The organism is Erwinia sp. SLM-02, assembly GCF_037450285.1.
Lineage (GTDB): Bacteria > Pseudomonadota > Gammaproteobacteria > Enterobacterales > Enterobacteriaceae > Erwinia.
The window spans coordinates 1-115,343 of the sequence record NZ_JAQISN010000002.1; the positions used below are offsets into that span (position 1 = coordinate 1).

At 56.0% G+C, this 115,343-nt stretch carries 100 protein-coding genes, 8 tRNA genes and 1 other annotated feature (1 of these 109 running past the window's edge); of the genes, 32 read left to right on the top strand and 76 right to left on the bottom strand.

Features of this window, described 5'->3' with window-relative positions; translation table 11 throughout:
* Positions 1 to 548: 548 nt before the first annotated feature.
* The 3 genes from clpB to rluD form a co-directional block, all read right to left on the bottom strand.
* Positions 549 to 3,122 carry an ATP-dependent chaperone ClpB gene (gene clpB, locus PGH32_RS13250; protein ID WP_314427777.1) on the bottom strand — a complete coding sequence of 858 codons (2,574 nt, stop codon included), beginning with the start codon at positions 3,120 to 3,122 and terminating at the stop codon, positions 549 to 551.
* A gap of 126 nt (positions 3,123 to 3,248) precedes the next feature.
* Positions 3,249 to 3,977 (bottom strand): purine nucleoside phosphorylase YfiH, encoded by a 729-nt coding sequence (gene yfiH, locus PGH32_RS13255; protein ID WP_314427779.1) that lies wholly within the window; start codon positions 3,975 to 3,977, stop codon positions 3,249 to 3,251.
* On the bottom strand, positions 3,977 to 4,954 hold the full coding sequence (rluD, locus tag PGH32_RS13260) for a 23S rRNA pseudouridine(1911/1915/1917) synthase RluD (protein WP_314427782.1): 978 nt from the start codon (positions 4,952 to 4,954) through the stop codon (positions 3,977 to 3,979). The genes yfiH and rluD overlap by 1 nt, the downstream gene beginning before the upstream one ends.
* Before the next feature lie 130 nt (positions 4,955 to 5,084).
* On the opposite strand from rluD, the gene bamD reads away from it, so the two are divergent.
* From bamD to PGH32_RS13290, 6 genes are all read left to right on the top strand, one after another.
* Entirely contained in the window at positions 5,085 to 5,816 is a 732-nt protein-coding gene (bamD, locus tag PGH32_RS13265) for an outer membrane protein assembly factor BamD (protein WP_314427784.1), read from the top strand.
* Between the two features lie 268 nt (positions 5,817 to 6,084).
* Positions 6,085 to 6,417 carry a ribosome-associated translation inhibitor RaiA gene (gene raiA, locus PGH32_RS13270; protein ID WP_123330820.1) on the top strand — a complete coding sequence of 111 codons (333 nt, stop codon included), beginning with the start codon at positions 6,085 to 6,087 and terminating at the stop codon, positions 6,415 to 6,417.
* Between the two features lie 106 nt (positions 6,418 to 6,523).
* Positions 6,524 to 6,650 (top strand) — a sequence feature (Phe leader region).
* Positions 6,525 to 6,572: a pheA operon leader peptide PheL gene (gene pheL, locus PGH32_RS13275; protein WP_105594002.1), complete on the top strand. Its 48-nt coding sequence runs from the start codon at positions 6,525 to 6,527 to the stop codon at positions 6,570 to 6,572. Its footprint overlaps the feature before it by 48 nt.
* Before the next feature lie 23 nt (positions 6,651 to 6,673).
* A complete protein-coding gene (gene pheA, locus PGH32_RS13280; protein WP_314427787.1) occupies positions 6,674 to 7,834 on the top strand; it encodes a bifunctional chorismate mutase/prephenate dehydratase in 1,161 nt (386 codons plus the stop codon).
* A gap of 113 nt (positions 7,835 to 7,947) precedes the next feature.
* Positions 7,948 to 8,997 (top strand): ABC transporter substrate-binding protein, encoded by a 1,050-nt coding sequence (locus PGH32_RS13285; protein ID WP_337894294.1) that lies wholly within the window; start codon positions 7,948 to 7,950, stop codon positions 8,995 to 8,997.
* Positions 8,997 to 9,716 carry a substrate-binding domain-containing protein gene (locus tag PGH32_RS13290; protein WP_337894295.1) on the top strand — a complete coding sequence of 240 codons (720 nt, stop codon included), beginning with the start codon at positions 8,997 to 8,999 and terminating at the stop codon, positions 9,714 to 9,716. The genes PGH32_RS13285 and PGH32_RS13290 overlap by 1 nt, the downstream gene beginning before the upstream one ends.
* Positions 9,717 to 9,841: 125 nt before the next feature.
* Here the strand turns inward: PGH32_RS13290 and tyrA are convergent, their stop codons facing one another.
* Together tyrA and PGH32_RS13300 are read right to left on the bottom strand one after the other, a co-directional pair.
* Positions 9,842 to 10,963, bottom strand: coding sequence for a bifunctional chorismate mutase/prephenate dehydrogenase (gene tyrA, locus PGH32_RS13295; protein ID WP_314427791.1), 1,122 nt, complete (start codon positions 10,961 to 10,963; stop codon positions 9,842 to 9,844).
* A 15-nt stretch (positions 10,964 to 10,978) separates the two neighbouring features.
* Positions 10,979 to 12,049 (bottom strand): 3-deoxy-7-phosphoheptulonate synthase, encoded by a 1,071-nt coding sequence (locus PGH32_RS13300; protein ID WP_314427793.1) that lies wholly within the window; start codon positions 12,047 to 12,049, stop codon positions 10,979 to 10,981.
* Positions 12,050 to 12,382: 333 nt separating this feature from the next.
* Between PGH32_RS13300 and PGH32_RS13305 the strand changes: the two genes are divergently transcribed.
* Both PGH32_RS13305 and PGH32_RS13310 read left to right on the top strand, forming a co-directional pair.
* Complete coding sequence (locus tag PGH32_RS13305) at positions 12,383 to 12,910, top strand: GNAT family N-acetyltransferase (protein ID WP_314427797.1); 528 nt, start codon at positions 12,383 to 12,385, stop codon at positions 12,908 to 12,910.
* Positions 12,911 to 12,975: 65 nt separating this feature from the next.
* Positions 12,976 to 13,674 carry a CTP synthase C-terminal region-related (seleno)protein gene (locus tag PGH32_RS13310; RefSeq protein WP_314427800.1) on the top strand — a complete coding sequence of 233 codons (699 nt, stop codon included), beginning with the start codon at positions 12,976 to 12,978 and terminating at the stop codon, positions 13,672 to 13,674.
* Positions 13,675 to 13,802: 128 nt separating this feature from the next.
* Here PGH32_RS13310 and PGH32_RS13315 read toward each other — a convergent pair whose 3' ends face one another.
* From PGH32_RS13315 to ffh, 6 genes are all read right to left on the bottom strand, one after another.
* On the bottom strand, positions 13,803 to 14,726 hold the full coding sequence (locus tag PGH32_RS13315) for a DMT family transporter (RefSeq protein WP_443112779.1): 924 nt from the start codon (positions 14,724 to 14,726) through the stop codon (positions 13,803 to 13,805).
* Positions 14,727 to 14,913: 187 nt separating this feature from the next.
* Entirely contained in the window at positions 14,914 to 15,264 is a 351-nt protein-coding gene (rplS, locus tag PGH32_RS13320; RefSeq protein WP_314427808.1) for a 50S ribosomal protein L19, read from the bottom strand.
* 49 nt (positions 15,265 to 15,313) lie between these two features.
* Complete coding sequence (trmD, locus tag PGH32_RS13325; protein WP_105593985.1) at positions 15,314 to 16,084, bottom strand: tRNA (guanosine(37)-N1)-methyltransferase TrmD; 771 nt, start codon at positions 16,082 to 16,084, stop codon at positions 15,314 to 15,316.
* 35 nt (positions 16,085 to 16,119) lie between these two features.
* Positions 16,120 to 16,662 (bottom strand): ribosome maturation factor RimM, encoded by a 543-nt coding sequence (gene rimM / locus PGH32_RS13330; RefSeq protein WP_314427811.1) that lies wholly within the window; start codon positions 16,660 to 16,662, stop codon positions 16,120 to 16,122.
* An 18-nt stretch (positions 16,663 to 16,680) separates the two neighbouring features.
* Positions 16,681 to 16,929 carry a 30S ribosomal protein S16 gene (rpsP, locus tag PGH32_RS13335; protein WP_105593983.1) on the bottom strand — a complete coding sequence of 83 codons (249 nt, stop codon included), beginning with the start codon at positions 16,927 to 16,929 and terminating at the stop codon, positions 16,681 to 16,683.
* A gap of 136 nt (positions 16,930 to 17,065) precedes the next feature.
* Positions 17,066 to 18,427 carry a signal recognition particle protein gene (gene ffh / locus PGH32_RS13340; protein WP_314427815.1) on the bottom strand — a complete coding sequence of 454 codons (1,362 nt, stop codon included), beginning with the start codon at positions 18,425 to 18,427 and terminating at the stop codon, positions 17,066 to 17,068.
* A gap of 167 nt (positions 18,428 to 18,594) precedes the next feature.
* On the opposite strand from ffh, the gene PGH32_RS13345 reads away from it, so the two are divergent.
* Together PGH32_RS13345 and PGH32_RS13350 are read left to right on the top strand one after the other, a co-directional pair.
* The gene (locus PGH32_RS13345) at positions 18,595 to 19,386 is read left to right on the top strand and encodes a cytochrome C assembly family protein (RefSeq protein ID WP_314427817.1); all 792 of its coding nucleotides are present in this window, start codon (positions 18,595 to 18,597) and stop codon (positions 19,384 to 19,386) included.
* Positions 19,387 to 19,408: 22 nt separating this feature from the next.
* Complete coding sequence (locus PGH32_RS13350; RefSeq protein ID WP_337894297.1) at positions 19,409 to 20,701, top strand: HlyC/CorC family transporter; 1,293 nt, start codon at positions 19,409 to 19,411, stop codon at positions 20,699 to 20,701.
* 76 nt (positions 20,702 to 20,777) lie between these two features.
* Here PGH32_RS13350 and luxS read toward each other — a convergent pair whose 3' ends face one another.
* The 19 genes from luxS to PGH32_RS13445 form a co-directional block, all read right to left on the bottom strand.
* Complete coding sequence (gene luxS / locus PGH32_RS13355) at positions 20,778 to 21,293, bottom strand: S-ribosylhomocysteine lyase (protein WP_105593979.1); 516 nt, start codon at positions 21,291 to 21,293, stop codon at positions 20,778 to 20,780.
* Positions 21,294 to 21,447: 154 nt separating this feature from the next.
* Positions 21,448 to 23,007: a glutamate--cysteine ligase gene (gene gshA / locus PGH32_RS13360; protein WP_337894298.1), complete on the bottom strand. Its 1,560-nt coding sequence runs from the start codon at positions 23,005 to 23,007 to the stop codon at positions 21,448 to 21,450.
* A 72-nt stretch (positions 23,008 to 23,079) separates the two neighbouring features.
* Positions 23,080 to 23,508: a YqaA family protein gene (locus tag PGH32_RS13365; RefSeq protein WP_314427829.1), complete on the bottom strand. Its 429-nt coding sequence runs from the start codon at positions 23,506 to 23,508 to the stop codon at positions 23,080 to 23,082.
* Positions 23,505 to 24,071 (bottom strand): fructose-1-phosphate/6-phosphogluconate phosphatase, encoded by a 567-nt coding sequence (gene yqaB, locus PGH32_RS13370; RefSeq protein ID WP_314427832.1) that lies wholly within the window; start codon positions 24,069 to 24,071, stop codon positions 23,505 to 23,507. The genes PGH32_RS13365 and yqaB overlap by 4 nt, the downstream gene beginning before the upstream one ends.
* Positions 24,072 to 24,353: 282 nt before the next feature.
* Positions 24,354 to 24,430 (bottom strand) — tRNA-Arg (locus tag PGH32_RS13375).
* Between the two features lie 24 nt (positions 24,431 to 24,454).
* A tRNA-Arg gene (locus tag PGH32_RS13380) sits at positions 24,455 to 24,531 on the bottom strand.
* A 78-nt stretch (positions 24,532 to 24,609) separates the two neighbouring features.
* Positions 24,610 to 24,686: transfer RNA gene (locus PGH32_RS13385), tRNA-Arg, on the bottom strand.
* A 110-nt stretch (positions 24,687 to 24,796) separates the two neighbouring features.
* A tRNA-Arg gene (locus tag PGH32_RS13390) sits at positions 24,797 to 24,873 on the bottom strand.
* 4 nt (positions 24,874 to 24,877) lie between these two features.
* Positions 24,878 to 24,970, bottom strand: a tRNA-Ser gene (locus PGH32_RS13395).
* A gap of 359 nt (positions 24,971 to 25,329) precedes the next feature.
* Positions 25,330 to 25,515 (bottom strand): carbon storage regulator CsrA, encoded by a 186-nt coding sequence (csrA, locus tag PGH32_RS13400; protein WP_004155916.1) that lies wholly within the window; start codon positions 25,513 to 25,515, stop codon positions 25,330 to 25,332.
* 246 nt (positions 25,516 to 25,761) lie between these two features.
* On the bottom strand, positions 25,762 to 28,389 hold the full coding sequence (gene alaS, locus PGH32_RS13405; protein WP_314426133.1) for an alanine--tRNA ligase: 2,628 nt from the start codon (positions 28,387 to 28,389) through the stop codon (positions 25,762 to 25,764).
* A 137-nt stretch (positions 28,390 to 28,526) separates the two neighbouring features.
* Complete coding sequence (locus PGH32_RS13410) at positions 28,527 to 29,039, bottom strand: regulatory protein RecX (protein WP_314426132.1); 513 nt, start codon at positions 29,037 to 29,039, stop codon at positions 28,527 to 28,529.
* A 191-nt stretch (positions 29,040 to 29,230) separates the two neighbouring features.
* Positions 29,231 to 30,292: a recombinase RecA gene (gene recA, locus PGH32_RS13415; RefSeq protein ID WP_314426130.1), complete on the bottom strand. Its 1,062-nt coding sequence runs from the start codon at positions 30,290 to 30,292 to the stop codon at positions 29,231 to 29,233.
* A 94-nt stretch (positions 30,293 to 30,386) separates the two neighbouring features.
* Positions 30,387 to 30,881 carry a nicotinamide-nucleotide amidase gene (pncC, locus tag PGH32_RS13420; protein ID WP_314426127.1) on the bottom strand — a complete coding sequence of 165 codons (495 nt, stop codon included), beginning with the start codon at positions 30,879 to 30,881 and terminating at the stop codon, positions 30,387 to 30,389.
* Positions 30,878 to 31,753 (bottom strand): trans-aconitate 2-methyltransferase, encoded by an 876-nt coding sequence (gene tam, locus PGH32_RS13425; protein WP_337894299.1) that lies wholly within the window; start codon positions 31,751 to 31,753, stop codon positions 30,878 to 30,880. The genes pncC and tam overlap by 4 nt, the downstream gene beginning before the upstream one ends.
* A gap of 95 nt (positions 31,754 to 31,848) precedes the next feature.
* Positions 31,849 to 32,934, bottom strand: coding sequence for a lytic murein transglycosylase B (mltB, locus tag PGH32_RS13430; protein ID WP_337894300.1), 1,086 nt, complete (start codon positions 32,932 to 32,934; stop codon positions 31,849 to 31,851).
* A gap of 138 nt (positions 32,935 to 33,072) precedes the next feature.
* Positions 33,073 to 33,333, bottom strand: coding sequence for an RcnB family protein (locus PGH32_RS24715; RefSeq protein WP_443112797.1), 261 nt, complete (start codon positions 33,331 to 33,333; stop codon positions 33,073 to 33,075).
* Between the two features lie 510 nt (positions 33,334 to 33,843).
* On the bottom strand, positions 33,844 to 34,407 hold the full coding sequence (locus tag PGH32_RS13440; protein WP_337894302.1) for a winged helix-turn-helix domain-containing protein: 564 nt from the start codon (positions 34,405 to 34,407) through the stop codon (positions 33,844 to 33,846).
* A gap of 195 nt (positions 34,408 to 34,602) precedes the next feature.
* Complete coding sequence (locus PGH32_RS13445) at positions 34,603 to 35,490, bottom strand: LysR family transcriptional regulator (protein WP_337894303.1); 888 nt, start codon at positions 35,488 to 35,490, stop codon at positions 34,603 to 34,605.
* A gap of 119 nt (positions 35,491 to 35,609) precedes the next feature.
* On the opposite strand from PGH32_RS13445, the gene PGH32_RS13450 reads away from it, so the two are divergent.
* From PGH32_RS13450 to mutS, 3 genes are all read left to right on the top strand, one after another.
* Positions 35,610 to 36,305 carry an RraA family protein gene (locus PGH32_RS13450; RefSeq protein ID WP_314426114.1) on the top strand — a complete coding sequence of 232 codons (696 nt, stop codon included), beginning with the start codon at positions 35,610 to 35,612 and terminating at the stop codon, positions 36,303 to 36,305.
* A 74-nt stretch (positions 36,306 to 36,379) separates the two neighbouring features.
* Positions 36,380 to 37,663 (top strand): CitMHS family transporter, encoded by a 1,284-nt coding sequence (locus PGH32_RS13455; RefSeq protein WP_337894629.1) that lies wholly within the window; start codon positions 36,380 to 36,382, stop codon positions 37,661 to 37,663.
* A 407-nt stretch (positions 37,664 to 38,070) separates the two neighbouring features.
* Complete coding sequence (mutS, locus tag PGH32_RS13460) at positions 38,071 to 40,632, top strand: DNA mismatch repair protein MutS (RefSeq protein ID WP_337894304.1); 2,562 nt, start codon at positions 38,071 to 38,073, stop codon at positions 40,630 to 40,632.
* Between the two features lie 196 nt (positions 40,633 to 40,828).
* On the opposite strand, the gene narI is transcribed toward mutS, so the two are convergent.
* The 5 genes from narI to PGH32_RS13485 are packed head-to-tail and all read right to left on the bottom strand — an operon-like array spanning position 40,829 to position 48,956.
* Positions 40,829 to 41,506 carry a respiratory nitrate reductase subunit gamma gene (gene narI, locus PGH32_RS13465; protein WP_314426106.1) on the bottom strand — a complete coding sequence of 226 codons (678 nt, stop codon included), beginning with the start codon at positions 41,504 to 41,506 and terminating at the stop codon, positions 40,829 to 40,831.
* A gap of 3 nt (positions 41,507 to 41,509) precedes the next feature.
* Positions 41,510 to 42,232, bottom strand: a complete 723-nt coding sequence (narJ, locus tag PGH32_RS13470) for a nitrate reductase molybdenum cofactor assembly chaperone (RefSeq protein ID WP_337894305.1) — start codon at positions 42,230 to 42,232, stop codon at positions 41,510 to 41,512.
* Positions 42,229 to 43,773 (bottom strand): nitrate reductase subunit beta, encoded by a 1,545-nt coding sequence (gene narH / locus PGH32_RS13475; protein WP_314426102.1) that lies wholly within the window; start codon positions 43,771 to 43,773, stop codon positions 42,229 to 42,231. Before narH ends, narJ begins: the two co-directional genes overlap by 4 nt.
* Complete coding sequence (locus tag PGH32_RS13480) at positions 43,770 to 47,531, bottom strand: nitrate reductase subunit alpha (RefSeq protein WP_337894306.1); 3,762 nt, start codon at positions 47,529 to 47,531, stop codon at positions 43,770 to 43,772. Before PGH32_RS13480 ends, narH begins: the two co-directional genes overlap by 4 nt.
* 36 nt (positions 47,532 to 47,567) lie before the next feature.
* Positions 47,568 to 48,956, bottom strand: a complete 1,389-nt coding sequence (locus PGH32_RS13485) for a NarK family nitrate/nitrite MFS transporter (RefSeq protein ID WP_337894307.1) — start codon at positions 48,954 to 48,956, stop codon at positions 47,568 to 47,570.
* Positions 48,957 to 49,280: 324 nt separating this feature from the next.
* Between PGH32_RS13485 and narL the strand changes: the two genes are divergently transcribed.
* On the top strand, positions 49,281 to 49,934 hold the full coding sequence (gene narL / locus PGH32_RS13490; RefSeq protein WP_314426095.1) for a two-component system response regulator NarL: 654 nt from the start codon (positions 49,281 to 49,283) through the stop codon (positions 49,932 to 49,934).
* A gap of 72 nt (positions 49,935 to 50,006) precedes the next feature.
* Here the strand turns inward: narL and rpoS are convergent, their stop codons facing one another.
* From rpoS to cysG, 13 genes are all read right to left on the bottom strand, one after another.
* Complete coding sequence (rpoS, locus tag PGH32_RS13495; RefSeq protein ID WP_314426092.1) at positions 50,007 to 50,999, bottom strand: RNA polymerase sigma factor RpoS; 993 nt, start codon at positions 50,997 to 50,999, stop codon at positions 50,007 to 50,009.
* A 49-nt stretch (positions 51,000 to 51,048) separates the two neighbouring features.
* Complete coding sequence (gene nlpD, locus PGH32_RS13500) at positions 51,049 to 52,131, bottom strand: murein hydrolase activator NlpD (protein WP_314426089.1); 1,083 nt, start codon at positions 52,129 to 52,131, stop codon at positions 51,049 to 51,051.
* Between the two features lie 159 nt (positions 52,132 to 52,290).
* A complete protein-coding gene (locus PGH32_RS13505) occupies positions 52,291 to 52,920 on the bottom strand; it encodes a protein-L-isoaspartate(D-aspartate) O-methyltransferase (protein WP_314426086.1) in 630 nt (209 codons plus the stop codon).
* The gene (surE, locus tag PGH32_RS13510; RefSeq protein ID WP_337894308.1) at positions 52,914 to 53,675 is read right to left on the bottom strand and encodes a 5'/3'-nucleotidase SurE; all 762 of its coding nucleotides are present in this window, start codon (positions 53,673 to 53,675) and stop codon (positions 52,914 to 52,916) included. Before surE ends, PGH32_RS13505 begins: the two co-directional genes overlap by 7 nt.
* A 207-nt stretch (positions 53,676 to 53,882) precedes the next feature.
* Positions 53,883 to 54,932, bottom strand: a complete 1,050-nt coding sequence (gene truD, locus PGH32_RS13515) for a tRNA pseudouridine(13) synthase TruD (protein ID WP_314426081.1) — start codon at positions 54,930 to 54,932, stop codon at positions 53,883 to 53,885.
* 2 nt (positions 54,933 to 54,934) lie between these two features.
* Positions 54,935 to 55,408: a 2-C-methyl-D-erythritol 2,4-cyclodiphosphate synthase gene (ispF, locus tag PGH32_RS13520; protein WP_123330897.1), complete on the bottom strand. Its 474-nt coding sequence runs from the start codon at positions 55,406 to 55,408 to the stop codon at positions 54,935 to 54,937.
* On the bottom strand, positions 55,408 to 56,127 hold the full coding sequence (gene ispD, locus PGH32_RS13525; protein WP_337894309.1) for a 2-C-methyl-D-erythritol 4-phosphate cytidylyltransferase: 720 nt from the start codon (positions 56,125 to 56,127) through the stop codon (positions 55,408 to 55,410). Before ispD ends, ispF begins: the two co-directional genes overlap by 1 nt.
* An 8-nt stretch (positions 56,128 to 56,135) precedes the next feature.
* Positions 56,136 to 56,450 (bottom strand): cell division protein FtsB, encoded by a 315-nt coding sequence (gene ftsB / locus PGH32_RS13530; protein ID WP_314426076.1) that lies wholly within the window; start codon positions 56,448 to 56,450, stop codon positions 56,136 to 56,138.
* 193 nt (positions 56,451 to 56,643) lie between these two features.
* Positions 56,644 to 56,964, bottom strand: coding sequence for a DUF3561 family protein (locus tag PGH32_RS13535; protein ID WP_314426074.1), 321 nt, complete (start codon positions 56,962 to 56,964; stop codon positions 56,644 to 56,646).
* An 83-nt stretch (positions 56,965 to 57,047) separates the two neighbouring features.
* Positions 57,048 to 57,653 (bottom strand): adenylyl-sulfate kinase, encoded by a 606-nt coding sequence (gene cysC / locus PGH32_RS13540; protein WP_314426072.1) that lies wholly within the window; start codon positions 57,651 to 57,653, stop codon positions 57,048 to 57,050.
* 1 nt (position 57,654) lies between these two features.
* Positions 57,655 to 59,082, bottom strand: a complete 1,428-nt coding sequence (gene cysN / locus PGH32_RS13545; protein ID WP_337894310.1) for a sulfate adenylyltransferase subunit CysN — start codon at positions 59,080 to 59,082, stop codon at positions 57,655 to 57,657.
* Positions 59,083 to 59,091: 9 nt separating this feature from the next.
* A complete protein-coding gene (gene cysD, locus PGH32_RS13550) occupies positions 59,092 to 60,000 on the bottom strand; it encodes a sulfate adenylyltransferase subunit CysD (RefSeq protein ID WP_105593945.1) in 909 nt (302 codons plus the stop codon).
* Between the two features lie 9 nt (positions 60,001 to 60,009).
* Positions 60,010 to 61,425 (bottom strand): siroheme synthase CysG, encoded by a 1,416-nt coding sequence (cysG, locus tag PGH32_RS13555; protein WP_337894311.1) that lies wholly within the window; start codon positions 61,423 to 61,425, stop codon positions 60,010 to 60,012.
* A 256-nt stretch (positions 61,426 to 61,681) separates the two neighbouring features.
* On the opposite strand from cysG, the gene PGH32_RS13560 reads away from it, so the two are divergent.
* Positions 61,682 to 62,671: an aminopeptidase gene (locus PGH32_RS13560; protein ID WP_314426062.1), complete on the top strand. Its 990-nt coding sequence runs from the start codon at positions 61,682 to 61,684 to the stop codon at positions 62,669 to 62,671.
* Positions 62,672 to 62,686: 15 nt separating this feature from the next.
* Positions 62,687 to 62,971 carry a YciI family protein gene (locus tag PGH32_RS13565; protein WP_314426060.1) on the top strand — a complete coding sequence of 95 codons (285 nt, stop codon included), beginning with the start codon at positions 62,687 to 62,689 and terminating at the stop codon, positions 62,969 to 62,971.
* Positions 62,972 to 63,142: 171 nt separating this feature from the next.
* Here the strand turns inward: PGH32_RS13565 and PGH32_RS13570 are convergent, their stop codons facing one another.
* From PGH32_RS13570 to cysJ, 3 genes are read right to left on the bottom strand one after another with little or no spacing between them, the layout of a single operon-like run.
* Positions 63,143 to 63,874 (bottom strand): phosphoadenylyl-sulfate reductase, encoded by a 732-nt coding sequence (locus PGH32_RS13570; RefSeq protein ID WP_314426058.1) that lies wholly within the window; start codon positions 63,872 to 63,874, stop codon positions 63,143 to 63,145.
* Positions 63,875 to 63,886: 12 nt separating this feature from the next.
* A complete protein-coding gene (gene cysI, locus PGH32_RS13575) occupies positions 63,887 to 65,602 on the bottom strand; it encodes an assimilatory sulfite reductase (NADPH) hemoprotein subunit (RefSeq protein ID WP_314426057.1) in 1,716 nt (571 codons plus the stop codon).
* Positions 65,602 to 67,404 (bottom strand): NADPH-dependent assimilatory sulfite reductase flavoprotein subunit, encoded by a 1,803-nt coding sequence (cysJ, locus tag PGH32_RS13580; RefSeq protein ID WP_337894312.1) that lies wholly within the window; start codon positions 67,402 to 67,404, stop codon positions 65,602 to 65,604. Before cysJ ends, cysI begins: the two co-directional genes overlap by 1 nt.
* A gap of 288 nt (positions 67,405 to 67,692) precedes the next feature.
* On the opposite strand from cysJ, the gene queD reads away from it, so the two are divergent.
* The 5 genes from queD (at position 67,693) to PGH32_RS13605 (ending at position 71,381) form a co-directional block, all read left to right on the top strand.
* Entirely contained in the window at positions 67,693 to 68,052 is a 360-nt protein-coding gene (gene queD, locus PGH32_RS13585; protein WP_337894313.1) for a 6-carboxytetrahydropterin synthase QueD, read from the top strand.
* 309 nt (positions 68,053 to 68,361) lie between these two features.
* Positions 68,362 to 69,060 (top strand): amino acid ABC transporter permease, encoded by a 699-nt coding sequence (locus PGH32_RS13590; protein WP_314426051.1) that lies wholly within the window; start codon positions 68,362 to 68,364, stop codon positions 69,058 to 69,060.
* On the top strand, positions 69,038 to 69,805 hold the full coding sequence (locus tag PGH32_RS13595; RefSeq protein ID WP_314426141.1) for an amino acid ABC transporter ATP-binding protein: 768 nt from the start codon (positions 69,038 to 69,040) through the stop codon (positions 69,803 to 69,805). Before PGH32_RS13590 ends, PGH32_RS13595 begins: the two co-directional genes overlap by 23 nt.
* Before the next feature lie 41 nt (positions 69,806 to 69,846).
* Entirely contained in the window at positions 69,847 to 70,620 is a 774-nt protein-coding gene (locus tag PGH32_RS13600; protein ID WP_314426048.1) for an amino acid ABC transporter substrate-binding protein, read from the top strand.
* Positions 70,621 to 70,775: 155 nt separating this feature from the next.
* The gene (locus tag PGH32_RS13605) at positions 70,776 to 71,381 is read left to right on the top strand and encodes an inorganic diphosphatase (RefSeq protein WP_200563377.1); all 606 of its coding nucleotides are present in this window, start codon (positions 70,776 to 70,778) and stop codon (positions 71,379 to 71,381) included.
* Between the two features lie 41 nt (positions 71,382 to 71,422).
* On the opposite strand, the gene queE is transcribed toward PGH32_RS13605, so the two are convergent.
* Positions 71,423 to 72,094 (bottom strand): 7-carboxy-7-deazaguanine synthase QueE, encoded by a 672-nt coding sequence (gene queE, locus PGH32_RS13610; RefSeq protein WP_200547037.1) that lies wholly within the window; start codon positions 72,092 to 72,094, stop codon positions 71,423 to 71,425.
* A 106-nt stretch (positions 72,095 to 72,200) separates the two neighbouring features.
* Positions 72,201 to 73,115 (bottom strand): LysR family transcriptional regulator, encoded by a 915-nt coding sequence (locus PGH32_RS13615; protein WP_314426041.1) that lies wholly within the window; start codon positions 73,113 to 73,115, stop codon positions 72,201 to 72,203.
* A 99-nt stretch (positions 73,116 to 73,214) separates the two neighbouring features.
* Here PGH32_RS13615 and PGH32_RS13620 point away from each other — a divergent pair, with 99 nt between their 5' ends.
* Positions 73,215 to 74,087 carry an MBL fold metallo-hydrolase gene (locus PGH32_RS13620; RefSeq protein WP_337894314.1) on the top strand — a complete coding sequence of 291 codons (873 nt, stop codon included), beginning with the start codon at positions 73,215 to 73,217 and terminating at the stop codon, positions 74,085 to 74,087.
* Positions 74,088 to 74,208: 121 nt separating this feature from the next.
* Here the strand turns inward: PGH32_RS13620 and eno are convergent, their stop codons facing one another.
* From eno to rlmD, 5 genes are all read right to left on the bottom strand, one after another.
* A complete protein-coding gene (eno, locus tag PGH32_RS13625; RefSeq protein WP_314426030.1) occupies positions 74,209 to 75,504 on the bottom strand; it encodes a phosphopyruvate hydratase in 1,296 nt (431 codons plus the stop codon).
* 80 nt (positions 75,505 to 75,584) lie between these two features.
* Positions 75,585 to 77,222, bottom strand: coding sequence for a glutamine hydrolyzing CTP synthase (gene pyrG / locus PGH32_RS13630; RefSeq protein WP_314426028.1), 1,638 nt, complete (start codon positions 77,220 to 77,222; stop codon positions 75,585 to 75,587).
* A 200-nt stretch (positions 77,223 to 77,422) separates the two neighbouring features.
* Entirely contained in the window at positions 77,423 to 78,205 is a 783-nt protein-coding gene (gene mazG, locus PGH32_RS13635) for a nucleoside triphosphate pyrophosphohydrolase (RefSeq protein WP_337894315.1), read from the bottom strand.
* A 557-nt stretch (positions 78,206 to 78,762) separates the two neighbouring features.
* On the bottom strand, positions 78,763 to 80,997 hold the full coding sequence (relA, locus tag PGH32_RS13640; RefSeq protein ID WP_337894316.1) for a GTP diphosphokinase: 2,235 nt from the start codon (positions 80,995 to 80,997) through the stop codon (positions 78,763 to 78,765).
* Between the two features lie 30 nt (positions 80,998 to 81,027).
* Complete coding sequence (gene rlmD, locus PGH32_RS13645; protein WP_337894317.1) at positions 81,028 to 82,344, bottom strand: 23S rRNA (uracil(1939)-C(5))-methyltransferase RlmD; 1,317 nt, start codon at positions 82,342 to 82,344, stop codon at positions 81,028 to 81,030.
* A 131-nt stretch (positions 82,345 to 82,475) separates the two neighbouring features.
* Between rlmD and barA the strand changes: the two genes are divergently transcribed.
* Positions 82,476 to 85,205 carry a two-component sensor histidine kinase BarA gene (gene barA / locus PGH32_RS13650; RefSeq protein WP_337894318.1) on the top strand — a complete coding sequence of 910 codons (2,730 nt, stop codon included), beginning with the start codon at positions 82,476 to 82,478 and terminating at the stop codon, positions 85,203 to 85,205.
* A gap of 43 nt (positions 85,206 to 85,248) precedes the next feature.
* Here the strand turns inward: barA and PGH32_RS13655 are convergent, their stop codons facing one another.
* From PGH32_RS13655 to syd, 5 genes are all read right to left on the bottom strand, one after another.
* Positions 85,249 to 86,397 carry a glycerate kinase gene (locus PGH32_RS13655; protein WP_337894319.1) on the bottom strand — a complete coding sequence of 383 codons (1,149 nt, stop codon included), beginning with the start codon at positions 86,395 to 86,397 and terminating at the stop codon, positions 85,249 to 85,251.
* Positions 86,398 to 86,457: 60 nt separating this feature from the next.
* Positions 86,458 to 86,907: a flavodoxin gene (locus tag PGH32_RS13660; protein WP_314426011.1), complete on the bottom strand. Its 450-nt coding sequence runs from the start codon at positions 86,905 to 86,907 to the stop codon at positions 86,458 to 86,460.
* A 15-nt stretch (positions 86,908 to 86,922) separates the two neighbouring features.
* Positions 86,923 to 87,702, bottom strand: a complete 780-nt coding sequence (gene truC / locus PGH32_RS13665) for a tRNA pseudouridine(65) synthase TruC (protein WP_314426008.1) — start codon at positions 87,700 to 87,702, stop codon at positions 86,923 to 86,925.
* Positions 87,702 to 88,028 (bottom strand): YqcC family protein, encoded by a 327-nt coding sequence (locus PGH32_RS13670; RefSeq protein ID WP_314426006.1) that lies wholly within the window; start codon positions 88,026 to 88,028, stop codon positions 87,702 to 87,704. Before PGH32_RS13670 ends, truC begins: the two co-directional genes overlap by 1 nt.
* A gap of 646 nt (positions 88,029 to 88,674) precedes the next feature.
* Positions 88,675 to 89,229, bottom strand: coding sequence for a SecY-interacting protein (gene syd, locus PGH32_RS13675; RefSeq protein WP_337894320.1), 555 nt, complete (start codon positions 89,227 to 89,229; stop codon positions 88,675 to 88,677).
* A 119-nt stretch (positions 89,230 to 89,348) separates the two neighbouring features.
* Between syd and queF the strand changes: the two genes are divergently transcribed.
* From queF to xni, 3 genes are all read left to right on the top strand, one after another.
* On the top strand, positions 89,349 to 90,194 hold the full coding sequence (gene queF, locus PGH32_RS13680) for an NADPH-dependent 7-cyano-7-deazaguanine reductase QueF (RefSeq protein ID WP_337894322.1): 846 nt from the start codon (positions 89,349 to 89,351) through the stop codon (positions 90,192 to 90,194).
* A 166-nt stretch (positions 90,195 to 90,360) separates the two neighbouring features.
* Positions 90,361 to 91,725: a nucleotide 5'-monophosphate nucleosidase PpnN gene (ppnN, locus tag PGH32_RS13685; protein ID WP_314425998.1), complete on the top strand. Its 1,365-nt coding sequence runs from the start codon at positions 90,361 to 90,363 to the stop codon at positions 91,723 to 91,725.
* 39 nt (positions 91,726 to 91,764) lie between these two features.
* Positions 91,765 to 92,526, top strand: coding sequence for a flap endonuclease Xni (xni, locus tag PGH32_RS13690; protein WP_314425995.1), 762 nt, complete (start codon positions 91,765 to 91,767; stop codon positions 92,524 to 92,526).
* A 159-nt stretch (positions 92,527 to 92,685) separates the two neighbouring features.
* On the opposite strand, the gene rlmM is transcribed toward xni, so the two are convergent.
* From rlmM to PGH32_RS13710, 4 genes are all read right to left on the bottom strand, one after another.
* Positions 92,686 to 93,786, bottom strand: a complete 1,101-nt coding sequence (gene rlmM, locus PGH32_RS13695; RefSeq protein WP_314425993.1) for a 23S rRNA (cytidine(2498)-2'-O)-methyltransferase RlmM — start codon at positions 93,784 to 93,786, stop codon at positions 92,686 to 92,688.
* Positions 93,779 to 94,174, bottom strand: a complete 396-nt coding sequence (locus PGH32_RS13700) for a DUF423 domain-containing protein (RefSeq protein ID WP_314425991.1) — start codon at positions 94,172 to 94,174, stop codon at positions 93,779 to 93,781. Before PGH32_RS13700 ends, rlmM begins: the two co-directional genes overlap by 8 nt.
* Positions 94,175 to 94,223: 49 nt before the next feature.
* Positions 94,224 to 95,141 carry a transcriptional regulator GcvA gene (locus PGH32_RS13705; protein WP_105593915.1) on the bottom strand — a complete coding sequence of 306 codons (918 nt, stop codon included), beginning with the start codon at positions 95,139 to 95,141 and terminating at the stop codon, positions 94,224 to 94,226.
* Positions 95,142 to 95,491: 350 nt separating this feature from the next.
* A complete protein-coding gene (locus PGH32_RS13710; protein WP_314425989.1) occupies positions 95,492 to 95,716 on the bottom strand; it encodes a YgdI/YgdR family lipoprotein in 225 nt (74 codons plus the stop codon).
* A gap of 224 nt (positions 95,717 to 95,940) precedes the next feature.
* Here PGH32_RS13710 and csdA point away from each other — a divergent pair, with 224 nt between their 5' ends.
* Together csdA and csdE are read left to right on the top strand one after the other, a co-directional pair.
* Positions 95,941 to 97,146, top strand: coding sequence for a cysteine desulfurase CsdA (gene csdA / locus PGH32_RS13715; RefSeq protein ID WP_337894323.1), 1,206 nt, complete (start codon positions 95,941 to 95,943; stop codon positions 97,144 to 97,146).
* Positions 97,147 to 97,149: 3 nt separating this feature from the next.
* Positions 97,150 to 97,590 carry a cysteine desulfurase sulfur acceptor subunit CsdE gene (gene csdE / locus PGH32_RS13720; protein ID WP_337894324.1) on the top strand — a complete coding sequence of 147 codons (441 nt, stop codon included), beginning with the start codon at positions 97,150 to 97,152 and terminating at the stop codon, positions 97,588 to 97,590.
* A gap of 85 nt (positions 97,591 to 97,675) precedes the next feature.
* Here csdE and tcdA read toward each other — a convergent pair whose 3' ends face one another.
* Positions 97,676 to 98,479: a tRNA cyclic N6-threonylcarbamoyladenosine(37) synthase TcdA gene (gene tcdA, locus PGH32_RS13725; RefSeq protein WP_337894325.1), complete on the bottom strand. Its 804-nt coding sequence runs from the start codon at positions 98,477 to 98,479 to the stop codon at positions 97,676 to 97,678.
* A 49-nt stretch (positions 98,480 to 98,528) separates the two neighbouring features.
* Positions 98,529 to 99,677 carry a murein transglycosylase A gene (mltA, locus tag PGH32_RS13730; RefSeq protein ID WP_314425980.1) on the bottom strand — a complete coding sequence of 383 codons (1,149 nt, stop codon included), beginning with the start codon at positions 99,675 to 99,677 and terminating at the stop codon, positions 98,529 to 98,531.
* A gap of 204 nt (positions 99,678 to 99,881) precedes the next feature.
* On the opposite strand from mltA, the gene PGH32_RS13735 reads away from it, so the two are divergent.
* The 3 genes from PGH32_RS13735 (at position 99,882) to PGH32_RS13745 (ending at position 100,234) form a co-directional block, all read left to right on the top strand.
* A tRNA-Met gene (locus tag PGH32_RS13735) sits at positions 99,882 to 99,958 on the top strand.
* A 62-nt stretch (positions 99,959 to 100,020) separates the two neighbouring features.
* A tRNA-Met gene (locus PGH32_RS13740) sits at positions 100,021 to 100,097 on the top strand.
* A gap of 60 nt (positions 100,098 to 100,157) precedes the next feature.
* Positions 100,158 to 100,234, top strand: a tRNA-Met gene (locus tag PGH32_RS13745).
* Between the two features lie 83 nt (positions 100,235 to 100,317).
* Here the strand turns inward: PGH32_RS13745 and amiC are convergent.
* A complete protein-coding gene (gene amiC, locus PGH32_RS13750; RefSeq protein ID WP_337894326.1) occupies positions 100,318 to 101,562 on the bottom strand; it encodes an N-acetylmuramoyl-L-alanine amidase AmiC in 1,245 nt (414 codons plus the stop codon).
* Between the two features lie 213 nt (positions 101,563 to 101,775).
* On the opposite strand from amiC, the gene argA reads away from it, so the two are divergent.
* A complete protein-coding gene (gene argA / locus PGH32_RS13755) occupies positions 101,776 to 103,149 on the top strand; it encodes an amino-acid N-acetyltransferase (RefSeq protein WP_200547057.1) in 1,374 nt (457 codons plus the stop codon).
* Positions 103,150 to 103,175: 26 nt separating this feature from the next.
* Here the strand turns inward: argA and recD are convergent, their stop codons facing one another.
* The 6 genes from recD to PGH32_RS13785 all read right to left on the bottom strand — a co-directional run.
* Positions 103,176 to 105,005, bottom strand: a complete 1,830-nt coding sequence (gene recD / locus PGH32_RS13760; protein ID WP_337894327.1) for an exodeoxyribonuclease V subunit alpha — start codon at positions 105,003 to 105,005, stop codon at positions 103,176 to 103,178.
* Positions 105,002 to 108,538 (bottom strand): exodeoxyribonuclease V subunit beta, encoded by a 3,537-nt coding sequence (gene recB / locus PGH32_RS13765; protein WP_337894328.1) that lies wholly within the window; start codon positions 108,536 to 108,538, stop codon positions 105,002 to 105,004. Before recB ends, recD begins: the two co-directional genes overlap by 4 nt.
* Positions 108,535 to 111,420 (bottom strand): pitrilysin, encoded by a 2,886-nt coding sequence (gene ptrA / locus PGH32_RS13770; RefSeq protein WP_314425967.1) that lies wholly within the window; start codon positions 111,418 to 111,420, stop codon positions 108,535 to 108,537. Before ptrA ends, recB begins: the two co-directional genes overlap by 4 nt.
* A 119-nt stretch (positions 111,421 to 111,539) precedes the next feature.
* On the bottom strand, positions 111,540 to 114,908 hold the full coding sequence (gene recC, locus PGH32_RS13775) for an exodeoxyribonuclease V subunit gamma (RefSeq protein ID WP_337894329.1): 3,369 nt from the start codon (positions 114,906 to 114,908) through the stop codon (positions 111,540 to 111,542).
* 91 nt (positions 114,909 to 114,999) lie between these two features.
* Positions 115,000 to 115,317, bottom strand: a complete 318-nt coding sequence (locus PGH32_RS13780) for a prepilin-type N-terminal cleavage/methylation domain-containing protein (RefSeq protein WP_337894330.1) — start codon at positions 115,315 to 115,317, stop codon at positions 115,000 to 115,002.
* Positions 115,301 to 115,343 carry the end of a DUF2509 family protein gene (locus tag PGH32_RS13785; RefSeq protein ID WP_337894331.1) on the bottom strand. The gene runs 380 nt beyond the window's last position, so the window shows 43 of its 423 coding nt (coding positions 381-423); its start codon lies beyond the right edge, outside the window; the stop codon is at positions 115,301 to 115,303. Before PGH32_RS13785 ends, PGH32_RS13780 begins: the two co-directional genes overlap by 17 nt.

Here is a 115,343-nt window from a genome sequence, read left to right on the forward strand (position 1 = left end):
AATCTGAGCCATGATCAAACTCTTCAATTAAAAGCTTGATTTGCTGAAACAAGTTCAGCGATGCTCATCTGTAAAACGTCATAATGAATTTCATTATGTGTTCACTCGTGAGACTTGATATTTTTTACGTCCGGAGACGTTGATATCAATCCTGCGAGTGCCCACACAGATTGTCTGATAAATTGTTAAAGAGCAGTGCAGTCAGTGCCGAGGCTTCCTGCTGCGAGGTGGCGTATATTACGCTTTCCTCCTTCGGAGTCAACTTCTTTTTGAGAAGTTTTTTCCGGCGGTTCAGACAACTTCCTGAACCTCTAACACGCTGGCCTGTAAGCCGTTGTTCCGTGTCAGTGGAGGCGCAGTATAGGGATTTTCTGGCGGCTGACAAGGGCTAATTTCAAAAAAACATTCACATGCTTAGTTTTCAAGCAAACCTGCAGTAAAAGCCTCTTTTTTGCCGATTTAGTAAACAAAAATGGGCCCGAAGGCCCATTTTAATTATGACAATGTCAGAAAGCCCTGTCATGGCAGCCTGCCCGACGAATCGCACTTTACTGATGCGCGACGATGACACCATCCTGCAGATCCATTTCTATCACTTTACCCGGAACCAAAGCCCCGGAAAGAATCTGCTGTGCCAGCGGGTTCTCAATCTGCTGTTGGATAGCGCGTTTCAACGGCCGTGCACCGTAGACCGGGTCATAACCGTTCTCACCCAGCTGCTGCAGAGCGGCATCGGAAATATGCAGCTCATAGCCACGCTCTTCCAGACGCTGATACAAACGCTGCAGCTGGATACGGGCAATAGAAGCAATGTGCTGCTCGCCCAGCGGGTGGAAGACCACCAGTTCGTCAATACGGTTAATGAACTCCGGACGGAAGCTGTGGCTGACAACCGACAACACCAGCTCTTTCATTTCCCCATAGCTCAGCGCACCGAAGCGCTCCTGAATCAGATCGGAACCGAGGTTCGACGTCATGATTACCACGGTGTTGCGGAAATCAACCGTCCTGCCCTGTCCGTCGGTCAGGCGGCCATCGTCCAGCACCTGAAGCAGAATGTTGAAAACATCCGGGTGCGCTTTCTCCACTTCATCCAGCAGGATCACGGAGTAAGGACGACGGCGCACAGCTTCGGTCAGGTAGCCGCCCTCTTCATAACCGACATATCCCGGAGGCGCACCGACCAGACGCGACACGGAGTGTTTCTCCATGAACTCGGACATATCAATGCGCACCATGGCATCGTCGCTGTCGAACATAAAGTTAGCCAGCGCTTTACACAGTTCGGTTTTACCCACCCCGGTTGGGCCGAGGAACAGGAACGAGCCGATTGGCCGGTTCGGATCGGCCAGACCCGCACGACTACGACGAATGGCGTTTGATACGGCTTCCACCGCCTCATTCTGCCCAATCACCCGCGTATGCAGTTCCTGCTCCATGCGCAGCAGCTTGTCACGCTCACCTTCCATCATGCGGGCCACAGGAATACCGGTCCAGCGCGCCAGCACGTCGGCGATTTCCACATCGGTAACGCGGTTACGCAGCAGGCGCATGGTTTTACCTTCTGCCTGGGTCGCCGCCGCCAGCTGTTTCTCCAGTTCCGGAATTTTGCCGTACTGCAACTCAGACATCTGTCCCAGGTCACCCAGTCGGCGCGCCTGTTCCATATTCAGCCTTGCCTGCTCCAGCTCGGCTTTAATATGCTGAGTACCAGACAGAGAGGCTTTCTCGGCTTTCCACTCTTCTTCCAGCTCTGAGTAATCACGCTCTTTCTGCGAAAGCTCGCTTTCCAGCATCTCCAGGCGCTTGATGCTGGCATCGTCCGATTCTTTCTTCAGCGCCTGCTGTTCCAGCTTCAGCTGAATGATACGGCGCTCCAGGCGATCGAGCGCTTCCGGCTTGGAGTCGATCTGCATGCGAATGCTGGATGCCGCTTCATCGATCAGGTCGATAGCTTTGTCCGGCAGCTGGCGGTCGGCAATATAGCGATGAGACAGCGTCGCCGCCGCGACGATAGCCGGGTCGGTAATCTGTACATGGTGATGCAGCTCATAGCGCTCTTTCAGACCGCGCAAGATGGCAATGGTATCCTCCACGCTTGGCTCGGCCACAAACACCTTCTGGAAACGACGTTCCAGCGCCGCATCTTTCTCAATGTACTGGCGATATTCGTCCAGCGTTGTCGCGCCAACGCAGTGCAGCTCGCCGCGCGCCAGCGCAGGCTTCAGCATATTACCGGCATCCATCGCGCCGTCGGCCTTACCGGCACCCACCATGGTGTGCAGTTCGTCGATAAACAGAATGACGTTGCCTTCCTGTTTCGACAAATCGTTCAGCACGCCTTTCAGACGTTCTTCAAATTCACCGCGGTATTTAGCCCCGGCCACCAGCGCCCCCATATCCAGCGCCAGCACGCGGCGGCCTTTCAGCCCTTCCGGTACTTCACCGTTAATGATGCGCTGCGCCAGTCCTTCAACGATGGCGGTTTTACCCACGCCGGGTTCACCAATCAGCACCGGGTTGTTTTTGGTACGACGCTGCAGTACCTGGATGGTACGGCGAATTTCTTCATCACGGCCGATGACCGGGTCAAGTTTGCCCTTCTCCGCCCGCTCGGTCAGATCGATGGTGTATTTGCTTAATGCCTGGCGTTGATCTTCCGCCCCTTGATCGTTCACGTTCTCCCCTCCTCGCATCTGGTCAATCGCTTTCGTCAGCTTGTCGCTGGTCACACCGGCCGATTTGAGTAAATCAGCCAGAGAACCGCGGGAGTCGAGTGCTGCCAGAACAAATAATTCCGATGAAATAAAGTTGTCGGCGCGCTTTTGCGCCAGTTTGTCGCACAGATTCAACACGCGGACCAGGTCGGCTGAAGGCTGGACATCGCCATCGGTGCCTTCGACCTGCGGTAAACGGCTGAGTGACTGTTCAATACCGCTGCGTAAGGAAGCGACATCAACGCCAGCGGCGGTCAGTAAAGGACGAACGGATCCGCCTTCCTGATTGAGCAAGGCGCTCATCAGATGCAGAGGTTCGATAAATTGGTTATCTCGGCCGAGGGCCAGGGATTGGGCATCAGCCAGAGCCAGCTGAAATTTGTTAGTAAGACGATCCAGACGCATAATTTCCCCCATTCAGGTCAAATTGCTACTGGAGATTAAATGAGGTCATCCCTCAAATTTTTCAAGGTAATGACCTGAACATTTCGGAGAAAAAAACATCAATCCGGACCGTCTTATGGCGCTAGGTTATATCAGCCAGATGAAACTTGCCATACGCCCGGTGATTCCATCCCGTCGGAAGGAGAAAAATTGTTCTTCCCGCGTATACGTGCAATCACCGCCACCCCTGATATTCCGCACTCCGGCAGCGTTTAAACGCTGGGTAGCCAGCATCCAGAGATCGGCATAAAACTTTTCACCGGCAGCACGAAAAGCGGAGCCGGCAGCAGGATCGACGGCACAAAACGCCTCTCGCACTTCTGGCCCTACTTCAAATGCCTGTGGACCGATAGCCGGCCCGAGCCAGGCGGTAATCTCTCCGGCCGGCGCTGAAAACGTCTCCAGCGTCGCTTCGAGTACCCCGGAACACAAGCCCCGCCAGCCTGCGTGAGCAGCCGCAACTTCCTGACCATCCGCCGAGCAAAAAAGCACCGGCAGACAGTCCGCAGTCATCACAGCACACACCACCCCACGCTCCCGCGTATAGACGGCATCCGCCCGCACTGAGGCCGGGGGTTGCCCATCCAGCCGCAGCACATCCGTGCCGTGTACCTGTTCCAGCCAGACCGGCATTGAAGGCAGATTCAGCGCCTCCACCAGACGCTGCCGGTTCGCCTGCACGTGCTGCGGAGCGTCGCCCACGTGCGCGCCCAGGTTCAGACTGCTCCAGGGGGCATGGCTGACGCCACCGCTGCGCGTGCTGCTGCACGCACGTACGCCGTCGGGAAGTGACCAGTCAGGGATAACGGGCTTCATTACCAGTCCATCTGATCTTTAAATTCTTCGGTATCCGCTTTAAGGGCGTTGATCAGATCGACCATATCCTGCGGCAGCGGCGCATGCCATTCCATCTCTATACCGGTAATCGGATGATAGAGACGCAGCATCGTTGCGTGCAGTGCCTGACGATCGAAACCGCGCAGCGTGGCGATGAAGGCCTCAGAAGCCCCTTTAGGCGGGCGCGGACGGCCACCGTACAGAGGATCGCCCACCAGCGGGTGCGTAATATGGGACATATGCACACGGATCTGGTGAGTACGTCCGGTTTCCAGGCGCAGGCGAAGGCGCGTATGGGCGCGGAAGTGCTCCATAATGCGGTAATGGGTGGTTGCCGGTTTCCCCATCGGGTGCACGGCCATGTGCGTACGTTTAGTCGAGTGGCGACTGATCGGCTCGTCTACGGTTCCGCCCGCCGTCATACGACCTATCGCGACGGCTTCATACTCGCGGGTGATTTCGCGACGCTGAAGCGAATCAACCAGGTGCGTCTGCGCCGGAACGGTTTTCGCCACGACCATCAGGCCGGTAGTGTCTTTATCCAGACGATGAACGATGCCCGCACGCGGTACATCAGCGATCGCCGGGAAGTGATGCAGCAGTGCATTCAGCACGGTGCCATCGGGGTTGCCTGCGCCAGGATGGACGACAAGATGGCGCGGTTTATTAATGACCAGAATATCGTCATCTTCATAGACAATACTTAACGGGATGTCCTGCGCTTCCCACCTTGCCTCTTCTTCGATTTCCGCATCGATGATAATTTGCTCACTTCCGAGCACTTTTTCCTTAGGTTTGTCGATAATTTCGCCGTTTACGGTTACACGACGGTCAAGAATCCATTCTTTTATGCGAGAACGTGAATAATCAGGGAACAATTCGGCCAAAGCCTGATCTAAGCGTTGTCCGAGTTGCGATTCGGATACCGTTGCGTTGAGTTTTACTTGTTGTGCCATACACAGCTTCTTCGTTAACGTTGGGTTTTCACGGCGATGCCGTTTAATATAATGTGCTATTGTACCTGGTCACTATCGGGAGCTATACGGACAGCTTCCTGAATAACACTCTGAGGATAATCAAATCGTCATGACGCGTATGAAATATCTGGTGGCTGCAGCCACGTTGAGCCTGGCATTAGCTGGATGTTCCGGCTCCAAGGATGTGGTGCCTGACAGCCCGCCTTCCGAGATCTATGCCACTGCCCAGCAAAAACTGCAGGACGGTAACTTTAAAGGAGCAATAACGCAACTGGAAGCGCTAGATAACCGCTATCCATTCGGCCCTTACTCCCAGCAAGTTCAGCTAGACCTGATCTACGCATACTATAAGAATGCCGATTTGCCGCTGGCCCAGGCTGCCATCGACCGCTTTATGCGCCTCAACCCCACCCATCCAAACATTGACTACGTCATTTACATGCGTGGCCTGACGGATATGGCGTTAGATGATAGTGCGCTGCAGGGATTCTTTGGTATTGACCGTTCTGACCGCGATCCAACCCATGCGCGTGATGCTTTCAAGGACTTCTCGCAGTTACTGCGCGGTTACCCGAACAGTCAGTATGCGACAGATGCACGTAAGCGCCTGGTGTTCCTGAAAGATCGTCTGGCGAAATACGAATTATCCGTGGCTGAATTCTACACTAAACGCGGTGCTTATGTCGCTGTGGTTAACCGTGTAGAGCAAATGCTTAAAGATTATCCGGATACGCAGGCTACGCGCACGGCATTACCGCTGATGGAAAGTGCTTATCGCCAGCTACAGCTGAACGCTGAAGCTGAGCGTGTGGCTAAAATCATCGCGGCTAATCAGGCCTGATTCCTGGCCACAAAAAAAGGCAGCGTCTGGCTGCCTTTTTTTATGTCTGAAAACGGCCATTCCGGCACATTCCCGATCGAGTTATCCCATCAACAATGCCATTGAAAATGCGTGTCGGCAAGGGTCCAGGCCGCTTTTATCAGCCCGTTTCACACTTTTATCCTTCTTGACAAAAAGTGACAATAAAATGTGATCTAAATCACACATTTTACCGTTTTAGGCGCTATGCTGGACTTACCAAGACGGAAATGACAGAGAGGTAAGCACTATGGTTCTGAACATTACCAGCAAACAAATGGAAATTACTCCGGCTATCCGCCAGCATGTCGAAGACCGTCTCTCTAAGCTCGAAAAATGGCAAACCCATCTGATTAATCCGCACATTGTTCTTTCGAAGGAGCCGAAAGAGTTCGTTGCCGATGCCAATATCAACACGCCTAACGGCCCGCTGGTTGCCACCGCAAAACATGAAGATATGTACACGGCAATCAACGAGTTGATTAATAAACTCGAGCGCCAGCTGAATAAAGTTCAGCATAAAGGTGAAGCGCGCCGCGCCGCCGCCAGCGTCAAAGATCTTAGCCCGATCGACGAAGAATAACCCCCTCATCTCGGATAACGCGCCTGCGGGCGCGTTTTTTATTGACAGAGTGAAATTACAGCGGTTACTTTAACCCTCAAGACCGCTGCAATGAATTGAGCAAAAAAATGAAATTTATCCCGTTTTTCTTCGCATTCTTTTTTACCTTCCCCTGACTGGGAGGCAATTCGTCGTGTAAGAATGAATGCGAAGACGAACAATAAAGCCTCCCGAAAGTGGGAGGCTTTTTTTTTAGCGACATCTGACAGGTAGCGATATGAACTCCGAGAATCCTTTGCTGGCCCTGCGTGGAAAAATCAGCGCGCTGGATGAAGAACTACTGCAACTGCTGGCCCAGCGCCGCGCGCTGGCGATTGACGTTGCCACGGCTAAAATGGCGACGCATCGCCCTGTGCGCGATATCGATCGTGAGCGCGATTTGCTTGAGCACCTGATTACGCTGGGTAAAACCCACAAACTGGACGCTCACTACATTACCCGCCTGTTCCAGCTGATCATTGAAGATTCGGTGCTGACCCAGCAGGCCCTGCTGCAAAAGCATCTGAACAACACTAACGCGCACTCTGCCCGTATTGCCTTCCTGGGTCCGAAAGGTTCCTACTCGCATCTGGCTTCACGCCACTATGCGGCGCGCCATTTTGATAATTTTATCGAAAGCGGCTGCCTGAAATTCCACGATATCTTCAATCAGGTTGAAACCGGCCAGGCGGATTACGCCGTGCTGCCGATTGAAAACACAACGTCCGGCTCCATCACCGATGTCTATGACCTGCTGCAGCAGACCAGCCTGTCTATCGTCGGGGAAATCACCCTGCCCATCGACCACTGCGTGCTGGTTTCCGGCAGCACCGATCTCCAGCAGATTGAGACCGTCTACAGCCATCCGCAGCCATTCCAGCAGTGCAGCCAGTTTATTCATCGCTATCCGCACTGGAAAATTGAGTACACCGAAAGCACTGCCGCCGCGATGGAAAAAGTTGCCGCTATGAATTCACCTAAGGTCGCAGCGCTGGGAAGTGAAGCCGGCGGCGACCTGTATGGCCTGCAGGTTCTGGAAAGGAATCTCGCCAACCAGCGACAGAATATTACCCGCTTTATCGTGCTGGCCCGCAAGCCGGTGGATGTTTCGATGCAGGTCCCGGCGAAAACGACGCTGATTATGGCAACAGGGCAGCAGGCTGGTGCACTGGTTGAGGCATTACTGGTGCTGCGTCAGCATAACCTGACCATGAGCAAACTGGAGTCCCGCCCGATCAACGGTAACCCGTGGGAAGAGATGTTTTACATCGATTTCCAGGGCAATCTGCGCTCAGAAGAGGTTCAGCAGGCGCTGCGCGAGCTGGCTCCGATCACCCGATCGCTGAAAGTGCTGGGCTGCTATCCCAGCGAAAACGTCGTAGCGGTAGAGCCTCTCTGATTGTGACCGGTGGCCTGCCGGTGCGGGCCACCTCCATTCAGCACAACAGAAGCATTCCCCCCTGAGCCCTGACGCTATATCATGGTGTATATAGCGATTTTCAGGAACTCAGTATGCGTCATCTCTTCCGATCTTTAACTCTGGCGATTTTTATCGCATCCGTACCGTTTTTCTCTTATGCCGATCGTCAGGTAACAGACCAGCTTGGCAGGCAGGTTACCATCCCGGACAGGGTTGACCGGGTGGTTGTTCTTCAGCATCAAACCCTGAACCTGCTGGTCCAGCTGGACGCCACCAGTAAGATGGTGGGGATCCTTGCTAACTGGCGGCAGCAGCTTGGCGACAGCTATGCCCGGCTGGTGCCTGAACTGACCAAAGTACCGATGCTGGGCGATCTGACTCATGTCGACCTGGAAAAGCTGGTTGCTCTGCATCCTCAGGTAGTGTTTGTCACTAACTACGCACCGCAGGAGATGATCGACCAGATCCAGCAGCTCGGGATTGCCGTGATTGCCATCTCGCTGCGTGCAGATGATAAGCAACAGAGCCATCTCAACCCCGATTTGCAGAACGAAGAACAGGCTTACAACCAGGGTCTGAAAGACGGAATCCGCTTAATCGGCACGGTGGTTAACCAGCAGCAGCAGGCAGAGGCGCTGATTAAAGCCACTTTCAGCCTGCGTCAGCAAACCACCGACCGCCTGAAGGACATTCCTGCCGCCCAGCGCATCCGCGTGTATATGGCGAACCCCGATCTGACGACCTACGGTTCAGGGAAATATACCGGCCTGATGATGAACCACGCCGGAGCGATGAACGTGGCGGCCGCGACGGTAAAAGGCTATAAGCAGGTTTCGATGGAGCAGATACTGGCCTGGGATCCTCAGGTGATCTTTGTGCAGGACCGTTATCCACAGGTGGTGGAAGAGATTTACCAACAGCCTAACTGGCAGGCGTTAGAGGCGGTAAAAAATCATCGCGTTTATCTGATGCCGGAATATGCCAAGGCGTGGGGATATCCGATGCCGGAAGCGATGGCGCTGGGCGAACTGTGGATGGCGAAAAAGCTTTATCCCGAAAAATTCAAGGATATCGACATGCAGCAGCAGGCTGAAAGCTGGTATCAGCGCTTTTACCGCACACACTACAACGGCAGCAACTGATGCAGCCGCTGCGCGTGCTGGCCGCCGGAAGCCTGCGTCCCGTCTGGTCGGCGATGGCTGAGCACTTTCGGAATGAGTATCCGCCCGGTATTGAAACGCAGTTTGGTCCGGCCGGTCTGCTCCGGCAGCGCATCGAACAGGGTGAATCCTGCGATCTGTTTGCCTCAGCTAATCTGGCGCATCCGCAGGCGCTACGACAGTCAGGCCGGGCACTGCAGGTCGCCGCCTTTTGCCGCAACTCACTGTGCCTGAATGTACGCCGGGAGCTCGGTAACCTTTCCTGGCTGCAGCTGTTGCAGCATCCGCAACTGCGTATCGCCACCTCAACGGCCGGCAGCGACCCCTGCGGTGATTATGCATGGCAGATGTTCGACAGGCTGGCTTTGTGGGATAGCGAACTGGGGGAAAACCTCAGGCAGCGCGCCCGGATGGTGGTTGGAGGGGAACACTCCCCGGCGATCCCACCGGGTATGCAGGCGGCTTCGTGGATTATCGAGTCAGACCAGGCCGATATTTTTATTGGCTACAGCAGCTACGGCCATCGGCGAGAGCACAACAGCCGGATTGCGACGGTCAGTATTCCTCAGGAATGGCAGCCGTCAGCCATCTATGGGTTTGCGGTTTGCGATCCGCGCGCACAGCCTCTGGGTGATTTTTTACTGTCGGAAGAGGCACAGGCCATTTTACGCCAGTATGGTTTTGGCGCGGCGGGGGCGTAGGACGCGCGAGAAGAGACAAACAGCAGAGCTGGCAGGCAAAAAAAAGACAGCCCGGCGGCAATTACCGTTCACTCAGCGTGCCCGGTAATCACTCAACGGCTGTCCTTCTTACTCAATGCGGAAAATCAGGCCCGGCTGTCGTTTGCCTGGCGCAGCAGCGTTCGGCTCTCGGCCTGGAAGCGCTTCGCGTAGTCGCCAAACCAGTGTTCAACCCGGCGGAAGCTGTCAATAAACGCCTGCTTGTCACCGTGCTCCAGCAGCTTAATCGCCTCGCCAAACCGCGCGTAGTAACGCTTAATCAGCGCCAGGTTGCTCTCTGAAGACATAATGATGTCCGCGTAAAGCTGCGGGTCCTGCGCGAACAGACGGCCGACCATCGCCAGCTCAAGCCGGTAGATAGGTGAAGACAGCGCCAGCAGCTGTTCCAGCTGTACGTTCTCTTCGGCCAGATGCAGGCCATAAGCGAAGGTAGCAAAGTGGCGCAGCGCCTGAATAAACGCCATATTCTGGTCGTGCTCGACCGCACTGATGCGATGAAGGCGCGCGCCCCAGACCTGAATCTGTTCCAGGAACCACTGATAGGCTTCAGGCTGGCGGCCGTCACACCATACCACCACCTGTTTCGCCAGACTGCCGCTGTCCGGGCCAAACATCGGGTGCAGGCCCAACACCGGCCCACCGTGTGCGGCCAGCATCGCCTGCAGCGGTTTATTTTTCACCGATGCCAGATCGACCAGAATGCAGTCCTGCGGCAGCGGTGGCAGTTCGGCGATTACCTGTTCGGTCAGATGGATCGGCACGCTGATAATCACCATTCCGGCATCGGCCAGCAGAGCTTCCGCCTGATGATGTTCCTCTTTGTCGAGGATCTTCACCTGATAGCCCGAAAGGGTCAGCATTTTTTCAAACAGCCGCCCCATCTGCCCTTTACCACCGACAATCACCACCGGACGCAGTTCCGGGTTTAGCGTTTTGAAACCTTTATCATTTTCACTGGTATAGGATTCACGCATGACCCGGCGCAGCACATCTTCAATCAGATCCGGCGGTACGCCGAGCAGCTCGGCTTCTTTGCGGCGCGAGGCCAGCATGGTGGCCTCGCGTTCCGGTACATAGATCGGTAATCCGTAGCGGCTTTTCACTTCCCCCACTTCCGCTACCAGCTCCAGCCGTTTAGCCAGCAAATCCAGTAGCGCTTTGTCCACTTCATCAATTTGATCGCGCAGTGCGGTCAGTTCAGCCACCATAACTCGTTAATCCTCTTACTGCAGACGTGCCGCCAGTACGCCGCTGAGATCCTGATGAATTTCACGCAGCAGGCTTTCAGTCGTTTCCCAGTTGATGCAGGCATCGGTGACCGAAACACCGTAGCGCATTTCACTGCGCGGCTGCTCGGAAGACTGATTGCCTTCATTAAGGTGACTTTCCAGCATCAGACCGATAATTGAACGGTTACCGTCTTTGATCTGTGCCACTGCAGATTCAGCTACGCCCGACTGGCGGCGGAAATCTTTATTCGAATTGCCGTGACTGCAATCTATCATCAAGGATGGGCGGAGTCCCGCCTGCTGCATCTCTTTTTCACACTGAGCCACATCTTCCGGGCCGTAGTTTGGTTTTTTACCGCCGCGCAGGATCACGTGTCCGTCCGGGTTACCCTGGGTTTGCAGCAGGCAGACCTGGCCGGCCTGGTTAATACCGACGAAACGGTGCGGCATCGCTGCGGCGCGCATGGCGTTAATGGCGGTGCCCAGGCTGCCATCGGTGCCGTTTTTAAAACCAACCGGCATCGACAGGCCAGACGCCATTTCACGGTGTGTCTGCGACTCGGTGGTACGCGCTCCGATAGCGGACCAGCTGAACAGATCGCCCAGGTACTGCGGGCTGTTCGGATCCAGCGCTTCGGTCGCCAGCGGCAGGCCCATTTCAACCAGGTTCAGCAGCAGCTGGCGCGCAATGTGCAGGCCACCTTCCATATCAAAAGTGTTATCCATGTGCGGATCGTTAATCAGGCCTTTCCAGCCAACGGTGGTACGCGGCTTTTCAAAGTAAACGCGCATCACAATGTACAGCTGGTCACCCACCTGGTCCGCCAGGGTTTTCAGATGACGTGCGTATTCCAGCGCCGCATCCGTATCGTGAATCGAACAAGGCCCGCACACCACCAGCAGACGGTGATCTTTACCGTTGATGATGTCAGAAATGGTCTGGCGTGAAGCGGCAATTTGCTGCTCCAGCGCGCCGTTCAGCGGGAAACGTTTTTTCAGTTCCTCTGGGGTAATCAGAACCTGTTCATCAGCGATATGAATGTTGTTCAGCGCATCTTTTTGCATGATCGTAATCCTGGGCAATTCGATTAATAGGGATCCTCAATGAGGTTGAAAAGAACTGTATCACAATGCGTACATTACTCAACCCCTGCATGTACACTTTTATTACCACCCGCATTATAAATACGCCGATCACTAGATATAGTTCAATGTAATCAATTATTTATATATTAAAAATCAAAGCAAGCAGCCATCAACATAAGTAAACATTTATTTACATCCTGCTATTTAATAAAAAACCCTGTCTTTTCCGTCACCTGCCGTTCTGGTCCGTCCGCACTATGGTATTGTTGGCGTTTATCAATGATTGATTAAGGCAATACCCAGGGGGAGTGAATGGAATTTATCATGCGGGAATTTGAGGATGCTGATGCAGCGGCCTTCGCGCTGGCGGTTAATCAGTCACTGGATACCCTGCTGCCGTGGATGACATGGGCACATAAGAATTATACGGAAGATGAGGCCCGGCTCTGGTTTCACCTGACTCAGCTACAGCGCCAGCAGGGTACGGCCAATGAGCTGGGTCTGTTCGCCGCCGATGGCCGCCTGCTGGGCGGGGCCGGTATACGCTACAGCAGCAATCCCCTCATCCCCTGCTCCCTGGGCTACTGGGTCCGCAGCAGCGAACAGCGCCAGGGGATTGCCAGCAATGCGGTTCTCCGCCTGGCAAGCCATGCTTTCAGCCAGCCGGACATTGATGTGATTGAGATCCTTGCCGCAGAGAGAAATATCGCCAGCCGTACCGTTGCCGAAAAAGTGGGGGCGAAGACTATCGCGATCCGCTACGGGCTGATCGTGCTGGACAGCGGTCCGGTCAGCACCGTTATCTATCATCTGCATCGCCCTTCCCCGGAAGAGCGTTAAGATAATATTGTCAGGCCAGGCCGACTCCGATAGCATTCTGTTTTACCTGCACAGGATAATTAGCCATGACGTCTCACGTTCGCTTAGCCCTGATTGGAGATTACCGCGCCGAGGCGGTTGCTCATCAGGCCATTCCTCTGGCGGTGGATCTTGCCGCTCACTCCCTGAATCTCAATGTCACTGCCGAATGGCTACCAACGCCGGACCTTACCGATCCGTCAGTGCTGGCCAGATATGATGCCCTCTGGCTGGTTCCCGGCAGTCCCTACCTGAATGATGACGGTGCGTTTATGGCAATCCGCCATGCGCGTGAAAGCAGTCTGCCGTTTCTGGGCTCCTGCGGCGGCTTTCAGTATGCGGTGGTGGAATATGCCCGCAACGTTCTGGGCTGGAAGGATGCGGGCCATGCCGAAACCGACAGCGGCGGGCGCCTGGTCATTGCGCCGTTGAGCTGTTCACTGGTAGAAAAGACCGGCACTATCGTTATTCAGCCCGACACGCGGCTGGCCGGACTGTACGGTAAACGTGAGATTGAGGAAGGCTACCACTGTAACTATGGCGTGAATGCTGATTTTGTCAGCGAGCTGCAGTCCCACTCGCTGCGAATCAGCGCTCACGATCTTGATGGTGATGTTCGCGCCATTGAGCTGCCCGGGCATCCGTTCTTTATGGCCACCCTGTTCCAGTCGGAACGTGCCGCCCTGCGTAATGAACTGTCGCCGATGGTCGTTGAGCTTCTGCGCGTGGCCAGCCAGCACGCATAAAAATAAATAGGGCCACGAGAGCGTCTGGCCCCGTTATTCTCGTTATTGCAATCAGTCTTACTTTCCGTGCTGAGCTTTGCCTGGCATTCCGTACTCAGCCCTGCCTGGCTTTCCGTACTGAGCTGAGCCTAGCTTTCCGTACTCAGCGAAGCCACGATCCGCCGATTACGCCGCTCAAAGTACATCGAAATCATTCCCCCTGATACCACCAGCGCGGCACCGATCAGCGTTACCGACTCCGGCATATTTCCCCAGAACAGATAACCGATCATAGCCGACCAAATCAGCGTGGTGTAATCAAACGGTGCAAGCAGTGAAGCATCGGCATAGCGCAGGCTCAACGTCAGCAGTATTTGCGTAATGCCGCCCAGCAGTCCACAGCTGATGAGTAACACCAGCTGCCGGGTATTCGGTACCGACCAGCCGAACCACAGCGTGGTCAGTGAAGTCAGCGTGGTCATGACCGCAAACCAGAAAGCAATCGCTCCCGGCTTTTCAATACCGTTCAGATAGCGGATCTGAATCGACGCGCCGGCAATACACACCGCGGCCGCTAATGCGAGGATGATTCCCAGGGAGGAGGTCCAGCTGACGGAGGTAAACGCCCCCTCACGATTAAAGAACAGGTGCCCCGACAGCATAACCAGAATGCCGGCAAACCCGGCAGCAACGGCTATCCAGCGATAAAACTTCACTTTTTCCCGCAGAATAACCGCCGCCATGACTACGGTAATCAGCGGAGCGGCATAGTTGATCGCCGTTACGTCAACGAGGGAAATATAGATCAGCGAAAGATAACTAAAGTAGAGCCCGCCGGTACCGGCCAGGCCGCGCACAAAGTGCCCGCGAACGTTCTTCGTCCTGATGCCGTCCAGAATACTGCCCTGACACCACAGCCAGATAAACAGAGGGATCAGCGCGATAAACGATCGGAAGAAAATCACTTCACCGACGGGGATGCTGCCGTCGAGGTCTTTAACACAGGCCATCATCAGCGTTGAACTCAGCGCCGCGGCGATTTTCATCGAAATACCCGTCGAAGGGCTACTCATATCAGGAAAGGTTCCGACAGTGGGGATATTAAACCAACATACTCGCTACGCTGTTTAAATGAGCTTTTAAATCAGTGCATAACGGCATTAAATTTTTTATTTCTGCCCTGGTCGGCAGAGAATTTTCCATAAAAAAAAGGGGCTAGCAGACGCTAACCCCTTTTTACTATTAACTATCAGATGTCGCTTAAGCGCCCAGACGTTCTTTGATACGTGCAGACTTACCAGTACGCTCACGCAGGTAGTACAGTTTAGCTTTACGCACAGCACCGCGACGTTTCACGGTAATGCTGTCAATAACTGGGGAGTGAGTCTGGAATACACGCTCAACGCCTTCGCCATTGGAAATTTTGCGAACAGTGAATGCAGAGTGCAGACCGCGGTTACGAATAGCGATAACCACGCCCTCGAATGCCTGCAGACGCTTTTTAGCACCTTCAACGACCCATACTTTCACTTCCACGGAATCACCCGGACGGAATGAAGGTACGTCTTGCTTCAGCTGTTCTTCTTCAAGTTGCTTGATAATGTTGCTCATAATTAAATCTCTTATCCTGGGTAAACTGATAGTTAAGGCGAACCCGGCATTATGCCTGTCCAGCCGTCTCATCGTTTTGTTGCCTGGCGTGTTCCCGTTGGAACTCGGCCAGCAACTTTGCTTGCTCTACAGTCAGAGCCAGGTTTTCCAGAAGTTCAGGTCTTCTAAGCCAGGTACGGCCCAGCGACTGTTTCAGACGCCACCGGCGAATATCGGCATGGTTGCCCGACAGCAGAACTGGCGGAACCTCCATCCCTTCTAACACTTCAGGGCGGGTGTAGTGTGGGCAATCCAGCAAACCGTCAGAAAACGAATCTTCTTCCGCCGACGCCTGTTTCCCCAGCACTCCCGGAATAAACCGGGAAACCGAGTCAATCAGCGTCATTGCTGGCAGCTCGCCACCGCTGAGTACGTAATCCCCAATCGACCATTCTTCATCGATTTCGGTTTTGATTACGCGCTCATCAATCCCTTCATAACGACCACAGACCAGAATTAACTTCTGATTGGTCGCCAGTTCGCAAACTCCATCTTGATCGAGTTTGCGGCCCTGAGGTGAAAGATAAATCACCTTAACGCCTTCCCCTGCCGCCGCTTTTGCTGCGTGAATGGCATCCCGTAAGGGCTGAACCATCATTAGCATTCCCGGACCGCCGCCGTATGGACGTTCATCCACGGTACGATGACGATCGTGAGCGAAATCACGAGGACTCCAGCTCTGAATGCTGAGCAGGCCATTTTTTACTGCCCGGCCAGTTACTCCGTAATCGGTAACTGCGCGAAACATTTCAGGAAACAGGCTGATTATGCCAATCCACATACTTTGCGCCGGAGTATTACCGTTTTGTTCGGAGTTCAAAAACCAGGATCCCAATCTACTGTGATAGAACGCGTAGTGAGATCGACATTCTTGATAACCTGTTCATCGAGGAACGGAATCAACCGCTCCTGGACACCAAATGCATCTTTCAGGTTTGCCTTCACGACCATAACGTCGTTTGAGCCGGTTTCCATCATATCGATGACTTTACCGAGCTCGTAGCCTTCAGTGGTGACAACCTGGCAGCCCATAAGGTCTTTCCAGTAATATTCACCGTCAAGCTCCGGCAGTTGCTCCGAGTCCACGACAATTTCGCAATTAGTCAGCAGACCTGCAGCATCACGATCGTCAATGCCTTTGACTTTGATGATCATGTCCTGATTGTGGCGCTTCCAGCTTTCCAGCTCGACATGCTGCCACTGACCCGCCCGCTGGATAAACCACGGCTGATAGTCAAAAATGCTTTCGGCGTCTTCGGTGGAGGAAAACACTTTGAGCCAACCACGGATACCGTAGGCCGAGCCCATCTTTCCCAGAATTAACGGGTTAGCGGGAGGCTGGTTGTGTTGCTTGCTCATGTTGACCACCGTGACAGATTAAGCTGCTTTCTTTGCTTCTTTGACCAGCGCACCAACGCGGTCGGACAGAGTTGCGCCCTGGCCAACCCAGTGCTCAATGCGGTCCAGATCAAGACGCAGTGCTTCAGCCTGACCAGATGCGATCGGGTTGAAGAAACCAACGCGCTCAATGAAACGGCCATTGCGAGCATTACGGCTGTCAGTGACGACTACCTGGTAGAATGGACGCTTTTTAGCGCCGTGACGTGCCAAACGAATTGTTACCATAACATCCTCTTTAGTTAATAAAACAACCGGGCCCCATTGAGGGAACGGGGCCCGGGTGCAATATAAAAAGCCCGAAAATTTTACTCATTTTGGCGAAAAAAGCAACCTAATTCGCCCGAGCGCTTTTCCGGCTTGTTTAACGGCCTGGGAAACCAGGCGGCATCATACCTTTCATGCCGCGCATCATCTTCGCCATGCCACCTTTTTTCATCTTTTTCATCATGCGCTGCATGTCGTCAAACTGCTTCAGTAAGCGGTTAACGTCCTGCACCTGCATACCTGAACCGGTTGCAATACGACGCTTGCGGGAGCCTTTGATAATCTCAGGCTTCTCGCGCTCTTTACGCGTCATGGAATTAATCATCGCTTCCATACGCACCAGGACTTTATCGTCCATCTGCGATTTTACGTTGTCCGGCAGCTGGCCCATCCCCGGCAGTTTACCCATCAGGCTGGCCATGCCGCCCATATTACGCATCTGCTTGAGCTGGTCGAGGAAGTCGTTCAGGTCAAAACCGTCGCCCTTCTTCAGCTTGCTGGCCAGTTTTTCGGCCTGCGCACGGTCAACTTTGCTTTCGATATCTTCGATCAGCGACAGCATGTCGCCCATGCCGAGGATGCGTGACGCAATACGCTCAGGATAGAACGGCTCAAGGGCTTCGGTCTTCTCACCGACACCCATAAATTTGATAGGCTTGCCGGTGATGTGACGAATCGACAGCGCCGCACCACCACGGGCATCACCGTCGACCTTGGTCAGAATCACACCGGTCAGCGGCAGCGCTTCGTTAAACGCTTTTGCCGTATTGGCGGCATCCTGGCCGGTCATGGCATCAACAACAAACAGCGTTTCAACCGGGTTAATCGCGGCGTGGACCTGCTTGATCTCGTCCATCATCGCTTCATCAACGTGCAGTCGACCGGCGGTATCCACCAGCAGAACGTCGTAGAATTTCAGCTTCGCCTGCTGCAGAGCATTCTTAACAATATCAACCGGCTTCTGGCTGAGGTCGGAAGGACAAAAATCAACACCAACCTGTTCCGCCAGGGTTTCCAGCTGTTTGATCGCCGCCGGGCGATAAACGTCGGCAGAAACCACTAATACCTTTTTCTTGTGCTTTTCACGCAGGAACTTACCGAGTTTACCGACGCTGGTGGTTTTACCCGCACCCTGCAGACCGGCCATCAAAACGACAGCCGGCGGCTGAGCGGCCAGGTTCAGAGTGTTATTCTCCTCTCCCATGGCGGCAACCAGCTCATTTTTAACGATCTTGACGAATTCCTGGCCTGGGGTCAGGCTTTTGTTCACATCATGACCGACAGCGCTTTCTTTTACACGGCTGATAAATTCACGTACCACCGGCAGCGCAACGTCGGCTTCCAACAGCGCCATGCGCACTTCGCGCAGCGTGTCTTTAATATTGTCTTCTGTCAGCCGTCCACGGCCGCTGATATTGCGCAGGCTCTGCGACAATCGATCGGATAAATTAGTAAACATCGTCTCTCGCTTAACGGTAATGAGAGGCCGCCAGGGCGACACAATGGGCCGGATTATAACACAGAGATGCCGGGATCTCAGCCATATGCGATGAGATCGTTTGGAGCCTGCTGCCGCTGGCGCTATACTGACTTTTTTAACAGTCCTGGCCGGTACTAACACTTAATATGTCCGTATTTGCGATCCTGGCACTATTCGCCTATTCATGTAGCCTTGCACTGATTGTTCCCAGCCTGCTGCGTAAAAATAGTAGCTGGCGCAGGCTGGCCGTTTTGTCTGCCGTCGTCGCGCTGGTGTTTCACGCCGTTGCACTGGAACAGCGTATCTTCTCCCAGGGCGGAGGACAGAACCTTAGCCTGCTGAATATCGGTTCTCTGGTCAGCCTGCTGATCTGCTCGATCATGACCATTGTCGCCTCGCGCAATCGTGGCTGGATCCTGCTGCCGATTGTTTACAGCTTTGCGTTAATTAATCTGGCGTTTGCCACCTTCGTTCCGAATGCCTTTATCACCCATCTGGAAACCACGCCGGGCATGATGGTGCATATTGGCCTGGCGTTGTTTGCCTATGCTACGCTGATCATTGCGGCTCTTTACGCGCTGCAGCTGGCCTGGATTGACTGGCTGTTGAAAACCAAGAGGCTGGCGTTTACCACTGACATACCGCCGCTCATGACCATCGAGCGGAAAATGTTTCATATCACCCAGATTGGCGTCGTACTGCTGACGCTGGTGCTGTGTACCGGCCTGTTCTTTTTACCGGACCTTTTCAGCCGCGAAAATATTGATAAAGCCGTACTGTCATTCCTGGCCTGGTTCCTCTATATCGTCCTGCTGTGGGGCCATTATCATGAGGGCTGGCGCGGGCGTCGCGTTGTCTGGTTCAACTGCGGCGGTGCGTTTCTGCTGACCATGGCCTATTTCGGCAGCCGCATGCTGCAGCACTTTTTAACCTCCTGATCGACCACAACAAGGATTTCCCTTGGAACACGTTTCCACCACGACTCTGATCGTGACGCTGATTGTCATGATTCTGGTATCAGCGTACTTTTCCGGCTCCGAAACCGGCATGATGACGCTTAACCGCTACAAGCTGCGCCATCAGGCCAAAAACGGCGATCGCGCCGCGCGCAGGGTGGAGAAATTACTCCGCCGCCCCGATCGCCTGATAAGCCTTGTGCTCATTGGTAATAACCTGGTGAATATTCTGGCTTCTGCGCTGGGCACCATCGTCGGAATGCGGCTGTACGGCGATGCCGGCGTGGCGATTGCCACCGGTATCCTTACCTTCCTGGTGCTGGTCTTTGCGGAGGTGCTGCCGAAAACCATCGCCGCGCTCTACCCGGAGAAAGTGGCGTTCCCCAGCAGCGTACTGCTCGGCCCCCTGCAGATAGTGATGATGCCGCTGGTATGGCTACTCAATACGATTACCCGCCTGCTGATGCGCATGGTGGGCATGAAGAGCGACGGTTCGGTTAATTCCGCATTGAGTAAAGAAGAGCTGCGCACCATCGTTTACGAGTCGCGCTCGCTGATGTCGCACCGTAATCAGGACATGCTGCTGTCGGTACTTGACCTCGACAAGGTCAACGTCGATGACATCATGGTGCCGCGTAATGAGATTGTCGGCATCAATATCAACGATGACTGGAAATCCATCGTCCGCCAGCTGGCCCACTCCCCGCACGGCCGCATCGTTCTTTATCGCGACTCGCTGGACGATACCATCAGCATGCTGCGCGTACGTGAAGCCTATCGTCTGATGACGGAAAAAAGGGAGTTCACCAAAGAGGTGATGCTGCGCGCCGCGGACGAAATTTACTACGTGCCCGAGGGTACGCCGCTGAACGTACAGCTGGTGAAGTTTCAGCGCAATAAAGAAAAAGTCGGGCTGGTTGTCGATGAGTATGGCGACATCAAAGGATTAGTCACCATTGAAGATATTCTGGAAGAGATCGTCGGTGATTTCACCACCTCGATGTCGCCATCGCTGGCTGAAGAGGTTGTGCCACAGAATGACGGTACCGTGCTGATTGAAGGCAGTGCCAACGTGCGCGAACTCAATAAAGCGTTTAACTGGACGCTGCCGGAAGAAGGTGCGCGCACCGTCAACGGTATGATCCTCGAAGAGCTACAGGATATTCCGTTACCCGATACCACCATACATATTGGTCAATACGCGGTAGATATTCTGGACGTGCAGGAAAATATGATTAAGCAGGTGCGCGTAACGCCGCAGAAGCCGTTAAAAGAGTCGGCGAGTTCATCATCGTAAATACCCTCTCCTGCGGCTGCAGAAGAGGATCAACCGATAACAGGGACGTTCGGTGAATCCGATCGCCCCAAACCGTTTAGATATGCAGTTCTTTCAGTTTTTCTTTCGGTAAAGCCAGGTCTTCATTACGATTCACGCGGATATCGTTAGCGATAATGTGGCGCGCGATTTCCTGTGCTTCTTCCAGTGAGTGCATCTCACAGGTGCCGCACTGATAGATGTTCAGCTCAGGAATATCATTCTGGTTGGCAACCTTGAGAACATCCTCCATTGCCGCTTTCCACGCCTTCGCCACGCGCTGCTCATCCGGTACACCAATCAGGCTCATATAGAACCCCGTGCGGCATCCCATCGGCGAGATATCAACGATTTCAACGCCTTCACCGTTCAGGTGATCGCGCATAAAACCGGCGAACAGGTGTTCCAAAGTATGGATACCGCGCTCAGGCAGGATTTCGATGTTCGGTCGGCAGAAACGCAGATCGAAAACGGTGATGGTATCGCCATGAGGGGTCTTCATGGTCTTAGCTACGCGGACTGCAGGAGCGGCCATGATGGTGTGATCAACGGTAAAGCTATCCAGCAATGGCATATTGTTACCTCAACTAATGAATTTATTTTAGATATCGTGAAACTTTTTCTGTCAGCTCGCGTCTGACTATATGAAAGACGCGCATTTGTTATCATCATCCCTGACAACAGAGATGTTACTTTGGCCACAGTGATGTGGCCATTTTCTTTTAGCGCTAGCCTTTATCTTTCAGAAACTCTTCCAGGCTCAGCGTATCACTTTCTTCAATCTGCTGCTGGCTTACCTGCGAGCGCCGCGCTTCCTGAGCGAACTGTTCATCACTCAATACTTCCAGCGACTCTTCATTCAGCTGTTGACGATACTGCTCGGCCAGCGCCAGTCCGGTACCGGCAATACCGTTTTCCTTCAGCGATTGCAGGAAACGTGCGGAGTAGGTCAAATCCGGATCGTCAAACGATGCCACCAGGCGATCGCACACCTGCTGATAGTGGTTTTCCCCACTCTGACCGTCCAGCGTTTCAGCCACCCGCTTCAGATCGCGGAACAGCGCTTTGCCCACCTCAACCAGCGGTTGTTCCGTCTCTCCGCAGCCTATACCGATGGTTTGCCCTGGCTTACGGCCTTCCAGAATCACCCGGTTCCAGTTTTTACGCGTACAGAGCAGCTCATCGCTGTTCATATCCGGCGCTTCCGCCAGGGTACACCAGATCAGGAACAGATCCAGGAAGCGCACCTGATTATCATCAACCCCGATAGCCGAGAACGGGTTAATGTCCAGCGAGCGCACTTCAATATATTCTATGCCGCCACGCAGCAGCGCATCGGAAGGGGCTTCACCGGAACGCGTCACGCGCTTCGGCCTGATTGGCGCATACAGTTCATTTTCAATCTGCAGCACATTGGTATTCAGCTGCAGCCAGTCACCGTTAGCGTCCTTCACGCCCATCGCCGCAAACTCAGCGGAGGGGGTTTTAATCGCCGCCTTCAGCGCTTTGATATAGCCAGGCAGGTCGTTAAAGGTAATGCCAAGGTTGCTCTGCGACTTATTGGTATAACCGAGATCGCTCAGGCGCAGGGAGGTGGCATACGGTAACGACAGCATGCCCTGTTCACTGCGATCGAACGGCAGATTGCTTTCTTTACCCTGCAGGAAAGAGGAGCAGATAGCCGGTGACGCACCGAACAGATAAGGGATAATCCAGCCAAAGCGATAGTAATTGCGTATCAGACGCAGGTAGCCGTCTGAAATCGCCTCTTTACCGCTTTCCGCATCTTCTACGCCTGCCCAGGCCTGCCAGAAGGAGAGCGGCAGCGAGAAGTTATAATGCACGCCGGAAATCACCTGCATCAAGGCACCGTAGCGATTTTTCAGCCCCTGGCGGTACAGCGTTTTCATGCGGCCAATGTTCGAGCTGCCGTACTGAGCCAGTTCAATGTCCTGCCCCGGTTCAATAATACACGGCATACTCATCGGCCACATAAGCTCTTCACCCAGCTCGCGCGAGGTGTGACGATGAATATCACGCAAGAATGCCAGCAGATGATCAATATCCTGATCGACCGGCGTGATAAATTCTAACAGCGCTTCCGCAAAATCGGTGGTGATCCACTTATGCGTTAAGGTGGATCCCAGAGACGATGGGTGCCGGGTTGTAGCCAGATGTCCATCGGGCCTGACACGCAGCGTTTCGCGTTCAATACCGCGACCAATTCCTTTAAGTGCGCCAGGGTGGGCTTCCAGCCACGCAAGTGCCTGTGATACGTCCGGGATCAAATTGACCTCCCGCTCAGAGAAAATTTATTATTGTTAAGCATAATGTTAACCGTAGCACCATCTAATAGCGAATCAATGCCACCATTCCATGCCCTGTAAAGTTGCAGCAGCCAGCACTATATATCGCAAGGTTTTGCCAACGGCGAGGAAAAACACCATTGGCAGCCAGGCGAAACGCAGCCAGCCGGCAATAACGCACAGCAGGTCACCGATCACCGGTAACCAGCTCAATAGCAGCGCGGCTGGCCCCAAACGATGCAGCCATGCCATTGCTGTTTTATGCCATCGCCCCTGTTCTTTTAGCGGCAGCAGGCGACCGATCAGAATGTTTGTCAGGCCACCGAGAGTGTTACCCACGGCAGCAATCACCACCAGAGTTACGGCCGAAGCTTTGCCGGCCAGCAACAGGCCAACCAGCATCGCCTCTGAGCTGCCGGGCAACAGCGTAGCACTCAGAAAACTGCTGGCAAACATCGAACCGTAAGTCAGCCACTCAGTCACAGCAGACGAACATCAACAGCATCCATACCCGCTGCACGCGCGGCCTGCAAACCAAAGTCAGCATCTTCAAATACCACGCAGCGCGCAGGCGGAACGCCTATCAGTTCGGCGCAGCGAATAAATGTATCAGGCTCTGGCTTATGACGTTTAACATCATCTGCTCCGACAATGGCCGAGAAGTAATCACGCAGTCCCAGATGCTGCAACAGCGCAACCGCCATGGCATGTTCACTACCGGTTCCTACCGCCATCGGGCGGCGCCCCTTATAGGCTTTCACCACGTCAATCAGCGGCAGCGGTTTCACCACATCGAACAGTATGCTTTTAAATAGAGAGGTCTTCTCCGCGGCAAGGCGGTGAGGATCGAGATCGCTCTGATGCTGCTCAACGATAAACTGGGCAATGCGCCAGGTCGGAGAACCATTAAGGCCAATCAGCGCCTTTTCATCAAATGCCATCCCGTGCTGAGCCAGCACCTGACGCCAGGCCTGGCGGTGCGTGGGTTCAGTATCGAGGATGGTGCCATCCATATCGAAAATCAAGCCGTCGTAAGCGTCGTACATTCTCTTAACCACCCTGATAAAGGAACGATTACTTTAGCGTAAAGCCGTATGAATGTCGCTGTCAGCGTGGATCCGCAAATGCCTTGAAAGCCATAGGGATTTCTAACAGCAAATCGGCCGCAGGAAAACGAATTAAAATGCAGGATAACAGCGGATAACGGGCTAAAGATAAAAAGACAGAGGGGGAACGAACAGATGAGGAAAACAGGGTGACGGCAACATGGCGGCACAATCGTAGATGGCCGACGAGCGAGATTGAGGAATAGTAGAAATCAGGAGAGATGGTGCATCCAGGAGGATTCGAACCTCCGACCGCTCGGTTCGTAGCCGAGTACTCTATCCAGCTGAGCTATGGATGCATCGGGAAATGCTTGACTAAAATATGGTGCATCCAGGAGGATTCGAACCTCCGACCGCTCGGTTCGTAGCCGAGTACTCTATCCAGCTGAGCTATGGATGCATCGGAAAAACTTTTGATTGGGGGGTAACGCGACAAACCTGAGGAGATACTGAAGAAAATCACTGCCACTCTGATGAATGGTGCATCCAGGAGGATTCGAACCTCCGACCGCTCGGTTCGTAGCCGAGTACTCTATCCAGCTGAGCTATGGATGCATTGCTAATTCTTGTATAACGCAGGGTGCTTAACTACTCACCGCGACACAGGCTGCTAACGCTGTATCGTACTACTTCTTATAAAGCCGCTTATGCCACTTTAAGAGAGATGGTGCATCCAGGAGGATTCGAACCTCCGACCGCTCGGTTCGTAGCCGAGTACTCTATCCAGCTGAGCTATGGATGCAAAATGGCGGTGAGGCGGGGATTCGAACCCCGGATGCAGCTTTTGACCGCATACTCCCTTAGCAGGGGAGCGCCTTCAGCCTCTCGGCCACCTCACCACTAGCACTCTTTCGAGTTGTGCTTCAGAACTTTCTAACTGCTCATCGGCACTGCGTGGCGCACATATTACTTTCTGGGCGTTGTAAGTCAAACAATTTCTCCCCCTTTTTTCGCCCTCTGCGTTCAATTGCACAAAAGCCATGCAATCCGGCGGTTTTAAAGGCAAAAAGAGTGAATTATCAACAGTAAAAACGGCGTACTGCGATCAAAAGCACAGGGCGAAAAACCCGCGAGGCTTGCTGATTTGATGGAAAAGTCAGGGAGCAAAAACAAGAATGTCAAAATTGTGGGGCAAAATGAGGGCGAATCGGGGCAAAGCGGCAGTGGCCTCGCTACGAAGAGCGAGGCGCTGAATACGTTAGTAGCTCGTTTGCTGAGTTTTTTCAGCCTGGATACGCTGATAAATCTCTTCGCGATGCACCGATACTTCTTTAGGGGCGTTCACACCAATACGGACCTGGTTACCTTTAACACCCAGCACAGTTACAGTAACCTCATCACCGATCATGAGGGTTTCACCAACTCGACGAGTTAGAATAAGCATTCTTTGCTCCTTGAAAGATTAAAAGAGTCGGGTTAACTGTTCCCGGCATTATCCATCATACAACGTGCAATGTAGGTTATGACAAATACACCAAGAGTGCATCCTCATACTAATACATTCTGCTGATACTTAGTTTAGCCGAAAACCTGCTCATCAACCTGACTTTATGATTACAGTGCGCACCGCATACGAAGAGCGCCAGGATTTTTCCTCCTGGCGCTCTACAGCGGTACATTCTTATCGGTGTTACAGTTTTGCAGCCACCCAGGACTCAACGCCAGCCAGCGCAGCAGGAAGAGCCTGCGCATCTGTACCACCCGCCTGAGCCATGTCCGGCCTACCGCCACCTTTCCCGCCGACCTGCTGTGCAAGTTCGCCAACCAGCTCACCCGCTTTAACACGATCGGTCAGGTCTTTAGTCACCCCACTGATCAGGGAGACTTTTCCATCTGCAACGGTTGCCAGCACGATAACCGCGGAGCCGAGCTGATTTTTCAGATCGTCTACCATCGTACGCAGCATTTTCGGCTCTACGTTTTTCAATTCACTCACCAGCAGCTTCGTGCCCTTCACGGCAATCGCTTTACTGCTCAGGAGACTGCTCTCCTGCGCTGCCTGCTGGTCTTTCAGCTGCTGCAGTTCTTTTTCCAGTCCGCGTGCGTGGTCGATCAGCGCGCGAACCTTATCATTCAGATTATTGCTATTCGCTTTCACCAACTGAGCAATATCCAGCAGCTGCTCGCTCTGGCTGTAAACCTGAGACAGTGCGCCCTCGCCCGTTACGGCTTCAATACGGCGCACGCCCGCAGCCGTACCGGATTCGGAAAGAATGCGGAACAGACCGATGTCGCCGGTGCGGCTGGCGTGAACGCCACCACACAGCTCGGTTGAGAAGTCACCCATGCCGACGACGCGCACATGGTCATCATACTTCTCGCCAAACAGCGCCATAGCGCCTTTGGCTCTGGCCGCTTCCAGCTCCATGATATTGGTATCAATCGCCAGGTTGCGACGGATCTGCGCGTTGACGATCTCTTCAACCTGGCGGATTTCCTGCGGCTTCATCGCTTCAAAATGCGAGAAGTCAAAACGCAGGTACTTATCGTTCACCAGTGAGCCTTTCTGTGCCACGTGATCGCCCAGAACCTGGCGCAGCGCAGCATGCAGCAGGTGCGTTGCGGAGTGGTTAAGACGGATACGTGCACGACGCGCTTCATCAACCTGAGCCGCCAGACGATCGCCAATGCGTAATGTTCCCACGGCCAGTTTGCCGCTGTGGCCAATCGCCTGACCGTATTTTTGGGTATCGGTCACGGTAAAGCTGGCGTTATCACCTTTCAGTTCGCCCGTATCGCCAACCTGTCCGCCTGATTCGCCGTAGAATGGCGTTTCATCCAGAACAATCACCCCTTCCTGACCGGCGGTGATTTCGCTGGCCGCCTGGCCATTAACGAAAATGGCGGTAACGGTCGCATTCAGCGCCAGCTGGTCATAGCCTTTAAACGCTGATGCTTTATCAATGCTGATCACGCTGCTGTAGTCAGCGCCAAAACCGCTGGCATCACGCGCGCGCTGGCGCTGCTGCTCCATCGCCCGCTCGAAACCTTCTTCATCAATTTTCAGGTTACGCTCACGGCACACATCGGCGGTCAGATCGACCGGGAAACCAAAGGTGTCATACAGGCGGAAGACGGTTTCACCGTCCAGGGTATCGCCCTGCAGTTTTTCCAGCTCGTCGTCCAGCAGCGCCAGACCACGCTCCAGCGTTTTCGCGAACTGCTCTTCTTCTGACTTGAGAACCTGCTCAACCTGAGCCTGCTGGCGCTGCAGCTCTTCGCCTGCCGCACCCATCACTTCAATCAGTGGAGCAACCAGCTTGTAGAAGAAGGTGCCCTTCGCACCCAGCATGTTGCCGTGACGAACCGCACGACGAATGATACGACGCAGCACGTAGCCGCGGTTTTCATTCGATGGGATCACGCCATCGGCAATCAGGAAGGCACAGGAGCGGATATGGTCAGCAATCACGCGCAGCGATTTATTGCCGAGATCGCTGGCACCGGTAACCTGCGCCACGGCCGCAATCAGTTTGGCGAACAGATCGATTTCATAGTTAGAGTTCACATGCTGCAGAACCGCAGAGATACGCTCCAGCCCCATTCCGGTATCAACCGAAGGCTTAGGCAGCGGCAGCATGGTACCGTCAGGCTGACGGTTAAACTGCATAAATACGATATTCCAGATCTCGATGTAGCGGTCACCGTCCTCTTCCGGGCTGCCCGGAGGGCCACCCCAGATGTGGTCGCCGTGGTCGAAGAAAATTTCAGAGCACGGACCGCAAGGGCCGGTATCGCCCATCTGCCAGAAGTTGTCAGAGGCGTAAGCGCCGCCTTTGTTGTCGCCGATGCGAATAATACGCTCGCGCGGTACGCCGATTTCATTCGCCCAGATATCAAAGGCTTCATCATCGGTTTCGTACACGGTCACCCACAGTTTTTCTTTCGGCAGTGCAAACCACGCCGAACCGGTCAACAGTTCCCAGGCAAAGGCGATCGCCTCTTTCTTGAAATAGTCACCAAAACTGAAGTTGCCCAGCATCTCGAAGAAAGTATGGTGGCGGGCCGTGTAGCCAACGTTTTCAAGATCGTTGTGTTTACCACCGGCGCGCACGCAGCGCTGCGAAGTTGTCGCACGGGTGTAGTTACGCTTATCCTGGCCAAGGAAGACGTCCTTGAACTGGTTCATCCCGGCGTTGGTAAACAGCAAGGTCGGATCGTTGTTGGGGACGAGGGAGCTACTGGCTACAACCTGATGTCCCTTGCTCTGGAAAAAGTCGAGAAACGCTTGACGAATCTCCGCAGTGCTCTTGCTCATATTTGTCCTGGAATCACGCTAACGAACGTTTCGTGGGTCTTACTGCGCCGGAATAACATCTGCCTGCGGCGACACACGAACAAAAAGTGGTGAATAAGATAAATTTTCTTCCGAGGGAAGTAAAATCCCATTGGCGCTCAATCATCAAAATTTGTGAAAACAGACCTGATATCTTCCATAAAGAAGCCTTTTGTCATCAGATAACGCTGCACTTTGGCTTTTTCCTTCCATTCCGTAGGAAGCGGTAAGCCAAACTTCCGCTCAACGAGGCTAAAGGCCAGGCTTTGCCAGTCGGTTTCCGTGTTAAACATTGCCTCATCGATTAAGGCTTTGTCCACTCCCTTCTGTCCCAGCTCCAGCCTGATGCGCTGTGGGCCATAGCCTTTTCTGCTGCGCCCCGCCAGATAACGTTCAGCAAAGCGGGCATCGTCCAGCCAGTTGTGCTGATAGCACCATTCCACCACCCGATCGACCTCTTCCGTCGTTAACGGCTCTGGTGGTGTTTCACTGCGGGAAAACTGCGCCGCGCGTTCCGTGGCTATCGTCAGCTTACGGCGAAACTCTGCCTCGCTGTGGTCGCGCATGGCAAGAATACGCGTTGCGCGCTCCAGCAGGCGGGCATGCCGGGTGCGTTCTGAATGTTCGGTCATAAAGGCAGTACCATTTTAATGCAAAAACGCATCCATAAGGGTAACGTCTGACGACGAGGCTGGCGAGGAAAAAACGCCGCGGGGGCAGGAGGTTTGGCCGGATTATGATGATCTGCACGCAGCAGACATCGCCCATAAAAAAAGGAACGGGGTTACCGTTCCTTTTTCGTATTGCAAAAAAGTCAGACGAATCAGAAGTCTTCGTGAGTTTCTTCGCTCGCTTCTTCTGCCGTAGGGACGAAATCAGCTTTCTGGTCCTGGCTGTTCAGCAGCATCTCACGCAGCTTCGCATCGATTTCGTTGGCTTTTTCCGGGTTCTCTTTCAGGAAGTTTGAAGCATTCGCTTTACCCTGACCGATTTTGTCACCGTTATAGCTGTACCATGCACCCGCTTTTTCAATCAGCTTGTGCTTCACGCCCAGATCCACCAGCTCACCAAAGATGTTGATGCCTTCACCGTACATGATCTGGAATTCCGCCTGGCGGAAAGGCGCAGCGATTTTATTCTTCACCACTTTAACGCGGGTTTCACTGCCCACAACCTCGTCGCCCTCTTTAATCGCGCCGATGCGGCGGATATCCAGACGCACGGAGGCATAGAACTTCAGCGCGTTACCGCCGGTGGTGGTTTCCGGGTTACCAAACATCACACCAATCTTCATACGGATCTGGTTGATAAAGATCAGCAGCGTATTGGAGTTTTTCAGGTTACCTGCCAGCTTACGCATCGCCTGGCTCATCATACGTGCCGCAAGGCCCATATGGGAGTCACCAATCTCACCTTCGATTTCCGCTTTTGGCGTCAGGGCCGCAACGGAGTCAACGATGATGACATCGACTGCACCAGAACGCGCCAGCGCATCACAGATTTCCAGCGCCTGCTCACCGGTATCCGGCTGGGAACACAGCAGGTTATCGATATCCACGCCCAGCTTCTTGGCATAGACGGGATCCAGCGCGTGCTCGGCATCGATAAAGGCACAGGTTTTACCTTTACGCTGTGCGGCAGCAATCACCTGCAGAGTCAGCGTGGTTTTGCCTGAAGATTCCGGCCCGTAGATCTCGACGATACGGCCCATCGGCAGGCCGCCCGCGCCAAGCGCGATATCAAGCGATAAAGAGCCGGTAGAGATGGTTTCAACATCCATAGTGCGGTCTTCACCCAGGCGCATGATGGAGCCTTTACCAAATTGCTTTTCAATCTGGCCCAGCGCTGCTGCCAGTGCTTTTTGCTTGTTTTCGTCAATAGCCATTTTTACTCCTAGTCATGCGGGTAAAGCACACGCGGACGCTGCTTTGTCTCTAAAATATGCAGTGATTATACTGTATGGTCATACAGTATCAAGTTTAATTTTTCAGAAAACGATCGAGTAGGGTTTGTAGCGCCCGGGCGGTTGCCTGACGGCGCACCGCCTCTCGGTCTCCGCTGAAACAGCAGCGCTCGGCCTGCACTTCGCCCGTCGCACAGGCATAACCAAACCATACCGTACCGACCGGTTTTTCCTCGCTGCCGCCGTCAGGCCCGGCGATGCCGCTGACCGAAATCGCGAAATCCGCTGCGGCAGCGCGCAGCGCGCCCTGTGCCATTTCACGCACGACGGCTTCGCTGACGGCACCGTGTTCCAGCAGCGAACGCTCACTGACGCCGATCATTTGCTGTTTGGCCTCATTACTGTAGGTCACAAAACCGCGATGAAACCATGCAGAACTTCCTGCAATATCGGTCAGAACCTTGGCAATCCAGCCCCCGGTACAGGACTCGGCGGTGGTCACCGTCGCACCACGGGCTAACAGCAGCTGGCCAACACGGGTACTTAACTGCGTGAATTGTTCATCCGTCATTGTGAGTACCTTTTCGTTTTATTGCCGCAAAGCCTACCATTTTTACGCCACTCCGGGAGCAGAGGAAGCCGTTTTTGCGGCCCCTCTTCCAGCCCGGCGTTAAATTTTTGCGCCACCATAAACAAACGGGGGAAGTCCATCAGCAGGTTGCCATCGGCCCGGACAGGATAGGCCCGGGCAATTTCGGCCTGATATTCGGCCAGATAGGCCTCCTGCTGCGGCTCATCCAGAGCGGCAAGAAACGGCCGCAGCCCGGTCGCGCGCAGCCAGTCAACGATCGCCTGTGGCGAAGGCATCACGTGATAATAGGTGGTACGCCAGATATCAACCCGGCATCCCGCCCCACCAAGCAGATCGTAATACTGCTCCGTGGACAGCAGCTTCTTCCTGTCTGCGGCCTGCGGATCGATAACATCCACCCACGGGGCACGCTGCGCCACCTCGCGCATCAGGCGATGGGTAGGTTGTTCAAGGTTATCCGGCATTTGTACCGCCAGCACGCCCGATGGGGCAAGCTGGGAAATCAGATGGGGTAAAAGGGTCTGATGCTCCGTCAGCCACTGCAGCGATGCGTTGGCATAGATAACATCCTGCGGTTGAGCAGCCTGCCACCGGCGAATATCTTCGCGGGCAAAGGTACACCCGGGCAGTCGCTGCTGCGCTTGATCGAGCATCGCCTGTGAGCTGTCCAGCCCGGTAACGTGTGCAGCGGGCCAGGCGTTGCACAGCAGTTCGGTACTGTTGCCCGGCCCGCAGCCGAGATCGGTGGCAAAGGTAACGTGAGTCAGGGGGATTCGGCTCAGCAGCTCCTGCGCCGGACGGGTACGTTCTGCTTCAAACTGCCGGTAAAGATCGGGGTTCCAGTCTTTCATTATTCCTCGCTCGGTAAGTTGTGCGACCGGACACAGTGTAGGCCCGGCCGCGCTGGCGATAAATAACGAAATCGCAACAATTTCACCTGCAGGAATTACATTCCCCGGCGGGCGTGCCCTACCGCTTCTCCCAGCTGCCATACGGCCATCGCGTAATGGTTACTGTGGTTATAGCGGGTAATGGCATAGAAGTTTGGCAGGCCGTACCAGTATTGATAGCTGCTGCCCATATCGAACTTAAGCAGGCTGACCTGCTGATTGTTATCCAGTGGGATCTGCGGCGACAGCCCGGCTGCGGCCAGCGTGGCCACCGAGTAGCGCGTTTTAAATCCGCTCTCCATACCCGGTGCCTGGCCATTGGCCTGCACGGCAACCGTGCCGTTGGTCAGCCAGCCGTGGGCCTGGAAATAGTGCGCCACGCTACCGATCGCATCCACCGGATCCCAGAGATTGATATGGCCGTCGCCGTTAAAGTCCACCGCATACTGTTTGAATGCCGACGGCATAAACTGACCGTAACCCATTGCACCGGCAAAGGAGCCGCGCAGATTCAGCGGGTCATCGCCCTCTTCACGCGCCATCAGCAGGAAGGTTTCCAGCTCCCCGCTAAAGTAGGCGGCGCGGCGCGGGTAGTTAAAGGACAGCGTCGCCAGCGCATCAAGGATGCGCGTTTTGCCCATCACCCTGCCCCAGCGGGTCTCAACGCCGATAATCCCGACGATAATCTCCGGCGGCACGCCGTAAACCTGCTGCGCGCGCTGCAGTGCATCCTGATACTGATTCCAGAAGGCCACACCGTTCTGCACATTGTCCGGCGTAATAAATTTGCTGCGGTAGCGTATCCAGGCGCCGTTAGGCCCGGTTGGCCCCTGAGCCGTTGTCGGAGCCTGGCGATCCATCAGCCGGATTATCCAGTCCAGATTTTTCGCCTGCCCGAGCACGTCATGAAGCTGCTGACGGTCGAAACCGTGCTCGCGCACCATTTTGTCGATAAAGGCATTCGCGGCCTGATTATCGGAAAAATCGCCCCCAAAAGGCGCGGCCGTATGATCGGGGCTGAGAAGGAAACCACCGTTACCCTTAAACGGATTACCGTGCGGTTCAGCCGGAGCCTGCTGCGGCTGGCTGCTACAGGCTGAAAGTAATGCGACTGCGGGGAGAAGAGTTGCCAGAAAACGCATGGGGTATCCATTTAACCGTGCATAAAGAATCAGAAAGCTGATGGTAAAACAGAGTCAGGATGGAATTAAAGTGGATTTACCCGTCGGGTAATAAAACTGCGCAGCGGGTAGAGAAAACGCCCCGCTGCGGATGTTCAATCAGTGTTTATAATAGATCTCACCGGATTCTGCTTTGAGAATTTTCCCGTCGGCATTGGCAATCATCACGTAATTACCGCCCATATAGGTCCAGTGGCTTTCGGCAACCGGGGCCGGCAGATGGCGTACCGTCCACTGGGTCACCTCATACTTCTTAGTGCGATAAAGATCGGGCACCGTGTCACCGATGGCAAAATGCGTAAAGTCAGCGAAGAAACTTTTTACGCTGTAGGGATCGGCGGGGTCAGTCGGTGCCTGCACGGCCTGGTCGGAGGGCTGCTCAGCGGTAGCGGTTTCGGCTGGCGCTTCCGTGGTCTGGCTTTCCTGCACGGCGGGATCCGCTTGCTGAGCAACCGATTCGGGAGCCTGCTGAACCGCATTCTGCTCGTCATCAGCCCAGGCAGCAGAAACGCTGCCCAGCGCCATCGTTGATAATACCGCTGAACACAACATCACTTGCAACTTACGCATAACGTCTCCACTTTTAACGACGATTAGCGACACGTCATTACGCCGTCGCCACAGATATCAGGATAGTTGATTCACTCAGGCTGGTTTCGATGTGCTTTGTTAGACGCTGTCGCCTGATATGAGTTCCCGCCTGAACGATCTGCGATGATAATGCGATGTTGCTGCACCAGGTCGCAAATTTTTGTTAAGAAAAATGACCGGGCATCCTGTTTGAATTAGCTGATTGTCGAAACGCGGGTAGTGTCCACGCTGTCGGATAAATACGGCCAACAAAGCACCGGCGAACGATTCCACCCAGCCTTACTTCAACGGCGGTAACCGTAAAATCACCGGTATCAACATCATTCCCCCGGCAAGTAAAGTCAGCACGACAGCGGCGGCGAAGACCCAAAGCCAGATTCGGCTCGCGTTAAACGGACCTTCCCCTGCCGATTGAGCAGAAATTGTCTTCTCTGAAAGTTCAGGCTGCTCACCAGGATGAGGTGCCTCACTCAGTGCGCCAGGCATGAGAACTTCATCGGCATCAATCTGCACTTTTACCCGATCGGCATCGATTCTGAAGCCCATTTTAGGTTCGGTGATAATCAGCGGGACTTCCAGACCAAGAGCCGCAAGCTGCTTCCTTAAACTGCTGATATAGTTGTTGAGATTGCTGCCGGAGGCAATCAGGTTGTGATCATCCCAGACTTTTTGCAACAGGGTATCGCGCGGCATTACGCTACCGTCACTTTCTAAAAATAAACAAAAGAGCCTGTTGCTGATTGGGGTTAGGACGCCCCTGGAGAGGTCGTCATCAATTCTCACCAAAGAACGGTCGTCGGGATTGTAGAGAAGCTGATTATCTATCCGGTATTGTTTCATCATCTGGCACTTGGGCACGCGGCTAATTTTGGAAGAATATCCAGATTAACCAGACCCAACAAGCTCATCAGTTCATCTATTAATACCATTAAGAAGAACAAGAACAATTCATGCATTAAGCCGAATAAAAATAATCATTACGCTGTTTTTTTAATGCTATGCAAAAAAATCGCAGATCGTTTTAAGATAGATACGTCCTTATTTTTGCCCGTACGCGCAGGTGATATCAATAACCTGCTGCGTGGCCGGTGATAAAAACGCATCCTGCAAAAAGGTGATGCCCACACGGCGGGTCATCACCAGCTGGCTGTTATCAATACGCGTCAGCAATGAGGCAAATTCTTTTTCTGCCAGACTGTTTTCAGAAATAAAGCTCAGCAGGCCGCTGCTGGCAATCAGCCCCGGAACGGCGGCCAGAGAGCTGATCTCGATTTTCACATCAGGCGCCGCACAGTGATTTTCATAGAAAATACGCTCCAGCCACTGGCGCATGGAAACGGTTTTAGCAGGCAGGATCCAGCCATAGCGGCTGAGTTCACGCAGGCTGGCTGGCCCGTTCGCCAGAGGATGGGAACGAGAGGCGGCCACCACCACCCTATCGGTCGTTACCGGAAGCTGCACCACCGGTTTGTTATAGCCCACCAGCGGCCCAATAATGATATCCAGTTCATGCTTATCAAGCAGGCTGAACAGGACATCATTCATGCCTATCTGGATTTCCAGCTTCACATTTGGCGCTTCCTGCTGCAGGCGCTTGCATACCTCCGGCAGCAGAAACTGGGTCGCGGATCCCGCGCTGCCTACCCGTACCACTCCCCGTCGTCCGTTGCTTAACTCCGCCATGGTTTTCGCGACGTCATCCCACGAGCTTTGCAGCATCAGCCCACGCTGGTAAAGGATATCCCCCGCTTCGGTCAGCACCAGACCCCGGCCGGAACGCCTGAACAGTTTGATATTAAGATCTTTTTCCAGGCGAGCGATCGACTTAGAAAGCGCTGGCTGGGTGATATTGAGGTTTTGTGAAGCCTGTCCCAAATTCATTATGCGGGCCGCCTCCATAAAGTAACCTAACTCTCTGTTATTCATCACTCATTCCTGGAATTCATTGATCTAATAAAAAAGTATATTAGTGGAAATAAATCATCACAACAATAATGTCCGCAAGGATAGCAGGCGTAAACAGATGATATTAACGCAGAGGTACTATGAATAACGAACGTAGCAGCTGGCCAGCCGGATTTTATATTGCTGAGCGTAAGAACATTCTCTCAAGCGAGATTATTGCAGAGTTTCAGTCTATTCCCGTCGCGGTGGCCGGAGACTGCACGGGGCGGATTAGCGGCGCGACCGGATTACAGCGTTACCATCAGGATGTGAATATCAGCATCTGCGGCCCGGCCATCACGGTTAAAGTCCGCCCGGGGGATAACCTGATGATCCATAAGGCGCTGGAGCAGGCGCAGCCCGGCGATGTGATCGTCATCGACGGCAGTGGCGACCTGACGCAGGCGCTGATCGGCGGACTGATCCGTACGACGGCGCTGACGAAGAAGATCGCCGGTTTTATCGTTGACGGAGCCATCCGGGATTTAGCCGAATGGGCCGATGGCCAGGTGCCGGTCTTTGCCAAAGGCCATACCCATCGCGGCCCGGATAAAAGCGGGCCGGGTGAAGTCAATGTGACGATTGCCTGCGGCGGCATGGTGGTTAACCCAGGCGATCTGGTGCTGGCTGACAGCGATGGCGCACTGGCTATTTCCCCGTATGACGCAGAGAGCGTGCTGGTCCGTGCCAAAGCGCATTTAAAGAAAGAGGACGCCATCAGAGCAAATAATGCCAGCGGCAGCAGCGATCCGGAACGATTTAACGCCATTTTGCGCAAAGCGGGTTGTCCGGTGTAAAAATATCGTTAACCCATAATAAGGATAATAATATGTATCTTGCCCTGATTGGTTATGCACTTATTGCATGCCTGATGTTTTTCCTGATTAAAGGAAAAGCTACCCCCATCTCTTTATTTATTTTTCTTTCTATTATCGCCGGGTTTTGCGCAGGCTATACGCCGATGCAGATGAATGATTACATCATGAAAGGCGTGATGCAAACCGCGCCTAACGCGGTGTTATTTACTTTCTCAATTATATTTTTCAGTATTGTCACCGATGCCGGAGTATTCCAGCCGCTGGTTAACTGGCTGACCAAGATTGCCGGCAACAGCGTGGTGGCGATTGTGGTGGTAACCGGATGCATCGCGACTATTGCGCACCTTGACGGCTCATCCGTGCCGACGGTGCTGATCACCATTGGTGCCATGCTGCCAATCTATAAGCAGTTTGGCATCAGGCCGGTGGTGCTGTTATGCATGCTGGCCGCGGGGATGGGCGTGACGAACTTTACGCCGTGGGCCGGTCCGCTGGCGCGCGTTGCTGCCGTGTCCGGTCTTGATGTCAATGCCCTCTACCACCAGCTGATCCCCACGCAGGTGATTGGACTGGTCTGTATGATTGTACTGGGGCTGTATCTGGGCCTGCAGGAAAAACGGCGCATTGCTCGTGGCCTGCCGATCCCGGAGGCCGCGCTGGAGCCGGAGAAGGTGACGGGTAAAGGCCACCATCAGGAGAATGGCACGCCAAACCGCCTGCTGTTTGCCCTTAACGTCACGCTGGTAGTCGGCGCAACGCTCCTGCTGCTCATTACCCATATCCAGGCCTACATTATCTTTATGTGCGCGTTTTCCGCCGCGATGATTTTTAACTATCCCACCCTCAAGGCGCAGGAAGGCGTGATGAAAAAATACGCTTACTCTGCCTATATGATTTCCGGCACGGTGATGGCGGCGGGGGTGTTCGTCGGTATTTTAAGCGGCGGTGGCGATGCCTCGATCCTGACGGAGATGGCTGACGTTGTACTCCACGTCATGCCCGATGCCTTAGGTTCCCATCTGCACATCATTATGGGACTCCTCGGCGGATTGATTGGTTTTGTAATTGGCCCGGACGCCTTCTTTTACGGCATCTATCCTCTGGTCGCCAAGGTCGGTACCAATTACGGCTTAAGCTGGGAAGAAATGGGGCTGACGATGGTGGTGGGGAAAAATATCACCATGATGCTCAGTCCGGTATTTGCAACCACCTACTTAGCGATTGGCCTGGCCGGCGTTGAATTGAAAGATCATATCCGTTTTTCCTTCTTACCTGTCGTGGTGTTCTCGTTTGTGATGGTGTTCTCACTGGTCCTGACCAATACGGTTCCACTTTAAGCTATTGGCCTGACACCCTTCTCCTCTGCGACCCGGCGGACCCTGCCCGAAAGCGACAGGTCCGCCACTATACCGACCGCTCTTTCGCGCATTCACTTTTCCCGCCTCCGGCAATCTGACAGCATCACAGCATCACAACCTGCCATCCGTGCCCGATGCTCCTCAATAGCGACGCTCTCCGAACCTGATGCAAAGTTTGCGGCAAGCCTTCCGTTATTACCTGTGACAGCCCGTTGGTCCCTGGGCTACTATAGCGGTTGATAACGATGCATATCGCTGAGCCGGGTTAAGCGATTGATTTTAAATCGCAACTACCCGCCGAATTGTGCGTTATTTTAAGCAACATCGTGATACCAACGAAAACAATAAAATCACATTACACTTTAAATTCAATGGATTATCAAACCATGTCCGTGACTGACAACAAGAATCTCGATTCCCATACCCCCATGATGCAGCAGTACCTGCGGCTGAAAGCGGAACATCCTGAAATTCTGATGTTCTACCGTATGGGCGACTTTTACGAGCTGTTTTACGACGATGCCAAACGCGCCTCTCAGCTGCTGGAAATCTCGCTGACCAAACGCGGAGCCTCTGCCGGTGAGCCGATCCCCATGGCGGGCGTGCCCTATCACGCCGTGGAAAACTATCTGGCTAAGCTGGTGCAGCTGGGCGAATCCGTCGCGATTTGTGAGCAGGTCGGCGATCCGGCGCTGAGCAAAGGTCCGGTTGAGCGTAAGGTGGTGCGCATTGTCACCCCGGGAACGATCAGCGATGAGGCACTGCTGCAGGAGCGCCAGGATAACCTGCTGGCGGCAATCTGGCAGAGCGCACGCGGGTTTGGCTACGCCACCCTGGATATCAGCTCCGGCCGTTTCCGTGTGGCAGAACCGGAAGACCAGGAAACCATGGCGGCAGAACTGCAGCGCTCCAACCCGGCTGAACTGTTGTACCCGGAAGATTTTCCGTCAATGGCGCTGATTGAAAACCGTCGCGGCCTGCGCCGTCGCCCGCTGTGGGAGTTTGAGCTGGACACTGCCCGCCAACAGCTTAACCTGCAGTTCGCCACCCGCGATTTAAGCGGCTTTGGCGTAGAACAGGCGCACCAGGCGCTGCGTGCCGCTGGCTGCCTGCTGCAGTACGTGAAAGATACCCAGCGCACTTCGCTGCCGCACATCCGTTCGCTGACCATGGAGCGCCAGCAGGACAGCATCATTATGGATGCGGCCACCCGGCGAAACCTTGAAATCACCCAGAACCTCTCCGGCGGCATTGAAAATACGCTGGCTTCGGTGTTGGATAAAACCGTCACGCCTATGGGCAGCCGCATGCTGAAGCGCTGGCTGCACAGCCCCGTGCGCAACGTGCAGGTGATTACCCAGCGTCAGCAAAGTATCGCCGCCCTGCAGGATCTCAACGATGAACTGTCGCCGCTGCTGCGTCAGGTCGGCGATCTTGAGCGAATTCTGGCACGTCTGGCCCTGCGCACCGCACGCCCGCGCGACCTGGCCCGCATGCGCCATGCCTTCCAGCAGCTGCCGCTGCTGAACCAGGTGCTGGAAAATAATCAGACCGGCCATCTGCAAACCCTGCGCAGCCAGATGGGTGAGTTCGCAGAACTGCGCGAACTGCTTGAGCGCGCGATTATCGAAACCCCACCGGTACTGGTACGCGACGGCGGCGTCATCGCCCCGGGGTATAACGAAGAGCTGGATGAATGGCGGGCGCTAGCCGACGGCGCCACCGACTACCTGGATCGGCTGGAAATCCGCGAACGTGACAAACTCGGCCTGGATACGCTGAAGGTCGGGTTCAATGCCATTCACGGTTACTACATTCAGGTCAGCCGTGGCCAGAGCCATCAGGTGCCGATCCACTATGTCCGCCGCCAGACGCTGAAAAACGCCGAACGCTATATCATCCCCGAGCTGAAGGAGTATGAAGACAAAGTTCTGACCTCCAAAGGCAAAGCGCTGACGCTGGAAAAAGCCCTGTATGAGCAGCTGTTCGACACGCTGCTTCCGCACCTTGAAGCGTTGCAGGTGAGCGCCGCGGCGCTGGCCGAACTGGACGTGCTGAGTAACCTGGCCGAACGCGCCTGGACGCTGAACTACAGCTGCCCGACGCTGAGCGATAAAGTGGGGATTAAGCTGACCGGCGGACGCCATCCGGTGGTTGAACAGGTGCTGAAAGAGCCGTTTATCGCTAACCCGCTGTCGCTTTCGCCGCAGCGTCGCATGCTGATCGTCACCGGCCCCAATATGGGCGGTAAAAGTACCTATATGCGCCAGGCGGCGCTGATCACGCTGATGGCCTGTATCGGCAGCTTTGTTCCGGCGGAACAGGCGGTGATTGGTCCGGTAGACCGAATTTTCACCCGCGTCGGTGCGGCGGACGATCTGGCATCAGGCCGTTCCACCTTTATGGTCGAAATGACCGAAACCGCGAATATCCTGCACAACGCTACCGAGTACAGCCTGGTGCTGATGGATGAAATTGGCCGTGGCACCTCCACCTATGATGGCCTGTCGCTGGCCTGGGCTTGCGCGGAAAGTCTGGCCACCCGCATTAAAGCGATGACGCTGTTTGCCACCCACTATTTCGAGCTGACCACGCTGCCGGATCAGATTGAAGGGGTGGCGAATGTCCATCTTGATGCCGTTGAGCACGGCGATACCATCGCCTTTATGCACAGCGTGCAGGACGGTGCGGCCAGCAAAAGCTACGGGCTGGCGGTTGCTGCGCTGGCGGGCGTGCCTAAGGATGTGATTAAGCGTGCGCGGCAGAAGCTGAAAGAGCTCGAAGCCCTTTCCGGCAACGCAGCCGCGACCCGGGCCGATGGTTCGCAGCTGCCTCTGCTGGTGGAAGAGACGTCGCCCGCCGTCGAGGCGCTGGAAGCGCTCGATCCTGATACGCTGTCGCCGCGCCAGGCGCTGGAGTGGATTTACCGCCTGAAATCGCTGGTTTAATCCGGCATTCCCTGGCGCAGGTTGATAAGCTGCTCCGGAAACTCTGCCTCGCAGCGGATCTGGGTAGAAATCAACCAGGGGTTTACGCGCCAGCTCACCGTGATGGGCCTGAGGGAGCTGCCTGCGGGCTGGGGTTATAACGCACAAAAAAACGGGCTGGTAGATACCAGCCCGTTTTTTATTTCACCGTTTCTTTTCAGCGGCGGTTACGCACCAACTGGTAGCGGCGGGTGAGGTACTCCACCGGCGCACTCCAGATATGCACCAGGCGACAGAACGGGAACAACAGGAACAGCGTCATGCCCAGTACCATGTGCACGCGGTAAATAAATGCCACGCCTTCCAGGTGCTGTGAGGCTCCGCCGTGGAAGGTCACTACGGCCTGTGCCCAACCCACCAGCTTCATCATCTCTAAACCATCAGCATGCTGTGCCGAGAATGGAATGGTCAGCAGCCCCAGCGCAGCCTGAATCACCAGCAGCGTCAGGATCATAATGTCAGCAAAGCTGCTGGTTGCCCGCACGCGAACGTTAGTCAGACGGCGCTTCAGCAGCAGGCCACCGCCGATCAGCGTCATGGCACCACAGATACCCCCGGCAATCATTGCCAGCTGCTGCTTGGCGGCAATCGGCAGAAACGACTGATACACCCAGTGCGGAGTCAGCAGGCCCACAATATGGCCGAAGAAAATACCGAGGATCCCGATGTGGAACAGGTTAGAGGCCAGCCGCATGCCTTTTTTACTCAGCATCTGACTTGAGCCTGCCCGCCAGCTGTACTGGCCGTAATCATAGCGCAGCCAGCTTCCTACCAGAAATACCGTACCGGCCAGATAGGGGTAGATATCAAAAAAGAACATATTTAAAAATTGCATAACCTACTCTCCCCTTGTCTGGCTGAGTGTCGAAACGTCGAGATACTGCGGGGTTACTGCTCCCGCGAAACGGCGCTGATGTGTGGCAGTACAGCCTTCACCCTGTGGGTTCATGCGGGCAATAAAGGACACCTGCTCCTCTTCCCATACCGCATCAAGTGCCTGTGGCGTATCGTCACGCGTTTCGCCGGCAACCTGAGACTGTAGCGATTGCGGGCTGGCACTGCTGCCGGACAGATCCAGCAGCAGCGGGAACAGCCGGGCATAAGCACTGCCGCGCTGTTCCAGCCGGGCGCCCAGAAGCGCCAGGATAGGCGCCACGTCCTGCAGACCCTGTCGAACGCGGTCCATCCCGCCCTGAGCCAGGTATTCCAGATAAAGCGGCAGATGATCCGGCAGTTCGCGGGCATCCAGCTCCAGGCCATCGGCACGGTACTGCTCCATCAGATCAACCATGGCCTGGCCGCGATCGCGTGATTCCCCGTGCACATGCTCAAACAGCAGCAGCGAGGTAGCACGCCCACGATCGAACAGTTCACAGTAATCGGATTGCAGATCCAGCAGCGGTCGTTCTGCACACTGGCAGATAAACTCTGCCAGCAGGGTTTTGTGCTCGCGAGTGAGTTCATTCGCTTCCTGCAGCGCAGTCAGCAGCTCTTCCTGATGATCGAAGAGTTCCTGCTCCGGGTAATCCAGCAGGCGGGCGATAAGGCGTATCGCAATCATGATGCATCTTCCTCCCGCTGGGTTTTCACCGACACGTCAATCGCATCAATACGGTGGCTGTTAAACAGGTTGAACTTCACGTCGCTGCCGTGGCAGCCGTCGCCAAAGCTGAAACCACAGCCTTTGCTTTCAGGGAAGGCTTCACGCGCCTGCTCCCGGTGGCTGGACGGGATCACGAAGCGATCCTCATAGTTGGCAATCGCCAGATAGCGATACATTTCCTGCGCCTGAGACTCGGTCAGTCCCACCTGCTCCAGCGCGCTGACGTCGTGTACGCCGTCAACGGTTTCGGCACGCTTATAGTGACGCATGGCCAGCATACGTTTCAGCGCCAGCAGCACCGGTGCGGTATCCCCTGCGGTCAACAGATTGGCAAGGTACTGCACGGGAATACGCAGGCTTTCCACGTCCGGCAGAACGCCGTTGTGCGCCAGCTGTCCCGCATCCGCGACAGACTGAATCGGAGACAGCGGCGGCACATACCACACCATTGGTAACGTGCGATACTCCGGGTGCAGTGGCAGCGCCAGCTTCCAGTCCATCGCCATTTTGTACACCGGTGAGCGCTGAGCCGCGTCGATCACGCCCTGCGGTACGCCGTCCTTAAGTGCCTGCTCAATGACCGCCGGATCGTTAGGATCGAGGAAGACATCCAGCTGGCTCTGGTAGAGATCTTTTTCATTCTCCACCGAGGCGGCCTGTTCAATACGATCGGCGTCATAGAGCAGCACGCCGAGATAGCGAATGCGGCCCACGCAGGTTTCAGAACACACGGTCGGCGCGCCGGATTCAATGCGCGGATAGCAGAAAATGCATTTTTCCGATTTGCCGCTTTTCCAGTTGAAGTAGATCTTTTTGTAAGGACAGCCGGTCAGGCACATGCGCCAGCCGCGGCATTTGTCCTGATCGATCAGTACGATGCCATCTTCGCCACGTTTGTAGATTGCGCCGCTTGGGCAGGTGGCTACACATGCCGGGTTCAGGCAGTGTTCACACAGGCGCGGCAGATACATCATGAAGGTGTTTTCGAACTGTCCGTACATCTCCTTCTGGATGTGAGCAAAGTTGGCATCTTTCGAGCGCTTGCTGAACTCGCCGCCGAGAATTTCCTCCCAGTTGGGACCATTCTCAATTTTCTTCATCCGCTCGCCGGTAATCAGCGAACGCGGGCGGGCGATAGGCTGATGTTTACCTGCCGGTGCGTTATGCAGATGCTGATAGTCGAAATCAAACGGCTCGTAGTAGTCGTCCAACTCCGGCACATGCGGGTTGGCAAAGATTTTCGACAGCAGGCCAACGCGACTTCCCATGCGCGGCTCCAGCTTGCCGTTAATCTTGCGGATCCAGCCGCCCTTCCATTTTTCCTGATCTTCCCAGGCGTGAGGGAAGCCCACGCCCGGTTTGCTTTCTACGTTGTTGAACCAGGCGTACTCCATCCCTTCCCGGCTGGTCCAGACGTTTTTACAGGTCACTGAGCAGGTGTGGCAGCCAATGCATTTGTCGAGATTCAATACCATCCCGACCTGTGAACGAATTTTCATTTAGCGACCTCCTGCTGGCTACCCTGGCAATCATCGTTGCCTTCACCATCTAACCAGTTAATATTATTCATTTTTCTGACTATGACGAACTCGTCACGGTTAGAGCCAACGGTACCGTAATAGTTGAAACCGTAGGACTGATGCGCATATCCACCGATCATATGCGTCGGTTTCGGGCATACGCGCGTCACCGAGTTATGAATACCACCGCGCTGCTGGGTGGTTTCCGCGCCGGGAATATTCACCAGACGTTCCTGAGCGTGATACATCATGGTCATGCCGGCAGGGACGCGCTGGCTGACTACCGCCCTGGCCGTGAGTGCACCGTTGGCGTTAAAGGCCTCAATCCAGTCGTTATCCTCAATGCCTAGCTGCTTCGCATCATCCTCGCTCAGCCAGACAATCGGGCCACCGCGCGACAGCGTCAGCATCAGCAGGTTTTCACTGTAGGTTGAGTGAATCCCCCACTTCTGGTGCGGCGTAATGAAGTTCAGCGCCATTTCCGGGTTGCCATTTGGCTTGCGGTTCATCAGCGGTTGAACGGTACGCGTATCGATCGGTGGGCGGTAAACAAGCAGGCTCTCGCCAAAATCACGCATCCACTGGTGATCCTGATACAGCTGCTGACGGCCGGTCAGCGTACGCCATGGGATCAGCTCGTGAACGTTGGTATAGCCGGCGTTATAGGACACATGCTCATCTTCCAGGCCGGACCAGGTCGGGCTGGAGATGATTTTTCGCGGCTGAGCCTGAATATCGCGGAAGCGGATTTTTTCATCCTCTTTATTCAGCGCCAGATGCGTATGATCGCGCCCGGTGAATTCACCCAACGCCTTCCAGGCTTTTACTGCAACCTGGCCGTTGGTTTCCGGTGCCAGCGACAGAATGACCTCGGCGGCATCAATCGCGGTGTCAATATTAGGTCGACCCGCTGCCGGGCCATCGCCTTTGACATAGTTGAGTTTTTTAAGGAAATCGACCTCGGTCTGGGTATTCCAGCTGATGCCCTTACCGCCGTTACCCAGCTTATCGAGTAGCGGTCCGAGAGAGGTAAAGCGCTCATACGTCGACGGATAATCACGCTCCACGACCATCAGATGCGGTGCGGTTTTACCCGGGATCAGATCGCACTCGCCCTTATGCCAGTCCTGCACGCCCAGCGGCTGCGCCAGTTCGGCTGCGGAGTCATGCTGCATAGGCAGAGTGACGACATCGGTTTCAATGCCAAGATGACCAACGCAAAGCTCTGAGAACCGCTTCGCTATGCCCTTATAAATTTCCCAGTCGCTGCGCGATTCCCAGGCAGGGTCGACGGCGGCAGACAGCGGATGAATAAACGGATGCATATCCGAGGTATTCATATCGTCTTTTTCATACCAGGTTGCCGTTGGCAGCACAATATCGGAGTACAGGCAGGTACTCGACATGCGGAAGTCGAGAGTTACCACCAGGTCGAGCTTGCCCTTGCCCGGATTGTCGCGCCATTCCACCTCTTCCGGTTTCACAGCCCCCTGCTCACCCAGATCCTCGCCGAGCACGCCGCTTTCGGTACCCAGCAGGTACTTGAGCAGGTATTCGTGGCCTTTACCGGATGAACCCAGCAGGTTAGAACGCCAGACAAACAGATTGCGCGGGAAGTTCTGCGGATCGTCGGGCTGCTCGGCGGCAAACCGCACTGAGCCATCCTTCAAACCGGCTACGGTATAGTCAGCCGGAGAGACGCCTGCCGCTTTCGCTTTTGCCGCCAGATGCAGCGGGTTAACGTTCAGCTGAGGTGCCGATGGCAGCCAACCCATACGTTCAGAACGCACGTTGAAGTCGATCAGGCTGCCGGTATAGCGTGATTTATCCGCCAGCGGTGACAGCAGTTCGTCGGTTTGCAGGCTCTCGTAGCGCCACTGGCTGGAATGATTGTAGAAGAACGAAGTACCGTTCATATGGCGCGGCGGACGCTGCCAGTCCAGGCCAAAGGCCAGCGGCAGCCAGCCGGTTTGCGGGCGGAGTTTCTCCTGGCCAACATAGTGCGCCCATCCCCCTCCGCTCTGGCCCACGCAGCCGCAGAACACCAGCATATTAATCAGCCCGCGGTAGTTCATGTCCATGTGGTACCAGTGGTTCAAACCGGCACCGACGATAATCATTGAGCGACCACGGGTTTTTTCAGCGGTTTCCGCAAACTCGCGTGCGATACGGATGGTATTTTGACGCGGTACACCGGTGATCAGCTCGGCCCACGCCGGGCTGTAAGCCTTCACTTCATCATAGTTTGCCGCACAGTTAGCATCGTTCATGCCGCGTTCAACGCCGTAGTTCGCCAGCGTCAGGTCGTAAACGCTGGTAACCAGCGCGGTGCTGCCGTCAGCCAGCTGCAGGCGCTTAACCGGCAGTTTATGCAGCAGGATTTCATCCAGCACAACGGTGTTGAAGTCCTGAACTTCGGTACCACCAAAGTAAGGGAAACCAACGTCAACGATGTCATCGTGCTTATCCAGCAGGCTCAGCTGCAGTTCAACTTCCTGCTGATCCTTACCTTCGCGCTGTTCAAGGTTCCATTTGCCCTTCTCGCCCCAGCGGTAGCCAATCGATCCCTGTGGCGCAACCAGCTCGCCGTTAGCTTCGTTGATGGCAATGGTTTTCCACTGCGGGTTATTTTCCTGACCCAGGCCGTCAACCAGATCGCTGGCGCGCAGCATACGTCCGGCAGCGTAGTAGCCGCCGTCGCGCGGCTCCAGCATCACCAGCATCGGCATATCAGTGTAGGTACGAACGTAGTTACGGAAGTACTCCACCTGACGCTGCTGATGGAACTCAGTCAGCATGACGTGGCCCATCGCCATCGCCAGCGCGCTGTCGGTGCCCTGTTTAGGTGCCAGCCACTGATCGCAAAGCTTGGCGATTTCAGCATAGTCCGGGGTGATGGCGACGGTCTTGGTGCCTTTGTAGCGTACTTCGGTAAAGAAGTGCGCATCCGGGGTACGCGTCTGAGGAACGTTGCTTCCCCACGCCATAATGTAGGAGGAGTTGTACCAGTCCGCGGACTCGGGGACGTCAGTCTGCTCACCCCAGGTCATCGGTGATGCCGGAGGCAGGTCACAGTACCAGTCATAGAAGCTCAGGCAGGTACCGCCAATTAACGACAGGTAGCGCGAACCCGAGGCGTAGGAAACCATCGACATCGCCGGGATCGGGGAAAAACCAATAATGCGGTCAGGGCCGAAGGTTTTCGCGGTATAAACGTTAGCGGCAGCAATCAGCTCATTGACCTCCTGCCAGCTGGAGCGCACGAAGCCCCCGCGCCCGCGGGCCGCTTTATAACTGGTGGCCTGTTCGGCATCTTCCACAATCGACTGCCACGCCAGTACCGGATCGCTGTGACGCGCTTTCGCTTTGCGCCAGAGCGTAATCAGGCTTTTACGCATCAGAGGATATTTCAGGCGGTTCGCGCTGTATAAATACCAGGAATAGCTGGCGCCACGGGGACAGCCACGAGGCTCGTGGTTAGGCAGGTCCGGGCGCGTGCGCGGATAGTCAGTCTGCTGGGTTTCCCAGGTGACAAGGCCATTTTTAACATAGATTTTCCAGCTGCACGAACCGGTACAGTTCACTCCGTGGGTGGAACGAACAATTTTGTCATGCTGCCAGCGGCTACGATAACCATCTTCCCAGTCACGGTTGGTGTTCAGGGTTTGGCCATGATCGCCGGAGAAGGGTTCCGCCAGCTGTTTGAAATAGCGTAAACGATCCAGAAATTTGCTCATACGACTTGCTCCAAAAAGGAATGATATTTATCGCGCTTAGTTATTTTTTTTACGGCCGTAGACCAGCCAGGTAATCGCGATACAAACCAGGTAAAACACCAGGAAAACTTTCATGGCACCCGCGGGCGATCCGCTCATACTCAGCGAAAGACCGAAGGTCTGCGGAATAAAGAAGCCGCCCAGTGCGCCGATTGCGGAAATGAATCCCAGTGCGGCACTGGTTTCAGTGACGGCTTCACGCTGTGCGGTTTCATCACTACCGCCGGCGGCTTTAACGCGATCGAGGGTGAGTTTGCGGAAAATCACGGCGATCATCTGGAAGGTGGATCCACTGCCCAAACCGGCGGCGAAGAACAGCACCATAAAGACGCTGTAGAAGGCGATAAATGAACCGGAACTGCTTTCACCCGGCAGGGTCAGGAACAGTAATCCAGTGAATATTGCCATCACAATAAAGGTGAACAGCGAGACGCGGACCCCACCCAGACGATCGGAAATAATGCCGCCTGCAGAGCGTGCCAGCGCGCCGATGAACGGGCCAAAGAAGGCAAAATGCATGATCATCACATCCGGAAACTGTGTTTTAGACAGCATCGCGAAGCCGGCAGAAAAGCCGATGAACGATCCAAAGGTGCAGAGGTAAAGCAATGACAGCATCCACAGATGCCCACGTTTCAGTACCGGCAGCTGCTCACGCAGAGACGATTTTGCCGTTGCTAATTCGTTCATGCCAAACCAGGCTGCGAGCGTGGCGATCACCAACAGCGGCACCCAAATCCAGGCCGCATTTTCCAGCCAGATACCATAGCCAGAGCCGGACGTGCTGTCGCTAAGACCAACAAAAATCGCGGTTGAGATAGCCAGCGGCACCAGTAACTGCATGACGCTAACGCCCAGATTACCCAGCCCGCCGTTAATGCCCAGCGCACCACCCTGCATGGCCTTCGGGAAGAAGAAGCTGATGTTACCCATACTGGACGCGAAGTTGGCTCCGGCGAATCCGCAGAGCAGAGAAATGATGATGAATACGATATACGGGGTCGTGGTGTCCTGCACCGCAAAACCCAGCCAGACGCAAGGCAGTAAAAGAAAACAGGTACTGAAGGTCGTCCAGACCCGGCCGCCAAAGATAGGAATAACAAACGAGTAGGGTACGCGTAAAATCGCGCTGGAGATTGAAGGCAGTGCCGTCAGCAGAAAAAGCTGGTCGGTGGTAAAATTAAAGCCCACCTTGTTAAGGTTGACGGCGACGACGCTGAACAGCATCCAGACGCAAAAGGCAAGCATCAGACAAAATACTGAAATCCAGAGATTTCGGTTGGCGATTTTCTTACCGGTTGAGGCCCAGAACTGGGCATCTTCAGGCCGCCAGTCCTGGATAACTGCGCTTTTTTTCTTTCCTGGTGAAGGGATTGATTGGGACATATTTTTCTCGGTGCCGTTGTTTATGATGGCACCATCCTGCGCAGTAATGCCCCTCGTCGAATTGACGTATATCAACGAGCCTGCAGGTGAGGGGTAGCCCTGGCGGGATAACACCCCCAAAAAGAGTAGTGGAATTAAAATAAATTTACATTATTAATCAGACAGATATAAATAATAACGCGGTAGTTTATCAGGTTTATCATATAATCAGGATATTAAGTATTACCTCAAAAGAGGTATGGGTATTCTTCACCCAATCTAAGACAATAGTCCCAGCCGCTGTGAACCCTGCAGTTTTGCGCAATGAACAACCCGGAAGAATGGATGAATAAGAAACCTGCTCCCGCTACCGTACTGCTGATTGACGATCACCCCATGATTCGTACGGGCCTGAAGCAACTGATCGGCATGGATGAGCGCCTGAGAGTGATCGGAGAAGCGGGCAATGGTGCGGATGGCGTGCTGCTGGCGGAGAAAAACGACTACGATCTGATCCTGTTAGATCTGCATATGCCCGGTATGAACGGCCTGGAAACGCTTGAGCAGCTCAGAGCCATCGATGCCCGCGGCCGCATCGTTGTATTCAGCGTTTCAGATTACGAAGATGACGTGGTGCGCGCGCTGAAGCGCGGGGCTGATGGTTATCTGCTGAAGGATATGGAACCCGAAGCGTTGCTGAACTCACTGCATCGCGCTGCCGCCGGTGAAATGGTGCTCAGTGAAACGCTACCGCCGCTGCTGGCTGCCAGCCTGCGGCAGCAGAGGCCAAAAGAACAGCCCGAAATTGAACAGCTTACGGCCCGCGAGCGCGATATCCTTAAGCTTGTCGCCATGGGAATGAGCAATAAGCTGATCGCGCGCCGCCTGTGTATCAGTGAAAGCACGGTGAAGGTGCACGTTAAGCATATGCTGAAGAAATTACAGATGAAATCGCGGGTGGAGGCTGCCGTATGGTCTTTGCAGAACGGCTACAGCTGAAAAAATGGCAATAAAAAAGCGACGATCCAGGATCGTCGCTTTTCGCATTAACTCAATCAGGCAGATTCACAATTACTCGCGGAACAGTGCTTCGATGCTCAGCCCCTGCGCCTGCAGGATCTCACGCAGACGACGAAGGCCTTCAACCTGAATCTGGCGTACACGCTCGCGGGTCAGACCAATTTCGCGACCCACATCTTCCAGCGTGGCCGCTTCATAGCCCAACAGGCCGAAACGACGTGCCAGTACTTCACGCTGCTTGGCGTTCAGTTCGAACAGCCATTTGACGATGCTTTGCTTCATATCATCGTCCTGGGTGGTATCTTCCGGACCGTTGTCTTTCTCATCGGCCAGGATATCCAGCAGCGCTTTCTCAGAGTCTCCGCCCAATGGCGTATCGACTGAGGTAATGCGTTCGTTGAGGCGCAGCATCCGGCTTACGTCATCAACAGGTTTATCTAACTGCTCGGCAATCTCTTCCGCACTGGGCTCGTGATCGAGCTTATGGGAAAGTTCACGCGCGGTACGCAGATAAACGTTCAGCTCTTTCACGATGTGAATCGGCAGGCGGATGGTACGGGTTTGATTCATAATCGCCCGTTCAATCGTCTGACGAATCCACCAGGTGGCGTACGTGGAGAAACGGAACCCTCTTTCCGGGTCAAACTTCTCTACGGCGCGGATCAGGCCGAGGTTACCTTCTTCAATCAGGTCCAGCAGTGCAAGACCACGATTGCTGTAACGACGGGCGATTTTGACCACCAGACGCAGGTTGCTTTCAATCATTCGGCGACGTGAAGGAATGTCGCCACGAAGCGCCCGGCGGGCAAAGAAGACTTCTTCTTCCGCCGTTAACAGTGGGGAATATCCGATCTCCCCAAGATAGAGCTGCGTCGCGTCCAGCACGCGCTGTGTAGCGCCCTGCGACAGCAGTTCCTCTTCTGCTAAATCATTATCACCAGGTTCATTTCCGACAAGAGCCTTCTCATCAAAAACCTCAGCTCCGTTTTCGTCGAATTCCGCATCTTCATTTAACTCATTAACTTTCAGCGTATTCTGGCTCATAAGCGGCTCCTACCCGTGATTCCAGGGCAGAACACCAAGGTTCTGCCGGTTATCGCTGCGGTAAATAACGCAACGGGTTTACGGATTTCCCCTTGTAACGAATTTCAAAGTGCAATCTAACCGAACTCGTGCCGGTACTGCCCATGGTGGCTATTTTCTGACCCGCTTTAACCTCTTGTTGTTCGCGGACCAGCATAGTGTCGTTATGGGCGTAAGCACTCAGGTAGTCATCATTATGTTTGATGATTATCAGATTACCGTAGCCGCGCAGCGCATTCCCGGCATATACCACCCTACCTGAAGCGGTGGATACAACGGACTGACCACGTGAACCCGCGATATCGATACCTTTATTGCCGCCTTCGGAAGCAGAGAAGTTATCAATGATCTTACCGTCTGTCGGCCAACGCCAGCTTCCCACTGGGGTAGCGCTGTCCGTTGTGCTGCTGACGGTCGGGGCGGTAACCGGCGCTGTCGTCGTTGCAACAGTTGTGCCGGATGAAGGCAGCATTTTGCCTCCACTTCCTCCACTTGGAGTACCTGAATCCTCAGAATACGTAATAACCGGTTGCCGTGCAACAGGTGTCGGCTTCATTTGTGTACTGGAAGGAGGAGTCGTTACGCCACCTGCCGTTGCGTCCGCCACCGTAATGGCATTGCCACCGGTAATTGGCGTGCCGCCGCCGTTACCCACCTGGATCTGCTGGCCAACGTTGAGCCCGTAGGGCGCGGCGATATTATTGCGCTGCGCCAAATCGCGGAAATCATTGCCGGTAATCCACGCAATGTAGAACAGGGTGTCGCCGCGCTTAACGGTATAGCTGTCGCCGCTGTAGCTACCTTTCGGAATGTTCCCATAACTGCGGTTGTAAACTATGCGTCCGTTTTCCGTCACCACGTTCGGTGAAGAGGCCGAAGTCATTCCACCATTTGAAGACGATGGCGGACGGGCGGGAATAAAACCACCGCCGCCGCCGCCACTGCCTGAGCTGCTGAGCATGCCTGAATCATTACCGCCAACTGAACTGATGGGAGCCTGCGAATTATCGCTGGAACAACCTGCCAGCCAAAAACCTATCAATGAAACGGCCGCAATACGGCGCAACTTAAAAACCGGGCTTCCAGTGCTCATTCTTCCCCCATTACGGCAATGCTTTATTAACAACAGAACTGCGGCTGGGCTGATGGTTGACAGCATCTTCTGTCAGCCCGCGCGAATTATTCAGATACTAGCAATATCAACCACAACGTGCCATGAAACAGTTGTATTAATCTTTCTTAGCGGCCGCTCTCAGGCCAGATCGCCCTGCACCAGCGGGACGAAGCGAACGGGTTCAATCGTTTCAACCACAAACTCCCCGCTCCGGCGGCGAATGCGCTGCAAAACCTGCTGCTCTTCCCCCACCGGCAGAACCATAACCCCTCCCTCATCCAGCTGCGCCAGCAGAGCATCAGGGACCTCCGGCGGGGCAGCCGTGACGATAATCGCATCAAAGGGCCCCCGGGAACGCCAGCCCAGCCAGCCGTCACCGTGCCGGGTTGACACATTATGCAGGTCGAGCTGTTTCAGCCGGCGCTTGGCCTGCCACTGTAATCCTTTAATACGTTCCACCGAGCAAACATGTTCAACCAGATGCGCCAGAATCGCCGTCTGATAGCCGGAGCCGGTGCCGATTTCCAGCACCCGCGACTGCGGCGTCAGCTCCAGCAGCGCGGTCATCCTGGCGACCATGTAGGGCTGAGAAATGGTCTGTCCGGAGCCAATAGGCAGCGCCATATTGTCCCAGGCTTTATGCTCAAAGGCTTCATCAACAAAGCGCTCGCGCGGCACATCTTCTATAGCCTGCAGCAATCGCTCATCGTTAATGCCCTGCTTACGCAGCAGCGCAAGCAGCGTATCGATCCGGCCGCCGCTTACCATTGCTGGTTAACCTCAACGCTGGCCAGCCAGGAAGAAACAACCTCCTGTGCCGCATGGGCCGTCAGATCAACATGGAGAGCGGTAACGGAAACATAACCCTCATCAACCGCGGCAAAATCCGTACCCGGGCCCGCATCGAGCTTATCGCCCGGCGGCCCAATCCAGTACAGTGTATTACCGCGCGGATCCTGCTGTTCAATTGCCCTGTCGCTGGGATGGCGACTGCCGCAGCGCGTCACGCGAATCCCTTTGATCTGCTCCAGCGGCAAATCAGGCACGTTGATATTCAGGATTCGTCCGGTACGCAGCGGTTCACGCTCCAGCGCCCGCAAAATCGAACAGGTCACCGCCGCCGCCGTTTCATAGTGCTGATGCCCGTCCAGCGAGACCGCCAGCGCGGGCAGCCCCAGGTGACGTCCTTCCATCGCCGCCGCAACGGTCCCGGAGTAGATCACATCATCACCAAGGTTCGGCCCGGCATTAATTCCGGATACCACAATATCCGGCTTAGGGCGCATCAGGGTATTTACCCCAAGGTAAACACAGTCGGTAGGCGTTCCCATCTGCACGGCAATATCACCGTTGGGGTAGTCAAACGTGCGCAGTGGTGTTTCCAGCGTCAGCGAGTTTGACGCCCCGCTACGGTTACGATCGGGAGCAACAACCTGGACCTCAGCAAACTGGCGCAGCGCCTTTGCCAGCGCCTGAATACCGGGCGCATGGATACCATCGTCGTTACTCAACAAAATTCGCATTTAACACCTGACCTGTTTGATAATTTTTGTTCGCCCGATTCCCCAGCGAGGCGTGCTGACCGCTGGGCGTATGAAAAATACGCGGAATAAAAGGCGTGGCTGGAAGCCATTTTAGCTGGATGATTCGGGTTGTGGTAGGTGTAAGTTTCTGGTTTCAATCATCAAGCAGCTGCCGCCGAAGCGGCAGTGAAGTAGCAGGTCAGCGCGTTATTCATCAACCTCGTCGGCGCTGCCCTGCGGCAGCAGCAGTTCGCGCACCACGCTGGTGGCGAAGCTTCCCGCCGGTAGCCAGAAGTTCATCGCCAGCGTGGCATCATCCAGCCAGACCCATTGCAGGTCACGGGGGATTACCAGCATCGCGCGGCGCGCCGCTTCCACTTTCTCACGCGTCATCAGGTCGATTAACGCATTTTCCGATGCCAGAGAAGCCTGCTCCAGCGCCAGCGCATCCTCACGCGTGCCCCATTCACCGCTGCCCGGAAGCGGAGCGGTGATCCGCAGTTCGTTGTCGTCGACCCGCTGCTGCAGGGCCGCCAGCTCTTCCGCCTCGGCAACAAACCAGCTACCGCGTCCGGTCAGCTGAAGGGCATCGCCGTTTAACACCTTGGTCAACGAACCCTGCTGTGCCAGGCGATCGCTGACCACCTGATTAAACATTGCGCTGCGCGCCGCAGAGAGCAGGAAACTACGCTTGTTACGCTCGCGCACGCGGATTTCATCCGCTGCCCAGCGCTGCGCCATCTGCAGGTTGTTACCGTTATGACCAAACCGCTGGCTGCCGAAATAGTTGGGTACGCCACCAATAGCAATCTGCTTCAGGCGTTGCTCTACCGCATCACGATCGGTCACCTGGCGCAGCACCAGTCGGAAGGCGTTGCCCTGCAGCGCACCGGTACGCAGTTTGCGCCGATGCCGGGCGCTCTCCAGCACCTCCACACCTTCCAGCACAAATTTGCGCATATCCGGCGTTTCTTTCCCCGGCAGGCGCAGGCAGAACCACTGTTCGGTAACGGCGTGGCGATCCTTCATTCCGGCAAAGCTGGCATCGCGCGGATGAATACCGACGAATCTGGCCAGCGCTTCGGCCACGAAACGCGTGTTGCAGCCGGTTTTGCGAATGCGCACCAGCAGCTGTTCACCATCGCCGTCCGGGGCGTAGCCGAGATCCTCGACCACGACGAAATCTTCCGCCGCAGCCTTCAGCACGCCTTCTGCTGTAGGCTTACCGTACAGCCAGTTCTGCTTTGCTAAATCCATCTTCAGACCTTAATCAGCAGCGCGACGGCTTCACAGGCAATACCTTCACCGCGGCCGGTAAAGCCCAGCTTTTCGGTAGTGGTGGCCTTCACGTTGACCTCATCCATATGGATGCCCAGATCTTCAGCGATATTGATGCGCATCTGCGGCGTATGCGGCAGCATTTTCGGTGCCTGGGCAATAATCGTGACGTCAACGTTGCCCACGCGGTAGCCTTTCTTCTCGATCTGCCGCCACGCTTCGCGCAGCAGTTCGCGGCTGTCCGCGCCTTTATAGGCGGCGTCGGTATCCGGGAACAGTTTGCCGATATCGCCCAGTGCCGCAGCACCCAGCAGCGCGTCGGTCAGCGCATGCAGCGCCACGTCACCGTCGGAGTGGGCCAGTAATCCTTTTTCATAAGGGATACGCACGCCGCCAATAATCAGCGGGCCTTCGCCGCCAAAAGCGTGTACATCAAAACCGTGACCAATACGCATTATGCGTTCTCCTTATTATAAATTTGGGTCAGATAAAACTCGGCCAGCGCCAGATCTTCCGGCCGGGTTACTTTAAGATTATCACTGCGTCCGCTGACTAATTCCGGATGATAGCCGCAGTATTCTAAGGCAGAGGCTTCATCGGTGATGCTGGCACCTTCGCGCAGCGCGCGCTCCAGGCAATTTCGCAGCAGCACCAGCGGGAACAGCTGAGGCGTTAAGGCGTGCCACAGCGCCTCACGCTCAACCGTATGGGCAATGGTTTCAGCTCCGCTGGCCGTCGCCCGCTTCATGGTATCGCGCACCGGCGCGGCAAGAATGCCGCCGACGTCACTGCGCTGAGTCAGTTCCAGCAAGCGGGTCAGATCGCCGAGATGCAGACAGGGGCGGGCAGCATCGTGCACCAGCACCCACTGCGCGTTTTCAACCGCCTTTAAACCGGCCAGCACCGAATCAGCACGCTGGGCGCCGCCCGTGACCTGAACAATGCGCGGATCGTTGGCCAGCGGAAGCCGCGAAAAATGGACATCGTCGGGGCTCAGCACCACGATCGCCCTCGTCACTGCCGGATGCGCCAGCAGCGCATCAAGGCTGTGTTCAAGAATCGTTTTATTGCCGATCGAAAGGTACTGCTTGGGGCACTCAGACAGCATGCGGCTGCCGATCCCCGCAGCAGGCACAACGGCGATCACGCGCGGACAGGAGTCTGCAATGTTCATGGTTATCGTTACTGGTTGGTTGGCTGGCTTTGCTGCGCGTTTCGTTTGCTTTGATCCGGCACAAGGCGATAGAAAATCTCACCGGGTTTAATCATACCCAGTTCGTTGCGTGCGCGTTCCTCGATCGCTTCCGAACCGCCGTTAAGATCGTCGATTTCGGCAAACAGCTGATCGTTGCGCGCTTTAAGCTTGGCGTTATTGGTCTGCTGCACAGCAACATCCTCATTAACGCGCGTATAGTCATGAATGCCGTTCTTGCCCAGCCAGAGCGAATATTGCAGCCAGCCCAGTAATGCAAGTAACAGCAGCGTAAGTTTTCCCATCCCCGCCCCCTGAAAAACGGCTCAATCATCCCATAACTTTTACTACGACTCCACTCTGCCAGTGAAATAGAGCTGTTTTCTCAGACTATGACGCGGAAACGCGGCAAAAAGCACCAAAAGAGAGGTGATATCTGGCGCCTGTTAACGAAAAATTTTGTAACGCTGAGATGCGTTTGCACATCGGGTCACGCAGTCACCAGCCGGTTAGCTGGCTAAAGAGCAGCCAGAACAGGCAAACCACCACGATGACTGTTGCAAGCGTAGTCCAGATCAGATGCCCGCGCAGCACCACGCTGATTGCAATCCCGATCAGTACGGAAACCGGAAGCAGTGCAAGAAAAAAGGGCCAGGTGTAGAGGAAGAAAAACAGGGTGTTTGAACCGTACAGGGCAAACGTTGTTGCCAGGGCTACCCACCATGAAGCGAAGCCCACCACGCCGCCAGGAAATGGCCAGGAGGCCTCATCTTGATCGCCTTTGTCTTTTCTTGCCAGCAGAGGGGTGACGTTTTGCATAGATATCCCATTCACGCTTGAGCGGAACATCGAAACGATGCCCCACCGGAGTAACGCCCGCGAGGGCGTTAACCGTAGCTGTATCAGGGTTTGATAATATCGCGCTGGCGCAGCAGGTCTAATATCTGAAGGGTTAAATGTGTTACTAATTGTTCACCGTCAAGGTGGATATCAGCCCGCAGCGGCGCTTCGTAAACCGCGTCGATGCCGGTGAAATTTCGCAGCTCTCCGGCTCGGGCCTTTTTATACAGGCCTTTCGGGTCGCGTGCTTCACAAATCGCCAGCGGCGTATCCACAAACACCTCAATAAAGCGCCCTTCTCCCAACATCTCGCGCACCATATCCCGCTCGGCACGGTGCGGAGAAATAAACGCGGTGAGCACCAGCAGCCCGGCGTCCACCATCAGCTTCGCCACTTCCCCTACCCGGCGAATATTCTCCCGGCGATCGTCATCGCTGAAGCCCAGATCGCGGCACAGCCCGTGGCGCACGTTATCGCCATCCAGCAGATAGGTGCTAACGCCCAGGCGATGCAGTACCTGTTCCAGCGCACCGGCGACTGTGGATTTACCGGAGCCGGAAAGCCCGGTAAACCACAGTACCGCGCCCTGATGACCGTGCTGCCCTTCACGCTCTTCCCGGCTCACCGGATGATCGTGCCAGACGACATTCTCATCATGCAGGGCCATATCAGTTACCGCCCAGCAGATCGCGTGCGTTCCAGTGCGGGAAGTGACGGCGCACCAGCGCGTTCAGCTCCAGCTCAAAGGCGCTGTAGTTACCGGCCACCTGCTGTGCTTCCGCCAGCGGCTCCAGTATCATCCCGGCACCCACGGTAACGTTGCTCAGGCGATCGATAAAGATTATCCCGCCGGTCACCGGGTTTTGCTGATACGGATCCAGCACCATAGGCTCATCAAAGGTGACATCCACCAGGCCGATCCCGTTCAGCGGCAGCTCCTGCGCCTCATGGCGGGTCAGGTTGTTGATCTCAACCTGATACTGAATTTTCTCCACGCGGGCGCGGGTCTTTTTACCGGCGATTTTCACGTCAAAGCTCTGGCCCGGGACCAGCGGCTGTTCGGCCATCCATACTACGTTGACCGACGCGCCCTGTACCGGCTTGAGATCGGCATCAACGGCCACCAGCAGATCGCCACGGCTGATGTCGATTTCATCTTTCAGCACCAGAGTAATCGCTTCGCCCGCGCTGGCCTGCTGCAGATCGCCATCAAAGGTCACGATACGGGCAATCGCAGACTCCACGCCGGACGGCAGCACTTTCACCCGCTGACCGACCTGCACCACGCCTGACGCCAGCGTACCGGCGTAGCCACGGAAGTCGAGGTTCGGGCGGTTAACGTACTGCACCGGGAAACGCATCGGCTGCTGCTCAACCACGCGCTGCACCTCTACGGTTTCCAGCACGTCTAGCAGCGTCGGGCCACTGTACCAGTTCATCGCAGCGCTCGGCGACGCGACGTTTTCGCCTTCCAGCGCGGAAAGCGGTACAAAGCGGATGTCCAGATCGCCCGGCAGCTGTTCGGCGAAGTCGAGGTAGCTCTGTTTAATCTCTTCAAAGGTCTGCTGGCTGTACTCCACCAGATCCATTTTATTGATCGCCACCACCAGATGCTTGATGCCCAGCAGCGTGGAGATAAAGCTGTGGCGGCGGGTTTGATCCAGCACGCCTTTACGGGCATCGATCAGCAGAATGGCCAGATCGCAGGTCGAGGCACCGGTCGCCATATTGCGGGTGTACTGCTCGTGCCCCGGCGTATCGGCGATAATAAATTTCCGCTTCTCGGTAGAGAAATAGCGGTAGGCCACATCAATGGTGATGCCCTGCTCGCGCTCGGCCTGCAGACCGTCCACCAGCAGAGCCAGATCCAGTTTCTCGCCCTGCGTACCGTGGCGCTTGCTGTCGTTATGCAGCGAAGAGAGCTGATCTTCATAAATCTGTCGGGTGTCGTGCAGCAGGCGGCCAATCAGCGTACTTTTGCCGTCGTCGACGCTGCCGCAGGTCAGAAAGCGCAGCAGGCTTTTGTGCTGCTGAGCGTGCAGCCAGGCTTCCACACCGCCCTGATCGGCGATCTGTTGTGCAATGATAGTGTTCATGACGGCTCCTTAGAAATAACCCTGGCGTTTCTTCAGCTCCATGGAGCCTGACTGATCGCGGTCAATCACCCGCCCCTGACGCTCGCTGGTCGTGGAAACCAGCATCTCTTCGATAATTTCCGGCAGGGTCTGCGCTTCAGATTCCACCGCGCCGGTCAGCGGCCAACAGCCCAGGGTACGGAAACGCACCATGCGCTGCTCGATTTTCTCGCCGGGCTGCAGGTTAATGCGCTCGTCGTCGATCATCATCAGCATGCCGTCACGCTCCAGCACCGGGCGCTCAGCGGCCAGGTAAAGCGGAACAATTTCAATATTTTCCAGGAAGATATACTGCCAGATATCCAGCTCGGTCCAGTTAGATAGCGGGAAAACGCGGATGCTTTCGCCTTTGTTAATCTGGCCGTTATAGTTGTGCCACAGCTCCGGGCGCTGGTTTTTCGGATCCCAGCGGTGGAAACGGTCGCGGAAGGAGTAGATACGCTCTTTCGCGCGGGATTTCTCCTCATCGCGACGCGCGCCGCCGAAGGCCGCATCAAAACCGTATTTGTTCAGCGCCTGCTTCAGCCCTTCGGTTTTCATGATATCGGTATGCTTGGCGCTGCCGTGGACAAACGGGCTGATGCCCATCGCCACGCCTTCCGGGTTACGGTGAACCAGCAGCTCGGCACCGATGTTTTTGACCGTGCGATCGCGGAATTCGTACATTTCACGGAATTTCCAGCCGGTATCAACATGCAGCAGCGGGAACGGCAGGGTTCCCGGGTAGAAGGCTTTACGCGCCAGGTGCAGCATCACCGATGAGTCTTTACCGATGGAGTACATCATCACCGGATTGGCGAACTCTGCCGCCACTTCGCGGATGATATGGATACTCTCCGCCTCCAGTTGACGCAGATGAGTCAGACGTTTTTGATCCATAACTTTTCCTCAAGCCAAATTCACAACGGCGGACTCGCGTCCGTCCTGCTGCGCAGAATGTTGATACCACGCCAGCTGCTGATGCAGATTGACCACTTCGCCAATCACTAACAGCGCCGGAGTTGGGGCGTTGCGTGCCAGTTCGTCGAGCTGGTCCAGCGTGCCGGTCAGCACCTTTTGATCCTGACGGGTGCCGCGGCCAATCACCGCCGCCGGGGTTTTCGGATCGCGCCCGTGGGCGATAAGCTGGCTGGCGATGTCGCCGGCGTTTGCCGATCCCATATAAATTGCCAGGGTCTGCCGTGCACGCGCCAGCGACGGCCAGTCGGTGCCGCTGCTGTCGGCGCGGCACTGGCCGGTGACAAACAGCACGCTCTGGGCATGATCGCGATGGGTCAGCGGGATGCCGGCATAGGCGGTTGCGCCCGCGGCGGCAGTAACGCCCGGTACCACCTGGAACGGGATACCCGCTTCCACCGCCGCCTGAAGCTCTTCGCCCCCGCGACCAAAGATAAACGGATCGCCGCCCTTCAGGCGCACCACGCGTTTACCCTGTTTGGCCAGCTCAACCAGCAGGCGGTTGGTTTCTTCCTGCGGCACGCTGTGGGCGTTGGCACGTTTACCGACGCAGATGCGGTCGGCATCGCGGCGGACTAAATCCAGAATTTCATCGCTGACCAGATAGTCATACAGCACCACGTCGGCAAGCTGCATTACCTGCAGCCCGCGTAGCGTCAGCAGACCGCTGTCGCCCGGACCGGCGCCGACAAGGATAATCTCTCCCTGCGCGGCTTCCGGTTCATCCAGCTGCTTATCCAGCGTGCGGCGAGCGCCGTCCACGTTGCCGGACCCCACCTGGCTGGCAAACAGCCCGTTAAAGGCTTTTTCCCAGAATCGGCGGCGGTCGGACATTTTGCTGAAGCGGGCTTTAACCTTACCGCGCCACTGACCGGCAATTTCTGCCATCTGGCCCAGCGTGGCGGGCAGCAGGGTTTCAATTTTTTCACGCAGCAGGCGCGCCAGTACCGGTGCGGTTCCCCCGGATGAAATGGCCACCACCAGCGGCGAGCGATCGACGATGGAAGGGAAAATAAAGGAGCATTTCGGCTGGTCATCCACGACGTTGGCCAGCAGGAAACGATCGGTGGCGTCCTGGAACACCTGGCCGTTGAGGTCGCCATCGTCGGTGGCGGCAATCACAAAAAATACGCGATCGAGCTGAGCGGCATCATAGGCCTTCGCCAGCCATTCAATTTCGCCCTGGGTTTCCAGTTCGGCCAGCTCTTCGCAGAGTTCGCGTGATACCACCAGTACCCGCGCACCGGCGCGCCGCAGCAGTTCGATTTTGCGCGCAGCCACATCGCCGCCGCCCACTACCAGCACCGGTTTGTGTCTGATATCTGCAAATAGAGGAAGATAATCCACGTAAACCCTGTCGCTTATCACATAAAGTTAACAGGACTATACGTCCCCGCATTAAGGCTTATGAAATTACTAATTGGAATGAGTAGTTACCGAATGGAATAACGTTATGGTAAAGCTGCGAACAAAATGTGCTTAACGGATGATATTTCGGGTATTTCAGAGCAAATGAAATTGTGCAACCCGCGTCACAATTTCATACTAACGGAGCAAAAATTTTCGCCCGATTTAACTCGGGATAATGATTAAGGAATTTCGAATGTTCACCTTACTGCGTCTGGGGGCGCTGGCAGCGTTAATCGGCTGCGGGATAAGCCTGCCGGCTGGCGCATCAGCGGGAAAAGTGGGCAGCATTGCCGAGCAGCAGCTGCGCCATATTGCCACTTATTTTCCCGGACGCATGGCGGGCAGCCCGGCGGAGATGCTGACCGCGGACTATCTGCAGCAGCAGTTCAGCCAGCTGGGCTATAAAAGCGATACACGCCGTTTTAACACCCGCTATCCCTGGCATCATCAGGACGGCGAAGACACGTGGCGCAATATCAATGCGACCTCGGTGATCGCCGCGCGCGAAGGCGATGTCCCACAGCAGATCCTGATTCTCGCCCACAGCGACAGCACATCGCCGCAGAGCGATGCCGACGTGCAGAAAAACCTCGGCGGGCTGACCGCTCAGGCGGCGGACAATAACGCCTCCGGCCTCGGGGTAATGCTGGAACTGGCGGAGCGCCTGAGCAAGGAACACCTGCACTACAGTCTGCGCTTTGTCGCGCTCAGCGGGGAAGAGATCGGCCAGCGGGGCAGCGAAGATTACCTGGCGCGAATGAAGCCGGAGGAGAAACAAAATACCCTGCTGGTGATTAACCTCAACAGCCTGATCGTTGGCAACCATCTGACCTTCAGCAGCGGGAATAACACGCCACAGGCGGTGATGCGCCAGACCCGCGACCGGGCGCTGACGCTGGCCAGACGCAGCGGGATTCAGGCCGTGGGTAAAAAAGAGCAGAATGCGAACGGCAGCCCCTTCGACCGCGCCGGATTCCCGCTGATGACGGTCGGCACCAGCGACGGCCCGGCAAGCAAAGTGCCCGCCGTGCTGAAACAGCATTTTCCCGCCGGGCTACGCAATCAGGCCCAACGTGATAATCTGGCCTACATCGACCGCTGGCTTCCGGGCCGCATCACCAGCCGAACCCACAGTACCGTGGCCGTGCTGCTGCCGCTGATCCGCGAGCTGGCCAATCCCTGACCTGCCGGAGCCATCATGTATATTGTTTTTCTCAGCTACACCCGCCCGATGCAAGACGTTGAAGCCGTACTGGAGCCGCACGTCGCGTGGATTAACCGTTACTTTGCTGAAGGGATATTTATCAGCGCCGGGCGCAAAGATCCGCGTACCGGTGGGATGATCATGGTGAAGGATATCGATCGGGCGCGGCTGGATGCCATTCTGGCGGAAGATCCCTTCCAGGCCGTGGCCAGCTATGAAGTAACGAAAGTGAACATCACCCGCTCGGCGGAAGAATTTGCCGGGCTGACCGGGATCTGAGACGGGTACGCGACTCAGCAGGGCACGTTAACGCCGCCTTACGCCATAAATAAATGCGCGAAAACAGAAGCTAACGCTAATGATAAGCTTCTGTTCCTTAGCTGGCGGGTTAGCCCTGCTAAACCAACAGCAGCCCAACACGTTGCACAGGGCTGCTATCAACTAACAACATCACTCGTGCAGGCCGCACTCGCGCTTCAGACCAAAGAAGCGCGTCTCTTCCTCAGCCATACCCGGTTCCCATTTACGGGTGGTGTGGGTGTCGCCAACGGAGAGATAGCCCTGCTCCCACAGCGGGTGGTAATCAAGACCGTTCTGCTGCAGGTACTGATAGACCTGGCGGTTATCCCAGTCAATAATCGGCAGCAGTTTAAATACGCCTTTCTTGATCGCCAGCACCGGCAGATGCGCCCGGCTGCCGGACTGATCGCGGCGCAGACCGGCAAACCACGTCTGTGCGTTCAGGCTTTCCAGCGCACGGTTCATCGGCTCAACCTTGTTGATCTGGTTGTAGCGTTCAATCCCCTCCACGCCCTGCTCCCACAGCTTGCCGTAGCGTGCTTCCTGCCAGGCCGCGCTGTGTTCGGCGCGAAAGACTTTAAGATTGAGATCCAGCTGCTCCGTCAGCTTATCAATAAACTGATAGGTTTCCGGAAACAGGTAGCCGGTATCGGTCAGGATCACCGGAATATCCGGCTTCTGCCGGGTGACCAGATGCAGGCTCACCGCCGCCTGAATGCCAAAGCTTGAGGTCAGCACCGCTTCGCCCGGCAAATTCTCCAGCCCCCAGATCACCCGATCTTCGGCTGACAGTTTATCCAGCCGGTTATTGATCTCGGCGAGCGCCATTACGCGCTCCACCTTCGGTAGTGCATTCAGTTCAGAGAGATCGAGTCCCGCCATCTTACACCTCCATCATTCCCAGAAATCACGGGCCGGATCGAGCACCGGTCTGACGATGCCGGTACGGATCGTAAAGTCACCGAAGCCTTCGTCCGCCTGACGTTCTTTCGACCAGCGGCCGATCAGCTCATCCAGCGTCGCCAGGATCTCCGTTTCATTGATGTTCTCACGATACATGCGCGGGATACGGGTTCCCATACGGTTACCGCCCAGATGCAGGTTGTAACGTCCGGGCGCCTTACCCACCAGGCCAATCTCGGCCAGCAGCGCACGACCACAGCCGTTCGGGCAGCCGGTGACGCGCAGCACGATATGCTCGTCGCCGACTCCGTGCCCGGTCATGATGCCTTCCACTCGCGTGACAAACTCCGGCAGGAAGCGCTCGGCCTCCGCCATCGCCAGCGGGCAGGTCGGGAACGCCACGCAGGCCATGGAGTTTTCGCGCTGGTGGCTGACGTTTTCCATCAGGCCGTGCTGCTTCGCAATCTGCTCAATTTTCTCTTTATCCGATTCCGGCACGCCGGCCACAATCAGGTTCTGGTTGGCGGTCAAGCGGAAGTCGCCCTGATGGATCTTCGCGATCTCCACCAGGCCGGTCTTCAACGGGCGGCCCGGGTAATCAAGCAGGCGGCCGTTTTCCACAAACAGCGTGAGGTGCCATTTGTTATCAATGCCTTTTACCCAGCCGAAGCGATCGCCACGGGTGGTAAATTCATACGGGCGGATCGGCTCGAAGGTGACGCCGGCGCGGCGTTCAACCTCGGCTTTAAAGACGTCCGGCCCCACGCGCTCCAGCGTATATTTCGTTTTGGCGTTTTTACGGTCGGTGCGGTTGCCCCAGTCGCGCTGGGTCGTCACGACCGCTGCCGCGACATCAAGGATTTTTTCCACCGGGAAATAGCCAAACTCGCTGGCGGTACGCGCATAGGTGGCTTTGTTACCGTGGTCGATGGACAGGCCGCCACCCACCAGCAGGTTAAAGCCAATCAGCCTGCCGTTTTCAGCAATCGCGATGAAGTTCAGATCGTTGGCGTGTAGATCCACGTCATTGTGCGGCGGCACGACCACGGTGGTTTTAAACTTACGCGGCAGGTAGGTTTCACCCAGGATCGGCTCAACGTCGGTGGTAGCCACCTTCTCCTGATCCAGCCAGATTTCCGCATAGGCGCGAGTCTGCGGCAGCAGGTGCTCGGAGAGCTTCTTCGCCCATTCGTACGCTTCCTGATGCAGTTCAGACTCTATCGGGTTAGAGCTGCACAGCACGTTACGGTTCACGTCATTAGCGGTGGCCAGCGCGTCCAGACCCACTTCATGCAGCATCTGGTGGGCCGGTTTAACGTTGCCCTTCAGAATACCGTGGAACTGGAAAGTCTGGCGGTTAGTCAGACGAATGCTGCCATAAATGGTGTTGTTCGTGGCGAATTTATCAATGGCCAGCCACTGCTGCGGCGTCATGATGCCGCCCGGCAGACGGCAGCGCAGCATCATCGCATGGCGCGCGTCCAGCTTCTGCTCGACGCGTTCGGCACGAATATCGCGGTCATCCTGCTGATACATCCCGTGAAAACGGATCATCAGGAAGTTGTCGCCGTTAAAGCCGCCGGTCAGGCCGTCGTTCAGGTCAGCAGCAATACTCCCGCGCAGGAAGTTGCTCTGTTTTTTCATCCGCTCGGCGTCGACCAGTTTACCTTCGACGACCAGCGGACCCGGGTATCTTTCATTGCTCATTAGTACACATCTCGCTGATAACGGCGCTCAATGCGCAGCTCACTTAAAAATTCATCTGCCGTTTCGATGTCCATGCCACCGTATTCGGCCACCACTTCCAGTAATGCTTGCTCAACGTCTTTAGCCATGCGATTGGCATCGCCGCAGACATAAATGTGTGCGCCTTCCTGAATCCAGCTCCACACTTCCGCCCCTTTCGCGCGGATCTTATCTTGTACGTATATTTTATGTTTCTGGTCACGAGACCAGGCTAAATCAATATTGGTCAGCAGGCCGTCTTTGACGTAGCGCTGCCACTCCACCTGATACAGGAAGTCTTCGGTGAAGTGCGGATTACCGAAGAACAGCCAGTTTTTGCCGCCCGCGCCGTCATTATCGCGCTGCTGCATAAAGGCGCGGAACGGCGCAATACCGGTGCCCGGGCCGATCATGATTACCGGGGTTTCCGGATTGGCAGGCAGGCGGAAATTGTCGTTGTGCTCGATAAACACGCGGATTTCATCGTCTTCCGCCAGGCGATCGCCCAGATAGCTGGAGGCACCACCGGCACGGGCGCGGCCTTCAATTTCATAGCGCACCACGCCAACGGTAATATGCACTTCCGTTTCGTTCTCAGCCTGAGAAGAGGCGATCGAATAGAGGCGTGGCGTCAGCGGGCGCAGCAGCCCGGTCAGCTGTTCAGCGTTCAGCTCTGTCGGCGCGAAGCGGGCCATATCAACGATTGGCGTATTCTGCGCATACTGTTGCAGGCTGGCTTTGTCGGCGATCTGCGCCAGCAGCGCTTCATTATGGGAAAGTTTGGCATACTGCTCGACGATCTGCGGCGTATTCACCGTCAGCTCATAGTGTTTTTGCAGCGCCTGGGCCAGCGGCAGGGTTTCACCGTGCACGCTGACCGGCTCATCGCCCTTCAGCCACAGCAGCTCAAGCAGCTCTTTCACCAGCGCGGGGTCGTTCTCAAACCACACGCCCAGCGCATCACCGGGCTGATAGCGCAATCCTGACTCACCCAAATCGATCTCGATATGGCGCACGTCTTTATCGGAATCGCGGCCGGTGACTTTCTGATTGACCGCGAAGCTGGCGGTCAGCGGGGCTTCTTTGGTGTAAGGACTGCTATGGATCTCATTAACGCTGCCGGACGCCGTGACCGCCGCAGCGGCAGGGGCTTCTTTCGGCACGCGCGCCTGTAAGATTTCTACCAGCTGTTTACGCCAGGCTTCCGCCGCCGCGGCGTACTCAACATCGGCATCAACGCGATCCAGCAGGCGCGCAGCACCCAGCTCGGCCAGCCGGTTATCGAAATCTTTCCCCGCCTGGCTGAAGAATTCATAAGAGGTATCGCCAAGGCCAAACACCGCAAAGGCGCTGGCGTCCATTTTAGGCGCTTTCTTCGACATCAGGAATTTATGCAGCGCCACGCCCTCTTCCGGCGGTTCACCCTCACCCTGCGTGGAGGTGACCACCACCAGCAGTTTCTCCTGCGCAATCTGCTTGAACTTATAGTCACCGGCATTCACCAGGTTGACGTTAAGCTTCGCGGCAATAAGGTCATCGCGCAGCTGTTCTGACAGGCGGCGAGCGTTACCGGTCTGCGAGGCGGAAAGAATAGTGATGGACGGCACCTCAACCTGAGCCTGTGCGGCAGCCACAACGGCACCGGGAGCCTGGTTAACCATGCCCCAGAAATAACCAGACAGCCACGCAAGCTGGGTAGGGGTATAATCCCCGGTCGCTGCCTGTAAGCGGGCAAGCTGGTCGGGATTCAGCGGAAGCATATTTGAAGGTGCCTGAGTCGTCATTGCGTCGATAATTCCAGTGTCGGAGATCTGATTACTGACAGGGTAAGGGCAAGCAGAATAACCCTTAAATAAGGGTTGGCAATAATTAATAACCAAAATGACTAAATGGTTTTTCAGGTAAGGCTTATTGGCAAAACAGGTTGATAATATGCTTGTTTATCAAATCGTTAAAAAGGTCAGCCCCTGGTTTACACTTTGCCCCAGCCCCGCCGCCGGGAAACGGGTGCGAAAAAAGCTGTTTTCCGGTATCCTGCGGCGGTTTTCACTATCAAGACTGAGACTGTAACCATGGCGACCACGCTGTTTAAAGATTTTCAATTCGAAGCCGCTCACCATCTGCCGAATGTCCCTGCCGGGCATAAATGCGGCCGACTGCACGGGCACTCTTTTATGGTGCGCCTGGAGATCACCGGTGAGGTGGATACACATACCGGCTGGGTAATGGACTTTTCCGAGATCAAAGCGGCATTTAAGCCGGTTTACGATCGTCTGGATCACTACTACCTGAACGACATTCCGGGCCTCGAAAATCCTACCAGTGAAGTGCTGGCGGCCTGGATCTGGCAGGAGATGAAACCGGTACTGCCGCTGCTGAGCGCGGTCATGGTCAAAGAAACCTGCACCGCCGGCTGCGTGTATCGCGGCTAATCGGCCCCGCTGCCGGTTACAGGGCGATCGTCACACCATTGCCTGATAGTCGGTACCTGGGATGAGGTCAGTCTGAGCACACCGGAACGGCAAAAGACGCTCCCTGCGGGCCTCGGCACGCGGCATCCCTGCCGCGTGACGTCCGGATTACCGCCTTTATGCGAAATCCGGCATAGCTTTATTGAAATTTATATATTCTTATCGAATATATAATAGCAAATCACGATATATAGTCGTTTTTTTAGTTCGTGATAGTCTCTCGCCATAAGTTCAGATCAATAATAATAACTTATTAAGAAAAGGTGTCGCGTGCCCGCATGGCTTAATTTAGCAATCGATTCATTCTGGCCCATGCTGTATGCCGGGCTGACCTTTACCATTCCGTTAACGCTGATTTCATTTATTCTGGGCTTATCCCTGGGCTTTATTGTCGCGCTGGTGCGTTTATATGGGCCGGAGCCGTTAAAGAAGGTTGTCCGTTTTTACGTCTGGCTTATTCGCGGTACGCCGCTGCTGGTGCAGCTGTTTCTTATTTTCTATGCCCTGCCCAGCGCCGGTATTACGCTGGATGCTTTTCCGGCGGCGATAATTGGTTTTACGCTGAATATCGGTGCCTATACATCAGAGGTCATTCGCGCCACCCTGCTGTCCGTGCCGAAAGGCCAGTGGGAAGCCGCACACTCCATCGGTATGAGCTGGGCGCAGGCGCTGCGTCGGGTGATTATTCCCCAGGCGGCACGTATTGCCGTGCCACCGCTGTCGAATACGTTTATTTCACTGGTTAAGGATACCTCGCTGGCATCGGTGATTACCGTTCCCGAGCTGTTCCTTGCCGCGCAGCGTATTGCTGCCGTGACCTATCAGCCGTTGATATTATATACCGAGGCGGCGATCGTTTATTTAATTATCAGTTCGGTGCTCTCTTCTCTACAGACCCGTCTGGAGAAAAAGCTGGAAAATACAGGCGCAGTGAAGGGGAATGAAAATGATAACGCTGTCCGGCATTGAAAAAAGATTCGACGATAACCCCGTATTAAAAAATATTAACCTGACGATTAAAGAAGGCAGCGTAACGGCATTAATTGGCCCGTCGGGCAGCGGGAAAAGCACCCTGCTGCGCTGCGTAAATCTACTGGAGGTTCCGCAGGCCGGAGAATTAACGCTCGGAAAAGAAAAAATAGTGTTTAACGGCAGCGGGCGTGCCGGCAGAAAAGATGTTTATCGCATCTGCCAGCAGACCGGCATGGTGTTTCAAAACTTCCAGCTGTTCCCGCATCTGCGGGTGATTGAAAACATTACCGAAGGGCTGATCACCGTGCATAAGCAGCCGGTCAGACAGGCGCGCGAGCGCGCCGAAGAGCTGCTTGCCAAAGTGGGGCTGCTGCACAAGCGCGACGCCTGGCCGGCCAATCTTTCCGGCGGCCAGCAGCAGCGCGTGGCGATTGCCCGGGCGCTGGCCCCCTCGCCGAAGGTACTGCTGTGCGATGAACCAACGTCCGCGCTGGACCCCGAGCTGTCGCTTGAGGTGGTGGCGGTTTTACGGCAGCTGGCAAAAGAAGGAATGACCATGCTGATGGCCACTCATGATCTGCGGCTGGCGGCCAACATTGCGCAGCAGGTGGTATTCCTGGAAGCGGGCGAAATCGTCGAGACCGGCACCTCACAGGACATTTTTACCCGGGCACAAAAATCCCGGACCAAAGCGTTTATCTCTACCCTGACCGAAACCCTGCCCGATTCCTGGGAAATTTGAACCTAAGACGACATTACCGAACCTATTCAGGAGTAATAACTATGAAAACTATTGCAACGCTGCTGCTGGCAGGCATGGTACAACTCGGCTTCTCCGGCGCGGCGCTGGCGGAAACCGATCTGGCAAAAATCCAGTCGGCGGGCGTATTTAAAATCGGCACCGAAGGCACCTATCCTCCGTTTACCTTCCACGACGCTTCCGGCGCGTTAACCGGCTTCGACGTTGATATTGGCCGCGAAGTGGCTAAGCGCCTGAAGGTGAAGGCCGAATTTGTTGAGGGGAAATGGGACGGCCTGATCGCCGGCCTGGATGCCAAACGCTATGAAGCAGTGATTAACCAGGTGTCGATCACCCCGGAGCGCCAGGCAAAATATGATTTCTCAGCGCCTTACCTCTCTTCGAAAGCGGCGCTGATTGTGCGCGATGACAATAAAACGATCAAAAGTTTCGAGGACCTGAAAGGGAAAAAATCGGCGCACACCTTAACCAGTAACTATGCCCAGCTGGCGCGCAGCTACGGTGCTGACATCGTCGCCACCGACGGCTTTAACCAGTCGGTTGATCTGGTGGCCCAGGGCCGCGCAGATGCCACGATCAACGATAACCTGTCGTTCCTCGATTTCAAAAAGCACAAGCCCGATGCGCCGGTGAAAATCGTCGCCAGCCGTTCCGATGCCGAGCAGGTAGGCATTCTGATTGAGAAAGGTAACCCGCAGCTGAAAGAGGCGATTGATAAGGCACTGGCCGATATCAAGAGCGACGGCACCTGGCAGCGTATTTCAGTGAAATACTTCGGGACTGACGTGTCCAAATAACACCCGAGCGGGCTGCATCCTCAGCCCGTTTTGCGCCTGCGATTGCGCCACCGCCTCCCACGCCCGTTCACGGGCGTATTTGAAATATTTTGTCATATTCCTGTCACGCCCGCTCTCTAGTCTGTCGCTCTCCACTAAAGATCAAGAGAATCTCAATGAAGCTTTTCAGCAAACTTTCCGTTATCGCTCTGGTTTTTTCCGCCTGCGCCCAGGCCAGCACCATTAACATCCTCGACTTCCCTCAGCCGGATAACAATCCGGAAGAGTTCTATGCGCTGACCGAGATCCCGGCAGGCGGCATTATCAAGTATGAAACCGACGCAAAAACCGGCTTTATCGTTGCCGACCGCTTCCAGTCCATGCCGGTGGCCTACCCGGCCAACTACGGCTCGCTGACCCAGTCACTGGGCGGTGACGGCGATCCGCTGGATGTGATCTTCTACACCCGCGCACCAATGGCACCGGGTACGCTGATCAAACTGCGCCCAATCGGCGTGCTGAAAATGATCGACGGCGGCGAGTCCGACGACAAGATCGTGGCGGTTCCGGCCAGCAAAATCGATCCGACCTATGACGACATTAAATCAATGAGCGACCTGCCTAAGATCGAGCAGGAACGTCTGGAAGCATTCTTCCGCGTCTACAAGCAGCTGCCGGACGGGCGTAAGAAAGTTGAGCTGAACGGTTTCGGTGATACCGCTGCGGCGAAGACCGAAATTAAATCGGCGTATGATGCCTGGAAAGCGAAATCAGGTAAGTAAGCGATAAGGGGGACGCACTCAGATGCGCGTCCCCCACTGCATCAGGCAATATTCAGATATTTATGCGTTTGCATCGACAGCCGCCAGTTGCGGGCAATACAGGTATCAATACAAAGCTGCGTCGCATCCGCTTTCTGGCTGATCGGCTGTAGAGCAATAATCCGCGCTTTGTCATCATCCAGCGTGGCCAGCAGTGCATCCAAAGCATCAACATCACGCTGACGCGCCACCGGATGCTTCACCTCATCCGCACGCACCAGCGCCTGATTCAGTACGTCATAGCCACCGCGCATATTCACCTTCGGCGATACCGTCACCCAGGTTTGCGGCGTACAGCGCACCGTATGCGTGCCGCTGGTTTCAATCTGGCAGCTAAAGCCCTGCTGCTGCAGACTTGCCGTGAGTGGCGTCAGATCGTGAATGCACGGCTCGCCGCCGGTGATCACGATGTGGTTGGCCGTCCAGCCGTTGCCACGGATCACGCCAATCAGCGCCTCGGCATCCGCCGCGCCCCAGGCATCGGTTTCCACCGTCTTGAGCAGAATATCCCCCAGCGAGGTTTCCCGATCGGCCAGCTTATCCCAGGTGTGTTTGGTATCACACCAGCTGCACCCTACCGGGCAGCCCTGTAAGCGGATAAAAATTGCCGGTACGCCGGTATAAATCCCCTCGCCCTGCAACGTCTGGAACATTTCATTTATCGGGTACTGCATTGACTTCTCGGCTGATGGTTAAATTACGGGCGCAGATTATGGCAGATTGTCGGCCCGGGACCAACCAAAGCCTGCGCGGCAATTCGTAAGAAAATTCTGCGGGTGCCTAAAGCAGCCCCTGCAAACGGCTTGTGGCCTCCTCGCCGGCAAACCATTCTACCAGGAAATCGAGCAGCGCGCGCAGCTGACGTGACTGATGCTGACGCGAAGTATAGATAGCGAAAATACCCAGGCTGTCGAGCTGAAACTCCGGCAGCAGCGCGACCAGTTTCCCGCCTGCCAGCAGCGATCCCACGCTGTGCAGCGGCTGCATGGATATCCCTGCCCCGGCCAGCGTGGCGCTGAGCAGCATCAGCGAGTCATTGGCGCTGAGGCTGCCGCTGACCGCGACCGTGTCGTGCTCATCCCCACGACTGAAGTTCCACAGGCTTTTGCCAAAGTGCGAATAGGTCAGGCAGTTATGGTGCACCAACTGTTCAGGATGCTGCGGCGTGCCTTCGCGTGCCAGATATGCTGGCGTGGCGCAAATCACCGACTCACAGGTGTTTAGCGGGCGGGCGATCAGGTTCGGCTCCAGCTGGCCGGTGATGCGCAGCGCCAGGTCAATGCGCTCCTCCACCAGATTCACCAACTGGTTGCTGGAGTGAAGATCGATACGGATACGGGGATAGCGCTGCTGGAAGGCGGTTATCGCCGCTGCCAGCACGCTGTTTCCCAGCGACAGTGAGCAGGAAATCCGCAGCAGCCCGGAGAGGGCTTCCCCTTCGGGCTGGTTACTTTGCTCTATTTCACCTGCCAGCAGCAGCAGCTGCCGGCATCGCGCTAATGCATGTTCACCGGCGGGGGTCAGGCTCAGCCGGCGGGTGCTGCGGTGCAGCAGCCGCGCGCCGGACCACGTTTCCATTTCGCTCAGGTAGCGGGTCACCATCGCCCGCGACATGCCCAGCACATCCGCCGCTGCCGTCAGGCTGCCGCGCTGCACGATGGTGGTAAATACATTTGCCGCCGTCAGTCTGTCCATCATATGTCCGTTTTACGCAACAATCTGTTGCCTGATAGTCGGTTTATTTCACGGGATATGCAACCTACACTGTTTATTTTCCGCTTAAGGTCATCTCAAATGAAAACTCGTTTCGCCCTGCTGCTGGCTTTTGCTGCCAGCCCGTCGCTGTATGCCGCTCAACCGCTTAATCTGGACGTTTATAACCCCGGTGAAAACAGCCTGTTTGCCGTGTCTTCGGAGATCATCACCGGCCCGACCGAAGCGGTCCTGATCGACGCCCAGTTCCAGCGTAACGATGCCGAAGAGCTGGTTAAACGCATCAAGGCCAGCGGCAAGCGCCTGACCACCATCTTTATCAGCCAGTCCGATCCGGATTACTATTTCGGACTGGATACGCTTCATCGCGCCTTCCCCGACGCGAAAATCGTTTCCACCGCGCCGACCGTTGAGCTGATCAAGCAGACCAAAGACGGCAAGCTGGCTTTCTGGGGGCCGAAGATGGGCGACAACGCGCCACAGTCGCTGATCGTTCCCGAGGTGATTCAGAGCGACAGCTTTAAGGTTGATGGTGAGACGGTTCAGATTAAAGGGCTCAAGGGGCCGCAGCCGCACGACAGCTACCTGTGGGTTCCGGCGCTGAAAACCGTACTGGGTGGCGTAGTGGTATCCGGTAATAATATTCACGTCTGGATGGCGGATGCGCAGAGCAAGGCAGAACGCTCCGCCTGGCAGCAGAAGCTGGAAGATATTAAAGCGCTGAGGCCGGTACGCGTGGTGCCAGGGCACTTCCTGCCGGGTGCTGATGAGAGCGTGGCCTCGGTTAACTTCACCCTGCGCTATCTGCAAACGGCTGAGGCAGAACTGGTGAAAACCAAAGACTCAAAGGCGTTTATCAACGCGATGAAGCAGCACTATCCACAGCTGAAGGATGAATCTTCGCTGGAACTGAGTGCCAAAGTGCTGAAGGGCGAAATGAAGTGGCCGCAGTAACAGGCTAAAGGCACAGATTATCGCCTGGCGATCGCGCCAGCCAGACGTAAAAAAGCCCCGTCATGACGGGGCTTTTTTCAATCTGTCCGCAGCCGCGTGGGCCGCTGCGAACCATCGGTCATTACTGACCTTTAACTTCTTTCAGGCCGTTGAATGGCGCACGGTTGCCCAGCGCTTCTTCGATACGCAGCAGCTGGTTGTACTTAGCAACACGGTCAGAACGGCTCATAGAACCGGTTTTGATCTGGCCCGCTGCAGTACCTACCGCCAGGTCAGCGATAGTCGCATCTTCGGTTTCGCCTGAACGGTGAGAGATAACCGCGGTGTAGCCAGCATCTTTCGCCATTTTGATCGCGGCCAGAGTTTCGGTCAGAGAACCGATCTGGTTGAATTTGATCAGGATGGAGTTAGCGATGCCTTTCTCGATGCCTTCTTTCAGGATCTTGGTGTTGGTTACGAACAGGTCGTCACCCACCAGCTGGATTTTGTCGCCCAGCACTTTGGTCTGGTATGCGAAACCAGCCCAGTCAGATTCGTCCAGACCGTCTTCGATAGAAACGATTGGGTACTGCTTGGTCAGGTCTTCCAGGAAGTGAGTGAACTCTTCGGAAGTGAAGGCTTTGTTGCCTTCGCCGGCCAGCACGTATTTACCGTCTTTGTAGAACTCAGACGCCGCGCAGTCCATCGCCAGGGTAATATCTTTGCCCAGCTCGTAGCCTGCTGCTTTAACCGCTTCAGCGATAACAGCCAGCGCTTCTGCGTTAGAACCCAGGTTAGGCGCGTAGCCACCTTCGTCACCTACAGCGGTGCTCATGCCTTTGGCTTTCAGAACTTTAGCCAGGTTGTGGAAAACTTCAGAACCGATACGGATCGCTTCTTTGATGGTTTTCGCGCCAACAGGCTGAATCATGAATTCCTGGATGTCGACGTTGTTGTCGGCGTGCTCACCACCGTTGATGATGTTCATCATCGGCAGTGGCATAGAGAATTTGCCCGGGGTGCCGTTCAGTTCAGCAATGTGCTCGTACAGTGGCTGACCTTTAGAGGCAGCTGCGGCTTTAGCAGCAGCCAGAGAAACAGCCAGAATGGCGTTAGCACCAAACTTGGATTTGTTCTCGGTACCGTCCAGATCGATCATAATCTTGTCGATGTTTGCCTGGTCTTTTGCATCTTTACCGGTTACCGCTTCAGCGATAGGACCGTTAACGGCTGCAACGGCTTTGGTTACGCCTTTACCCAGGAAACGAGATTTGTCACCGTCACGCAGTTCCAGCGCTTCGCGGGAACCGGTAGAAGCGCCTGATGGTGCCGCTGCCAGACCAACGAAACCGCCTTCCAGATGCACTTCGGCTTCAACGGTCGGGTTTCCACGGGAGTCGATGATTTCGCGACCGATGACTTTTACGATTTTGGACATTAGTTTTTCCTCAGTACAAGTTAGCTTAAACTTAGACACACTCTCTGAAACCCTGAGGTTTCAGAGAGTTATGAAAATACTTATTTTGCCAAACGCTTTTGGTGCTCGCTGGCGGCTTTTACAAAGCCACTGAACAGCGGGTGTCCGTCACGAGGTGTTGAGGTGAATTCCGGATGGAACTGACACGCAACAAACCATGGGTGGTTAGGGATTTCAATAATCTCAACCAGCTGGTCATCCCCGGAGCGGCCTGCAATACGTAATCCCGCCGCTTCAATCGGCTTTAATAGCATATTGTTGACTTCATAACGATGACGGTGACGCTCAACGATGGTGTCGCTGCCGTACAGCTTGCGCACCAGACTGTCGTCGGTCAGCTGACACTGCTGGCTGCCCAGACGCATGGTGCCGCCCAGATCGCTCTGCTCGGTACGCTGCTCAACGTTGCCTTCTTCATCACGCCATTCGGTGATCAGCGCTACAACCGGGTACTTACAGTCCGGTACGAACTCGGTAGAGTTAGCGCCTTCCATATGGGCCACGTTGCGTGCGAACTCCATCAGCGCAACCTGCATACCCAGACAGATACCCAGATAAGGGATGTTGTTTTCACGCGCGTACTGCGCGGTCATCAGCTTGCCTTCCACACCGCGATAGCCGAAGCCGCCAGGGATAAGAATAGCATCCAGATCTTTCAGCAGTTCAACGCCGCGGGTTTCAACATCCTGCGAATCGATCAGCTTGATGTTCACGGTCACGCGGTTTTTCAGGCCGCCGTGCTTCAGCGCTTCAATCACGGATTTGTAAGCGTCAGGCAGTTCGACATATTTGCCGACCATACCGATATTCACTTCACCGCCCGGATTGGCTTCTTCGTAAATCACCTGCTCCCACTCGGCCAGGTTGGCTTCCGGTGCGTTCAGGTTGAAGCGTTTGCAGATGTAATCATCCAGCCCCTGAGACTTGAGCATGCCAGGGATTTTGTAGATTGAATCAACATCTTTCAGTGAGATAACCGCTTTTTCCGGGACGTTACAGAACAGCGCGATTTTCGCACGTTCGTTAGCCGGTACGGCGCGATCTGAACGGCAGATCAGCACGTCAGGCTGAATACCGATAGACAGCAGTTCTTTCACTGAATGCTGAGTAGGTTTGGTTTTCACCTCACCCGCCGCCGCCATATACGGCACCAGAGTCAGGTGCATATACATGGTATGTTCACGGCCGACGTCAACCGCCATCTGGCGGATTGCTTCGAGGAACGGCAGGGATTCGATGTCACCCACGGTACCGCCAATTTCCACCAGCACGACATCGTGGCCTTCGCCACCTTCAATGATGCGTTCTTTAATGGCATTGGTGATATGCGGGATCACCTGAATGGTCGCACCCAGATAGTCGCCACGACGCTCTTTGCGCAGGACTTCAGAGTAAATACGGCCAGTTGTGAAGTTGTTACGACGGCTCATCTTGGTACGGATGAAGCGCTCGTAGTGACCGAGATCCAGATCGGTTTCCGCGCCGTCATCAGTGACGAACACTTCGCCGTGCTGAGTTGGGCTCATGGTTCCCGGATCCACGTTGATGTACGGATCCAGCTTCATGATGGTCACGTTAAGACCACGCGCTTCGAGGATGGCGGCCAGGGAGGCTGCGGCAATGCCTTTACCCAGAGAGGAAACGACCCCGCCGGTCACAAATATATAGTTCGTTGTCATGCTGAACCTGAGAATGTAGGTTTAAAGACGATGGAATGAATAACCAGGACGGGAAAATAGTATACCCGAAACCCCTGTTGCCGACAATTAATCGTTTCCATGTTGTGACTATTCCACCGCTTTTATCACTCCGAGACTACCTGATTTCTTAAATCAGGATGTTGATGTGCGTCACATTTTTGTTGAATCGTGTCAGCTAATTATTCCCTGGATTTTACCTGCTGCCACGCGGCTTCCATCTGTTCCAGCGTGGCCTGCTGCATTTCCAGGCCCTGTTCGGCGATAATTTGCTCAACCTGACGGAATCGACGCTCGAACTTAATATTGGCCTTTTGCAGCGCGGTTTCCGCCTTTTTGCCCAGATGGCGCGACAGATTCACCGTTGCAAACAGCAGATCGCCGATCTCCTCTTCCAGCTTGTCCTGGTCGACCACGGCCTGTTGCGCTTCGTGCATCACTTCATCAATCTCTTCGTACACTTTACCCAGCACCGGCCCCAGCGTATCCCAGTCAAACCCCACGCTGTTGCAGCGTTTCTGGATTTTATGCGCACGCATCAGCGCAGGCAGCGCCTGGGGAATATCATCCAGCACCGAATGCTGTGCCTTTTCCGCGCGCTCATCGCTTTTGATTTTTTCCCAGTTCACCAGCACCTCAGCGCTGTCTGCCACCGTCGCGCCGGCAAAGATATGCGGGTGGCGGCGCTCAAGTTTGTCGCTGATGGCGTTACAGATATCGTCGAAGTTAAAGCGCCCTTCTTCCTGCGCCATCTGGGCATAGAACACCACCTGGAACAGCAGATCGCCGAGTTCCCCGCGCAGATCGTCGAAGTCGGCGCGCTCGATGGCGTCGATGACTTCATAGGTTTCTTCCAGGGTATAGGGGGCGATGGTGGCATAGGTTTGCTGGCGATCCCACGGGCAGCCGTGTTCCGGATCGCGCAGGGTTTTCATGATGCCCAGCAGGCGATCGAGAGCGTTCATAGTGGTGAGTCCTTGTTGTAGGAATAATCAATGGAATGAGGATAATCGTTATGGGGCTTTAAAGGCGCTTCTGATTTCGTAACAAGGCGACCTTTATGGGGCTTTCCAGATGCTTCCGATCTCGTGCCCGGGCGACCGTTATGGGGCAGAACGCCGAGCCGCCGTTAACACGTCCGTGTGGGCTTGGCTGCGGCCTCCCTGCCGCAGACACTCGGCTTTTCTGCCCCATAACGTTCACCTTCATATCATCGTGTTGCGGCGAGAAAAAATGGCCGACCGATGTGTTGCCGGTTAATCATTGAGGGATTGTAGCAAAAAAGTGGGGGAGGATAAGGCCAACAGAGAGAATTCGGTTTCATTTGCAGCAACGCCAACAGTCGTTAAGCAATCGGTGCAGGCGGGCTTCGCGGACCGTCGGGCGCATGGACGCGCCCGTCGAGCCTATAGGGACATATTCACGGCGAGTCCGCGAAGCCCGCCTGCACCGATAAGCCAACCACCGATCCTGCCGCAACGGCCTGGCACCAGGTCGTCACGTAACCAGAAATCACCGAAAATCAGTGCAAGCGCCTTGCATCAATAATATCCGGCACCTGATTCAATCGCGCCAGCACCCGGCTCAGCACCTGCTGATTGTAAATCTCAATATCCATATCAATCGTCGCCAGCTGCTTTTTGGTATCGCTGTGGCTGGAAACGCCCAGCACGTTGACCTTCTCGTTCGCCAGAATCGTGGTGATATCACGCAGCAGACCGCTGCGATCGTTGGCCGTCACCCGCACCACCAGCGAATAACCGCTGGAATACGTTTCGCCCCACACCGCATCCACAATGCGCTCCGGCGCATGCGACATCAGATCGGCCAGCTGATCGCAGTCTGCGCGGTGAATCGAAATACCGCGTCCCTGGGTGATAAAACCGGTGATGTCATCACCCGGGATCGGCTGGCAGCAGCGGGCAATATGGTGCATCAGATTACCCACGCCCTCCACGACCACCCTGCCGCTCTCTTTACTGCGCGGCACGTTGTTAGAGGATTTTTGCGTCAGCTGACGCAGCGCTTCGCGATCTTCCTCTTCCGCACTCGGCTTGTTCAGCTTCGACTGCAGGAAGTTGCTCATCTGGTTGAGCCGCACATCGCCGCCGCCGATCGCCGCCAGCAATTCGTCAAGCGTGTTGAAGTTGTAGCGCGGCAGCAGCAGCTTCTCGGCATCCTTGAGATTGATGTCCAGATGATCCAGTTCGTTGTCCAGAATTTGCCGCCCGGCGATAATATTCTTATCGCGATCCTGCTTGCGGAACCAGGCGTGGATCTTCGACCGACCGCGGCTGGTAGTCACATAGCCCAGGTTCGGGTTCAGCCAGTCGCGGCTTGGGTTCGGCTGCTTCTGGGTGATGATATCAATCTGATCGCCCATCTGTAGCTGATAGGTAAACGGCACAATGCGGCCGCCAATTTTCGCGCCGATGCAGCGGTGGCCGATATCGCTGTGAATATGGTAAGCGAAGTCCAGCGGGGTGGAACCGGCAGGCAGATCCACCACGTCACCTTTCGGGGTAAAGACGTAAACCCGGTCGTCGAAGACCTGACTGCGCACCTCGTCGAGCATTTCGCCAGAATCGGCCATCTCTTCCTGCCAGGTGATCAGCTTACGCAGCCAGGCAATGCGTTCTTCGTGGCCGGACGCACCGCGCACGCTGCCGCCCGTTCCGCCTTCTTTATACTTCCAGTGTGCCGCCACGCCCAGCTCGGCATCTTCATGCATCTGGCGGGTACGGATCTGGATTTCAACGGTTTTGCCTTTCGGCCCCAGCACCACGGTGTGGATCGACTGGTAGCCGTTGGGTTTCGGATTGGCGACATAGTCATCAAATTCGCTGGGCAGATGGCGATAAAGAGTGTGCACAATCCCCAGGGCACCATAACAGTCCTGCAGGCGTTCGGCCACGATGCGCACCGCACGCACGTCGAACAGCTCATCGAAGGCCAGCGATTTTTTCTGCATCTTCCGCCAGATGCTGTAGATGTGTTTCGGGCGACCGTACACCTCGGCCTTCACGCCCTCTTTGACAATTTCGTCCCGCAGCGACTGCACGAAGGTATCAATGTAATCTTCACGATCGATACGGCGCTCGTGCAGCAGTTTTGCGATGCGTTTATATTCGTCGGGGTGCAGATAGCGGAAGCAGAAGTCTTCCAGCTCCCATTTGAGTTGACCAATGCCCAGGCGGTTGGCCAGCGGAGCATAGATATTGGTACACTCTTTCGCGGCCAGCACGCGCTCGTCTTCCGGCGCGTCTTTAACTTCGCGAAGGTGCGCAATACGCTCGGCCAGCTTGATAACCACGCAGCGGAAATCTTCCACCATCGCCAGCAGCATGCGCCGGACGTTATCGACCTGCTCTGAGGCCATGGAGTCATTATGGGTGGCTTTCAGCTGACGGATGGCATCCATATCGCGTACGCCGTGGACCAGCGAAACAATTGCCTTGCCAAAGTGCTCTTCCAGCACCTCTTCCGGCACCACATTGGCATCGGCCAGCGGGAACAGCAGCGCCGCGCGCAGCGTCTCGTTGTCCATGCTGAGCATGGAGAGAATTTCCACCATTTCAACGCCGCGCCACAGCAGGAGCGCGGCATCGGGATGTCCTTTGGTTGCGGTTTCACAATAGCGCCACGTCTCGGCCAGTCGTTCACATGACTGCGGGTTGGCGATCCCCAGACTGGTGATCCATTGGTCGAGGGCAAACTCGCCGGCCGTATTCAGATGTGCACTTCTTACCGCAACCATATCCTCTCCTGGCATAGCCCCGTTCGGGACTTATTTTCGGCTAAACAGCACCATGGATTCCAGATGCCCGGTATGTGGAAACATATCGAGCATTGTCACCCGTTCCAATTGGTAGCCGGACTTCAGAAGTACCTGACTGTCCCTGGCCAGTGTTGTCGGGTTACAGGAAACATAGACCACGAGTTCCGGTGCAAGTTTAACAATATGCTCCATCACCCCGGCGGCACCGGCACGGGCCGGATCCAGTAACACCTTATTAAATCCTTCGCCAGCCCAGGGCTGGCTTGTCACGTCTTCCTCAAGGTTATGTTGATAAAACGCGACATTGTTCAGATTATTTAATGCTGCATTATACGCAGCCTTTGCCACTAATGCTGCAACGCCCTCCACACCCACGACATTTTCAGCCAAATTTCCCATAGGGAGGGTAAAGTTGCCCATTCCACAGAACAGATCCAGCACCCGATCCTGCGGCTTCAGATCCAGCCAGGCCAGCGCCTGCGCGACCATTTGCTGATTAACCTCGTCGTTCACCTGAATGAAATCGCGCGGGCTGAAGGTCAGGCCCAGATGACCGGAATGAATAACGGGCATCGCTCCGTTCAGCTGCTCCAGACTGTTACTGTCCGGGGCAAGAAACAGCGACAGCTGATGGTTATGCGAAAACTGTTCCAGTTTTTGTCGATCCGCGGCGCTGAGCACGGCAAGATGGCGTAAAACCAGCAGCGGGCCGTTATCTGCCAGCACCAGCTCAACGTGACCCAGGCGCCGGACGGCCTGCAAACCACTCAGCAATGCATGAAGTGGCTGAATTAACGCATTAAGTTCGGGCTTCAAAATGGGGCATTGCGTGATATTGACCAGATCGCTGGACGCCTTCTCGCGAAAGCCCATCTGCAGAGTCTGCGTTTTTGCCTGAAAATTCAGGCTCAGGCGAGCCCGTCGCCGATAGCCCCAGGCCTGACCGGCAATAATATCGTTCACCGCGACCGGGAAACCGCTCTCTTTCGACAGCATATGCGCCAGCGCGCGAGCTTTGCTTTCCTGCTGTAAATCGATCGGCACGTGCTGCTGCTGGCAGCCTCCGCAGCGACTATAATGCGGACAGCGGGGCTGAACACGCTGCGGACTGGCCGTCAGGATCCGTTTTACCGTTCCGCGGGAAAACTGGCGCTTATCTTCACTGATTTCAACTTCAACCTGTTCGCCAGGCAGTGCTCCCTGCACAAAAAGCGCTTTACCATGATGGCGTGCCACGCCCTGACCAAATGCATCGAGGTCATCAACGACAACAGTTATTTTCTGGCGGGTCGTCACGCGCCGTTTTGCAGAGTAGAATTGCGCCATTATTTCATTGCTTCTCAAACGTAGTGCCGAAAAAAACCGGCGTAGCCTACCCTGGCGAGTGATGGAATTCGACCTGTACAGGATAAAATGTCGCAGGAAAGTGGAGCAAGCCGTTTCTCACAGGGAATACCATGACCAAATACAGCCTGCGGGCGCGAATGATGATTCTGATCCTGGCACCAACGCTGATGATCGGACTGCTGCTCTCGACTTTTTTCGTGGTCAACCGCTATAACGAATTACAAAGCCAGCTGACCGACGCCGGGATCAACATCATTGAACCGCTGGCCGTCTCCAGTGAGTATGGCATGACCTTCCGCAGCCGCGAGTCGGTTCGCCAGCTGGTCAGCCTGTTGCACCGGCGCCACTCCGATATCGTGCGGGCTATTTCCGTTTTTGATGACAATAATCAGCTCTTTGTTACCTCGAACTATCTGCAAAATCCCGATCTGCTGCGCCTGCCCGACCACACGCCGCTGACCGCCCGCTATCTGAAAGAGCGCCACGGTAACTCGGTGATCCTGCGAACGCCTATCCTGTCCGAAAGCTATTATCCGGATGAGTCACCGGGCTGGGACGCCAAGCCGACCGGTAACCCGCTGGGCTATGTTGCAATTGAGCTGGACCTGCAGTCCGTCAGGCTGCAGCAGTATAAAGAAGTGTTTATTTCTACCCTGCTGGTGCTGCTCTGCCTGTGTATTGCCATGCTGTTTGCCTACCGCCTGATGCGGGATGTCACGGGACCGATACGCAATATGGTCAGCACCGTCGACCGCATTCGCCGCGGCCAGCTCGACAGCCGCATGGAGGGCTATATGCTGGGCGAGCTGGACGTGCTGAAAAACGGCATTAATTCCATGGCGATGTCGCTGACCGCCTATCACGAAGAGATGCAGCAGAATATCGATCAGGCGACCTCCGATCTGCGTGAAACGCTGGAACAGATGGAAATTCAGAACGTCGAGCTGGATCTGGCCAAGAAGCGGGCGCAGGAAGCGGCGCGAATCAAATCTGAATTCCTTGCCAATATGTCCCATGAACTGCGCACGCCGCTTAACGGGGTGATTGGCTTTACCCGCCAGACGCTGAAAACCACGCTCAACTCCACCCAGCGTGATTATCTGAATACCATTGAACGATCGGCGAATAATCTGCTGAGCATCATCAACGACGTGCTGGACTTCTCCAAGCTTGAGGCCGGAAAGCTGGTGCTGGAAACCATTCCCTTCCCGCTGCGCGCCACGCTGGATGAGGTGGTGGTCCTGCTGGCACAGTCGGCCCACGAAAAGGGGCTGGAGTTGACGCTCAACATTCAGAACGATGTGCCGGACAATGCCATCGGCGACCCGCTGCGCATGCAGCAGATTATTGTAAACCTGCTCGGCAACGCCATTAAATTTACCGAACGCGGCAATATCGATATTCGCGTGGAGAAACGCGCGCTGAGCAATAATCGCATGGAGCTGGAGGTGCAGATCCACGATACCGGCATCGGCATCTCGGAAAAGCAGCAGTCGCAGCTGTTCCAGGCCTTCCGCCAGGCGGATGCCAGCATTTCCCGCCGCCACGGCGGCACGGGCTTAGGGCTGGTGATCACCCAGAAGCTGGTGAATGAAATGGGGGGTGAAATCTCCTTCCACAGCCGTCTGAATCATGGCTCCACCTTCTGGTTCCACGTTAATCTGGCCCTGAATCCCAACGCCGCCAGCGATCCGCGCATGCTCGACTGCCTCACCGGCCAGCACATGGCCTATGTCGAACCGAATAATGCCGCCGCGCAGGCGATGCTGGAAATGCTCAGCGCAACGCCGATGAAAGTCAGCTACAGCCCGACGCTGGACAACCTACAGGAAGCACACTACGACGTGCTGTTGCTGGGATTACCGGTTGATATGCAGAGCAATCGTGAAATTACCGGGGAACATCTCACGCCGCTGTTGCAGCGTGCCGACAGCGTGATCCTGGCGTTACCTTTCCCGCTGCAAATCTATGCTGAACAGCTGAAGGCGCGCGGCGTTACCGCCTGTCTGATCAAGCCGCTGTCAATGGCCCGGCTGCTGCCGATTCTGGTGGATCACCACGCGCGGGATATCACGCCTCAGTCAGGGAGTTCCCGCCTGCCTATCCGGGTGATGGCCGTGGATGATAATCCGGCCAACCTCAAACTGATCGGCGCGCTGCTGGAGGAGCTGGTCGAGCATATTGTCCTGTGCGACAGCGGTGAAGCCGCTATTCAGCAGGCAAGGCTACAGAGTCTGGATATTATTTTGATGGACATTCAGATGCCGGATATCGACGGCATCCGCGCCAGTGAGGTGATACGCGAACTCCCTCAGCATCAGAACACGCCAATCGTCGCGGTCACCGCACACGCACTGGAAGGGGAGCGCGAGCAGCTGGTTAAAGCCGGAATGAACGACTATCTGGCGAAGCCGATTGATGAACAAAAGCTGAGCCATCTGCTGGCTCGCTATCTGCCTGCCAGGAAAGAGGCACTACCGCCGCCATCGAACACGTCCGTCTCGCTCGACTGGGCGCTGGCACTTCGCCAGGCCGCGAACAAACCCGATCTGGCTCGCGACCTGCTGCAAATGCTGGTGGATTTCCTGCCGGAGGTGCGCACGCTGGTCGAACAATTTATGGCCAGCAACAACCCCGCTGGCCTGCGCGATATCATTCATAAACTCCACGGCAGCGCCAGCTACAGCGGCGTGCCGCACATGAAAAAACTGTGCCAGGAGCTGGAGCAGAGCTTGCTGAATCATGAAGATATTGCCGCCATCGAGCCTGAACTGCTGGAATTGCTGGATGAGATGGAGCATGTGGCCGAGCTGGCTAAAGAGCAGCTGAAAATCCAGTGAGGGAGGTCCGCAGCCGTCGCTGCGGACCCGGAAAGCTTCGCCTTTAACCGGCAGTAAGACGCTGTCCGGCAGCCAGCGTTGCCGCAACGTTACGTGCGGTCAGGCGCACGTTATCCGCCGCTTCCTGCAGCGCGTCATCAAGGCTGCAAATGCGATAAATCACGCTGAATACGGCATCAATCCCGTGCTGATGCACCACCCCGACATCGCGCGTCAGGCTGCCGGCAATGCCGATTACCGGTTTGTTATAGCGTTTAGCGACACGCGCCACGCCGACCGGCACCTTGCCGTGAATGGTCTGGCTGTCAATGCGCCCTTCTCCGGTGATCACCAGCATGGCATCCTGCACCAGCGCGTCCAGCCCCAGCGCATCGGTGACGATCTCAATCCCCGGCCGCAGTGTCGCCGCGCAGAAGGCATACAGCCCCGCGCCCATGCCGCCCGCCGCGCCACCGCCCGGCACGGTCAGCACATCCACCGCCAGATCGCGCTGAATTATCTCCGCGAAATGCGTCAGCGCGGCATCCAGCTGGTTCACCTGCTGCGCGGTCGCGCCTTTCTGTGGGCCAAATACCGCCGAAGCCCCCTGTTCACCCGTTAAAGGGTTGGTCACGTCACAGGCCACCTCAAAACGGCACTGGGCGATGCGCGGGTCAAACTCGCGCATATCAATACTTGCGAGCTGCGCCAGGGCTGCACCGCCGGCACCGATTGCGTTACCGCGTTCATCCAGCAGTTTCGCGCCCAGCGCCTGCACCATGCCCGCACCGCCGTCGTTAGTCGCACTGCCGCCGATACCGATAATCAGATGCTCAATACCGCTGTCCAGCGCATGTTGAATCAGCTCGCCGGTGCCCCAGCTGGTCGCACGCAGGACATCACGACCGGCCGGAGGAACCCGTTCCAGCCCACTGGCCGTCGCCATTTCAATAATGGCACAGCGCCCGTCACCGGAAAGGCCGTAGAAGGCATCAACCGGATCGCCAAGCGGACCGGTGACGCGCAGCGGAATGATTTTACCGCCGGTGGCCGCAACCATGGCGTCGACCGTGCCTTCTCCGCCATCGGCGACCGGCAGTTTGACGTACTGAGCATTGGGGAAGATTTCGCGAAAGCCTTTTTCAATCTGCGTGGCAACGTCCAGGGCAGAAAGGCTCTCTTTATAGGAGTCTGGAGCGATAACAATTTTCACAGGCTATCCCGTCTGAGGCTGGAATTCGGGCGGCAGACAGGGCCGCCCGCTGAGCATGGATTAGCTAATCAGCTTAGCCCACTGCTCGACCCACGGCGAGGTCACTTCTTCCGGTTCCGGGTTTTCCCCGGCATCCACCATCAGCACGTCGCCCACACGCACCGCACTCTGTTCCTGCAGCAGCTCGGCAAACTTTTTGCCCGCGCCGCAGAAGTCGTCATAGCTGCTGTCACCCAGCGCGATAACGCCATAGCGCAGGCCAGGCTGGTAGCCAAGGCTGTCTTTAATCGCATGGAATAACGGGGCGATACTGTCCGGCAAATCGCCCTGCCCCGTGGTGGAGGTGATCACCAGCGCCACCTTTCCTTCGTAGCGCTTCCAGTCTTCAAGCGTGGGATCTTCAAATACCTTCACCTGATGACCGGCTTCGACCAGCAGCGGTTCTGCCTCTTCGGCCACTAACAGCGCGTTGCCGTAAACCGTACCCACAAAAATGCCTACTTCAGCCATTATTTTCTCCGGATGCTAAATTTGCCCACTATCCTGCGGGGTTTCCTCGATTAACTCAACCCTGGGGATCTCAGGGAGACAATCCTGCCAGCCAAACTGCTGCATAGCCCGCTGCCAGACCGCATCCAGCCCGGCCCGCAGCTCAAGCGGCTCACCGGTAACCGGATGTATTAACTGCAGTTTACTGGCGTGAAGCATCAGCCGGTTCATCCCGAAATGCTGTGCCGCGCTGCGGTTTTGTCTGAGGTCACCGTGGGCGCTGTCGCCGATAATCGGATGCCGCAGGTGGGTCATGTGGCGGCGAAGCTGATGCTTCCGGCCGGTCTGCGGCAGCATTTCCACCAGCGAGTAGCGAGAACTGGGATAGCGGCTGACCGCTACCGGCTGCTCGGTGGTCGCCACACCGCGCCAGTGCGTCGTCGCAGGCTGCGGCGCTTTGTCAGGCTGACTGAATTTATCGGCAATTTTGTCCAGCTCTTCGGTCAGAGGATAATCCAGCAGTTCATCCCCTTCCAGCCAGCCACGCACTACGGCATGGTAGGTCTTCTGGATTTGATGCTGTTCAAACTGCTGCGACAGCAGTCGGGCCGTATCGCTCGACAACGCCATCAGCAGCACGCCGGAAGTCGGGCGATCCAGCCGATGTACGGTATAAACGTGCTGGCCAATTTGATCCCGCACCGTCTGCATGACAAAGACGGTTTCATGGCGGTCCAGCCAGCTGCGGTGAACCAGCCAGCCGGAGGGTTTATTGACGGCCACCAGCCAGCGATCCTGATAGATAATTTCCAGCATCAGTTTGGCGACTCAAACAGCCGATCCAGAATATTGAGGCAGTGAAGCAGCTTTGCGCGCTCCGGGATATCGCCTTCCAGAGCCACTTCATAATAAGGTGCGATCGCCAGCGCCACCGGCAGAGGTGCTCCGGCATCCAGCAGCGCCTGCATACGCGGCAGAAAGATCCACTGCAGCCACTGTGGCGGCGTCATGGTATCAACACAAAAAGGTTCAGTGCTGGTAAAGGCCTGGCTGTTTGGGGGTAAGGACTGCCACAGCCCACAAGATTTCAGCTGCTGCTCAATAGCCTGCAAACGTTCCTGAACTTCGAGTTCACGGCTCATGATTCACCTCGTAGAAATGGGCCAGGAAAAGGGCGCAAAGGATATACCTATCGCGGTCAGGGTCGCAACTCCCGCTGTCAGGTTAAGATTAGCGGTTCCGCCCCGGAAAACAGACATAAAAAAAGGGAGCACTGTAAAAACAGTGCTCCCGGTTCGTTTGCAGCTATCCTGCTACCTTAATGCTCCCTGCTCGTCCTTGAAAACTTTTCCCTGCGCTATCCTGAGCAACGCCGTCCTGGCGATAATCCTTTGATATCCATAACCACCGCCATCCTGTGCGGCTCACATTCTCCATCCTGGAGGTGTCCCTTACCTCATCCTGAGGTGTCCTTGCTTCATCTGTGAAGCCTGTCCCTGAATCATCATCCCGATGGGTTCCACTCGTTCCATGAGTACATCATCCTGATGTTATCCTCGATGTTCTGAGTGTCCTTCGTGATGGCGGTAAGTTTGCCTGATTGAGTTGAGCAAACAAGATACCCGCAGGCACTTTTTACACCGGTGGAAAAGGGATTGGGCGGGTGGATACGCTAACGTTATGATCTCTCGAAACTTCATAAGAATGACGTATGAAATGTCTCTGCGATCCATAGCGATCTCTTACACGCAATGTAAGACATCTCTCACACCACGAATCGCCATCGTCTTAATCAGCCAGAGTAAGAGGTTGTAAAGAATTAAGAAAGTTCTCAAGAGAAGGGGCAATAACCTGTTTTTTCTGCGTGCCTAACTGCTCAATAATGACCTCGCCGCTGAGGTTACATACCGATACCACTTCCAGCTCGGATTCCGTGGTGGCGATAAATAGCGTGGGTGAATGCTTGAGGCGACGCTTCATGACCAGATGCCCAATCAGGTTTTCCTGCACCCGCGTAAAGTCCTCTTCACTCCACACCTGTACTAAGGACAGCGGCTTACCGTCATAAGTTCCGGCCATATCACCGGCAAATTGTGCGGTATAAAAGGCCACGACGGCAGGCTGCAGATGAATATCAAGCGCGCGCTCTACGGCATCCAGATTTTGTGGCAGCGTAAAGGGCTGCGGCAGCCACCACACTTCGTCTTCCCGGGTTGCCACAATACAGGGCGAGGGAATGCCGTGAAGATCGCGGCTCGCCGGGGCGTGGCCGGCCTGCTGCTGCCAACTATCGCAGTAACGGCGGGTAAAATCGTTAAGGGCCTGGGGGGTTTGTTCAATCATTCTTTTTTCACTCTTTCCTGGCTGAGGTACACTACTGCCCACTATTGCCCGGAATGCCTCCGGATGGATGACCGACGAATTAGCAACAGCGCCTGCCTTGCGGGCGATAAGGTAACACGATGTCTCATTATAACAATCATCAGGCGCTACAGGGCCTGACGCTGGGTAAACCCACAGAATATCACGACAGCTATCAGCCTGCGCTGCTGCAGGCGGTTCCACGCAGTCTGAACCGCGAACCCCTGGCACTTTATCCTGATAACCTGCCCTTCAGCGGCGCCGATATCTGGACCCTGTATGAGCTATCCTGGCTGAACAGCAAGGGTCTGCCGCAGGTTGCCGTCGGGGAAGTTTCGCTGTCTGCCGACAGCGTAAATCTGATTGAATCCAAAAGCTTCAAGCTCTACCTGAACAGCTTTAACCAGACGCGATTCAATGACTGGGGCGACGTCCGCCGCACGCTGGAACGCGATCTCAGCGCCTGTGCCCGGGGTGAAGTCAGCGTGGCCCTGTTCCGCCTGCAGGAGGTTGAAGGGCAGCCCATCGGCCACTTCAGCGGTCACTGCATTGATGAGCAGGACATTGTTATCGACAGCTACGAATTTAATGCGGACTATCTGCGTGATGCGACTGACAGTGAGGTGGTGGAGGAGCAGCTGGTCAGCCATCTGCTGAAATCCAACTGCCTGATTACCAATCAGCCTGACTGGGGATCGGTACAAATCAGCTATCGTGGCCCTCGTATCCAGCGCGAAGCGCTGCTGCGCTATCTTGTTTCATTCCGCCACCATAATGAGTTTCACGAGCAGTGCGTTGAGCGCATTTTCAGCGATATTCTGCGCTTCTGCCAGCCGGAAAGCCTGAGCGTTTACGCGCGCTATACCCGACGCGGCGGGCTCGATATCAACCCCTGGCGGACCAACACCGATTTCACGCCGAGCCGGTCGCGGCTGGTGCGTCAGTAAATGTGAGTTTAAGCACGTATCCTGTTGTTAAATAGCATCAGACAGGGCTAATCTCAAGGGAGGCGGCGCGTAAGCTGCCCAGGATTATGACCAGGGTGGCCGCGATGTATCCTGTCGCGGCTGCCATGGAGTTACCGCTCACCCTGGCGGGTGTAAAGGAGTTCAATTGATTACACAAATCAGCCCACTCGGCTCAATGGACCTGCTTTCCCAACTGGAAGTCGATATGCTGAAGCGCACGGCCAGCAGCGATCTCTACCAGCTGTTCCGTAACTGCTCTCTTGCCGTACTTAACTCCGGAAGCCAGACCGACAGCAGCCAGGAGTTACTTGCCCGTTTTGAAAGTTTCGACATCAACGTGCTGCGCCGCGAGCGCGGTGTGAAGCTGGAACTGATCAATCCCCCTGAAGATGCCTTCGTTGACGGCCGTCTGATCCGCTCACTGCAGGCGAACCTGTTTGCCGTGCTGCGCGACATTCTTTTCGTCAACGGTCAAATCGACAACGCCGGTCGTTTACCGCCGCTGAACGTCGAAAACTCCGTGCACATCACCAACCTGGTGTTCTCGATCCTGCGCAACGCGCGCGCGCTGCACGTCGGCGAAGAACCGAATACCGTGGTGTGCTGGGGCGGCCATTCAATTAACGCCGTGGAATACCAGTACTGCCGCAGCGTCGGTGCTCAGCTTGGCCTGCGGGAACTAAATATCTGCACCGGCTGCGGACCGGGCGTGATGGAAGCACCGATGAAGGGCGCGGCGGTCGGTCACGCGCAGCAGCGCTACAAAGAAGGCCGTTTTATCGGCATGACCGAGCCGTCAATTATTGCCGCCGAGCCGCCGAACCCGCTGGTTAACGAGCTGATTATCATGCCGGACATCGAGAAACGTCTGGAAGCCTTCGTGCGTATTGCTCACGGCATTCTGATCTTCCCGGGCGGCGTGGGCACGGCAGAGGAACTGCTCTACCTGCTGGGTATTCTGATGAATCCGCACAACCACGATCAGGTGCTGCCGCTGATTCTGACCGGGCCGAAAGAGAGCGCCGACTACTTCCGCGTGCTGGATGAATTTATCGTCACCACGCTGGGAGAGCAGGCTCGCAGACACTACAGCATCATTATTGATGACGCGGCTGAAGTTGCACGGCAGATGAAGAAAGCGATGCCTGCGGTGAAAGAGTATCGTCGTGAAACCGGTGACGCCTACAGCTTCAACTGGGCGCTGCGCATCGCCCCGGATCTGCAAACCCCGTTTGTCCCCAGCCATGAAAATATGGCGAACCTGAATCTTTATCCGGATCAGCCTGCGGAACAGCTGGCGGCCGCACTGCGTCGGGCATTTTCCGGCATTGTTGCCGGCAACGTCAAAGACGTGGGCATTCGCGCGATTAAAGAGAAAGGGCCGTATAAACTGCACGGCGATCCGCAGCTTATGCATCGTATGGATGAGCTACTGCAGGGCTTTGTTACCCAGCAGCGCATGAAACTGCCGGGCAGTGCCTACATCCCCTGCTACGAAATTATTAAGTAACCCTGCGAGCGGCCTCCGGGCCGCTCTGGACCCTTGTTTATGTCTGTTCACCTGTTAATTATTGATGCGCTGAATCTGATTCGGCGCATTCACGCGGTTCAGGGATCGCCCTGCCAGGAAGCCTGTCTGAATGCGGTCAGGCAGCTGTTACTGCACAGCCAGCCGACCCACGCGGTGGCGGTGTTTGATGATGAAGACCGGCAGGATAGCTGGCGACATCGGCTGCTGCCGGATTACAAAGCCGGACGCTCGCCGATGCCTGACTCACTGCACGATGAGATGCCGCTGCTGCGGGCCGCATTCGCCAGCGTGGGGATTGCCAGCTGGCACTCCGCCGGCGATGAAGCCGACGATCTCGCCGCCACGCTGGCCAGTAAGGTCGCCTCCGCGGGCCATCAGGCCACCATCGTTTCTACCGATAAAGGCTACTGCCAGCTGCTGGCACCCAAGGTGATGATTCGTGATTACTTCCAGAAACGCTGGCTGGACGTCCCGTTTATTACCGCCGAGTTTGGCGTGGCTCCCGCACAGCTTACCGACTACTGGGGGCTGGCCGGGATCGGCAGCAGCAAGATCCCGGGCGTTGCCGGCATTGGCGGTAAAAGTGCCACGCAGTTGCTCCAGCAGTTTGGCACGCTGGCAGAGATCTACAGGCAGATTGATGCGGTGCCCGATAAGTGGCGTAAAAAATTAATTGAGCATCAGGAGATGGCCGGGATCTGTAAACAGGTGGCCACGCTGAGGACTGATTTGCAGCTGGAAGGCAACCTGAAGGCGTTAAGGCTGCCCGCCCGGGGTTAAGCGCTGGCTTACAGCGGTTTGGCTGCAAGCGCATCGGAGAGCATTTGTCCTGAAACAGCCGCGCTCCTGAGTTATAAACTTTTGGGATGGGTAAACAGAAAGCCTGCCGTAGCGTTACGGCAGGTAAGTTCGATACGATGGCTCAGGCTATAAAATCAATCAGCGCTCGTCGCGGCGGCCGGGAACGGCGCTCCAGATACGGCGGATGTGTACCGTCACCTCTTCGCGATCGTGATAAAGCTGTCGGGCCTGAATCTGGGCATTGATCCCCTCCGCCTTCAGCTTTTCTTCGATCATCGCCAGATTCTGCGAAACTTCTTCATAACGCTTCTTCATCGGCAGCTTGAGGTTAAAGATCGCTTCCCGGCACCAGCCGTTCAACAGCCAGTCCACCATCAGGTTAGCCACGCGCACCGGTTTTTCGACCATATCGCAGACCAGCCAGTAGTTATTATTACGGGTTGGGCGATATTTGAAACCGTCCTCGCGCTGGTGGAAGACCTGCCCGGTATCCATCAGGCTCGGTGCCATCGGGCCGTTATCCACCGCGTTGACCATCATGCTGCGTTTTACCAGCTGATAGGTCCAGCCGCCCGGGCAGGCCCCGAGGTCAACCGCCCACATTCCGCTGGCCAGGCGTTCATCCCATTCATCGGCAGGAATAAAGACGTGGAAGGCCTCTTCCAGCTTCAGGGTTGAGCGGCTTGGCGCATCCGACGGGAACTTCAGGCGCGGAATGCCCATAAAGAACGGCGAATTATTATGCGGCAGTGAATAACCGACGTAGCAATAGCCGGGCGCGATAAAGAACACGTGAACGACGGGGCGTTTAGCGCTTTCGTAGTTCAACAGCACACCCGCTTTTCGCAGGCTGGCGCGCAGCGGTACGGTGAATTTACGGCAGAATTTCAGCAGCTCTTTGCTGGCATTGGTGTCCGGCACCTCAACCCGCAGGTCACCGCCCTTTTCAACCGCGCCGGTCAGCATGCCGACCACCGGGGTGATACGGTCTTCCTGCGGCAGATCGCGCAGAAGTTCACCAACCACGATCATCTGGCGGGCGAAAATCAGCTGGCTGAACTGCAGCTCGTTAATCAGCTTTTCCGCTTCGCCCTGCTGGTAACACTCAAACAGCACGTAGGCAGAATCGTCTTTCACCCGGGCAAAGCCATACACTTCGCGCTCGGCGGCCTTCGCCGTGATCTCCGCGGCGCACTCTTTTTCAAAACCCTGACGACAATAGAGTAAAACTTTATTCATGGCGTTCTGCCTTTTTGTTCAGACGCAGTGCGCCAATCAACATCAAAATCCAACCGATCAGGAAGCAGGTGCCGCCAATCGGTGTCACGTATACCCAGACTTTCAGGTGCGACAGCGCCAGGCAGTACAGGCTGCCGCTAAACAGCACCGTGCCCAGCGCTAACAGTGCGCTGCTCCAGTAAAACCAGATATTGGCGCGACGCAGCATTGCGGCGCCGATACCCAGGATCGCCAGAGTATGAAACGCCTGGTACTCCAGGCCGGTCTTCATCCATGACATCTCTACCACGCCCAGAGATTTGCTTAAAACGTGGGAGCCAAACGCGCCGAGCGCGACAAAAAAGAGGCCACTAATCGCTGAAAAAATCAGCATTGCACGACTGGACATTCAAGAGTTCCTCACTCAAAACCTGCGGTGATGGCCGCGTTCAGGCAGTTTATTGCTCATAGCGAAAGCGAAATTTTTCTTGTTCGCTGGCCGCTTTCGCCAGGATCCATTGCCGGAAGGCGGCTATTTTACCCAGTTCTGCCTGACTGTCATGACAAACCAGATAAAAAGCATTTTTACTGACTAACACGTCGTTAAACGGGCACACCAGGCGACCCGCTTCAATTTCACTCTGCGCCATCACATTATTCGCCAGCGCCACGCCCTGGCCGTGGATAGCCGCCTGAAGCACCATGGCACTGTGGCTGAAAATCGGCCCCTGCTGCACGTTAATGGCATTCAGACCCAGCTGTCGGGTATAGGCCTGCCAGTCACGGCGCGAGGCATCATGCAGTAGCGTGTGATTGCTCAACACGGCCGGCGACGTCAGCGGATGTTCACCGGTCAACAGCTGTGGCGAACACACCGGCAGCAGATATTCCGCATACAGTTTTTCAACGCGCAGCCCCGGCCAGTTGCCGCGCCCGTAGAAAATCGCCACGTCAACATCGTCGGCCAGTTTCTCTTCGTCGCGGTCCACCGCCTGAATACGCACATCAATGCCCGGATAAGCTGAGTTAAAGCTGGTCAGTCTGGGAACCAGCCACTGAATGGCAAAACTCGGCAGCAGACTGACGGTCAACGCCCCTTTGGCACTGCGCGCCTGGAGTTTACGCGTGGCGTCGTTCAGGGCGGTAAAAATCTCTTTAATATCGAGGTAATAACTCTGCCCTTCTTCGGTCAGCAGCAGTGACCGATTGCGGCGGCGAAACAGCTTGAGCCCAAGGAAATCCTCTAATGACTTGATCTGATGGCTCACCGCGGCCTGGGTAACGAACAGTTCCTCGGCGGCTTTGGTAAAGCTGAGATGACGCGCGGCAGCGTCAAAAACACGCAACGCATTAAGCGGTGGTAAACGTTTAGACATGGTAGATGGGCACTTTTGATTCACAGCCTGAAGTTACTTTGCAACACAGAGTAACGTATTAGTTTTTTTTATCCGAGACATTATAATTTGTCCGTTGAGGAACTACCAGCAAATACCTATAGTTGCCGCACTTCCTGAGCCGGAACGAAAAGTGTTTTGGAGTTTCGCGTTAACACGCTGAATTTTGAGGGCTTTTGGCTTGTGGTCGTGATGTTGTGTTTGCAATTGACCTGACTATTTTAAGGTCTGGTAGCCCGGCTACCGTTTATTCCTGTAGATTTACCCTGTCTGTCCATAGTGATTTTTATAGCACCGCAAATTGCGGTGCTTTTTTTATTGCAGAGCAAAAATTACTGCCCCATCTCGGCCATCTCTTTCACATCGGAACGGTTAATCTGCTGCTTGTTGCCATTAGCATCTTTGTAGCTGATCATACCGGTATCATTATCGACTGAAGGTTTACCCTCGGCGACAATAGTTCGTCCGTCATTCGTATGCATCACATAGTTACTTGAACAGGCAGCCAGAGTGAACACCATTGCACCTGCGACCAGAACTGCGGCTAATTTTTTCATCTTTATCTCCTTGCAGATTGTAATCCGAGAAATTACCCGTAGAACGACTTGTAAACCGACAAATGACGATAAAAAAAACTGACAAGACGGTTCTCTTTTGCGGGTAATAGCTTAAAGCATGCAATATTCAGCATAACCCGCTTTCCCAGCTTTGCCAGGAAACCGCAACTTTTTCAGTCTGGTCCTAAATCAATCGACTAACCCGCAGGGTTAATGAGGAGTGTATGAAGTCATTTACCCCGCAGCAGTTTCGCCAGCAGTTCCCTGCTCTCAGTGAAACCGGCAGCTACCTCGACAGCGCCGCTACTGCCCTCAAGCCCGAGCCGGTCATTGAGGCCACGGAACAGTTTTATCGCCTGAGCGCAGGCACCGTGCACCGCAGCCAGTTTTCAGCCGCCCGCCGCCTGACCGAGCGCTACGAACATGCCCGTAGCCAGGTGGCCCGCCTGATTCACGCGGCCGACGCCAACAGCATCGTCTGGACGAAAGGCACTACCGAAGCCATCAACCTGGTGGCTCAGAGCTATCTGCGCCCCCGACTGCAGCCGGGAGATGAGATCCTCGTCAGCGAGGCTGAGCATCATGCCAACCTGGTGCCCTGGCTAATGGTGGCAGAACAGACCGGGGCCAAGGTGGTGAAGTGGCCGATCGGCCCGGACCGCCTGCCGGACATGGCGCAGCTTCCCGCACTGCTCGGCCCGCGCACGCGCCTGCTGGCCATCGGGCAGATGTCCAACGTGACCGGCGGCTGCCCGGACCTGGCAACAATCATTCCGCTGGCCCATGCGGCAGGCGCAAAAGTGATGGTCGACGGCGCTCAGGGTATCGTCCACTGCCCGCCGGACGTCCAGGCGCTCGATATTGATTTCTACGCGTTTTCCGGCCATAAACTGTACGGTCCAACGGGCATTGGCGCGCTGTATGGTCAACCCGATCTGCTGGCGCAGATGTCCCCGTGGCAGGGCGGCGGCAAAATGCTGACCTCCGTCAGCTTCGACCGTTTTACGCCGCAGGCCGTACCCTGGCGTTTTGAACCCGGTACGCCAAACGTCGCCGGCGTGGTCGGCCTGAGCGCCGCGCTGGAGTGGCTGGACGGCATTGATATCGCAGCGGCAGAGCGCTGGTCCTGCGATCTGGCTGACCAGGCGGAAGTCCGATTGTCCTCACTTCCGGGTTTTCGCAGCTTCCGCAGCAGCGGCTCCAGCCTGCTGGCCCTTGATATTGCCGGGGTGCATCACAGCGATCTCGTCACGCTGCTGGCGGAAAGCGGGATTGCCCTGCGATCGGGGCAGCACTGCGCGCAGCCACTGCTGGCGGCGCTGGGCGTCAGTGGTACACTGCGCGCCTCGTTTGCACCTTATAATACGCTTTCCGATGTGGACGCGCTGATGGCGGCGATGACGACCGCCCTGACCCTACTGGCAGACTGATTAATGAGTACAGAAAACCTTGCTCCACACCCTTTTGGTTCGGAAATTACCGTTGCCTCGCTGCTTGAGCAGTTCGCCGCTTTCAGACAGTGGGAAGATCGCTACCGCCAGCTGATTCTGCTGGGTAAACGGCTCCCCGCCCTGCCAGATGCTCTTAAGACCCCCAGTATTGAGCTTAGCGGCTGTGAAAACCGCGTCTGGCTGGGGCATCAGCGTGCGGCCGACGGCCGGCTGCATTTTTACGGCGACAGTGAGGGCAGAATCGTGCGCGGTTTACTGGCGGTGCTGCTGACCGCCGTGGAAGGCAAAACTCAGGACGAGCTGTTACAAAACGATCCGCTACAGCTGTTCAGTCAGCTGGGGCTGAAGGACCAACTCAGCTCCTCGCGCAGCACCGGGCTTCAGGCGCTGGCGGATGCGGTGATCCGCGCAGCGAAAGAATAAAGCTAAAATGGGCTTTCCGGCGTTAACGCGTCGGACAGTATCGGCTTTGGAGCATCCCGCCCCCCGATAGATAGCGTCGGGCGCGTTATTCCGCACGTTCGGCCTTCGCCACCATTTTTTTCAGCGCGTGTGAAACCGCAACAAAGCCGAAGGTGGCCGTCACCATCGTCGCCGCACCAAATCCGGCGGCGCAGTCCATCCGTTTTGGCCCTTCAGCGGTGCTGCGTGAGGCGCAAACCGAGCCGTCCGGCTGCGGGTACTTCAGCGCCTCGGTAGAGAACACGCAGTCGATCCCGAGCTTGCCCTTGCTGCCTTTAACAATTTTAAAATCACTCTTCAGCCGCTCGCGCAGTTTAGCCGCCAGCGGATCCTGAATGGTTTTCGCCAGATCGGCGACCTGAATCTGGGTCGGATCGATCTGACCGCCCGCGCCGCCGGTGGTCACCAGCGGCACCTTATTACGGCGGCACCAGGCCAGCAGGGCCGCTTTGGGCCTGACGCTGTCAATGGCATCAATCACATAGCTGAACCCCCGATCCAACAGGGCTGCCGTATTGTCCGGGGTGATGAAATCATCGACGCAGGTCACGCGGCATTCCGGATTAATCTCCAGAATGCGCTCCGCCATGACCTCGGTTTTAGCCTTACCGACGTTATCCCTGAGCGCGTGGATCTGACGATTGGTGTTGGTAACGCAGACATCGTCCATATCAATCAGGGTGATCGCACCGATACCGGTACGCGCGAGGGCTTCCGCAGCCCAGGAGCCAACGCCGCCAATGCCGATCACACAGACGTGCGCATCAGCAAACAGCTGCAGCGCGGACTGACCGTACAAACGCGCCGTACCGCCGAAGCGTTGCAGCCAGGCGTCAGATAAAGCAGTCATTTATTGTTCCTCGAAAAACGTCGGGCCGGTTATCCGGCCCGTGATGGGCTTACTGGCTGGCCAGGAATGTACCCTGATTTTGATTTTGCGCGGCGGCAGAAGAGAACAGCGGCATACCGGTTCCCGGTGCAGCCTTCAGTACCCAGACGCGGCCATAATGATTAAACCATCCGGCCATATGTCCGGCATCCGGCCCGATGCCCTGGTAAATATCGAAGTGCTGCCCTTTGATAGCTCCGCCAACATCCAGCGACACCATCATACGCATCTCATATTTTCCGGTAAATTTACCGTTATTGTCCAGCAGCGGGATCTCGGCCAGAAGCGCGGTGCCCGGTGGGATCAGCGCACGATCGGCCGCCACGGACGCTTTCGCAATCAGCGGCACCGCGCTGGCTCCACGAACCGGTGCGAAGTTCTCCGGCTTAAAGAAGACAAAGGAAGGATTCTGCTCCAGCAGTTCGCGCACCTGTTCCGGGCTGTGCTCCTCGCCCCACTGACGGATGGCCTGCATCGACATGTCTTCGCGCTTCACCTCACCGCGGTCGATCAGCACCTTACCGATGCTGCGGTAGGCGTGGCCGTTCTTGCCGCCGTAGCCGAAGAACATCAGCGGGCGACCATCGCCGTAGTCAACATAGCCGCTGCCCTGCACATCCATAATAAAGTTATCCATCAGCGAATTGCTCCAGGCCGCAATGTAGCGATCCCCAAGCGCGCCGCTGTAGATCTGCGCCCGGCTGGGCAGCTTGCCCTTGCCGCGCGGCGGCATGCGGTATAAAGGATACTGGAATTCGCCCTGACGGGTATAACGCGCCTGAATCACCGGCGTATAGTAGCCGGTAAACTGCACGTTACCGTAGTTATCGGCCCCTTCCATCTGATACGCATCCAGGCCGAACTGGCGCAGCTGGCGGGTATCGCCGCCGGCCATCAGCCAGCTTTGAATGGCGCTGTAGGTGCCGGACTGGCGTGAATACATGCCGGAAGACGTCGAACGAATCTGTGAAACCTGATCGGCAAAATCTTTGCCGTTAACCGGGCGTCCCTTGGCATTGGGCTGATTGACCAGAGCCAGCGGCTGATCCAGCTTCCCGTCCTTATATTGCTGACCGCGATCGGTCGGTTTTGACGAACACCCAACCAGCAACGCCATCAGCGTGCCGGTCACCAGATATTTAGCCCAATGTCCTTTCATCCTTTATCTACCTTTATGCAGAAACCCTGCGCGAAGATAGCAAAGCCACTGGCATAATTAAATGCGCCATCGGCCCCGGCGCTCTGTTTTGTGCAACATTCCACCATTTGGTTCAAATAATGAGTAAGAGGAGCGCTTTTTCCCACTTATCTTAAAAAAGGGGTTGCAAGAAAAACCATGCGGCGTATAGTGCGCATCCACGGACGCGGGATGGAGCAGCCTGGTAGCTCGTCGGGCTCATAACCCGAAGGTCGTCGGTTCAAATCCGGCTCCCGCAACCAATTCGCAGCAGTCAGGCGAAAGAAAGAAAAAGAAAGTGTCGTGATGGAAGCGACAACGCGGACGCGGGATGGAGCAGCCTGGTAGCTCGTCGGGCTCATAACCCGAAGGTCGTCGGTTCAAATCCGGCTCCCGCAACCAATTCGCAGCGGTAATGCGAAAGCAGTAAAGAAAATGTCGCGATGGAAGCGACAACACGGACGCGGGATGGAGCAGCCTGGTAGCTCGTCGGGCTCATAACCCGAAGGTCGTCGGTTCAAATCCGGCTCCCGCAACCAATCAAACACCCTTCAGGGTGTTTTTTTGTATCTGTCGCTTGCACACCTTTGTAAAGCGGACGGTTTACCCGCCCTGCTCCTGACTACTTGTGCGGGCTTAGCGAAGCGCCTTTCGCAAAGTAAGCTTTAATCCCGGCAAAAATCGACTCCGCCACCTGCTGCTGAAAATGCGCGGTGCGCAGCTTGCGCTCTTCCTCAATGTTGCTGATAAACGCCGTCTCAACCAGTATTGACGGGATATCCGGAGCTTTCAGTACCGCAAATCCGGCCTGATCGACGCTGCGCTTATGCAGATGGTTCACCTTCCCCATTCGCGAGAGCACCTCTTTACCGAATTTCAGACTGTCGTTAATCGTCAGGCTCTGCACCATATCAAACATCGTATGGTCCAGATAGCGATCGCCGCTCATGCTGACGCCGCCAATTAAATCCGATTCGTTCTGGGTTTGCGCCAGAAAACGTGCGGCGGTGCTGGTTGCCCCTTTGGTCGAGAGAGCAAAGACCGACGATCCTCGCGCGGCCCGGCTGGTAAAGGCGTCGGCGTGGATTGAGACAAACAGATCCGCGCGCTGCTTACGTGCTTTCGCCACCCGCACCTTGAGCGGAATGAACACATCTTCGTTGCGCGTCATATAAGCACGCATATTCGGCTGTTTATCAATCAGCGCTTTTAAACGGCGACCAATCTTCAGCACCACATCTTTTTCACGGGTTTTATGCTTTCCGACCGCCCCGGAATCTTCACCGCCGTGCCCGGGATCGATCATGATAACAATCGGCCGATCCTTCCCGGCTTTACCCGGCAGCGGCGCGGCGGCGGGCTGACTGCGCTCCAGCTCACCCTGATTGTAATCTTCCAGTAATGCCAGCAGCGGATCATCATCGTGCGGCTGTTTAACCGGGTAGAGATCCAGCACCAGACGGTTTTTGATCCCGGCAACCGGTGCCAGCGTAAAGGTCTTAGGCGATACGTTTTGCTTGAGTTCCAGTACCAGGCGCACGGTGCTGGCATCAAACTGACCCACGCGGGCATTTTTAATATAGGGATCGTCCTGGCGAACCAGATTGCCCACGCTGTTCAGTGTGCGGTTCAGCTGAATGTTTTCAATATCGACCACCACGCGGTCGGGATTACTCAGCGTAAATTGCTTATACTTCAGCGGGATATTGGACTCAATGGTCAGGCGAGAATAGGTCGATGATGGCCAGATGCGAATGGCCACAACATGGCCGTCGGCAGCCATTCCTGCCCGGCTGACGCTGAGCAGTAATATCGCCCCTGCCCCCTGTAAAAGCCGTCGACGGTTGAGGGATGTTGAATCGGTCATGCCACTCCAGTTGCTGTGAATTGTTTAATAAAAAGACAAACGTTCGTTTTTTGCAAAAACTTTAGCGAATCCCTTTGCCAGTGTCACCTCAAAAAAGCGATTAAATGCAGCACATTAGCTTGAGCAAAAATCAGTAATGAGTGATAAGTAAGGAAAAATGGGACTTGCGCCGCAGGCCATAAAAGAATAAAAATACACATTTACCGAATAATAATGCAAAGAGGGTTTGCCGTGAAGGAACGTAGTACCGAGCTGGTTCAGGGTTTTCGCCATACCGTTCCCTATATCAATGCCCACCGTGGTAAGACGTTTGTCATTATGCTGGGTGGTGAAGCCATCGAGCATGAGAACTTCTCAAGCATCGTTAACGATATTGGCCTGCTGCACAGCCTCGGCATCCGCCTGGTGGTGGTTTACGGGGCCAGACCGCAGATCGATGCCAACCTCTCCGAGCGAAATCTCGAGCCTGTTTATCACAAGCACACCCGCGTAACCGACGCCCAGTCGCTGGAGCTGGTCAAGCAGGCTGCGGGCCGACTCCAGCTGGATATTACCGCTCGCCTGTCGATGAGCCTGAACAATACCCCGCTTCAGGGTGCGCATATTAATGTAGTCAGCGGCAACTTTATTATCGCCCAGCCGCTGGGCGTGGATGACGGTGTGGATTACTGCCACAGCGGCCGCATTCGCCGCATTGATGAAGAAGCGATTCATCGCCAGCTGGACAGCGGTGCCATCGTGTTAATGGGCCCGGTGGCGGTTTCCGTTACCGGTGAAAGCTTCAACCTGACCTCCGAAGAAGTGGCAACCCAGCTGGCGATAAAGCTCAAGGCAGAAAAGATGATCGGCTTCTGCTCAGAACAGGGCGTCACCAACAGCAGCGGCGATATTGTCTCCGAGCTGTTCCCGAACGAAGCGCAGCAGCGTATTGAAGAACTGGAAAACGACCAGGATTACCATTCCGGTACCGTGCGTTTTCTGCGCGGCGCGGTGAAGGCCTGCCGCAGCGGCGTGCGTCGCAGCCACCTGATCAGCTATCAGGAAGACGGGGCTTTGCTGCAGGAACTGTTCTCACGTGACGGTATCGGCACGCAGATTGTGATGGAAAGCGCCGAGCAGATTCGTCGCGCCACCATTAACGATATCGGCGGTATCCTGGAGCTGATCCGCCCGCTGGAGCAGCAGGGCATTCTGGTTCGCCGCTCACGCGAGCAGCTGGAAATGGAAATCGATAAATTCACCATTATCGAACGCGACAACCTCACTATCGGCTGCGCCGCGCTGTATCCGTTCCCGGAAGAGCAGATTGGTGAAATGGCCTGTGTTGCGGTCCACCCGGATTATCGCAGCTCCTCACGCGGCGAGGCGCTGCTTGAGCGTATCGCGCTGCAGGCCCGCCAGATGGGGCTGAAAAAGCTGTTTGTCTTAACAACGCGCAGTATTCACTGGTTCCAGGAGCGCGGCTTCCAGCCGGTGGACGTGGAGCTGCTGCCGAGCAGTAAGAAAGAGATGTATAACTATCAGCGCCGTTCGAAGGTGCTGATGGTGGACCTGCGTGAAAACAGCGTTCACGTGCGCCAGAGCTGACTGGCGCATCGCGTCTTCTACTGTAGCTAAAGTCGCTCAACCAGCCCGCTGCGCCGCTGGGTACGCATTTTTACCGCGCTGTTAAATACGCGGATATCCGCGTACAGCGTCAGCTGACGCTTCGCGCGGGTAATGCCGGTATAAACCAGCTCGCGGGTTAATACCGGCATGACCTGGTTAGGCAGTACCATCAGCGTGTGCTCAAATTCCGATCCCTGAGATTTATGCACCGTCATCGCATACGCCGTATCGTGGGGCGGCAGACGGCTTGGCTGAACCGCCTTAATCGTGCCGTCCGGCAGCGGGAAAAAGACCTTCAGCGCCTGCTCGTCATCCAGCATGGCAATGCCGATATCACCGTTAAACAGGCCCAGGATGCGATCGTTACGGGCAATCATCACCGGCCTGCCGACATACCATTTGCCGTTTGCCGCCGTGCTGCGACGGATCAGTCCGGCCTGCCGCAGCGTGGCTTCAATGCGCTCATTCAGACCGGTCACGCCGAAGGGCCCCTCGCGCAGCGCGCACAAAAGCTGGAAGCGACTGAATGCCAACAGCACCTCAGCGGGCGTCACTCCCTGAGCCAGCCGCGTGAGATAGTCACGATAGCCTGCGGCACAGTCATTGAGCAGCTGCTGATATTCATCACTGCTGCTTAAACCACAGCGCCGGATATCGCTGAACTCACCGCCAAATACCGCATCGGCGCGTTTAACATCCCCGGCATTCACCGCCATCGCCAGCTGACCGATCCCCGAAGAAGCCGTAAACCGATAGCTTTTGCGCAGCAGGCAGATCGCGTCGCGCACGGGCGGAGCCGCCACGTCTTCATGCCCTGCCACCTCACAACCGGTGATCCGGCTCAGTTCCGCAGCCCGCGCCGGGCTGTAACCGTACTCGGCGCACCGGCAGATGTCCCCCAGCACGGCACCCGCCTCTACGGACGCCAGCTGATCGCGATCGCCGAGGAAGATCACCCGCGCCTGCGGTGGCAACGCGGCAATCAGATTCGCCAGCATCGGCAGATCCACCATCGATGCCTCATCCACCACCAGCACATCAAGGTGTAACGGGTTACCGGCGTGGTAGCGCATACGCTGGCTGCCGGGCAGCGCACCCAGCAGGCGGTGCAGCGTGGTTGCCTCAGCAGGGAAGCGTTTAAGCACGGCATCGTCCAGGGCCAGCTGCTGTAGCGTTTTCCCCAGCGACTCGGTCAGACGCGCAGCGGCTTTGCCGGTAGGGGCAGCCAGCTCAATACGCGGAACGCCGGGATAAAGCTCAATCAGACAGGCCAGCAGCTTGGCAACCGTGGTGGTTTTCCCCGTTCCCGGGCCGCCGGAAATCACAGCAACCTGCCGGGTGAGGGCAACCGCCGCCGCAATTTTCTGCCAGTCTTCCGGCTGCTGGCCGAAGTAGCGATCCAGCGTTTCTCGCAGCGCAGCCTCATCCACGGACAGCGGCCGCTGCTGGCGGTGAATAAAGGCCACCACCTCGCCTTCGCTCTGCCACATGCGGTGCAGATAGAGCCGCTGCTGCTGCAGGACCAGCGGTGTAGCCTGTGAACCCTCGCTCACAGCGGGATTATCCGTCAGCTCCTGCTGCCAGTCCGTGGGTGAACCCGCCGCCTGCCAGATCGCCTGCGCCAGCTCAGGATGCCGTCCGCCAAACATGGCCTGCGGATGCAGCAGCTCAAGAGGCAGACAGACGTGCCCTTCCCCGGCATCGCGGCTGACCAGCGCAGCGGCCAGCATCAGCGCAGGCTGCTGCTCACCGGCCACCATCAGAGCAAACTGCACGTCCAGCGTTCGCAGCAGGCGCTGGCGACACGCCAGCTGCAGATAATCGATAAGCGTCATGCCTCACTCTCCGCATCCGCAGCAAAAAGCCGGTCCAGCGCGCTGACGAATTCCGCCTGCGGCCGCGTACTGAAGATGCCGTTACTTCCCTCGGTGCCGTCCAGGCCGCGCAGGAACAGGTAGATAACGCCACCGAAGTGCTGTTCATAGTCGTAGTCCGCCAGCCGCTGCTGGAGGTAGCGATGCAGCGCCAGGCTGTAGAGCTGATACTGTAAATCGTAGCGATGAGACTGCATCGCCTGGGCCATCGCCTCCTGGGTGTAGGCACTGCTCTCCTCACCCAGCCAGTTCGATTTGTAGTCCAGCAGGTAATATTTTCCCTGCCAGCAGAACACCAGATCGATAAACCCTTTCAGCATGCCGCGGACCTGATAAAAATCGAGTGGCGGGCATTCGGCAGACAGCGGATCCTGGCGCACCAGCCGATCCAGATCCTCAGCGGTCAGCAGTCGGGAAATCGGCAGATAAAACTGCAGTTCTACCCGGCACATATCCATAGAGAGCTGACTCAGGCTGACGCCGCTGTCATTGAGCGGGGTTTGCAAAATACGCTGTATCCATTCCGTCATCGTCGGCAGCCAGCCCGCGTCCAGCCCTTCGGCGCTGAGCCGTTCAGCCAGCCACTGCTCATCAAGCGGCGCGGAGAAGTCCAGGGACTCAAACAGGCCGTGCAGAAACGTTCCGGGTGCCGCACCGCGCGGGAAGGTATGCGGCGTCAGCTGCGGCAGCAGCGCATCCTGCGCTTCACCGGCGGCATCAACATCCAGACGCGGCAGCAGGTCCAGCGCCGCCGCGTGGCCTCGCTGCTGTAAGCCCGAATAGCTGGTCACCCGCCAGTCGTCGCGCAGCGAACGCGTCAACGACTGGCTGCTCAGACTTTGCTGGTCTTCCTCCTCCGGCTGCCACAGGGCGGACTCCGTCAGCGGCTCGGCCGCCAGCGCGGTATGATCGCTTTGCATCTCTTCCAGCAGGGCCAGCAGCGTCGCGGCGTCGGCCGCTTCCCCGCGCTGGATAAGATATCCCGGCGCGCTGTGGTGCAGATCGCTGTTGCCTTCTTTCTTACGTGTTCCTTTGATCAGCGGGGCAATTCCCACGCTGCAGTGGTAGATCGATCGCGTCAGCGCTACGTACAGCAGGCGCAGATCTTCGGCCAGGCGTTCTTCTTCCGCCAGCCGGGTGCTTTCTTCATCCTGCTGCAAATCCAGTAGCGCTGCAAAGGTCTGCCTGTCGTGATAAATGCCGTTTTCCGCAGGGCGGTAGTTAGACACAAACGGCAGCCAGACCAGCGGATACTGCAGGCCTTTCGATTTGTGAATGGTCACTATCTGCACCAGATGGCGGTCGCTTTCCAGCCGCAGCTGCTGATTGGCCACCTGACCGTCAGGCTGTACCACCTGCTGCGCCAGCCAGCGGACCAGCGCATGCTCGCTGTCCAGCGAGGTCGCCGCTTCCTGCAGTAATTCGCCCAGATGCAGCAGATCGGTCAGGCGCCGTTCACCGCTGTCAGATGCCAGCAGATTCTCGGCGATTTGCCGCCGCACCATCAGCTCACGCAGCATCGGCAGCACGCCGCGCTTCAGCCAGCGCTGGCGATAATGATCGAATTCATCCACCAGCGCATCCCACGCGCGCTCATCGCGGCTCAGGGCATCCAGCGTCAGCGCATCCAGACCAAACAGGCTGCTGGCCAGCGCACTGCGTAAAAGGCGCTCCTGCTCCGGGGCCAGCACGGCCTGCAGCAGCAGCAGAATTTCACGGGCTTCCGGCGTGGTGAATACGCTGTCGCGGTTGGAGAGATACACGGAAGGAATGTCCAGCCGGTTCAACGCCTCACGCATGACGGCGGCTTCGCTGCGGCTACGCACCAGAATGGTAATATCAGAGGCCTGGAGCGGCTTGAGATTCGGCGCTTTGCCGATAAGCGCCCGCCCCTGTTGCCCGGCGGTCAGCCAGCGGCAGATTTCTGCCGCACACTGCCCGGCCATATACTGCTGATAGTCCGTCACCCCGACCCCGCCGCCCGGCTGCAGCCAGAACTGAAGCGCGGGCTGCTCGACGCCGTCCACCCTGAAGCTCAGGGACTGATTGGGTTCTGCCGGGTTCACCGCAATAAAGGGAATGTCCTGAAACACAAACGGCGCAGTCTGGCGCTGGAAGAGCTGATTGACGCTGGCCACCATCGCCGGCGAGGAGCGCCAGTTAGTTTCCAGCGTGTAGTGCGCGCTGACTTCCGAACGCGCCTTCATATAGGTGAAAATATCCGCACCGCGAAACGCGTAGATTGCCTGCTTTGGGTCGCCAATCAGCAGCAGAGCGCTGTCGCTCTGCCCTACGTACAGCGTCTGGAAAATTCGATACTGCTGCGGGTCCGTATCCTGAAATTCATCGATCAGCGCCACCGGGAAACGCTGGCGAACTGCCGCAGACAGCAGATCGCCGCCTGGCTGCTGCAGCGCTGCATCAAATCGCCCCAGCAGGTCGTCAAACCCTAACTGCGCGTGCAGGCGTTTTTCCTGCCGGGTTACGGCGCGGATTTCATCCAGGGCTCGGGCAATAATCAGGTCGCGCAGCGTGCGCGGCTGCGCCAGAAAAGCATCAATAGTTTCAAACAGCGGATGGGTGGGGGCTGCGCCTTTTTTTGTTTTTTCTACCAGCACCCGCTGGCCGAAACGTTCGAGATCTTTCGCGACGTCATAATTGAGCGTGTCGCTTTGCGCCCACTGGGTGATCTTATTCAGCCAGTTGGGTAAGTGTTTACTGTTGTAGCTGCGCCTGTCGATACCGGATGCATCAATCAATTCAAATAGATTTTCTGCGGCCAGCCACGCCTGCTTGAGCGCCGTTATCTGCGCGATAATCGCGTCATGCCGTTGTACCAGGGTTTCCTGCGGATCCGGCGCGGATTTCAGCGAGGGCGCTTCGCCTCCCAGCCAGGGAGAAAGCTCCCGCAGCAGCTGTTCCGGCCCCTCCCACAGCTGACGAACGACCCGGGCAACCGGCAGCGGCAGCGGATAGCAGTGGCGCCGCCAGAAATCCGCCGTCGCGCGGCGGCGCAGCGGCGTTTCATCTTCAATCAGCTGCTGCTCGAACAGCATGCCGGACTCAAACGCATTAAGGTTCAGCATCCGCTGACAGAAGCCGTGGATGGTAAAAATGCCGGCCTCGTCCATCTGCCGCTCAGCCGCCAGCAAAACCGAGGCGGCATGCCGCAGATCGGGAATTTGCTCAATCAACGCCTGTAGCATCGGATTACGGCTTCCACCACGCACACAGTCAATACGCAGCGCGTGGATGTTGTCACGAATACGCCCGCGTAGTTCGGCGGTGGCGGCCTCGGTAAAGGTCACCACCAGAATCTCCTCCACCGACAGCGGGCGACTGAATGCCGACTCCCCACCCAGCCCCAACAGCAGGCGCAGATACAGCAGGCCGATGGTAAAGGTTTTCCCGGTACCCGCCGACGCTTCAATCAGCCGCTCGCCGTGCAGCGGCAGCGTTAACGCATTTAAGCGTTCAGCAGCCTGCTGACTCATGGTTTATCCTGGCTCACCGGGAATGACTGCTGCAGGGTGGACAGATCTTTCCAGGTCTTCCAGCCTGCCGGAGCCGCATAGTCCGCCTTGCCGTGATGGCTGCCGGAGATCTGCGACAGCAGGGCCAGACCGGTCGGCGCAATCACCGCCTGATGGAAGAAATCAGCAATCCCTTCCGGAGTCAGAGCCTGAATCTGCGCAATCACTTTCTCGCGGGTATCAAACTGATAATTTTCGCGGTTGAAGTCCTTGCTGTAGCGACCGGCCTCTTCATCCAGGGTCTGCGGCCGCTGTTTCAGCTCGTTGATCATCGCCGCCTGATACTGAGCAAAATCCTCTTTGCTCATGGCACGCAGGCGTTTTTCCGCAGTTGGATAAAATGCCTGGAAGCGCTGCAGCAGATAAGCGGGCTGCTTCACATTACTTTGCAGCAGGAAGCCAATGCCCCACTGACGCCCCACCGGCATCTGGAAGGCGAACACCGCATAGCCCAACTGCTCTTCGGTACGCAGCTGGTTATAGAACCACGGCTGGATAATCTGGCTCAGCATCGTGCTGCTGGCCATGCTTTGATGCTCATCAAAGCCAACCGGCACATATACCGCCGCCAGCGCCGAATCCGTGCTGCTTCCCACCTTCTGCAGGTTCGCCAGCGATTTTTTATCCACCTGAATAAATTCGCTGTGCCACCAGCTGTGCCCTTCGCAGTTCAGCTGCTGCCTGACCTGTTCAGCCAGGTCGTTAACGGCTCCAGGAGTCATATTCCCGACAACCAGCAGTTCCGGGGTGGACTGCTCCAGCAGCATTTTACGATAGTCCTGAAGCTGCTTCAGGGTGATAGCCGGCAGCAGTTTGCGCCGCTCGCTACGCTGGGTGTAAGGCAGCCGTGACAGCAGCTGCGCTGGCTGGATAGCCAGTTCAAATGCCTTACCCTTCTCGGCAGAGTCCAGACGTTCCAGATACCAGGATTTGGCCTGCTCCAGCTGCTGTTCTGTCGGGGTGAAGCTGGCGTAGCCTTCAAGCAGCTGCTTCATCAGCTTAGGCAAACGCTGAGTAAAGCCGCTGGCGCTGAACGTCACGCCATCATCTTCTCCGGTGGAGAAACTGATGCCGCCGACCGATGCCTGCGAGCTCAGCTCATCCAGCGCCACGCCGGCCAGATAGTCGTTCAGGGCAAAAAGGACCTGATTTTGCGCCGTATCTACCGCCGCTTTGTTACGCAACGCCAGGGTGATATTGGCCTTCGGCTCGTCAGCATAGTACTGGCTGGGCATATAGAAAACCCGCAGCCCCGGCTGGTTGAGCAGCTCCTGCGGACGGTCATACTTTTTATCCTGTTTAATCAGACTGAAGTCGTCAGGAATGTAGGGGTTAAGCGTCGGCAGAGACAGGGATAACTTGTCGCTCTCAGTCTGCCACTTGCTGAATCTTTCGCCGCTGATTTTATCCACCTGGTAAGGCGCATCAACGAAGTAAGCCGTTTTATTGTGCGGCTCATTCGGGCTGATAAACCAGATACGGGCATTCTGCGGGGTCATCCCGTCCAGTCGTGCCTTGATCGCCTGCGGATCGTAGCGGTCTGCGATATAAGGCGCATCCAGCACGTCGGCAACCGGCACGCGCAGCATGGTATCCACCAGCCACTCGATGTAATCCATATCGCGGGTAATGGACGGGTAGCGGAAATCCAGATCCAGCACGTGCGCCACTTCATCAAAGTAGCTTTTATCAATGCCCTGGGTGCGTAAGGTATTCAGGTAGCTGAACACCGCAGCGATAACGTCGTCGCGATTGGCCAGGCCTTTATCGGTCAGGGAGACGGAAATCGAGAACACGCCGCCGTTGCGGTCGATAACCGGATCGGCACCGGCGCTGATGGAATCAGCCAGCCCGCGGCTTTGCAGCCAGTCGGATAGGGTATTCTTGCTGCGGTTACCGATCAGATAGCCAATAAGCGTATCGGTTTTACTACGAAACTCCGCACTGTTGTTATCAATACGAAACTCAATGCGTAACTGCTTATTAGGCTGTGCCGGCACATAGTGAATAATGATGCCTTTCTGCTTGTCGGTGACTACCGGGACGGTAATATCCGGCACCGTCGCCTGACGGTTTTCGACGCGGCCAAAGGTTTCGGCGGCTATCTTCTCCATTTCAGGCAGCGGTTTATTGCTGTAAATCACCGCCTTCATCAGATTGGCTGAGTAATAACGCTGATAAAACGCCTTCAGCGCGTCGTGCAGCTTGCTGCCCGGCTTATCGCGCAGGGTTTCCAGATTCCCGCCGGAGAAGCGTGAGCTTGGATGATCGGGATTAAGGGTTTCTGCGCCGACCTGAGCCATACGCAGGCCATCACGCGAACGCGCCATAGTCAGCTCGGCGTTCACCGCATTGCGCTCGCGGTCGGCATTTACCGGGTCAAGCAGCGGTTCGGCGATGGCATCGGCCAGCCTGTCAGCCGCGGGCTGCAGCGCATCGTTTTCAACTTCCAGATAAAACGCCGTGCGGTAGGATGCCGTGCTGGCATTGTGGCTGCCCCCATGTTTTTTCAAAAACTCGGCGAGGTTGTCGGGCTGCGGGTAGCGTTTTGACCCCATCAGCACCATGTGCTCCAGGTAATGGGCAAGGCCAAGCTGATCGGTAGGGTTTTCCAGTGAGCCGACCGGCAGCGCCAGCGCTGCCAGTGATTTTGTCGCCTTATCATCGGAAACCAGCAGGACGGTCATGCCGTTATCCAGGCGGATGGCTTTATACTGGCGAGGATCTTTTTCACTTTTGCGAATAATGTCAGTGACCGGCTGCCATCCGGTTTGCGCCTGCGTCAGCGGGCTGAACAGGGCGAAAAAGACAAAATAAATTAACCAGACTGCATAACGACGCATTCAAACTCCCTTAACTTTGCCGGTGTTTAATTGTTATAAAATAACACTACAGTATAACATCCTGATTGTCCGTAAAACTTCCCGGTACTTCCGCCGGGAAGGGGGCATATCGCCAGAGACTATTCAGACCGGTGCGCCTGACGCAGCGGTAACAGCCAGCGTTCAGCACACTCAGTCATTGCCTGCAGGTGCGTTTCATCCAGCGTGCGGATCACCCTCTGCAGATAGGGATCGCTGCCCTCACCCTCAATCTGATAATTCCCCTGCCAGCGCGCCAGCAGCTTGCTGCGGGCTTTTTTCTGCGTGGCCTCATCGCGCAGCAGATCGCCGGAGGCTTCATCGTAACTTTCCGCCAGCCAGGCGGCACCGGACTCGGTCAGCAACAGCGGCGAGCACATCCCCTGCCGGTAGCCGGCAACGTAGCCGGCAAGCTGTTGCCGGGCATCATCCGCTGCTATCGCCGGGAATCGCCACTGGCTGTCGTTGCGCCCCAGCATCTGGCTGATACCGCTGCCCCCCGTTGCACAGTAGACCAGATGCTCCAGCCACAGGGTAAGCCCGTCCTTGAAGTTAAGATTGCCCGGACGCCAGCGCAGCAGCCCGCTATCCTGCACCTGAGCCAGCCAGCCGGTCAGCAACACGCCGTCAATCTGCAGCGAAATTTCCCGGCTTTCCGCCGCCGAGCGCTGTTCGCGCACGCGGCCGGCCAGCACAGTCATCTCCTGCTCCTGCTCTTCCCAGATTAGCTCGCCGAAAGCGCCATAAGGTAGCGCACCTGAAGCCCGCTGCCGGGCATAAAGACGGGAACTTTCCTCCCCCTCGATCAGGCTGTTAAGCAGCTGCGCATTCATCTGATAGCGCGTCAGGCCATCCAGGGAAAAAGGTTCCGCATCCGGCAGCTCCATCTCTTCCAGCCTGAAGCTGACGCCCAGCCGCATGCTGAAAAATGCCCTGACCGGATGCCGCCAGAACCGCACCAGCCGCTCAAAACTCAGCGTATCCAGCGTTTCCTCCGCTAGTGGCTGCATAAACGGCGGGTGAGCGGTCCCCGTGGCTTTGGCCGCGGGTAGCCATTCTTCAGCAAAGCTTCTGAACTCCGCAGTCGCGCTGAAGTTCTCGGCGGCAAAGGGCATTCTGCTGTGCAGATGGTGCAAATGCGCCGCCACGTTTTGCGCGCTGTGGTCTACATCCCGCGATCGATCGTCAGGCAAACAGAAGCTCTGGCAGATGTACTCCACTAATTCACTGACCAGCACAGAGGGATATCGTTCCGTATTATCCTGAATTGAACGGGCGATATAGCTGATATAGAGCTGCTGCTGGGCTGAATTCAGCGCCTCAAGGAACAGATAGCGGTCATCATCCCGGCGGCTACGATCGCCTTTTTGCAGCTGCTTGCTCATTAAATCGAAGCCCAGCGGCGGCAGGGTCCGTGGATAAATTCCGTCGTTCATCCCCAGCAGGCACACCACCTTAAAGGGAATGGAACGCATCGGCATCAGGGTGCAGAAGTTGACCGGCCCCGCGAGGAAACGCTGGCTGATACGCTGCTGATCGAGCCGGGAAACCAGCTCATCGCGCAGCACGGTCAGCGGCACGGCCTGCTGATAACCGGCCTCAACGCCGTAGCCAATAACCAGCTTCCACTGCTCTTCTATCAGCGCCAGGGCCGCTTCCGTTTCCGCATCACAGACAAAGAAATCATCCAGCAGCTGGCGACAGATCGGCAGCCAGTGCGCCAGATCGCTGGTTTCATCCAGCCAGCGACGCCAGCGATGCAGCTGCATCAGTAAATCAGCCAGATTTCCCGCCAGTTCAGCAATCAGACCGCTGGATTCATCGTAGGGCAGTATTCCCTGCCATTCCCCCGCATCGCTGTTCATCGCATAGCCCAGCAGCATTCGCGTCAGGCCAAAGTGCCAGGTATGTTGACCGGTGGCGGGCAGATCCAGCTCGCGAACGTTGTCATCATCCAGCCCCCAGCGAATGCCGGATTCCGCCACCCAGTGGCGCAGCAGCCGCAGCCCCTCTTCGTCGATGGCAAAGCGCCCCGCTACCGCCGGCACTTCGAGCAGGGCCAGCACGTCTTCCGCGGTGAAGCGACTGTCGGGCAGGCTCAGCAGCGATATAAAAGCCTGTAGCGCCGGGTGCGCCTGGCTGGCGCGACGGTCGGAAATGGCAAACGGCAGCGCGCGCTCCGGCGGCGCATTGCCAAATACCGCCTGGATGAACGGCGTATAGGCGTCAATATCAGCGACCATAACGATGATATCGCGCGGGGTCAGCGAGGGATCGTCGGCCATCATCGCCAGCAGGCGATCCTGCAGAACTTCCACCTCGCGCTGCGGGCTGTGGCATTGATGGATGACTATCGACCGATCCTCAGGTGCCAGCAGGCGTTTTTCTTCACTGGTTTCCCATTCGCTTTTTTGCAGGCCGATCACCGCGTTATCTTCCAGCTCCAGCAGATCCCGCTTCAGGGTCTGCAACAGATTCACCGGCTCGAGATCGACAAAGGCAAACACCTCATTGGGTTCAATCTGCGCCAGCAGGTAGAGATTATCGCGCCCCAGTTTGCCCCATGAGGCCAGCAGCGGATTGCTCAGCTGCTGCTCCCCGGCATCATTAAACAGTGAGGATGCGCTGTCGACATCACGAAACTGCGGGATCTCCCGCCGATCCTCATAGTGCCTGCGGTTGCGGCTCTGCAGTTTAGCCAGGAACGCATAATCCTGAATATCGCCCCAGTAGTGGCGGCAGGGATTGGTAAACAACAAATGAATGTCGATATGTTTACCCAGCGCGCTCAGCGCCTGTAAATACACCGGGGGCAGCGCGCTTATCCCGCAGATAAATACCCGGTCGGGGAGATTGTCCGGCCGCGTCGGGCTGTTCTCAAGCCGGTGGATAAAACGCTGGTAGAGGTTGGCACGATGCCATTCCGGCTGCCCGAGCCGATGGGTGTATTCCACCAGAGCCGCCCATAAAGGCGCCTGCCAGACCTGCGCCTCGCCCAGCCCTTCCGTCAGTTCGCCCTTTTCCCAGCCGTTAAGCCACTGAGGCCGGTATACCAGATACTGGTCAAACAGGTCCGCCACCCGGGAGGCCAGCTGGAACAGCTTGCGCTTATCCTCGTCATCGCTCAGGTAATTGCGCAGCGTTGCAAACTCCTCTCCCGGCAGCATATCCGGGAGGATCGCCATCAGCTTCCAGCTCATACCCGATTTACTGAATGCGCTTTCACGCGGGATATCAGGCAGCACGCGAACGAACATATCCCAGATAAAGCTGGCGGGTAACGGGAAATCAATATTCGCAGCGATGCCAAAATCTTCGGCCAGCGACATCTGCAGCCACTGCGCCATACCGGGGCTTTGAACCAGCACCACTTCCGGAACCAGCGGATTGGACAATGGCCGATTTTTTATCTGCCATGATGCCAGCGTTTTAAGCAGATCCAGCTGATTGGAGTGGTAAACAGTGAACATAACCGACAGATTCTCAACGTAAGAGGGTTTAATTTCCTGATGAGTACTCTACCCCCACAGGATGAACATTGGAAATGTAGCGCTGCTGCCGTTAATTATCCACCGCCGGGCAGCGCAGCTGAACCAGCTCGGCTCTGCGCCACGCCGGGCTTATTACTTGTGCCGTCAGCAGCTGACAGCCCTGGGGACCACTTCGCTGATGCATCTGCGTCCGCCATCCTTCCAGGGGATTTCCCTGCAGCAGCTGCCATGCATTACGCCATGCGCTGCGCTGCTGCCACTGCTGCTGGAAACCGTCGGCCAGCACCAGCTGGTAGCGCATCAGAGCCGTGATGCTGAGGCTAAATAACAGCAGGGCGAACAGCGTTTCGACCAGGCTGAATCCGCGCTGATTACAACGACGAGTCATGGCAGAGACTCCTGTCGGGCAGCGGG

Excerpts from the sequence above, each read along its gene's own strand:
- cysD (WP_105593945.1), bottom strand. The coding sequence starts at position 60,000 with ATGGATCAAAAACGTCTGACTCATCTGCGTCAACTGGAGGCGGAGAGT.
- mltA (WP_314425980.1), bottom strand. The coding sequence starts at position 99,677 with ATGAAAGGACATTGGGCTAAATATCTGGTGACCGGCACGCTGATGGCG.
- cysC (WP_314426072.1), bottom strand. The coding sequence starts at position 57,653 with ATGGCCCTGCATGATGAGAATGTCGTCTGGCACGATCATCCGGTGAGC.
- queE (WP_200547037.1), bottom strand. The coding sequence starts at position 72,094 with ATGCAGTACCCGATAAATGAAATGTTCCAGACGTTGCAGGGCGAGGGG.
- tyrA (WP_314427791.1), bottom strand. The coding sequence starts at position 10,963 with ATGGTGGCTGAACTGACCGCACTGCGCGATCAAATTGATGAAGTGGAC.
- PGH32_RS13485 (WP_337894307.1), bottom strand. The coding sequence starts at position 48,956 with ATGTCCCAATCAATCCCTTCACCAGGAAAGAAAAAAAGCGCAGTTATC.
- bamD (WP_314427784.1), top strand. The coding sequence starts at position 5,085 with ATGACGCGTATGAAATATCTGGTGGCTGCAGCCACGTTGAGCCTGGCA.
- PGH32_RS13605 (WP_200563377.1), top strand. The coding sequence starts at position 70,776 with ATGAAGCTTTTCAGCAAACTTTCCGTTATCGCTCTGGTTTTTTCCGCC.
- queD (WP_337894313.1), top strand. The coding sequence starts at position 67,693 with ATGGCGACCACGCTGTTTAAAGATTTTCAATTCGAAGCCGCTCACCAT.
- PGH32_RS13780 (WP_337894330.1), bottom strand. The coding sequence starts at position 115,317 with ATGACTCGTCGTTGTAATCAGCGCGGATTCAGCCTGGTCGAAACGCTG.
- PGH32_RS13705 (WP_105593915.1), bottom strand. The coding sequence starts at position 95,141 with ATGTCTAAACGTTTACCACCGCTTAATGCGTTGCGTGTTTTTGACGCT.
- recB (WP_337894328.1), bottom strand. The coding sequence starts at position 108,538 with ATGAGTCAGCAGGCTGCTGAACGCTTAAATGCGTTAACGCTGCCGCTG.
- PGH32_RS13615 (WP_314426041.1), bottom strand. The coding sequence starts at position 73,115 with ATGGACAGACTGACGGCGGCAAATGTATTTACCACCATCGTGCAGCGC.
- rlmM (WP_314425993.1), bottom strand. The coding sequence starts at position 93,786 with ATGAATAAAGTTTTACTCTATTGTCGTCAGGGTTTTGAAAAAGAGTGC.
- ffh (WP_314427815.1), bottom strand. The coding sequence starts at position 18,427 with ATGTTTACTAATTTATCCGATCGATTGTCGCAGAGCCTGCGCAATATC.
- pyrG (WP_314426028.1), bottom strand. The coding sequence starts at position 77,222 with ATGACAACGAACTATATATTTGTGACCGGCGGGGTCGTTTCCTCTCTG.
- queF (WP_337894322.1), top strand. The coding sequence starts at position 89,349 with ATGTCTCATTATAACAATCATCAGGCGCTACAGGGCCTGACGCTGGGT.
- ispD (WP_337894309.1), bottom strand. The coding sequence starts at position 56,127 with ATGAACATTGCAGACTCCTGTCCGCGCGTGATCGCCGTTGTGCCTGCT.
- rpoS (WP_314426092.1), bottom strand. The coding sequence starts at position 50,999 with ATGAGCCAGAATACGCTGAAAGTTAATGAGTTAAATGAAGATGCGGAA.
- cysI (WP_314426057.1), bottom strand. The coding sequence starts at position 65,602 with ATGAGCAATGAAAGATACCCGGGTCCGCTGGTCGTCGAAGGTAAACTG.
- ispF (WP_123330897.1), bottom strand. The coding sequence starts at position 55,408 with ATGCGTATTGGTCACGGTTTTGATGTACACGCTTTTGGCGGCGAAGGC.
- PGH32_RS13290 (WP_337894295.1), top strand. The coding sequence starts at position 8,997 with ATGCAGCCGCTGCGCGTGCTGGCCGCCGGAAGCCTGCGTCCCGTCTGG.
- narL (WP_314426095.1), top strand. The coding sequence starts at position 49,281 with ATGAATAAGAAACCTGCTCCCGCTACCGTACTGCTGATTGACGATCAC.
- PGH32_RS13700 (WP_314425991.1), bottom strand. The coding sequence starts at position 94,174 with ATGTCCAGTCGTGCAATGCTGATTTTTTCAGCGATTAGTGGCCTCTTT.
- narH (WP_314426102.1), bottom strand. The coding sequence starts at position 43,773 with ATGAAAATTCGTTCACAGGTCGGGATGGTATTGAATCTCGACAAATGC.
- ptrA (WP_314425967.1), bottom strand. The coding sequence starts at position 111,420 with ATGCGTCGTTATGCAGTCTGGTTAATTTATTTTGTCTTTTTCGCCCTG.
- cysJ (WP_337894312.1), bottom strand. The coding sequence starts at position 67,404 with ATGACGACTCAGGCACCTTCAAATATGCTTCCGCTGAATCCCGACCAG.
- PGH32_RS13455 (WP_337894629.1), top strand. The coding sequence starts at position 36,380 with ATGTTTTTCCTGATTAAAGGAAAAGCTACCCCCATCTCTTTATTTATT.
- truC (WP_314426008.1), bottom strand. The coding sequence starts at position 87,702 with ATGCTGGAAATTATCTATCAGGATCGCTGGCTGGTGGCCGTCAATAAA.
- cysN (WP_337894310.1), bottom strand. The coding sequence starts at position 59,082 with ATGAACACTATCATTGCACAACAGATCGCCGATCAGGGCGGTGTGGAA.
- PGH32_RS13310 (WP_314427800.1), top strand. The coding sequence starts at position 12,976 with ATGACGTCTCACGTTCGCTTAGCCCTGATTGGAGATTACCGCGCCGAG.
- PGH32_RS13620 (WP_337894314.1), top strand. The coding sequence starts at position 73,215 with ATGAAAACTCGTTTCGCCCTGCTGCTGGCTTTTGCTGCCAGCCCGTCG.
- PGH32_RS13445 (WP_337894303.1), bottom strand. The coding sequence starts at position 35,490 with ATGAATAACAGAGAGTTAGGTTACTTTATGGAGGCGGCCCGCATAATG.
- csdE (WP_337894324.1), top strand. The coding sequence starts at position 97,150 with ATGAGTACAGAAAACCTTGCTCCACACCCTTTTGGTTCGGAAATTACC.
- truD (WP_314426081.1), bottom strand. The coding sequence starts at position 54,932 with ATGGATTTAGCAAAGCAGAACTGGCTGTACGGTAAGCCTACAGCAGAA.
- csdA (WP_337894323.1), top strand. The coding sequence starts at position 95,941 with ATGAAGTCATTTACCCCGCAGCAGTTTCGCCAGCAGTTCCCTGCTCTC.
- surE (WP_337894308.1), bottom strand. The coding sequence starts at position 53,675 with ATGCGAATTTTGTTGAGTAACGACGATGGTATCCATGCGCCCGGTATT.
- xni (WP_314425995.1), top strand. The coding sequence starts at position 91,765 with ATGTCTGTTCACCTGTTAATTATTGATGCGCTGAATCTGATTCGGCGC.
- barA (WP_337894318.1), top strand. The coding sequence starts at position 82,476 with ATGACCAAATACAGCCTGCGGGCGCGAATGATGATTCTGATCCTGGCA.
- PGH32_RS13565 (WP_314426060.1), top strand. The coding sequence starts at position 62,687 with ATGTATATTGTTTTTCTCAGCTACACCCGCCCGATGCAAGACGTTGAA.
- eno (WP_314426030.1), bottom strand. The coding sequence starts at position 75,504 with ATGTCCAAAATCGTAAAAGTCATCGGTCGCGAAATCATCGACTCCCGT.
- yqaB (WP_314427832.1), bottom strand. The coding sequence starts at position 24,071 with ATGTACGACGCTTACGACGGCTTGATTTTCGATATGGATGGCACCATC.
- PGH32_RS13410 (WP_314426132.1), bottom strand. The coding sequence starts at position 29,039 with ATGACCGAACATTCAGAACGCACCCGGCATGCCCGCCTGCTGGAGCGC.
- narI (WP_314426106.1), bottom strand. The coding sequence starts at position 41,506 with ATGCAATTTTTAAATATGTTCTTTTTTGATATCTACCCCTATCTGGCC.
- ftsB (WP_314426076.1), bottom strand. The coding sequence starts at position 56,450 with ATGGGAAAACTTACGCTGCTGTTACTTGCATTACTGGGCTGGCTGCAA.
- mutS (WP_337894304.1), top strand. The coding sequence starts at position 38,071 with ATGTCCGTGACTGACAACAAGAATCTCGATTCCCATACCCCCATGATG.
- rplS (WP_314427808.1), bottom strand. The coding sequence starts at position 15,264 with ATGAGCAACATTATCAAGCAACTTGAAGAAGAACAGCTGAAGCAAGAC.
- alaS (WP_314426133.1), bottom strand. The coding sequence starts at position 28,389 with ATGAGCAAGAGCACTGCGGAGATTCGTCAAGCGTTTCTCGACTTTTTC.
- recA (WP_314426130.1), bottom strand. The coding sequence starts at position 30,292 with ATGGCTATTGACGAAAACAAGCAAAAAGCACTGGCAGCAGCGCTGGGC.
- mltB (WP_337894300.1), bottom strand. The coding sequence starts at position 32,934 with ATGCGTTTTCTGGCAACTCTTCTCCCCGCAGTCGCATTACTTTCAGCC.
- trmD (WP_105593985.1), bottom strand. The coding sequence starts at position 16,084 with ATGTGGATTGGCATAATCAGCCTGTTTCCTGAAATGTTTCGCGCAGTT.
- syd (WP_337894320.1), bottom strand. The coding sequence starts at position 89,229 with ATGATTGAACAAACCCCCCAGGCCCTTAACGATTTTACCCGCCGTTAC.
- PGH32_RS13305 (WP_314427797.1), top strand. The coding sequence starts at position 12,383 with ATGGAATTTATCATGCGGGAATTTGAGGATGCTGATGCAGCGGCCTTC.
- argA (WP_200547057.1), top strand. The coding sequence starts at position 101,776 with ATGCAAAGAGGGTTTGCCGTGAAGGAACGTAGTACCGAGCTGGTTCAG.
- PGH32_RS13505 (WP_314426086.1), bottom strand. The coding sequence starts at position 52,920 with ATGGTAAGCGGCGGCCGGATCGATACGCTGCTTGCGCTGCTGCGTAAG.
- tcdA (WP_337894325.1), bottom strand. The coding sequence starts at position 98,479 with ATGACTGCTTTATCTGACGCCTGGCTGCAACGCTTCGGCGGTACGGCG.
- relA (WP_337894316.1), bottom strand. The coding sequence starts at position 80,997 with ATGGTTGCGGTAAGAAGTGCACATCTGAATACGGCCGGCGAGTTTGCC.
- mazG (WP_337894315.1), bottom strand. The coding sequence starts at position 78,205 with ATGAACGCTCTCGATCGCCTGCTGGGCATCATGAAAACCCTGCGCGAT.
- amiC (WP_337894326.1), bottom strand. The coding sequence starts at position 101,562 with ATGACCGATTCAACATCCCTCAACCGTCGACGGCTTTTACAGGGGGCA.
- PGH32_RS13570 (WP_314426058.1), bottom strand. The coding sequence starts at position 63,874 with ATGGCGGGACTCGATCTCTCTGAACTGAATGCACTACCGAAGGTGGAG.
- PGH32_RS13285 (WP_337894294.1), top strand. The coding sequence starts at position 7,948 with ATGCGTCATCTCTTCCGATCTTTAACTCTGGCGATTTTTATCGCATCC.
- tam (WP_337894299.1), bottom strand. The coding sequence starts at position 31,753 with ATGAAAGACTGGAACCCCGATCTTTACCGGCAGTTTGAAGCAGAACGT.
- luxS (WP_105593979.1), bottom strand. The coding sequence starts at position 21,293 with ATGCCATTGCTGGATAGCTTTACCGTTGATCACACCATCATGGCCGCT.
- rpsP (WP_105593983.1), bottom strand. The coding sequence starts at position 16,929 with ATGGTAACAATTCGTTTGGCACGTCACGGCGCTAAAAAGCGTCCATTC.
- PGH32_RS13315 (WP_443112779.1), bottom strand. The coding sequence starts at position 14,726 with ATGAGTAGCCCTTCGACGGGTATTTCGATGAAAATCGCCGCGGCGCTG.
- PGH32_RS13710 (WP_314425989.1), bottom strand. The coding sequence starts at position 95,716 with ATGAAAAAATTAGCCGCAGTTCTGGTCGCAGGTGCAATGGTGTTCACT.
- pncC (WP_314426127.1), bottom strand. The coding sequence starts at position 30,881 with ATGACGGATGAACAATTCACGCAGTTAAGTACCCGTGTTGGCCAGCTG.
- PGH32_RS13595 (WP_314426141.1), top strand. The coding sequence starts at position 69,038 with ATGATAACGCTGTCCGGCATTGAAAAAAGATTCGACGATAACCCCGTA.
- PGH32_RS13480 (WP_337894306.1), bottom strand. The coding sequence starts at position 47,531 with ATGAGCAAATTTCTGGATCGTTTACGCTATTTCAAACAGCTGGCGGAA.
- narJ (WP_337894305.1), bottom strand. The coding sequence starts at position 42,232 with ATGATTGCGATACGCCTTATCGCCCGCCTGCTGGATTACCCGGAGCAG.
- recC (WP_337894329.1), bottom strand. The coding sequence starts at position 114,908 with ATGTTCACTGTTTACCACTCCAATCAGCTGGATCTGCTTAAAACGCTG.
- PGH32_RS13440 (WP_337894302.1), bottom strand. The coding sequence starts at position 34,407 with ATGATGAAACAATACCGGATAGATAATCAGCTTCTCTACAATCCCGAC.
- PGH32_RS13670 (WP_314426006.1), bottom strand. The coding sequence starts at position 88,028 with ATGAGCCGTGAACTCGAAGTTCAGGAACGTTTGCAGGCTATTGAGCAG.
- PGH32_RS13345 (WP_314427817.1), top strand. The coding sequence starts at position 18,595 with ATGTCCGTATTTGCGATCCTGGCACTATTCGCCTATTCATGTAGCCTT.
- PGH32_RS13450 (WP_314426114.1), top strand. The coding sequence starts at position 35,610 with ATGAATAACGAACGTAGCAGCTGGCCAGCCGGATTTTATATTGCTGAG.
- PGH32_RS13535 (WP_314426074.1), bottom strand. The coding sequence starts at position 56,964 with ATGCAAAACGTCACCCCTCTGCTGGCAAGAAAAGACAAAGGCGATCAA.
- rlmD (WP_337894317.1), bottom strand. The coding sequence starts at position 82,344 with ATGGCGCAATTCTACTCTGCAAAACGGCGCGTGACGACCCGCCAGAAA.
- PGH32_RS13660 (WP_314426011.1), bottom strand. The coding sequence starts at position 86,907 with ATGGCTGAAGTAGGCATTTTTGTGGGTACGGTTTACGGCAACGCGCTG.
- yfiH (WP_314427779.1), bottom strand. The coding sequence starts at position 3,977 with ATGAAGCCCGTTATCCCTGACTGGTCACTTCCCGACGGCGTACGTGCG.
- csrA (WP_004155916.1), bottom strand. The coding sequence starts at position 25,515 with ATGCTTATTCTAACTCGTCGAGTTGGTGAAACCCTCATGATCGGTGAT.
- PGH32_RS13560 (WP_314426062.1), top strand. The coding sequence starts at position 61,682 with ATGTTCACCTTACTGCGTCTGGGGGCGCTGGCAGCGTTAATCGGCTGC.
- clpB (WP_314427777.1), bottom strand. The coding sequence starts at position 3,122 with ATGCGTCTGGATCGTCTTACTAACAAATTTCAGCTGGCTCTGGCTGAT.
- rimM (WP_314427811.1), bottom strand. The coding sequence starts at position 16,662 with ATGAGCAAGCAACACAACCAGCCTCCCGCTAACCCGTTAATTCTGGGA.
- PGH32_RS13300 (WP_314427793.1), bottom strand. The coding sequence starts at position 12,049 with ATGCAAAAAGATGCGCTGAACAACATTCATATCGCTGATGAACAGGTT.
- PGH32_RS13600 (WP_314426048.1), top strand. The coding sequence starts at position 69,847 with ATGAAAACTATTGCAACGCTGCTGCTGGCAGGCATGGTACAACTCGGC.
- pheA (WP_314427787.1), top strand. The coding sequence starts at position 6,674 with ATGAACTCCGAGAATCCTTTGCTGGCCCTGCGTGGAAAAATCAGCGCG.
- nlpD (WP_314426089.1), bottom strand. The coding sequence starts at position 52,131 with ATGAGCACTGGAAGCCCGGTTTTTAAGTTGCGCCGTATTGCGGCCGTT.
- rluD (WP_314427782.1), bottom strand. The coding sequence starts at position 4,954 with ATGGCACAACAAGTAAAACTCAACGCAACGGTATCCGAATCGCAACTC.
- recD (WP_337894327.1), bottom strand. The coding sequence starts at position 105,005 with ATGACGCTTATCGATTATCTGCAGCTGGCGTGTCGCCAGCGCCTGCTG.
- raiA (WP_123330820.1), top strand. The coding sequence starts at position 6,085 with ATGGTTCTGAACATTACCAGCAAACAAATGGAAATTACTCCGGCTATC.